The sequence below is a fragment of the Collinsella sp. AM09-41 genome, from assembly GCF_003473245.1.
Lineage (GTDB): Bacteria > Actinomycetota > Coriobacteriia > Coriobacteriales > Coriobacteriaceae > Collinsella.
Map to the genome: position 1 here is coordinate 1 of NZ_QRMJ01000005.1, position 115343 is coordinate 115343.

A 115343-nucleotide genomic window follows, 5' to 3' on the forward strand; every position below is an offset into this window, starting at 1 on the left:
GCCGCACTAATCGCCCGAGCTCTTCCGGAACCGCACCTCGCGGCCCGCGGGACATGCGCTCATGCGCGGTCCGGGCACGAGGATGCCCCCGAGTCACCTCCCCTATGCGCCATGCGGCCCCCAGGGCACGTGAGTAGACACCCGGACACCGTAACGGTGGGCGCCGCCCACCGGTCAGCGGCCAGAGCATGGGGGGCACGCCCGGTCCCGTTCCGAACCCGGAAGCTAAGCCCCATCGCGCCGAGAGTACTGCGGGGTGAGCCCGTGGGAGGCCAGGGCGCCGCTGACCGGTGGACGGCACCGAGCCGTCAACGAAACTGAAGAAGGGGGAGGCCTCGCGGCCTCCCCCTTTTTTGCGTTTGATAGAGAACTGTAATACAAGAACTTGCCTTCGTTTAGCTTGTCTTACTGTTTGGCTGTATTTTGAGTCCTTCTTTTCTATTTGCGCGATAATAACTCCCATTGGCGTAAGGGAGGACTTGATGTTTACCGTTTTTGTCTTGGGCAATATTGCTTCGGGTAAGTCGACTGCCTGCCGCTATTTCGAATCTCGTGGCGCTATGCTTATCGATCTGGATGAGCTTGCAAAATCGCTGTATGTGCCGGGCTCTGATATCGTTAACGCTCTTGCGGATGAATTCGGTTGGGACATTTTGGATGAGATAGGCGGCATTCGCCGCAGCATCCTCGCTTCTCGAGCTTTCGCTTCTCCTGATTCGGTCACACGGCTCAATGGCATCGTGCATCCCGTTCTGATTGAACAGCTTTCGCTTAGGATTCTCGATCCGGTTTGTTGTACGGTTTCATCTCCCCGTTATCCCTTTGCGGTGGTCGAGGTTTCTGCTCCGACTGGTTTTGAGGATGCATTTGGCTTGGCTGATGAAATTCTGGTCATTAGCGCCCCTTTGTCAGTTCGTCGCGAGCGCGCTATTCAACGTGGCATGGAGCCATCCGATTTCGATGCTCGTTCTGCTTGCCAGCCCGAAGAGTCTGCGCTCTGCAATCTCGCTACAACGGTGATTGATAATGCCGCTGGCGATAATTCGCTCTTTGAGCAGCTTGACTCATGGCTTGCATGCCACGGGTTTATAGATACTGCGGACAAGGAGGAGGCCGATGCCTAAGGCACGTTTCTTTACGTGGTATCGCGTGGCGCCACTTGCCGTTGTGTTCGTCTTCGGCCTTATTTCGCTCGTCTACTCGTGTGCTCCTGCCGCTTTCTTTAAGCCACTGTATCCGATTGACTACGAGGCATATGTAAAGCAATCCAGTATTTCGCATAATCTGGATCCGTATCTGGTGTGCGCTGTCATTAAGTCGGAATCGAATTGGGATCCCGAGGCCGAGTCGAATCAGGGTGCTCAGGGATTGATGCAGCTGATGCCCGAGACTGCCCAGGATATGATCGCCAAGGGCCTTGTCGACGGAGAGGTGTATTCGGCCGACAATCTTAACGATCCGGCTACGAATATCGAGTTTGGCTGCGCATACCTCTCGTATCTTCTCACCTATTTCAACGGGTCGACGGATAGTGCCATCGCCGCCTATAACGCCGGTATGGGCAATGTCGACGGATGGGCGCAGCAGAACACGTCACTCCATAATGCGATTACCTTCCCTGAAACTCAGGCTTATCTGATTCGCGTCAATAATGCCTGGGTTCGATATAAGACTCTCTATCCCGATCGGTTCGTATAGGACTAAGCCCACCGCCTGCGTATACTGCAGATGTATGAGTTAGGAGTATCCATGGCGGAATTTGAAGTAGAACGCGTTGGTGGTGAACTTAAGCGCTTTGGCGTTGAGGGCGCTGAGGTGCCGTTTGAAGTCGTTTCCCCCTATGAGCCTGCCGGTTCCCAGCCCAAGGCCATTGAGTCGCTTGTGCAGGGCGTGAGGGACGGAGATCGCTATCAGGTTTTGCTGGGCGTGACTGGTTCGGGCAAGACCTTCACGATGGCAAAGACTATTGAGGCCCTGGGAAAGCCGACGCTGGTCATGGCTCCGAATAAAACGCTTGCCGCTCAGCTTGCGAGCGAGCTCAAAGAGTTCTTTCCCAATAACGCTGTGGTCTACTTCGTCTCGTACTACGACTACTATCAGCCCGAGGCGTATGTGCCGCAAAGTGATACATATATCGAGAAAGACTCATCGATTAACGAAGAGGTCGAGATGCTGCGCCATCAGGCGACCGCATCGCTGCTCTCTCGACGAGATGTGATCGTCGTCGCATCGGTCTCGTGTATCTATGGCATTGGCTCTCCTGAGGACTATGCGGGCCTAGCCCCGAACGTCGACAAGAAGGTGCCGCTCGAGCGCGATGACTTTATCCATGCACTTATCGACATTCAATATGATCGCAATGACTATGACCTGGCACGCGGCACGTTCCGCGTGCGCGGCGATGTTGTCGACGTGTATCCGCCTTATGCCGAGCATCCGTTGCGGTTTGAGTTCTTTGGCGACGAGGTCGAGCTGATTGCCGAGATCGATGAGGTCACCGGTGAGATGCTGCGTGAGTACGAGGCCATCCCCGTATGGCCGGCATCGCACTACGTGACCGAGAAGCCGAAGGTCAAGGCGGCTCTGAAATCGATCGGCGAAGAGTGCGAGAAGCGCGTGGCGGAGCTCAAGGCGACCGACAAGTTGCTCGAGGCGCAGCGTCTGCAGCAGCGCACCGATTATGATCTTGAGATGCTCGAGACGATGGGCTTTTGCAACGGCATCGAGAACTACTCGCGTCATCTGGACGGTCGCAAGCCGGGCGAGCCGCCGTTTACCCTGATCGATTACTTTCCCAAGGATATGCTCTGCATCATCGATGAGAGCCATGTGACAGTGCCGCAGATTCGCGGCATGCACGAAGGTGACCGCTCGCGTAAGGTGACGCTGGTGGAACACGGTTTTCGCCTGCCCTCGGCGCTCGATAACCGCCCGCTTCGTTTCGATGAGTTTGAGGCAAGGATCCCCCAGTTTATCTATGTTTCGGCCACGCCGGGCGACTATGAGCTGCGGGTTAGCCAGAACGACGTTGAGCAGATTATTCGTCCGACCGGTCTGCTCGATCCCAAGATCGACGTTCGTCCGGTCCGAGGCCAGATTGACGATCTTGAGGACGAGATTCGCGAGCGCGTTGCCCGCAAGGAGCGCGTGCTGGTGACCACGTTGACCAAGCGCATGGCCGAGGACCTGACCGACCATCTGCTCGACGCGGGCATTAAGGTCAATTACATGCACTCTGATACGGCGACAATGGACCGTGTCGAGATCTTGCGAACGCTGCGCGAGGGCAAGATCGATGTTCTCGTTGGCATCAACCTGCTTCGCGAGGGCTTGGATCTTCCCGAGGTCTCACTGGTGGCAATTCTCGATGCCGATAAGGAAGGCTTCTTGCGCAACCGCCGTTCGCTGATTCAGACGATTGGCCGTGCGGCCCGTAACGCCGATGGCGAAGTCATCATGTATGCAGACGTTGTGACCGATTCGATGAAAGGGGCCATCGAGGAGACGCAGCGCCGTCGCGAGATTCAGATGGCATATAACGAAGAACATGGCATTGTGCCCAAGACAGTGCGCAAGGCCATCAACGACATCTCAAGTTTTATTGCCGAGGCCGAAAAAACTGTGGGCTCCAAGGGACGCTCGAAGGGCGACTCTCTTGGCCATGGCGCATTCTATACGCCCGATGAGCCGGGCGAGGGCGGTGTGCCGGAAACGGTGGCGCCCGAGCAGACACTTGCGGAACAGTTGGAAGAACTGCCGCATGACGAGCTTGTGCGGATCGTCGAAACCATGGAAGAGGATATGCGTAACGCTTCTGCCGCCATGGACTTTGAGGAGGCGGCGCGCCTGCGCGATGCCGTCGTTCAGATTCGGGCGATGCTCGAGGGTGCGTCTGAGGACGAGACGATCGAGCGCTTACGTTCGCAGGCCCGCAAGGGTTCCACTTTCGCATCGGGCAGAAAACGCCAGGGTGCACGGTTTAAGAAATAGCAAACAGGTCCCGAGTTCCCTGTGGAGCTCGGGGCCTATGTCTTTTGCGCGCTGGAATTCGTGCGTTAGAGGTCTGCGATCAGGGCTTCGGCACAACGAATGCCGTCGGTGGCCGCGCTCATGATGCCGCCGGCATATCCAGCTCCCTCACCGCAAGGGTAGAGACCCGGGGTCGACACGGCATGGCACGTTCGGTCTCGGGTGACAGTGACCGGTGAGCTCGAGCGAGTCTCCACGCCGGTAAGAACGGCATCGGGACGGTCGTAGCCTCGTAGCTTTTTTCCGAGTAGGGGAAGTCCCAGGCGGAGCGACTCGACGATATGTTGCGGTAGGGCTTCGTCAATTGCCGTCCAGGTCACACCGAGCGGATAGGTGGGCTTTACCTTTCCGGGCGCCTTGCTGGCGCGCCCTGCGAGGAAATCTCCGACGAGTTGTGCCGGTGCGTTCCAGTTGGAACCGCCCAGGCGATAGGCGGCCGCCTCGCAGGCACGCTGGAGCTCGATGCCGGCGAGCGGGTCATCGTTGGGAAGGTCCTCAGGCGTGACGTTAACGAGCAGGGCGGCATTTGCGTTGCGTCCGTCGCGGGCATTGAGACTGGCCCCGTTGACGCACAGATGGCACGGTTCTGAAGAGGCGGCAACAACCTGTCCGCCGGGGCACATGCAAAACGAGAACACGCTGCGGCCGTTGGGAAGATGGGCAACAAGTTTGTAGGGGGCCGCCCCGAGCGCTGGATGTCCCGCCGAGGCTCCATATTGGGCTCGGTCGATGTCGCGTTGCGGATGCTCGATGCGAACGCCCATGGCAAAGGTCTTTTGTGCGAGGGCCACGTTGTGGTCCTTAAGGAGCTCAAAAATATCGCGAGCAGAATGCCCGCAGGCGAGGATGAGGTGCTTTGTCTCGATTGGCTCGTAAGCGGCGTCTTGGGACGATTGGACATCAATACCGGTGATGGCGCCAGACGCGTCGATGCGAATGTCGACGAGCTTCGTTCGATAACGGACGACACCTCCGAGCTGCTCGATGCGCTGGGATATAGCGGTGACAACCTTGGGAAGGATGTCGGAGCCAATGTGCGGCTTGGCATCCCACAGAATAACGCGGGGTGCACCCGCCTCGACGAAGGTTTCGAGGATAAGGCGATGGGCGGGATTTTTTGTTCCCGTATTGAGCTTGCCGTCCGAGAAGGTCCCCGCGCCGCCCAGACCAAACTGGATATTGCTCTCGGGGTCGAGGATGCGCTCCTTTAGAAAGAGGTCGATCGCCTGCGAGCGGCGAAATGCCGGGTCGCCGCGCTCGATAAGCAAGGGCTTAAGACCTGCTTCGGCGAGCGTGAGCGCAGCGAAAAGGCCGGCGCATCCGGCGCCGACAACGACAGGGCGTTCTTGAGGTGCGTCGGAGACGGGGGAGGGGAATGAAGGCTCATCGTCTTCTATCGCGCGTACGCGCGAGCGGTCACGCTTGGCAACGCTGTCGACCGCTTCTCGCTCGAGGTGGGGACTAGTCAGCTCAACACGAAAGCTCAGGATAAAATGGACGTCTCGTTTTTTGCGAGCGTCGATTGACTTGCGGTGGAGCTCGATGGACTTGATCTCGGAGTCCTTGCAACGTAGGACGCGCTTGGCGACTCGCTTGCCAACAATGAGGCAGGCATTTTCATCGCCGGCTTCATCGAGTGACGCGTTGACTTGGGTGATTTCGATCATCGAGGTCTCCTTAGAGGCAAGAAAGAGGCCGTCCGGTATCCCAGACGGCCCGAATGCGTTTTTGATTATAGACTGAGCGGCTACAGGCTGCTTGCAGCGCGAATGCCCGAGAGCCAGGCCCACGCAAGGTTAAAGCCTCCGCAATCGGCGTCGATGTCGAGCGCTTCGCCGCAGACGTAAAGCGGGGCATCGACAGCGCTGCGCGCGCGTAGACTGGGTGTTGAGATGCTCTCGACAGATACGCCACCACGCGTGACCTGCGCCGAGCGCTCCTCGGCTGTTCCCTCGACGAGCAACTTAAAGTGCTTGAGGATCGAGACCAGGTGGATGAGACCGTTGGAGCCTGGATGGCACTGCTCGAACGCCGTGCAGACGACGCGGGAGAGTTGCGGGGCGAGCATGCCGTCGAGCCAACGGGGATCGCGGGGCGAAAAGCCGCCGAGCAGCTCAACGCGCCGGTTGAGCATATCGAGCAGCTCGTCTTTGGAGAGGTCGGGGAAAACGTCGAGCAGGATCGTATCGCCGCGCTGGATACGACGGGAGAGGTTGAAGACAGCGACACCCGAGATGCCAAAGGTTCGAAACAGGACTTCACCGTCTTCGTGCCAGAGCTCATTATGATTGCGGGCGAGCGTCAAGCGGGCGCGGACGCGCAGGCCATCCAACGTCTTGAGTGCCGCCCGATCGCCGACGACCGTTGCCGATACGGGGCAGAGGATGGGGCGCAGCGAAGTGAGGGGGAGGCGAAACGTATCAGCGATACCGGTGGGGTTGCCACCCGTGGCGATAATTACGGCATGTGCCTCCAGGGCCTCGTTCTTGCGAGGGACATCGGCGAGCGCTTTCCGAAGCGAGCGGAGCTCCGATTTTCGGTCGTCGTGCTTTTTTGCCTTGAGTGCCCGCGCTGGACGGTCTATTTGGAGTGTCCAGCCTTCGGAAGCTTTGTGCGCCGAGGCAACGTTGGCTCCGCAGATTAAGGTGATACCTAGGCGGTCGCAAACGTTGAGAAGCGCGTCGCGCACCGATTCGGCGCGAAGGGAGCGCGGGTACAGCCGGCCTTCCTCGGAGGTTGTCATGATACCCAGCGAGGAGAAGAAACCCATAAGCTCTTGTTCGGGCTGGGGGCCCATGACGGATTCGACGAATGCGGGGTGGTTATACCGCTGAGGATCAATTGATTCGTTGGAGAGGTTGCAGCGGCCGTTACCGGTCGCAAGGAGCTTGAGGCCGCAGGCGACATCGCGCTCAACGATGCAGACGCTTTTGCCAGCGCGTGCGGCCGTAATGGCGGCGGCGAGGCCTGAAGCCCCGCCGCCGATTACCAAGACGTCATAGAAGGCGCTCGCGTTCACTTAGGCCTCGTCGGTCTCGTGCGGGGTAATAGCCTCGACGGCAGAGACTGCCTTGGGCAACATGCCATCGGGCAGCGCGGTCTCGACCTCGCCCTTATCGCAGGCCTCGGCGAGTACCGGATTAATGGGAAGCTGGCCCAAGATGTCGAGGTTATAGCGCTCTGCGACCTCGGAGAGCTTGCTCTTGCCAAAGACCTCGATTTTCTTGCCGCAGTCGGGGCACTCAATATAGCTCATGTTCTCGACAATGCCCAGAATGGGGACGTTCATCTTCTCGGCCATGTTGACCGCCTTGGCGACGATCATCGAGACCAGATCCTGCGGGCTCGTGACGATGACGATGCCGTCGACCGGCAGCGACTGGAAGACGGTGAGCGCGACGTCGCCTGTTCCCGGAGGCATGTCGACCAGCAGGTAGTCGATGGGGCCCCACGAGGTCTCGCTCCAGAACTGCCTAATGGCGCCTGCGATGACCGGACCGCGCCAAAGGACGGGGTCGGTCTCGTTTTGGAGCAGCAGGTTGGAGCTCATGACCTTGACGCCGTGCTCGGAGATTTCGGGCAGCATAAGGTTGCCAAGGGCATGGACGTGGCGTCCGCTCATACCGAACATCTTGGGGATAGAGGGACCGGTGATGTCGGCATCGAGGACGCCGACCTTGTGGCCGTGACGGGCAAGCTCGGTGGCGATGGCGCCGGTGACAAACGACTTGCCGACACCGCCCTTGCCGGAAAGCACGGCGATGACGCGCTTGACCTCGGACAGCGTGTTCTCCTCAAATTGCGATGGCGACGTTTGTCCGCCGGCGGCCTGTGCGTGTTCGCAACCCATGTATGACTCCTTTGTATATGCTGGGGCCGGGGCCCCGCGATGTGACACGAGCGTCATTGTACCCTCGTTTGCGAGCGGGAGTCATTTGCGATGCATTTGGGCCGAGTGCGCTTGCAATATGATGGGCCCAAGCGAATGGGCGGGCTTACTGAACTTTGCTGGCGAACTCGAGGTACTGCATGCGCTGCAGCTTGTCGATCGTCGAGGCGTATGGGCTGTCTTCCGATTCCAAGTCGTAGCGCAGCCCGTCGGCACCGAGATAGCCGGCGACATTGATGGTGGGCACATCTGACCTTGTCGCAAGCAGGGCCTTTTGGTAATTGGTGAGCGGGGCGCCGATCTTATTAAGGGTAATGGCTGCAATCTCGTTTGCCCCGACGGTGTCGTAGACGTTGAGCTCGGTATTGCCGGCGATCTCATAGTTAGCCCAGACGAGATATGTCGACTGATAGATACGGAAAGCGTGGCTTGCCGTATCTTCCTGAGGGTACAGCTCGTCGTTGAGAGTCGTTGCGGCGCTCGGCTGATGGTCGCCAAAAAAGACAAGAACAACCGGTCTGCCGATATTGCGGAGCTCGTTGATAAAGTACTCGAGGTCCCGGTCGGATGCGTTGATGCAGGTGAGATAGGTGTTGAGCGCGCTGTTGGCGCCCTCGCTGGCTCCCTCGACCCAATAGTTTGTCAGCTCTTCGGCGGGAACGGTGCCATAGTCGTAGCCGCCGTGATTTTGCATCGTGACGTCAAAGATGAACTGCGGCGCTTCGTCGGTTCTAAGCAGGTCGAGTATCTTGTCGTAGGTGGCGTAGTCGCATACGCCGGCATGGTAATAGGGCGCACCTTCGAAATCGCCGATTGAAAGAAAGTCTCCAAAGCCCAGCTGCTGATAGATTTTATCTCGATGGTAGTTGACGGGGTTTTGCGGGTGCATAGCGGTAGCGGTATACCCAAGCTCTTTAAGGTCCTTTGCCAGGTTGTTGACGCCATTCATCTGATACAGTTGATAGGGAATTTTGCCTAATCCGACAAAGGCCGTTGTCGCTCCGGTCAAAAATTCGAATTCGGAGTTCGCCGTTCCGCCACCGGCGACCGAAGCGAGCATGGTGCCGCGAACAAGTGTGTCGGGAAGCGAGTTGTAGAATGCGGGGCCGGTGTACCCGGCCGCCTGGAGCTGCTCAAAGCACGAAAGGTCGCTAAAACTCTCGTTCATGACGGCAACAATCGTCGGCTTGATTTCATTGAACTGGGCAACGGCCGCCGCGCGCTGTTCGCTCGAGCCATATGTGCTGTCGTAGACGGTGGCGAGCTCCTGCTCGATGCTCTGCGCCTCATCGGGCGTATAGTCTTCGGGCTTCTCAATGGGCAACTCGTTGACCATTTCGGTGAACGAAGTGATAAAACCCTGAGACGCATACGTGGTGATGGGCTGCCAACGGTCAAATCCAAAATCCAGCGCCTGCTCCAAGTCGATGTTGGAAAAGCCTGAGAGCCCCACAACGGTCACTAGCAGAAAAGCACAGAGGTTAGCGGCGATAGCGGGGAAGACATGGGTGGGCGTACGGAGCTTTCGCGGTCGGATGAGCGAAAGAAGCCCCAGGGAAATCTCCAGCAGGGCGAGAGAGGTTACGATTCCGGCGGTAAAGGTAAACTCGTATCCCTCGCTCACTTCCATTGCGGTGCCAAGGGCCAAGATATCGCTTGGCAGGATGGCTTCGCCTTTAAACGTTATGACGAAGTGCTCGGCAATGCCAAGGATGCAACAGACGACGGGCACGAGGGCCATGACGCCTCCATGACGCTGCCCCACCAAATAAAGGGAGAGCAGAACCGTCGCGAGCAGCCCGACGGAAAACCCGAATGAGTTGGCGGGAATGCGATAGAACGTTTCGTTGCAGGCAATTTCGAGTGAAACGAACGAGAGCGCTGAAACAGCGGCGATGACAAGGATGTCACGGCAAATACAGGCAACCGTTCCCGTCGCAAGGTCGGTTTGGTCGATAAGTCCCGAAACCAAGGGCTCGACAAGAAGCATGACGGCGGCAGCACCGAGCGCCGAATAAGAAAGGACCCATAGGGAGCTGCCCTCATTTACGAGCAATTGATTCGTAACCCATGCAGCTACCACGCCGAGCGGGATGAGGAGCGTCGCGCACCAAAAGACGCGGGCAATGGGTGGCTTTTCGTTGCGTTTGATTGAAAAATACACGCGCACGACGACGGCGGCCACGATAAGGACGGCGATGAATATGGGCAGATTGGCCATGTCGCTCGAAGTGATTTCAAGGGGGATATCTTCGGTCATGGACGTTCCTCTGGTACAGCAAATTAAGTTCAGCATTAGATTACTGTAACCTTTCCACGGCATTTCGAGAAACAAAGCGCCCGATACGCAAAGCTAAAGGTCTGCGAATCTTGTATCACGAACATCTGTGCGCGTTGAGTGCGCTAAACTCATCGACGGTGTGATTTGAAGTTATAGGAGGCAAGGAGCTTCCATGTCTGATTCCTCTATCGTTATTCGCGGTGCGCGCGAGCACAACTTGCGCGATATCGATGTATCCATTCCACGCGACCAGCTCGTGGTCATTACCGGCCTTTCCGGCTCGGGCAAGAGCTCGCTGGCGTTCGACACGATCTATGCCGAGGGCCAGCGCCGCTACGTCGAGAGCCTGTCGAGCTATGCGCGTCAGTTTTTGGGCCAGATGGACAAACCCGATCTGGACTCGATCGACGGCCTTTCGCCGGCTGTTTCGATCGATCAAAAGACGACATCCAAGAATCCTCGATCGACGGTGGGCACCGTAACCGAGATTTATGACTACCTGCGACTGCTGTTTGCTCGCGTCGGTACGCCGCACTGCCCCGAGTGCGGTCGCATAATCGAGCGCCAGACGACCGACCAGGTTGCCGATAAAGTCCTGGCTGCGGGGGAGGGCCGCCGCGCGTTCGTGCTGGCACCGGTGGTTCGCGGTCGTAAGGGCGAGTATGCCAAGCTGTTCGAGGATCTTCGCGCCGAGGGCTTTAGCCGCGTGCGCGTCGACGGCGAGGTTCGCTCGCTTGATGACCCTATCGATTTGGATAAGAAATTCAAGCACGATATCGAGGTCGTGGTCGACCGTATCGTGATTCGCGAGAACTCCCTGGGCCGTATTGCCGAGTCCGTTGAACAGGCGACTGCGCTGGCGCACGGCAATGTGAACGTATACTTGCTGCCCGACCGCGACGCTCCCGAGGGGACCGAAGGCGAGTTGCTGGAGTATTCGCTGGCGCTGGCGTGCCCGGAGCATGGGCACTCCATCGATGACCTGCAGCCGCGCGATTTCTCGTTCAACGCGCCCTATGGCGCGTGCCCCGAGTGCGATGGCCTGGGCTTTAAGAAGACGGTCGATGCCGAAGCGCTAATCGAAGACCCCTCGAAGTCGATCGCCGACGGGGTCTTTGGCAGCCTGTTTGGCAACTCTAACTACTATCCGCAGATTTTCGCTGCGGTCTGCAAACACTTTAAGGTGAGCGTCGATACGCCGTGGGAGGATCTGCCTCCGCGGGTGCGTCGCGCGTTTTTAGACGGCATGGGCGACCAGAAGATTTCGGTCGACTATCAAAAGCTCGATGGGCGTCGCAGCCAGTGGGACACCAAGTTCTCGGGCGTGCGCAATATCCTGTACGAGCGCTATAACGAGACGACGAATGAGAACACCAGGGCGCGCTTGGAGAAGTACATTCGCGAGGAGCCGTGCTCGAGTTGCCATGGTGCTCGTCTGCGCCCCGAGATGCTCGCCGTTACCGTAGGCGGTAAGTCCATTTACGAGGTCTGCTGCCTGTCGTGCCGCGAGTCGCTCGAGTTTTTTGAGGGCCTGGAGCTTACCGAGCGCCAACAATTTATCGGCGGGCGCATCGTTAAGGAAATCCTGGAGCGCCTGCGCTTTCTGGTCGATGTCGGACTCGACTATCTGACCCTCGACCGTGCCTCGGCGACGCTTTCCGGAGGCGAGGCCCAGCGCATTCGCCTGGCAACGCAGATCGGCGCCGGCCTCATGGGTGTCCTGTACATTTTGGACGAGCCATCGATCGGCCTCCATCAGCGCGATAACGAGCGCCTGATCAAGACGCTTGAGCGCCTGCGCGATATCGGCAATACCGTCATCGTCGTTGAGCATGATGAGGATACGATTCGTGCTGCCGACTATGTGATCGACATGGGCCCTGGCGCGGGCGTGAACGGCGGACACGTGGTCGCCGCGGGAACGCCTGCCGATATCATGGCGTGCCCCGATTCGATGACGGGTGCCTACCTGACTGGCAAGCGAATGATTCGGGTTCCCGATAAGCGCCGCAAGCCCGGTCGCGGCTGCCTTAAGATCACGGGCGCCCGTGCCAACAACCTTAAAAACGTTACCGCCAAGATTGAGTTCGGTACGCTTACGGTCGTTACCGGCGTGTCGGGATCGGGCAAGAGCTCCCTGGTTACCGACACCATCGCGCCTGCTCTTACGAATGCCATTCATCGCTCGACGCGTCCTGTGGGCCCGTACAAAAAGCTCGAGGGTATCGAGTGCATCGATAAGGTGATCGACATTGACCAGTCGCCGATCGGCCGTACACCGCGTTCCAATCCCGCTACGTACATTGGCCTGTGGGATGATCTGCGCGCGCTGTTTGCGAGCACACCGGAGTCGAAGGCACGCGGCTACTCGCCGGGACGTTTCTCCTTTAACGTGAGCGGCGGCCGCTGCGAAGCATGCAAGGGCGACGGACAAATTAAGATCGAGATGCACTTCCTTCCCGATATCTATGTTCCCTGCGAGGTCTGCGGCGGCAAGCGCTATAATCGCGAGACGCTTGAGGTCACCTACCGTGGTAAGACCATCTCTGACGTGCTCGACATGAGCGTCACCGAGGCGCTGGCTTTCTTTGGCAATATTCCTCAAATTAAGCGTAAGCTCCAGACTCTGTACGATGTGGGCCTGGGCTATGTGAGCTTGGGCCAGCCGGCAACGACGCTTTCGGGTGGCGAGGCACAGCGCGTAAAGCTCGCCAAGGAACTTCACCGCCGTCAGACGGGTAAGACGTTCTACATTCTGGATGAGCCGACGACCGGTCTCCATTTTGAGGATGTCCGCCAGTTGCTCGACGTGCTGCAGCGCCTGGTCGATGCGGGCAACACGGTTCTGGTAATCGAGCATAATCTCGATGTCATCAAGGTCGCCGACCGTCTGATCGATATGGGTCCCGAGGGCGGCAATGGCGGCGGAACCGTCGTGGTCTCGGGTACGCCGGAGCAGGTCGCGGCATGTTCGCAGAGCTACACGGGCAAGTTTTTGGCGCCGTTGCTCAGGCGTGACCGGGAGCGTCAGGCTCAACTTGATGCTCAATAAATAGGCGATTCAGTTTATGGGCGCCATCGACTCCTTGTGATTCGATGGCGCTTGCTGTGTCGAAGTGACGTATGCAGCCGAATTGGACATATACTTAATCCTTGCGTCCGAATGCGAGGGAAAGGACATGTCATGGCAAAGGCTGTAAAGACGCCAAAAACCAATGCGATGCGCGAGCTGGAAAGCGCTGGCATTTCCTATGTTCTACATACGTATGAAGACGATGGTGATGAGTCGGCGGGCCTGGGGGTCGCGATTTCGGAGCAGCTTGGCGAGGAGCCCGGTCAAGGATTTAAGACCTTGGTCTGCGTGACGCCGTCCAACGACCATGTCGTGTGCTGCATCCCTGTTGCCGACGAGCTCGATCTAAAGTCCGCCGCGCGTGCTGCGGGGGAGAAGTCCTTGGCCATGATGCATGTGAAGGATTTGCTTGCGGCGACTGGCTACGTTCGCGGCGGCTGCAGTCCGGTCGGTATGAAAAAACGCTACAGGACGCTCATTGATGAGACATGTGTCCTTTGGGATACCATTTTTATTTCGGGAGGCAAGCGTGGTTATCAGCTCGAGCTTGCACCTGATGATTTAATTGCATTTTGCGGGGCGACAGTTGCCGCGATTACGAGAGAGGACTGAGCGATGCTGCAGGAAGAATTGAAGCGCGGAGCTCATTTTGCAGAAGAATCTGCGCCTCAGACACCCTCATCTGAAGCTTCTTCGTCGCGAGATGACACTGACGACATGGGCTCGTCGGACTACTCCACGGTTGGTCGTTCCGCCGGGCTTATGACCATCCTGACCATCGTGTCTCGCGTCACCGGTTTTATCCGCACGTGGGCAATGGCGGCCGCTATCGGCATGTCGCTGCTCTCGTCTTCCTATCAGGTCGCCAACAACCTGCCCAATATGCTCTACGAACTCGTGATGGGCGGCATGCTCGTGACGGCGTTTTTGCCCGTGTACATGGGCGTGAGGCGTGAGCAGGGTCGCGAGGCCTCTAACGAGTACGTGGGCAACCTGCTCGGTATTCTGCTATTGGTGCTGGGTGGCATTTCGTTGCTGGGGACCGTGTTCGCCCCGGGCTTTATCTGGACGCAATCGTTTCTTTCGGGTGACGGCGGCAGCATGGATACCGCTGCGTTCATGTTCCGTTTCTTTGCCATCCAGATTCTGTTTTATGGTTTGGGCTCGGTGTTTTCGGGCGTCCTCAACGCACACCGCGACTACTTCTGGTCGACGTTTGCCCCGGTCCTCAACAATGTGATCGTCATTGCGAGCTTTATGGGCTTTGCGCCCGTGTCCGCACAGTTTGGCGAACGTGCCGGCATCATCTTGATTGCGGCCGGTACGACCCTCGGTGTCTTTGTTCAGATGGCATGTCAGATCCCCGCGCTTGGCAAGCACGGCGTGCATCCCCATATCCATATCGACTTTAAGGACCCCGCACTGCGCCAGACGATTGCGCTCGGTATCCCGACGCTGCTCGCCACGGTGTGCATGTTTGTCTCGACTTCTATCACCAACGCTGCTGCGCTGGTGGTCCAGCCCGAGACCGGTCCTTCCGTCATCGCCTATGCGCGCCTGTGGTACACGCTGCCCTACGCGCTGATTGCCGCCTCGCTTTCGACGGCGCTCTATACCGAGCTCTCTCACGACGCACAGGAGAAGGATTACGACAGCGTCCGCACGGGCATTTCGCGTGGCGTCGCCCAGATGCTGTTCTTCCTGATTCCATTCGCGCTGTACCTGATTGTCTTTGCGCGTCCGCTCAACATGATTTACTGCGCTGGCAAGTTCGATGAGTCCGGTGTGGCGCTGGTGTCGGAGTTCCTTATCTACCTGGCACTTTCCCTGCCGCTCTACGGCGTGGTCGTGCTGATGCAGAAGAGCTTCTCTGCCCTGCTCGACATGAAGCCCTATAGCCGCTATTGTCTGTATTCCGCCATCGGCCAGGCCGGCTCGGTTTTGCTGTTTGGCGTTGTGCTGGGCTTCGGTATGCCGGCAATCGCGCTTTCGTATGTCGTCGACTACGTGATCTTGGTCGGTTGCTCGCTGTGGTGGCTGCGTCGTCGCCTGCGTGGTCTTCAGGTCAAATCTATCCTGCATGGCGGGTTCTTTGGCCTTTTGCTCGGTGGCCTGGGTGCTGCCGCAGGCGCCGGCGTCATGTGGGCGCTTGAGCACTTTGTCGGGGCACTTGGCGGCTCGATTCTGATTACTCTTGGCTACGTTTGCGTTGCGGGTGTCGTCTCGCTTGCTGTTACCTTTGGCCTTGCCGTCGTCCTTAAGATGCCCGAGGTCTCGGCGCTGATTCGTCGCAAGTAGGTGCGCGTGGCCGGTCACGACAACATTCCAACGCTTGCCGAGCAGGTTTCGCGCGTTCCCACGCAGCCCGGCTGCTACCTTTGGAAAGACGCCAAGGGCGATGTCATCTACGTGGGCAAGGCGAAAAACCTGCGCGCCCGTATGCGTCAGTACGTGACGCTGCAGGACGAGCGCCAGAAGATCCCGCTGATGATGCAGCTGGTGGCGAGCTTTGACTATATCGTGGTGGAGACCGAGCACGAGGCGTTGGTGCTCGAGCGCAATTTGATTGGCCAGTACCATCCGTACTTTAACGTCGACCTCAAGGATGACAAGAGCTACCCCTTTATCGCCATTACAAAGGGCGACCTGTATCCCGCTATCAAATACACGCGTGAGCGTCATAAGCCGGGAACGCGCTATTTTGGACCTTATACCGATAGCCGCGCGGCACGTGAGACGATAGATACGCTGCGCAAGGTTATCCCCATCTGCTCCGCATCCTGTGCGGAGTGGCGTCGTTGTCGCCGTATCGTCGAGTCCCACAAGGGCGAGGAAGACATCGTCAATATGATTTGCGCGCAAAACGGGCGCCCCTGCTTTGACTACCATGTCGGGCGCGGCCCAGGTGCGTGTGTCGGCGCGATTTCCCCGGCAGACTATGCCAAGAACGTCAAGCGTGTCGAGCGCTTTTTGTCGGGCCATCGCAAGGATGTCGTCGATGAGCTGACCTCCGAGATGACGGATGCCGCTGAGGCGCTCGACTTTGAGCGCGCGGCACGCGTCAAACGTCGTTTGGAGGTCATCAGGGGTCTGGACGATCGTCAGCAAGTCGTTTTTCCCTCCAGTGTCGATATCGATGTCATCGGTTTCTATCGCGAGGAGACCATCTCCGCCGCTTGCGTCTTCGTCGTTCGCGAGGGCCGAACAGTTCGCACCTGCGAGTTCATTCTCGACAAGGGTCTTGATGTTGACGAGGAAGAGCTCCAGTCGGGCTTTCTTAAGCGCTATTACGACGAGACGGCTGATATTCCAGCTGAGGTCAACCTTTCCGTCGAGCTTGAGGATGCGGAGGCGCTGGGGGAGTGGCTTGCGGGCAAGCGTGAGCGTTCCTGCCATCTCCATAGGCCGCAGCGTGGCGAAAAGCACCGTCTGCTCGATATGGCATCCAAAAATGCGCGCCATGCCCTCATGCGCTACATGATGCGAACGGGGTACGCTGACGACCGCACCAATCAAGCGCTCCTGGAGCTCGAAAGTGCGTTGGCGCTGCCATCGCCGCCGTTGCGTATCGAGTGCTTCGATATCTCGACGCTGCATGGCACCTTTACGGTCGCCTCGATGGTGGTGTTTACCAACGGGCGCGCCGACAAGAGCCAGTATCGTCGTTTTAAAATCCAGACCGAATTGGATGAGGCAAACGACTTCGTGTCGATGTCCGAGGTTTTGGGACGACGCTATGCTCCCGAGCGCATGGCCGACGAGCGCTTTGGCTCGTGCCCCGATCTGCTCGTTGTCGATGGCGGTAAGCCGCAATTGACCGCTGCGATCAAGCAACTTGAGGCTCTTGGGCTCGATATACCAGTTTGTGGCTTGGCGAAGGCCGATGAGGAAGTTTTTGTGCCTTGGGACGAGACCCCCGTCGTGCTGCCGACCGGGTCTGCCTCGCTCTATCTAATTAAACAGGTGCGCGATGAGTCCCACCGATTTGCTATCACGTTCCATCGTGAATTGCGCGACAAGGCCATGACAGTTTCGGTACTCGATGACGTTCCTGGCGTGGGGCCCACCAGAAAACGTGCCCTTATGCGCCATTTTGGCTCGATGAAGCGTTTGCGCGCGGCGAGCGAGCAGGAGATTGCAGAAGTTCGAGGCGTTCCGGCCGATGTCGCCAAAGCGGTCCACGAGGCACTTGTTGCGTGGAATGCCGAGCGCTCCGAGATGGCGGCAAAGCAATCCGAAAACTAAACACGCCTCTAAACAACTGATATACATGATTGCGTGATTTTCAATCATGTATTTCACGGCGATTACCAGCCGATTTCGGGTTTAATTAACGCTAAAACGTTTGACTAGCCATGGTGAACAACCCTGCTATCCTGCGGGTTGACGAAGACTGATATCTCACCTCGTCGATACATACTGTCTGGCGAATCGTTTGTCAATGAATTCGGTGAACGGTAGTAAATACCGTTCAAGCGTATGTATGTATCGGTCGCCGAGCGCGGCACCTCAGTTGGGTTCGTCGGTAGGTAAGGTATATATCGTCCGCAAGTTGCGCGGGGGCGCGTCTAGGTGCTCCCGGGTAAGATTCTCTATTGATAGGAGAAGACATGGCCATCATCAACAAGGGTATGTCCAGGCGTTCGTTCCTCGGCCTCACCGGCAGCGTCGCTGCTGTCGCAGGGCTTGGTCTCACCGGCTGCGGTGGCAGCTCTAGCGACGAGGGTTCCGCTTCCGGTTCCACCGATTCCGCCAACCGTGGCGGCGGCGTGATCACCGCTGGTTCCGCTTACGCTCCGTCCAGCTTCGATCCCGCCAGCACCGGCTCCGCTGTGGGCCTGGGTGCTAACTGGCACGTCGTCGAGGGCCTCTACGGCATCGATTACCACGACTACAGCACCTTCAACGAGCTCGCCACCGACGATCCCAAGTCTGTGGACGACACCACTTTCGAGGTCACCATCCGCAAGGGCGCCAAGTTCTCCGATGGCACCGAGGTCACCGCTGACGATGTCGTTGCCTCCTACACCGCTTGCGCCGCTTCCGCTACCTATGCTCCGTTCTTCCAGCCCTTCGAGTCCATCGAGGCCAAGGACGCCAGCACCGTGACGGTCAAGACCAAGGTCCCCAACTTCTCCCTGCTCAAGGATCGTCTGGCCATCGTCCGCGTTACCCCGGCCACCCAGACCGAGGAGGATCGCGCCAAGCAGCCGATCGGCTCCGGCCCCTGGATGTACGACTCTATCTCCGATACCGAGATCACCCTGGTTCCCAACCCCGAGTACAACGGTGAGTATGCTGCCGAGGATAAGAAGATCCAGTACAGCATCCTGACCGACCCCACCGCTCGCGTTACCGCTCAGCAGGAGGGCTCCACGCTCGTTATGGAGCTCGTTACCGCTGACGCCGTCGACCAGCTCGAGAGCGCCGGCTGCAAGATCGATAACGTTCAGGGTTTCGGCACCCGCTTCATCATGTTCAACGTCGCCAAGGAGCCTTGGAACAACGTCAAGGTTCGTCAGGCTGTCATGTATGCGCTCGACACCGAGAAGATGGTCAGCAACACCTTCGCCGGCCTTGCCACCGCTGCCAGCTGCTACCTGCCCAAGAGCTTCACCAACTATCATGAGGCTTCCACGGTGTACAAGACCGACGCCAAGAAGGCTAAGAAGCTCATCGAGGAGTCTGGCATCACCCCGGGTGCCATCACCCTGCGCACCACCGACAACGAGCAGATTAAGGGCATGGCCGCCCAGGTCAAGAACGACCTCGACGCTCTCGGCTTCGATGTGACCATCCAGACCGATACCTCGCCGGCCACCTACGCTGCCATCGACGGCGGCGAGGCCTACGATATCCTCCTTGCCCCTGGCGATCCTTCCTGCTTCGGCGCCGACCCCGACCTGCTGCTCAACTGGTGGTACGGCGACAACGTCTGGATGCAGACCCGTTGCCCGTGGAAGGAGTCCGCTGAGTGGCAGAAGCTCCACGGTCTCATGGACGAGGCTCTTGCCGCTGAGGGCGACGAGCAGCAGAAGAAGTGGAACGAGTGCTTCGACATCATTGCCGACAACGCCGTTCTGTACCCCGTTGTCCACGTCAAGACCGTCTCCGCTTCCTGGGACGATCCGTCCACTGCGCCCAACGGCGAGGCCCTCGATGGCTTCAAGGGCATCGGCACGACGAGCATGTCCTTCAGGGGCGTTGCGACCGTCAAGGCGTAAGACTCGCTTGAGTCTGTATGCAGGATGTCGGTCGTTGGGACCGTATCCTCATAGTTGAAACAAAGACCCGGGCGACCTCGATGTCGCTCGGGTCTTGTAATGAGTATCCGTACTCATATACCAGTTGGTCCTACCGACAAAAGAAAGGGGAGAGAACGTGAACAACTTGCTACGTTTGATTGGAAGGCGTCTTGTGGCGCTGCCGATCATGGCATTGGGCGTCACCGTCCTGGTGTTCTTCCTTATGTCGTTCTCCAAGACCGACCCCGCCTACACGGCGTTGGGTGACGGTGCCTCGCCCGAGGCGGTTGCCGAGTACCATGAGAAGTATGGTCTGGACGACCCCTGGCCCGTGCGCTACGTGCGCTATATGGGCGATTTGATCCATGGCGACATGGGCACCTATGGTGCTGCTCGCAACTCCGTTGCCAAGCGCATCTCCACGGCCCTGCCCGTCACGATGCAGCTGACCTTCATCGGCCTTGCCATCGGTGCGGTCGTTTCGTTTTTGCTCGGCGTCATCGCGGCACTGTATCGCGACAAATGGCCGGACCAAGTGATCCGCGTCTTTTCCATCGCCGGCTTGGCAACCCCGTCGTTCTGGCTTGCCGTTCTGTTGATCCTGCTGTTCTCTTCCTACCTTAAGGTGCTCCCGGCATCGGGTGCTCTGCCTCACTTCACCACGAATCCGGCTGGTTATCTGGGCCGCATGATTATGCCCGCCATCGCCTTGGCATTTCCGCTGACGGGCCAGATGACTCGTATCGTGCGTACCGCCATGGTCGAGGAGCTCGACAAGGACTATGTCCGTATGGCTCGCGGTGCCGGCGTTCCCGAGAAGGTCGTCGTCGGTATCAACGTTCTTCGCAATGCGCTGATCACCCCGGTCACCACCCTCGGTCTTAAGATCGGTTACCTCATGGGCGGCGCCGTCGTCATCGAGGTTATCTTCAACCTCCCCGGCATGGGCACCGCGATTCTGCAGGGCGTTCAGGGCAACGAGGCGAACCTGGTTCAGGGCGTCGTTATCGTCGTTGCTCTTGCCTTCATCATCATCAACATCGTGGTTGACATGCTCTACCTGCTCATCAACCCGCGCATCAGGACGGTGTAGATTATGGTAAAGATTCGAGAGAAGCAAACCGAGCAGCTCGAGAAGGCTGCCTCCAAGGGGCTCAAGCTCGGTGGCTGGAAGAAGATGACGCTGTCTTCTAAGATTGCCGCCGTCGTGTTGGTGCTGGTCGCCCTGACTGCGATTCTGGCGCCCCTTCTTGCCCCCTATAGCCCGGTCGAGATTTTTACGGCTCGCCAGGCTCCCGGCAACGGATTTATCTTCGGTACCGACGATAAGGGTCGCGACATTCTGTCGCGCATGCTCTACGGTGGTCGTTACTCGCTGATTATCGGCTTTGGCGCCACTGCCATGGCTCTGGTCTGCGGCTCGGTCGTGGGCGCCCTTGCGGCGGTTTCGCGCAAGGCCGTTTCCGAGACGATCATGCGTATCCTGGACATCATCATGTCCATCCCGGGCATCGCCCTCGCGGCCGTCTTCGTCTCCATCCTGGGCAACTCCGTGCCGTCGATCATCTTCGCCATCGGCTTTATGTACACTCCGCAGATTGCCCGTATCGTGCGCGCCAACATCGTGTCCGAGTACGGCGAGGACTATGTCCGCGCGGTCATCGTTTCCGGCGCCAAGGCTCCGTGGATTTTGATCAAGCATGTTCTGCGTAACTGCATCGCCCCGATCATGGTCTTCACCGTTACCCTGGTCGCCGACGCCATCATCTTCGAGGCCTCGCTGACCTTCATCGGCGCTGGTATCCAGGAGCCCACCGCTACCTGGGGCAACATCCTCGCCGACGCCCGCGGCGGCGTGCTCGCCGGCCGTTGGTGGCAGGCGCTGTTCCCGGGCCTGGCCATCATGATCACCTGCCTGGCACTCAACATCCTCTCCGAGGGCATTACCGACGCCATGGCCGCTGCTCCCTCCGCCGCCCTGGATCCGACCGATTCCTCCAAGCGTCGCGAGGCCGACCTGCTGGTCTCTGACCCCGTTCGCGCCTACAAGGAGCAGGCCCAGTCCCTCTCCGCTCGCCTTGGCGCCCTGCGCGATGTCGAGCTCAAGCGTGACGATCGCCATGTGCCCGACGAGTCTGTCGAACCGATCCTTTCGGTCCGCGATTTCTGCATCCAGTTTGAGCATCACGGCGATATCAACGTCGTCGACCATGTCAACTTTGACGTCCGTCCTGGTCAGACCATGGGCCTGGTGGGCGAGTCCGGTTGCGGTAAGTCCATCACCACGCTGGCCATCATGGGCCTGACCGACGATGACGAGCACCTTTCCGGCGAGGTCCTCTGGGAGGGCCGCGACCTGCTCAAGATGAGCAAGAAGGAGTGGTTCGGCCTGCGCGGTACCGATATCGCTATGGTCTATCAGGACGCCCTGTCCTCGCTCAACCCCTCCATGCTCATCTCTGCCCAGATGAAGCAGCTCACCAAGCGCGGCGGCACCCGCAGCGCCGAGGAACTCCTGGAGCTCGTGGGCCTCGACCCCAAGCGTACGCTCGAGAGCTACCCGCATGAGCTTTCCGGTGGCCAGCGTCAGCGTGTCCTGATCGCTATGGCCCTTACCCGCGACCCCAAGCTGGTCATCTGCGACGAGCCCACGACCGCTCTGGACGTTACCGTCCAGAAGCAGGTCATCAAGCTGCTCAACGACCTTCAGGCCAAGCTCGGCTTTGCCATGATCTTCGTCTCGCATGACCTAGCGCTGGTCGCCGAGGTCGCCCATAACATCACGGTGATGTACGCCGGTCAGGTTATCGAGCAGGCGCCCACCAAGGAGCTGCTCACCAACCCGATCCACGAGTACACCCGCGGTCTTCTGGGTTCCGTTCTGTCCATCGAGAGCGGTTCGGGCCGCCTGCACCAGGTGCCCGGCGCCGTTCCGAGCCCGCGCGATTTCCCCAAGGGCGATCGCTTCGCGCCCCGCTCGAGCCATCCGCGTATTGGCCTGGACACCCGTCCGGTCTTCAAGCGCGTGCCCGGCACCGAGCACTTCTATTCCGAGCTCCCCGACGAGGTGCTCAAGGCAAATGGTTTGACCCCTCACGCGGAGGTGATGTAGATGAGCGAGACCGCAGTCAACGGCGTCGAGCCGATCATCTTCCTTGATGACGTCCACGTCACCTTTAGGACCCGTACCGGCTCGATTCTGCACCCTAACCTGGTTCACGCCGTCCAGGGTGTAACGATTAGGCTCATGCCCGGTCAGACGATCGGCATCGTCGGCGAGTCCGGTTGCGGTAAGTCCACCACCGCCAACGTCATGTGCGGCCTGCAGGCCCCCACGAGCGGCAAGGTCTACTTTAAGGGCAAGGACGTTACCAAACGTACCGCCGAGGACCGTCGCCACATGGGTCGCGTCATCTCGGTCGTGTTCCAGAACCCGGCCACGGCACTCAACCCCCGTATGGTCGTTCGCGAGCAACTGCTCGACCCCATGCGCGTCCACAACCTGGGTACCGAGGCCGAGCAGGAGAAGCGCGTCAAGGAGCTCTTGGAGCTCACCGGTCTGCCCAGCTCCGCCGCCGAGGTTCTTCCCGGCCAGCTTTCGGGCGGCCAGCGCCAGCGCGTCGCAATTGCCCGTGCCCTGTCGCTGAACCCCGATGCCATCATCGCCGACGAGCCCACCTCGGCTCTGGACGTTTCGGTTCGCGCGCAAATTCTGAACCTGCTGACCGACCTTAAGAAGGAGCTCGGCCTGGCCATGGTGTTCATCAGCCATGACATCCAGACGGTCCGCTATATCTCTGACGACATCATCGTTATGAATGGCGGCAAGATCGTCGAGCAGGGCGAGGCCAAGCAGGTCTTCCAGCACCCTCAGGACCCCTACACCAAGATGCTGCTCGGTGCTGCGCCGTCGCTGCTGCATCCCAAGCTCGGCGAGTAGCCTCGCTTTCCCTCCCGTGCGCCCGGTTCCCTTGCCGGGCGCACCTCCGTTGCGATTTCGAAAGGTTGGGTTCACGAGCCATGCCAAGTGCTCAGGAGCTACAACAGCAATTTGGTGGGTATCGGGGCGCCATGCCCCGTCCATCAGATTTCGATCTCTTTTGGAAGGACCGCATGGCCGAGGCCGACGCCGTCGGACTTGACTATGCGATCGAGACGGCATCGGTCACCGATGCCGTGACCTGCCAGCTTTTCGACCTCTGGTATACCGGCATGTGTGGCGCTCGCCTGCATGCCAAGTACCTTAAACCCGTCTCGGACGAGCCCGTGCCATTGGTACTTCAGTTCCATGGGTATCCGGGTGCAAGCCGCAGCTGGTTTGAGCAGGCGTCGTTTGCGGGCATGGGCATGGCACTCATCGCCCTCGACTGCCCCGGCCAAGGAGGTCCCTCCGAGGACATTGGTGGATTTGAGGGCACAACGGTCGCGGGCCATATCGTCGCCGGTATCGACGGCGATCCGGCCAACCTCTACTATGTCCGCTTGCACCAAGATATTCGCATCCTGTGCCGCATCGTTCGCGAGCTCGAGGGCATCGATCTTGCCCGTGTGTTTGTGAACGGCGCGTCGCAGGGCGGCGGTTTGGGCATTGCGACCTGTGCACTTAACAGCGAGCTTATCAATCGCGCCGCCATCCTCTATCCCTTCCTGTCGGATTTCCGCCTGGTCTGGGATTTGGATGCCGACGACATTGCCTACGAGGGCCTGCGCTATTGGTCTCGCTGGTTTGACGAGGACTCGACTCGTATCGACGAAGCCTATGCCAAGCTGGCGTACTTCGATTCCAAGAACTTTGCCCCTATGGTCAAATGCCCCGTGCTGTTTGGCACCGGCACAGCCGATACCGTCTGTCCGCCAGCGACGCAGTTTGCGGTCTATAACAACCTGACCTGTGAAAAGCGTCATGAGTTCTTTGAAGGCTTTGGCCACGAGGAGATTCAGGATTTTGACGATCTGATCATTCCGTTTTTCTGCAAGGGAGGGGAGGCTCATGTCTAAGTGCGAGAGCAATGTCGGCGAGCTGATTGTCTCCGACCTTGTGGGGATTCCCGGAACGGTCTCGTCAAGGCTCGCTGATTTCCGGGATTGGCGCGGTGATGCTTCTGCGGATGTTTCCGAATTAGAGATAGCCGCTTCGGACCTTGAGGTTTGCGGGCCGAGTATTACGGCGATCGATTTCGCCAATCCGTATGCCCGCTACTCCGAGGTTTCCTTTGAGCTTAGTGGCGATGTGGTCCACGCGCGTTTGATCGAGCCTGTCGGTCGTGCCCGAGTATCTGAGCGCGTGCCGCTGTGCCTGATGTTCCACGACATCGATCGGCCTGTGCGCGGCTGGCATCACATGACGAGATTTGCCGCCATGGGGTATGCCGTCCTTGCGCTGGATGACGATGTTGCTGGTGCGGACGACCTGCAGTGGGGGATTGCTTCGCCCGCTTTTGTCGAGCGCGTCCGTTGGGGTTGCGCGCTGGCGAAGGTGGCGCGCAATCTTGATGGCATGGATCCCGACCGCATCTTTGCATGGGGCGAGGGCCTTGGGGGCGGAGTCGCGCTGGCGGTTTCTGCTCTGGACGAGCGGGGCCTCGCCTGCACGGCGGTTGCCAATCCGCTTCCTGGCGGCCTCGAGACGCTGTCGTCTCGGGTGCGCGGATCGGTGCTCATGGGCACATCGCTTATGGATACCGTGAGCGATCCCAAGGATCAGTTTGCCGTATTCAACGGTCTTGAGTGTGACCGGAGGCATATTATCTATGCAAAATACGCTCACGAGCGCATCAATGCGTTCGAAAACGAAGTTGTCGACTTTTTTAACCAAACGTTCTACTCGTGTTCTTTGGCCTAGACGGCCTGGACACTGCCAACAAGAGTGGGTGGCATAGGGCCGCCCGCCAGACAGCTAAGGAGATTCTTGTGGCAACTCAGAAATTCACCGGCGTTATCCCTCCCGTCGTTGTTCCCGATACCGAAGATCACCAGCTCGACGTTGCCTCCTTTGAGCGCAGCATCAACCGCATGATCGATGCCGGCGTCGATGGCCTGTTCTTCTTGGGATCCTCGGGCGAGGTCGTCTTCTCCACCGACGAGCGCCGTCGCCAGATTATCGCCGAGGCCGTTCGTATCGTCGACCACCGCGTTCCCGTTCTGGTCGGCATCATCGACACCGAGACCGAGCGCATGATCGAGCACGGTAAGGTCGCTCAGGAGCTGGGCGCCGATGCCCTCGTCGCCACCTGCCCGTTCTATGCCCTGCAGGGCATGACCGAGGTCGAGGAGCACTTCCGCATCCTGCATGAGGAGCTCGACCTGCCCATCTTCGCTTACGACATCCCCGTGTGCGTCCACACCAAGCTCCCCTGGAAGCTCCTTGCCAAGCTCGGTGCCGAGGGCGTTCTGGCCGGCGTCAAGGATTCCTCGGGTGATGACATCTCGTTCCGCTACCTCGTTCAGGAGAACGAGAAGAACGGCCATCCGATGAGCATCCTCACCGGTCACGAGGTTGTTGTCGACGGCGCCTACCTCGGTGGCGCCGACGGTTCCGTCCCGGGTCTCGCCAACGTTGAGCCCGAGGGCTACGTGCGTCAGTGGAAGGCCGCTCAGGCCGGCGACTGGGCTACCGTCAAGGCCGAGCAGGATCGCCTCAACGAGATCTCCCACATCTGGGATGTCACCTCGGGCGTTCAGGGCTATGCCGGCGGCGTTGGTGCCTTCAAGACCGCTATGAATCTCATGGGCATCTTCGACAGCCCGACCATGCCGCGCCCGGTGAAGGCCATGACCGGCGAGAACGTCGAGGCGATTAAGAAGGTCCTCCAGGACAACGGTCTCCTGTAAAGCTTCCCCAGGCACCCGATCTTGGGGCTCAAGTGGTCGGGCGTGACCCATTAGGTCAACGCCCGGCCACTTTCACCCCAACCTCGGGCACCTGGGAAACCTTTACCAAGTTGCGGCGATAATATCGCCTTCATTTCCTGTAGTTGTTTTTATCTCCTAAGGAGAGCGACATGGAGAACAAGTACGTTTGCTCCGTCGATATCGGCGGCACCAAGATTGCGACTGCCATTATGGAGTATCCGGCTGACGGCAGCGTGCCCCATCCCGTATTTGAGGCCGAGGTTCCTACCGAGGCCCAGGAGGGCGGCGAGGCTGTCTTCCAGCGTATCGAGGCGTCCATCAAGGCCGCTCTTGAGGCGAATCCCGATGTCGAGGTCCTTGGCGTCGGTATCGGTGCCGCTGGCGTCGTCGATCCCAAGACGGGCGCCATCGCGTATGCCAATGAGATCATGCCCGGCTGGTCCGGCGTTCAGTTGGGGCCGCGTCTGCGCGAGGACCTTGGTCTTCCCGTTGCCGTTGTAGGCGACGTGCAGGCTCATGCTCTGGGCGAGGCCCACTGGGGTGTCGGCAAGGGCAAGTTCTCCGTCTTGTGTCTTGGCATCGGTACGGGTATCGGCGGCGCATATGTCGAGAACGGCCGCGTGATGCAGGGCTTCCATGGTGCTGCTGGCCATATGGGCCACATCGAGTGCTCGGCTGCCGCGGGCATTCCCTGCGCCTGCGGGCGTTCTGGTCATCTTGAGTCGGTAGCCTCGGGCACCTCGATTGGCCGTATGTACGACGAGCGCTTCGGTCGAGTTGACCCCAGCCGTCCTTCGGTCGGTCGCGACGTGAACGACCTGTGCCGTGCTGGCGACGCAAAGGCGACCGAGGTCATCCATGACGCCGGCTTTGCGCTGGGCGCCAGCTTGGGCTCGCTTGCCAACATCTTGGATCCCGAGGTCATCGTGCTTTCGGGAGGTGTGATTCACCAGGGTCCCGATTGGCGCTCGCAGACGTGGAAGGACTCGGTGCACGAGGGCTATGCCAGCCAGGCGCTCGACCCGCTTCAGGACACGCCGATCCTCATCGGGTCTCTGGAGGGTGACGCGCCGCTCATCGGTGCCGCTGAGCATCTTCTTGCGTCGTTGAAGTAAACATAACTACCAAGTGCGCCTTCTGAGGTGCCGCAGATTGACGTGAAAGAGGAGCGAAGCGTACTTCGGTACGCGAGCGACGGTTTGAACGTCAAGGTGCGGTGTCTCAGAAGGCTATTTTGAGAAAGGTTGAGTCGAACATGACCGTTGATCCTTTGATTCAATCCCTGAAGGGCAAGCTCGTCGTGAGCGTTCAGGCCTATATGGGCGAGCCGCTTCGTACGCCCGAAACCATGGCTCAGATGTCTCGCGCCTGCGAGCTTGGCGGCGCCGCCGCTATTCGCTGCCAGGGTCTTGCCGACATCGCCGCCATTAAGGGCCGCTGCGAGGTTCCCGTCATCGGCTTGTGGAAGGATGGACACGAGGGCGTCTACATCACGCCGACGCTGCGTCATGCTCGCGCCTGCGTTGCCGCCGGTGCCGACATCGTGGCAATTGACGCCACTGATCGCCCGCGTCCCGATGGCAAGACCGTCGAGGACACCTTCCGTCCGCTGCACGAGGAGGGCGTGCTCCTGATGGCCGACTGTGCCACCATCGAGGATATTCGTCGTGCTGTCGACATGGGCTTCGACCTGGTGTCCACCACGCTTTCCCATGGTGTTGCCGCTATCGATTGCACCATGGCCGACGGTCCCGATCTGCCGCTCCTGCGCCAGGCGACCGAGGAGTTTCCCGGCCTTCCCATCATCTGCGAGGGCCGCGTGCACACGCCCGAGGAGGCCCGCGCCGCAATTGATGCGGGCGCCTGGGCAGTTGTCGTGGGCACTGCCATCACGCACCCCACGAGTATTACGAGTTGGTTCAAAGCCGCGCTTGAGGCGTAAGACGGACCTTGTATCCGCTCAGGGCGGTATACTCATTAAAGGCAATTGACCGCGCGGGATCCGGGTTGCTGGGTCCCGCGCTTGTTTTTAGGAGGCAGCACATGCAAAAGGGAGATGCCATGGATGCGGCGGAGCGCTCGGAGCGTATCCCCGATATCGTCATCATCACCGGAATGTCCGGATCGGGCCGAACGCAGGCCATGCATGTGTTCGAGGACATGGGCTATTTTTGTATCGATAACCTGCCCCCGCGTCTGATTGCCCAGCTTGCTGAGCTCGTTGGCATCAATACGGGTGTGGGTAGGCACCTTGCCGTCACCTGCGACCTGCGCAGCCAGGGCTTGTTCGATGAGCTGCTCGATGCCGTTGCCGCACTCGAGGAGCGCGAGATGAGCTGCGACATCGTTTTTCTTGAGGCCTCTGACGAGGTACTGATCCGTCGTTATAGCGAAAATCGCCGCCGTCATCCCATTGCCAAGCCGGGGGAGACTACGGCCGATGCGATTCAGCGCGAGCGCCTTCAGCTGCAGGGCGTGCGCGATCGAGCCGATATGATTATCGACACGAGCCGTCTGCGCACCTCTGCGCTGCGCAACAAATTGCGCATGGCGTTCTCCGAGCTGTCCGACCAGCAGCTCATGGACGTTCACGTGTTCTCGTTTGGCTTTAAGCACGGTATGCCCGTCGAGGCGGACATTATGATCGACGTTCGCTTTCTGCCCAATCCGTTCTACGATCCCGAGATGCGCACCATGACCGGTCTCGATAAGAAAGTCTCCGACTTTGTTCTGGACCATCCCAAGACCCAGGAGTTCTGGAAGGTCTGGACGCAGCTGCTCGATACGGTCATGCCCGGCTATATCGCGGAGGGCAAGCCGCAGCTTTCTATTGCCATCGGTTGCACGGGCGGTCAACACCGCAGCGTTGCCATCGCCGAGGCCACGGCACGTTATTTGGAAGGTGCCCAGTATCACGTGAGCATTTCCCATCGCGACTTGTCACGCGCCAACACGAAAGCATAGGCCTGCATGTCGTTTACCGCCGAGGTGCGTGACGAGCTCGCGCGCTGCGAACCCGAATGTGAATACTGCGATTTGTCGACGCTTGCCGCCCTGACGCGTGTGAGCGGTACACTTTCGCTGGCCGGCTCCGGGCGGTATCGTTTGACGGTCGCGACCGAGACGGGCGCCGTCGCGCGCACGATGATCACGCTGACGCATCGCATCCTTAAGCTCAAAACGGAATTCACCGTTCGTAAATCGGTCTTGCATAAGGTCCGTAACTATCTCATTACCCTGCCCGATCAACCCGACCTGGACAAGGCTCTGGTGCTGCTGGGCATTCTCGACCGCAGGGGAGGGCTCGTCGCCGGTGTTCCCCGGCACATCGTTGCCCGCCCCTGCTGCAGGCTTGCCTACATCCGCGGCGCGCTCATCGCCGGCGGTTTCGTGGCCGATCCCCGCGGCGACTTTCATTTGGAGATCGCGGTGCAGGGCGAGCAATATGCCAAGGGGCTCTGCGATCTGCTGGAGCAGATTGGGGTCCATGCGCGCGTCAACGCGCGGCGCGGGTCCTATGCCGTGTACATTAAGAGCGCCGAGGAGATCGAGCAGCTCCTAAAGCTGGTCGGAGCCAAGCGCAGCGTTGCCGAGATCGAGGAAGCGCGCGCGGTCAAATTGGTTAAGAACGACGTAAACCGTCGCGTGAATGCCGAGCTGGCCAATCAGACCAGAAGCGCGGGTGCCGCCCAGCATCAGCTTGCGCTGATCGATGAGCTCGAACTGCGGGGTTTGCGCGACACGCTTCCGGACGCCTTGGCGGTCTTTTGCGACCTGCGCGAGCGCTATCCCGATCTGTCACTGCGCGATTTGGGGGAGATGGCTGACCCTCCCTTGTCGAAGTCGGCCCTCTACCATCGAGTTTTGAGACTTGAAAAGCTCATTGAAGCAAACAGGTAGTTTAAAGTATCGACTTATATACGGATTTAGCTGCTATTTTATTCTTTAAAACGTTTTAACGTAAATTTGATTTTCAATTTCGAGCATTCTCGTGAAATTCAAGTCAAAAAAAAGGTATATTAGGCGAGTGGTTAGTTTGTGGGCCTCAACGGCGGGCGCTGTAGCTTGCGGGGGCCTTACGAAAGGAGACACAATGGCAGTAAAGGTTGCTATTAACGGCTTCGGTCGCATCGGTCGTCTGGCTTTCCGTCAGATGTTCGGTCATGAGGGCTCCGAGATCGTCGCTATCAACGACCTCACCTCTCCCGATATGCTCGCTTACCTGCTGAAGTACGACTCCACGCAGGGCAACTACGCTCGCGATCACGAGGTCGTTGCTGGCGAGGATTCCATCACCGTTGACGGCAAGGAGATCAAGATCTACAAGGAGGCCGACGCCAACAACCTGCCTTGGGGCGACCTCGACGTCGACGTCGTTCTCGAGTGCACCGGCTTCTACACCAGCAAGGCTAAGGCTCAGGCCCACATCAACGCTGGCGCCAAGAAGGTCGTCATCTCCGCTCCGGCCGGCAGCGATCTGCCCACCATCGTGTACAACGTCAACCACGAGACGCTGACCGCTGAGGACAACATCATCTCCGCTGCTTCCTGCACCACCAACTGCCTCGCCCCGATGGCCAAGGGTCTGAACGACTTCGCTCCCATCGTGTCCGGCATCATGACCACCATTCACGCCTGGACCGGCGACCAGATGCCGCTCGACGGCCCGCAGCGCAAGGGCAACAAGCGTCGTAGCCGCGCCTGCGCCGTCAACATCGTCCCCAACACCACCGGTGCTGCCAAGGCTATCGGCCTGGTTCTCCCCGAGCTCAACGGCAAGCTCATCGGTGCCGCCCAGCGCGTCCCGACGCCGACCGGCTCCATCACCAACCTCTACGCCGTCGTTGACAAGAAGGTCACCGTCGACGAGGTCAACGCCGCTATGAAGGCCTACGCTGCCACCATCTCCGAGACCTTCGGTTACAACGAGGACGACATCGTCTCCACCGACATCATCGGCGAGACCCATGGCTCCATCTTCGACGCCACTCAGACCATGTGCTCTGACCTCGGCAACGGCCAGACCCTCGTTCAGGTCACCTCTTGGTACGACAACGAGAACTCTTACACCTCTCAGATGGTCCGCACCATCAAGTACTTCGAGAAGTTCGTTGCTTAATTTAGCTTTTAGCGAATAGCTCGTTGAGCGTCTAAAGAAGGGCGCGGCCTTATAGGGCTTACACCCTAGGGTCGCGCCCTTTTTATAGGAAATCGTCTGCCGTAATGGGAGGCAGACACGTACGAAAGGTAGAAGCAAACATGGCCTTTACCAAGAAGACCGTCCGCGACATCGATGTCGACGGCAAGCGCGTTCTCGTCCGCGTTGACTTCAACGTGCCTATCAAGGATGGCGTCGTTGGCGACACCACCCGTATCAAGGCTGCCCTGCCCACCATCAACTATCTCGTTGAGCACAACGCTCGCGTCATCCTCATGAGCCACCTCGGCCGTCCCGATGGCACCGGCTTCCAGCCCGAGCTGTCCCTCGAGCCCGTCGCCAAGAAGCTCGCAGAGCTCTCTGGTCTCGACGTTGCCTTTGTCGCCGACACCTACGGCGAGAAGGCTGCCGAGGCTGTCGCTGCCGTCGAGCCGGGCAAGGTCCTCGTTCTCGAGAACGTCCGCTTCGATAAGCGTGAGAAGAAGAACGATCCCGAGATCGCCAAGAAGCTCGCTTCCTATGGTGACGTCTTCGTTCTCGATGCGTTCGGCACCGCTCACCGCGCCCAGGGTTCCGTTGTGGGCCCCGCCGCTTACCTGCCTGCCGTCGCCGGTTTCCTGCTCGAGAAGGAGGTCGACACGCTGACCGGCATCTTCGCCGAGCCCGAGCGCCCCTTCGTCGCTATCGTCGGCGGTTCCAAGGTTTCCTCCAAGATCGGCGTTCTCGATCACCTCATCGACTCCGCTGACACCCTGATCATCGGTGGCGGTATGGCCTACACCTTCTTCCTGGCTCAGGGCATGTCCGTCGGTCAGTCCCTCAAGGAAGAGGACTGGGTCGAGCGCGCTGGCGAGATGCTTAAGAAGGCCGAGGAGAAGGGCGTCAAGATCCTGCTCCCCATCGACAACCGCGTTGCCGATCACTTTGGCGAGGACGCTGTCCCCGAGGTTGTCGCTTCCGACGCTATCCCCGACGATCGTGAGGGCATGGACATCGGCCCCAAGACCGAGGAGCTCTACGCCGAGGCTGTCAAGGGCGCTAAGACCGTGTTCTGGAATGGCCCCATGGGCGTCTTCGAGTTCGATAACTTCGCTCATGGCACCCAGGCTATCGCCGAGGCTGTCGCCGAGGCCGACTGCACCTCGATCATCGGCGGCGGCGATTCTGTCGCAGCTGTCAACAAGTTCAACCTGGCCGACAAGATGAGCTGGATCTCCACCGGTGGTGGCGCTTCCATGGAGCTCGTCGAGGGTAAGGCCCTGCCCGGAGTGGAGGCGCTTCTCGATGCCTAATCGCACCCTTCTTATCGCTGGTAACTGGAAGATGAACAACGACGTCGCCGAGGCTGCCAAGCTCGCCGACGAGCTGGCTCAGGCTCTGCCCGAGGTTCCGGCTGGCGTCGAGGTGCTCGTCTGCCCCCCGACCATTGACATCACCACGGTTCATGACCGCATTCAGGCTGCCCCCATCGCCCTCGGTGCACAGAACGTGTACTGGGAGGCCAAGGGTGCCTTCACCGGTGAGTCCTCTTGCGACATGCTCAAGTCCGCTGGCTGCACCTACTGCATCATCGGTCACTCCGAGCGTCGCGACTACTTCCACGAGACCGACGAGGACCAGAATAAGAAGGCCAAGGCCCTCGTTGCCGCCGGTCTTGTCCCCGTCTTCTGCTGCGGCGAGTCCCTCGAGGTCCGCGAGGCCGGTACCTATGTCGAGCACGTCGTGAACCAGGTCAAGGCTGGTCTCGAGGGTCTCGAGATCACCTGCCCCAAGCAGGTCGTCGTCGCCTACGAGCCCATCTGGGCTATCGGCACCGGCAAGACCGCTACCGCCGAGGATGCTCAGGAGGTCTGCGGCGCTATCCGTGAGACCCTCAAGGAGATGTTCGGCGAGGAGCTCGCAAACGGCATCCGCGTTCTCTATGGTGGCTCTGCCAAGCCCGGCAACATCGCCGAGCTCGTCGCCAAGCCCGACGTTGACGGCGCACTCGTGGGCGGCGCTTCGCTCAAGGCTGCCGACTTCGCCTCTATGGTCGTTAAGGCAGGCGAGTAGGACATATGGCACAGCGTCATCTTCCTGCACTCCTGATCATCATGGACGGGTGTGGTTTGGCTCCGGCCGATGGCGAGAACGCCGTCGCCGCTGCCAAGACGCCCTTCCTTGATAGCCTGTACGAGAAGTATCCCCACACCACACTCGGCGCTTCGGGCGAGGACGTGGGCCTTCCCGACGGTCAGATGGGAAACTCCGAGGTAGGCCACCTCAACATCGGTGCCGGCCGCATCGTGTTCCAGGAGCTTTCGCGCATCAATAACGCTATCAAGGACGGCTCCATCGCCAAGAACGAGGTCTTCGTTAAGGCTATGGACGATGTCAAGGCCGAAGGCAAGACCCTGCACCTCATGGGCCTTATGAGCCCCGGCGGCGTTCATTCTCACATGAACCATGTCGAGGCCCTGGTCAAGATGGCTGCCCAGCATGGCGTCAAGACCGTTCGCGTCCACGCCTTCATGGATGGCCGCGACGTTGACCCGCAGTCCGGTGCTGGCTACATGAGCGAGTTCTGCGCCTTCCTGGCTAAGATCTCCGAGGAGACCGGTTGCGACGCTCGCGTTGCCACCGTTTCGGGCCGTTATTGGGCCATGGACCGCGATAACCGTTGGGAGCGCATCCAGCGTGCCTACGATGTCATGGTCAACGCGTCCGATGCCGATACCGACCCCGTGGCCGGTATCAAGGCCTACTACGAGAAGGATCCGCGCGGCGATGAGTTCGTCGAGCCCTTCGCTGCCCACAACGAGGGCATCCACGAGGGCGACGCGGCCATCTTCTTCAACTTCCGTCCCGACCGCGCTCGTCAGATGACCCGCGTGTTCACGGACAAGGAGTTCGACGGCTTCGAGCGCGAGCAGATCAAGCTTTCGCACTTTGTGACGATGACCGAGTACGATCCGACGTTTGACGTCGAGGTCGCCTTCCCCAAGACGTTCCCCGAGAACGTCCTGGCCGACGTTATCGCCGCCAATGGCCTGAAGCAGCTGCACACCGCCGAGACCGAGAAGTACGCCCACGTGACGTTCTTCCTCAACGGCGGCATCGAGGAGCCCAAGGAGGGCGAGGAGCGCGTGCTCGTCGCTTCTCCCAAGGTCGCTACCTACGATCTGCAGCCCGAGATGAGCGCTCCCGAGGTTACCGAGAAGCTCGTCGCCGCAATCAACGAGGATCGCGCTGATTTCTACATCGTGAACTTCGCGAACTGCGACATGGTTGGTCACACCGGTGTCTTCGACGCCGCCGTTAAGGCCGTCGAGGCTGTTGACGATGCTTTGTCCAAGGTTGTCCCGGCGATTCTCGCCAAGGGTGGCTTTGCGCTGATTACCGCCGACCATGGCAACGCCGATCACATGTTTGACGTTGCTTCCGACGGTTCCAAGCATCCGTTTACGGCTCACACCACCAACCGCGTGCCGTTCATCATCGTTGATGATAAGGCCAAGCTCACCGGTATCGAGGACGGCCGTCTTTCGGATATCGCTCCGACCATGCTCACCATGGCTGGTATTGAGCCTTCCGCCGAGATGACGGGTCGCGTGCTCGCCACCGAGGCCTAATAGAAAACAAATACCGTTTTCTAGTAAGGGGGTTGTCCACAACCGGACGACCCCCTTTTTTGGTATTTCTGCCATTTCTACCCCGTCCCTAAATGGCAGGTGGGGGAGTGTTGAAGGTTGTGGTACAGTACTGGAGTTTGAGTTGTTCTATTAAGGAGCTTATCTATGGGTCCGTTCCAGATTCTTCTGTTTGTCGTTTGGGCTGTTTCTGCCGTGGCGCTGACGATTCTCGTTCTGATGCATTCCGGTAAGGGCACCGGCGTTTCGGATATGATCGCTAGCTCGCTGTATAACTCCAGCTCTGCCACGGGCGTCATGGAGCAGAACCTCGATCGCCTGACGGTAATTATGGCCGTCGTTTTTGCCGTGTGTGTCGTTCTGTGCATGTTCTTCTTCCCGCAGGGTATCGTCGGCTACTAAGCATCGGCGTATATACGTTTGTAAAGGGTCCCGCATGTGCGGGGCCCTTTTTGTTTACAGACTTGTAACAGAGTCAAAATATCCCCACATACTTCGCCCAACTAAAGAAATTCTCGACCGTTAACCGGAATTAGCCCCAAATCGTGCATAAAATGCGCTACTGTATTGCAAAACGTTGGTCTGTTGTGCATAACCAGCCATAGCAGCGGGCGGCGTTTTGATGGTTCGGATCGGATTGTCTCGACATATGTCCGACTGAACATTTCTTTGTCCTATCTCATAAGGAGGATGGCATGGCTGATTCTATGTTCCACCAGCCCGTTATGGGTCGTCGCGCCTTTGTCGGCGGTACCCTTGCTGCGAGCTCCATGGCTTTTCTTGCCGCATGCGGCAAGAAGGGCGGCGACGCTTCCGGTTCTGAGTCCGGTTCGACGCTGAACTTCTACATCAACAACCCGGTCTGCATCGACCCCTACAACGTCCAGGAGGATCAGGGCACTCAGGTCGAGTACCAGCTGTTCGATGCTCTGACCTCTTACGACGCCGAGAAGGGCAAGATCGTCCCGCTGGCTTGCGAGTCCTTCGAGGCCAACGACGACGCCACCGAGTTCACCTTCAAGATCAAGAAGGCCAAGTTCCACAACGGTGACGACGTTACCTCCAAGTCCTTCAAGCTCGCTTGGGAGCGTCTGGTCAACACCAAGTCGGCCATCGCTACCGAGTACGGTCCTTCCGAGGTCTCCTATCACCTTTCCATGGTCGAGGGCTATGACGATCTGCTTGCCGGTAACGCTACCGAGCTCAGCGGTGTTACTTGCCCCGACGATGAGACCCTCGTCGTTAAGCTGTCTTCCGCTTACGCCGACTTCCCCTTCGTCGCCTCTCACCCGGCTCTGTCCCCGGTTCCCGAGTGCGCCGAGTCCGATGTTAAGAGCTTCTACCTTGCCCCGATCGGTAACGGCCCGTTCATGATGGACGGCAAGTGGGAGGATGGTCAGGAGATCAACCTCAAGAAGTTCGACGATTACTATGGCGACAAGGCCAAGATCGATGGCATCCACTTCCAGGTCATCAAGGACGTGGAGACCGCCTACAAGGAGTTCCAGGCCGGTAACCTCGATATCTGCGACGTTCCCGTTGCTCAGATCGACGCCGCCAAGAAGGATCGCGGCGTGTCCAAGGACGGCTACACCATGGGCGACGGCGAGCGCATGCTGCTCGGCGCCGAGCCTTCCACCTACTACCTGACCTGCAACACCACGGCCGAGCCGTTCAACAACGCCGACCTGCGCAGGGGTATCTCCCTGGCCATTAACCGTGAGGCCATCTGCAAGACCATCTTCAAGGGTACCCGTACCCCCGCCGACGGCATTGTTCCTCCGGGCATCGATGGTTACAAGGAGGGCGCATGGGAGTTCTGCGCCTACGACGTCGACAAGGCTAACGAGTACCTCGACAAGGTTGCTCCTGCCGGTGCCAACGGCGACCGTGGCATTAGCGTGACCCTTTCCTACAACCAGGACGGTGGCCACAAGGAGATCATGGAGTCCATCATCGGCGACCTCGCCAAGGTCGGCGTTACCGCCGTCTCCGATACCCCTGAGTGGTCTGCGCTGCTCGAGCAGTACCAGAACTTCAACTATCAGTTCGGTCGTCTGGGCTGGATTGCCGACTACCCGATCATGGACAACTTCCTGTATCCGCTGTTCCACTCCGACTCCCTCGGTGGCGACAACCGCTCTGGTTACAACAACCCCGAGTTCGACGCCAAGGTCGACGAGGCCCGTACCACGGTTGACGACGAAGAGCGCGTCGCTAAGATGCAGGAGGCCGACGCAATGGTCGCTGCCGACTGCCCGGTCATCCCGGTGATGTTCTACACGCACACCATCGCTGGCTCCGATCGCATCAAGCACCTCTATGTCGATCCGCAGAAGCACGCCGAGCTGGGTACCGCCGAGCTCGCCTAAGAGTTTGCAGCTTCCGTGAGGGTCAAGTATTTACGTAGACCTCATGGGAAACATACAGTTCTCCCTAACCTGGGGTAAACTGGCTGATGGTAATTTTGGGATGCCGGTCTGGCGATCGGCATCCCATTTAGGTTAATCCCTAGATAGGGGAGTGGTATGGGTAAGTACATCGTTAAACGTGTGCTTCAGTTCATCCCGGTGTTTTTGGGCGTTACGCTGATTCTGTTCGCCCTCCAGAATATCGTGCCGGGAGATCCGATCAAGCTGATCGGTGGAGACAAGGCTCTGTCCCCCGAGGTAGAGCTTCAGCTTCGCGTACGCTATCACCTGGTCCAGACGGACGAGGACGGCAACGCGATCCTTGACGAGAACGGCGATCCCGTTCAGACGTCGCTTGTAGACCGTTATCTGTATTACATGAACGGTCTGCTTCATGGCGATCTGGGTAATTCGTACCAGCGCAAGCTGCCGGTTACGGAAATCTTTGCCCAAAAGTATCCGTATACGGTCAAACTTGCCGCGTGCGCCATCGTGCTCGAGGCAATCATGGGTATCGGTGCGGGTATCATTTCGGCGGTAAAGCGTTATTCCTTCTGGGATATTTTGGTTACGCTCACCACGTCGATCCTCGTTGCTGTCCCGGCCTTCTGGCTTGGTATGTTGCTGCAGCTGTTCTTTGGCGTCATCCTCAAGGATGCCACCGGCGGCGCATTCTCCATGCCGATTTCGGGTGCCGGCGGTTCCAGCTCTCAGTATCAGGATTGGATGCACTATGTGCTTCCGACCATTACGCTGGCATCGGTTTCGACCGCTTATGCTGCCCGCATTATGCGTTCGCAGCTGCTTGACGTCATGAACCAGGATTACATCCGTACGGCAAAGGCCAAGGGTCTCTCCAGTCGCGCGATCATCATCAAGCATGCGCTTAAGAATGCACTCATCCCCGTCGTTACCTATATCGGTGTCGACTTTGGCGGCATGCTTTCGGGTGCCATCCTGACCGAGACGGTCTTTAACTGGCCCGGTATCGGCTATGAGGTCTATCGCGCTATTAGCATGCGTGACTGGCCCATCGTTATGGGCGGCGTTACGCTCATCGTTGTCGTCGTCATGGTGATCAACCTGCTCGTCGACATTAGCTATGCATTCCTCGACCCGCGTATCCGCCTTGGCGGTCCGTCGGATAAGGCCTAAGGGAGGTACGTCTCATGCAGGAAACTGATTCTCAGTCTCAGGAGCAAGCTACCGCCACCAAGGCCGCATCTGCTCCCGCCAAGTCCCGCACGCTGTGGGGCGACGCTTTTAAGCGTCTTCGTAAGAACAAGCTCGCCGTTATCGGTGTCTGCTGGATTATCATCGTCGTTTTGGTTGCCCTGACCGCCGATCTGTGGGCTAAGCCCTGGCTCGGTTCGCCGACGGCTTCCGACTCGACCACCATGGCCGAGACGTCGCTGCTGGCTCCGTGTGCCGAGCACCCGTTTGGCACCGACGCCCTTGGCCGCGACATTCTCGTCCGCGTTATCTACGGTGCACGCGTTTCGCTGTCCGTCGGCATTATGGCCACCGCCATCTCCACGGTGATCGGTTTGGTCATGGGTGCTCTGGCCGGTTTCTACGGCGGAATCTGGGATACGATCATCATGCGCTGCGCGGACATCTTCCTAGCGTTCCCGTACGTGCTGTTCGTCGTCGCCATGATCGCCGTTATCGGCCGTGGTCTTCAGAACGTCTTTATCGCCATCGGTGTTCTCGGCTGGCCTTCGATTGCGCGCGTCTTCCGATCTGCAATCCTGACGGTCAAGGAAAACGACTATGTTGACGCTGCGCGCGCGATGGGTGCATCCGATGCTCGTATCGTCGTGCGTCACATCTTCCCGAACTCCGTCGCGTCCATCGTGGTCTACGCGACTATGAACATTGGTGGCGCCATTCTGACCGAGTCCGCTCTGTCCTTCCTCGGCATGGGCGTTATTCCGCCTACGCCTTCGTGGGGCTCCATGATTCAGGACGGTCAGCAGTATCTACTGACCGCTCCCTGGATGATGATCATGCCCGGTCTGGCAATTCTCTCGACGGTGCTCGCCTTCACCCTGCTTGGTGACGGTCTGCGCGACGCCCTCGACGTCAAGATGAAGGACGCATAAGGATGAAGAAGAACAAGAACTATGTGGACCTGAAGGACCAGCCGGTTCCCGAGGGCCAGCATCTGCTCGAGGTCGATGACCTTAAGATGTATTTCCATACCGAGGACGGTGTCGTTCGCGCTGTCGACGGTGTGTCCTACACGCTCGATCGCGGCGAGACCCTGGGTGTCGTCGGTGAGTCCGGCTCCGGTAAGTCCGTGACCGCCATGACCATCATGGGCCTCATCTCGATGCCTCCGGGAAAGATTGAGGGCGGCGACGTTCGCTATCGCGGTCGTTCTATCCTCGAGATGACCGAGGAAGAGATGCAGCACATCCGCGGTAACGACATCGCGATGATCTTCCAGGATCCTATGACCTCCTTGAACCCGGTCTATAAGATCGGCAAGCAGGTGGGTGAGGGCCTTCGTCTGCACCGTGGTTACTCCAAGCAGGAGGCGCTCAAGCGCGCCACCGAGCTTTTGGACCTCGTTGGCATTCCCGAGCCCGAGAAGCGCGTCAATGAGTATCCGCACCAGTTCTCGGGCGGTATGCGTCAGCGTGTCATGATTGCTATGGCCCTTGCCTGCGATCCCGATATTCTGATTGCCGACGAGCCCACGACTGCCCTGGACGTTACCATTCAGGCTCAGATTATTGAGCTTATGCAGGAAATGCAGGAGAAGAACGGCAACGCCATCATCATGATTACCCATGACCTGGGCGTCGTCGCCGATATGGCCGATAAGATCATGGTTATGTACGCCGGCCGTCCTGTCGAGTTCGGTACTGCTGAGGAAATCTTCTACGAGAGCCGCCACCCCTACACCTGGGGCCTTATCCGCTCCATCCCGGAACAGGCCATCGATGAGAAGAAGCCTCTTACGCCGATTCACGGCAACCCGCCTTCGCTCATGAACTTGCCTGAGGGCTGCGTTTTCTCTCCTCGTTGCCCCTATGCGACGGACAAGTGCCGCAAGCAGCGCCCCGAGCGCGTTGTCACCGAGTCTGGTCATTACTCTGCGTGCCACTACTCCGGTGACCCCGAGTTCCTCAAGAACGCTCCTGAGACGTCCCGTACGCGCAAGGATTCCAAGAAGGGAGGCGAGGCGTAATGGCAGATACCAACGAGCGTACTCCGCTGCTGAAGGTCGAGCACCTCTCTAAGGAGTTTCCCGCTGAGTCCGGCATGTTCGCCAAGCGCTTCTCTAAGCGTGTCGTCTCTGCTGTGAATGACATTTCGTTCGAGATTTATCCGGGCGAGACCTTTGGCCTGGTCGGCGAGTCTGGTTGCGGTAAGTCCACCACGGGCCGCACCATCATGCGCCTGACCAAGCCGACGGCCGGCAAAGTGTTCTTCCAGGGCAAAGATGTTGCCGAGATGAGCAAGCATGAGATTAAGGACATGCGTCGCGAGATGCAGTTCATCTTCCAGGACCCCTATGCTTCGCTCAATCCTCGTATGACCATTGGCGAGATCGTCTCCGAGCCCATGACCATTCATGGCGTGGGTACCAAGGAGGAGCGCATTGAGCGCGTCCGCGAGCTGCTGGACGTCGTCGGCCTGAACCCCGAGCACATCAACCGCTATCCGCACGAGTTCTCGGGCGGTCAGCGTCAGCGTGTCGGCATCGCCCGCGCGTTCGCTCTGAAGCCCAAGCTGATCATCTGCGACGAGCCCGTTTCCGCTCTGGATGTTTCCATTCAGGCCCAGGTTCTGAACCTGCTCAAGGAACTGCAGGACAAGTTCGGTACGGCGTATCTGTTTATTGCCCACGACCTTTCCGTCGTGCAGCACATCTCCGATCGCGTTGCCGTTATGTACCTGGGCAAGATGGTCGAGGTTTCGGACTGGAAAACGCTCTATAGCGAGCCTCACCATCCGTACACGCAGTCGCTGCTGTCTGCCGTGCCGGTTCCCGATCCTGATATCCAGAAGACACGCAAGCGCATCATCCTCGCTGGCGATCCGCCGTCGCCGCTGGATCCGCCGACCGGTTGCCGTTTCCACACGCGCTGCCCGATCGCGCAGGGCATCTGCTCCGAGAAGCTTCCTGAGTTTAAGGAAGTTGCCCCGGGCCACTGCTGCGCCTGCCACTTCGCCGAGCCGTTCCCGATCAAGGAATCGCACATCGACCTGTAGTCGGTTGTTCTCGTCCGGGCCCGCTCTGGAGTTGCCTTTCAGAACGTCCTCGACCATGGAAGCCCCCTTATCCTGCTCCTTCGGAGCTGCGGATAAGGGGGCTTCCTGGTCTGAATGTTCTGAAAGGCAACTCCAGAGCGGGCCCTACGTTAACGCGGCAGAGGGGAGTGCGATTCCTTGATCGCTCACTTAATCTAATAGGAAATTGAGCGAGGCCGGAGCTTTAGCTCCGGCCTCCCCATATAAGGGCTCGGCAAAGCCGAGCCACCAAATTTGCATCAGCCCCCAGAACATGTTTGAGAACTGTGCATGAAGCATGTGCCCCTAGGGCAGGAATGAGGTTGCTTTCCAACGCATTCCGCAGGGGGCGGCATTATTTTGTAGCACGAAGCGCGGATCAAAATAATGCCGCATGCCCGAGGACGCGTTGGAAAGCAACCTCATTCCTGCCCGAACAGGTCAGTCTACCTGCGCATTTACAAATTCGTAAACTTTTTTGAAAAAAGTGCTTGCACAGTTCTCGAATCATAGGTTATTATTTTCCTCGTTGAACGCGCGGGTCCAACAAAACGAACTGCGAATCAACAACATAGCATGTCGGAGTGGCGGAATTGGCAGACGCGCTAGCTTGAGGTGCTAGTGACCGCTTTTTGGTCATGCGGGTTCAAGTCCCGCCTCCGACACCATCGCATTTGAGAAGCCTCTTCGGAGGCTTTTTTGTTACCGATAGACGGTGAGGTCCACGATGGAAACGCTTGAGCGCAACGAGTGGGCAGACGTTGCCCAACTGGTCGAGATCACGAGCGATGCTGTCATCATTTGTGAGCTCGACGGAACCATTCTGCATGTGAATAATCGCTTACTTGGTTTGATGTGCGAGGAACGCGCCGACGTCATCGGTGGAGATGTTAAAGACGTCCTGTATTCGTCCGCTTTTGAACGTGCGACGGAACATCGTCTACCATTTGAAACTGATGGCTCCGAGAACGAACTGATGCTCAAGCTGAGCGACGGATCCTTTATTCCCGTCTTGGTTCGCGCAGGTTCCGTTACGCCTCCGCGTATCTTTGGACGCCGCGCGCCGCGCGTCCTGGTGGCGCTTCACAGCATCGAAGAGCAGTATTCCCACGATCGTCAGCTCAAACGTGCACTATCGGAGCTTAGGGTGGCGAATAAACGCCTTTCGGGTACCCTTTCGGTCATTATGAGTACCGTGGGCTCCGATGAGCTCCCCAGCTTGCTCGATACCGTTTTGAATCAGCTCGTCGGAACGCTCGATGCCTCTGGAGCTGCGATTTATTTTTCTGAGAGCGGCGGTTTTAAACTTCGCGGTGTTTCCAAGGAGCTGCATGACAGCTACCTGCCCGAGTTTTTGCCGTATGGCGCTGGCATTCCGACGTATGTTCTTCGCGAGTCGCGTGCCTGTCGTCTGTCGATCCAGCAGGACCTTGAGGGCGACCGGGTTGCTTCGGGTATGTTCATGGATTTGGACAATCGTTCCAAGCACTTGCTGCGCATGCAGGATATGCCTCCGTATCGCAGCGAGATCTGTCTTCCCGTGTTTTACGGCACGCAGGTGCTCGGTATGTTGGAGGTCGGTTGGAAACGTCCACAGGCGCCACTTGCCTATGACCTTAACGTGCTCGAGGTCATCTGCGATTACCTGTCTATTCAGATGGTCGGCATGGCGTCGAGCTTACGTTCGCGCCGCACGGCAGAACTTGGTCGTTCGCTCAACGTGCTGCGCGATGAGCTTTTTACCTATCTTGATGATCCCGTCGTCGCTTCGCGCGCGGTATCGTCGGAAATTTGCGCTGTGCTCAACTGTCATTTTTGCCCCGTGGAGTATGATGCGGGTCTCGAAACCTATGTCATCGATTTTGAGGGCGGCAGTCGCGTAGCGTTGCCGGGCGATCCGGAGTCGCTCTTCTTTTCTGTCACGACGCCGGCAGCGCGCCTGGGATCAGCTTCCGATGGGTTCGAGACGTCGGTGCTGGGCGGGACGAGCGCTGACGATCTCAAGCACGTGCGCCTAACGCGCGTGGATGAATCCACGCCTATGGGTGCATGGCTGAGAGCACACGGCCTGCCGTGTCAGGGACTGTACGTCGACTCCGGTATCGAGGCGGGGCGCTATCGCTCGGAGACGGATGACAAGCGAAACAACGATGCGATCGTTCACGCTGATGTCGCCAAGGGACCGACGACGCGTTTTTTGCTGCTCCGCGATGGCAGCCAGGAGCCAATCGACGACCTTGAGTACGACTACATGGTGCATTTGGCCCACGATTTTGAGCTGATCTATGAGGGTGAGTCTCAAAAGCGCGAGGAGCGTCATATCGCTCAGACGCTTCAGATCGGCATGAGAAATTCGCTTGGTGACGTTCCGGGAATCGCCGCCGATTCGGTGTACCTATCGGCAACGAATTCGGCGCTGGTCGGCGGTGACTTCTATACGCTTGTTCGTCTTCCCGACGATTGCGCCGTTATGATTTTGGGAGATGTGTCCGGCAAGGGAATCGAGGCGGCGTCGATGTCGGCGCTCGTCAAGACGGCGCTGACGGCCTATGCCTGGGAGGGTGCGGGGCCTGCTCGCATGGCTCGCTCGCTCAATAGTATGATCATGGGCTTTTCGAGGGTCGAGACGTTTGTGACGGCGTTTATCGCCAAGATCGATCTTAAAGCGGGCCGAGCTACCTATTGCTCTGCGGGACATCCTCCCACTATGGTCATTCGGCCGTCGTCGACGCCGCTTGGTGGCGGCGAGACCTGCGGGGGAGAAGTGGAGCTCCTTGGGTGTCAATCGGGCGTGATCGGTGCCTTTGAGAGCATGGTGTACGAGACGGGCGTCTTTACGTTCGCTCCTGGTGACATGCTCTTTATGTATACCGACGGAACGATCGAAGCGCGCGATCGCTCTGGTGCTTTCTTTGGCGAGCAACGCCTTCGCGATCTTTTGCTCTCTGTTTCGGGTGAGGGCGTATCGGGAATCTGCGGTAAGGTCTTGAGCGAGCTTGACCGCTTTACCGAGTCGGCGCTGGACGATGATATCGCGTTGGTGTCCCTTGAGTTTTTACGGGGCCGATCGTAGGCTGCGACGCTTGAGGGGCGAAACCTACGCGGTTGTAGATATGTGTGCATCGAGCGAGCTCTTTTGGGGAACCATGGTCGTATGAATGAGTGGAATGACATAGCGGTTTTGACGCCACCGGGTGATGTCGACATCGCCTCGGTGCCCGCGCTGCGCCGACGGTTGGATAATTTGATCGACCGGGGCGTGCGCCGCGTTGTCATCAATTGCCAGGCCGTGGGCTTTATCGACTCGACGGGTTTGGCGTTTTTGCTTACACGCGCCAGAGAGCTCATGAGGCGAGAGGGCCTGCTTTCGCTCGTTAACGCCTCCGATGAGGTCATTCGCTTTTTGGAGATTGCCCGACTTGTCGACATCCTCCATGTTGCGGGCTTCGCTCGGGAGTCGATTCCTGCCATTCCGGTGGGGGAATTGCCTCGCTGGAGCAAGAGTGTCGAGGTGCGCCAGGGTATCGAGAACCTTCCATACTATCGTCATCGTATTGCCGAGCTACTCGAATCGCTTCCCCTGAGGCGTGATGAGCGCTATGACGTCGCATTGGCATCGGGCGAGGCGCTGGGCAACGCGTATGACCATGCGGGTGGTATCGGATGCATCCTGACGGTTCAGGCCTATGGCGATCGTGTCGTGATTGAGGTTGTCGACCGTGGGGCGGGCTATTCGATCGACGGGTCGAGTGAACCGGTTACGACTGAGGAGCGCGGGCGTGGAATCAAGCTCATGCGCATGTTGGTCGACAACGTGGAGGTTGCCCGTCGTACTGATGGTGCCGGTACGCGCGTTCGGATGGTAAAGCTGTTTAGCGGAACATTGGAATCGTGCGCCTAGTAAATCGTTTTGGCATGTATATCTGCCAAGAGCATGTGGCGAACAACTTTTTTGAAAAAAGTACTTGCGTCTTTTGGGCAACTCGCGTAAATTAATAACCCGCAAGCGGACATGGCTCAGTTGGTAGAGCACAACCTTGCCAAGGTTGGGGTCGCGGGTTCGAGCCCCGTTGTCCGCTCCATTGCATTTCCGGACCGTCTCAAGCGGTCCTTTTTCGGCGAAGTGGCCAAGTGGTAAGGCAGAGGCCTGCAAAGCCTTTACCCCCGGTTCGAATCCGGGCTTCGCCTCCAGGCAACATCCGGGCGCTCCGGCGCCCGTTTTGTTTTACATATGCGGACATGGCTCAGTTGGTAGAGCACAACCTTGCCAAGGTTGGGGTCGCGGGTTCGAGCCCCGTTGTCCGCTCCAACTATCTTACGCGGTTCTAACGAACCGCGTTTTTTGTTGACGCTGCGCGGGCCCCGGGCACCCCATCTTGCCCCTCAATCGTCGGTCGCGTACATAAAGTACGCTTCCCTCCTCTTTCGCGGCAACCTGGGGCACCCGGAGCCCGCTCGCTCATATGACCCAATCCACTGTCAAGGGCCACAATGGCCCCGCCGACCGCTTGCAATCGGTCGGCGGGGCCTGCCGTTAAACCCGTCCCGGTCCGCCCCCGGCATGTCATCGACGCCTTCGGCTCAGCCTCATATCCGCGGATACCGCTCCGGCGGCCCGCAATCCTCTCCTTCGGCGGGGTTCCCCTAGTCTGTCTTCGCGCATGCGGCGGCCGCCGCGCGCACAGCGAGAACGGGGGTGTCCCCGAAGGCTGCCCGGCTCGCCGGGACGGGGGCTTATGTCTATTCCGCGCCCTCCCGGCACATCGTGCCGAGGGCCCACAGCCACCTCACGAGCTCGGCCGCGGTGGCCGCGTTCGCCTTCGCCTGCGGCATCCCGCGGGCGATCATCTCCTCGCGGCGGCGCAGGAGCCTCTCGGACCCCTTCCTCCCGTGCATCCTTATCTCGAGGGGCACGCCGGAGCCCTTGGGCATCAGCTTCGGCTGGTGGCCGGCCTGGGCATAGCACCAGGACCCCTCGACAGCCAGCTTCCTGACGAGCGCGTTGCCGGCCCCGCTGATTCCGCCGAGGCGCACGGAGTCCGCGCTCGACCTCTGCTTCGGGCGAGGCCGAAGTAGGACGTCACCTGCCTGCCGGAGCGGAACCTCGAGAAGTCGCCGACCTCGGACGCGAAGGCGGCGGCGAGCGCGAACCCGCACCCCTTGATCGACTGGAGCGCCTCGACCTCGGCCGAGAGGGGGCCCGCCGCGACGGCGGCCCTGTATTCGGCGAGGAGGGCCGCCCTCGTCTCGTCGGCCGCCTCGACCTCGTTCCTCAGCGCCGCAAGCGCCCGGATGCCTCCGTCGTCGGCGGGGTGTATGCCGTCGAGCCACCTGAGGAAGCCGTACGTCCAGTACTTCCGGGGGTTGCCGGCCGGCGTCGTGCCGCCGTAGACATAGCCGCGGCGGGCTAGGAACGCCAGGAGCCGCTGCTTCGCCGCCGCGAGCCTCGCGGTCGCGGCGTCGTGGGCGGCGGCGAGGTCCCTGAGCCCCTCGATCTCGGGGGACGGCACCCATACCGGGGTGACGTCGTGCGACAGTATCGCCTTGGCCATCCTGGCCGCGTCGTTGCGGTCGTTCTTGGACGAGAGGTCGGCAGCCGACCTCGGGACCTTGGAGACGGCCGCGACGACGCAGTCGACGCCGAGCCCGGAGAGCTCCCTTTGCGGGGCGAAGCCGAGGTAGCCGCTCTCGTAGGCGGCGAGCGACGGGCCGGGGAAGCCCGACATCCACTCCGCGATCTCGCCCCAGGGGTTGCCGCGGAACCTCCTCGTCACGGCCTCGCCCGTCTCCGCGTCGAGCGCGCAGACGGTGGTGGACCTGAGGTGTACGTCCATTCCGAAGGCGGTAGAATATCTAGGCACGGGAGCCTCCCAACCTCGTTGCGGCGCGGCTGCGCCTCTGGCACTTCAACAACATTGTCGCAGCCCCGACCCGCGGTCACGAGCGGGGGCTCCTGTCGTTTCCGTGCCCCTGGATTGGGTCATAGTGTCTGTCGTGGCCGGGGGAGTAAGTCTTCCGTTCTTTTCACTAATCGATCGATTCGTCCCAGGAGGCTCGAGCCCGAGAGGGGGCGAGCGTTTGGGGCGTGGCTGCGGCGTTGATTGCCGTGAATGTCAGCTTTGGGCGTATCATCGTGGGCATCTCACAAAACCTCGTTGCAAGGGAGACACACCCCATGGCTACAGAAAAGTCCTCCTCGCGCTCATGGATGTCCGATGCCGCGATCTATCAGATTTACCCGCGCTCGTTTAAGGACTCGACTGGTTCGGGTTTGGGCGATATCGCGGGCATTACCCAGCAGATGGACTATCTTGAGCGGCTGGGTATCGAGGCCATCTGGCTGAGCCCGTTTTACCCATCGCCTCTTGTCGATGGCGGCTATGACGTGGCGGACTACTGCGATGTCGACCAACGTCTCGGCTCGCTTGACGACTTCGATGACATGATCGCCGCGGCTCACGCGCGCGGCATCAAGGTCATCGTCGACATCGTGCCCAACCATTCGTCCAACCAGCACCCCTGGTTCAAAGCCGCTCTTGCCGCCGGCCCCGGATCGCCCGAGCGCGCCCGCTATATCTTCCGTGATGGTCGCGGCGAGCATGGCGAGCTGCCTCCCACCAATTGGAATGCCAACTTTGGCGGCCCCGCCTGGACGCGTGTTGCGGACGGTCAGTGGTATCTGCACATGTTTACGCCCGAGCAGCCGGACTTTGACTGGTCATGCCCCGAGGTTCGCGCGTTCTTTTGCGACGTCCTGGCGTTTTGGAGCGATCGAGGCGTCGATGGCTTTCGCATTGATGTGGCGCACGGTCTCGCCAAGGATCTCGACCGCGATGATCTCGACCAGTGGCATCTCGCCGAGGGCGATGACATGGTTGACGACGGCACCCATCCGCTGTGGGATCGCAACGAGGTTCACGAGATCTATCGCGAGTGGCGCCGCGTGTTCGACCGCTATAATCCGCCGCGCAGCGCTGTTGCCGAGGCGTGGGTGCTGCCCGAGCGCCAGTATCTCTACGCGCGCCCCAGCGAGCTTGGCCAGACATTTAACTTTGAGTTCGCCAAGGCCACTTGGACCTATGATGACATGCACGCTGCAATCGAGGAGGGCTTGAAGGCAGCCATCGAATCCGATTCCGCCTCGACCTGGGTACTTTCCAACCACGACGTGCCTCGTGTGGCGACGCGCTTCGCCCTGCCGCAGATCAAGGCGACGCGCTACCACCAGATTGCGCTCGACTGGCTCTTACGCGACGGGTCGTCTTATGACGAGGACCGTGAACTCGGCGAGCGCCGCGCGCGGGCGGCCCTTTTGCTTGAGCTGGCGCTTCCGGGCTCGGCATACGTGTATCAGGGTGAGGAGCTCGGCCTTTTTGAGGTGGCTGACATCCCGTGGGCTGCACTCGAAGATCCCACTGCGACCAATACGCACGGATCGAAGCGCGAGAAGGGGCGCGACGGCTGTCGTGTGCCCCTGCCGTGGGTGGCGACGGACGATCCCGCGCAGGGCGGATCGTTTGGATTTTCGCCGATGGACGCCGATGCGGCGCCCCATCTGCCGCAGCCTGCATGGTTTTCCGATTACGCTGCCGATAGGGAAGAGGCGGACCCGACATCGATGCTTGCGCTCTATCGTGACGCCCTCTGGCTGCGGCGCAAGCTGCGCGGGTGCGCTAACGATCTTGCGTGGCTCGATCTTGACGGGCGCACCGGCCTTGCGGATGGTGCCGAGGGCGCTGAGGGCGGCGTCATCGCCTATCGCCGCGACAACGGCTGGGCGTGTGTGACGAACTTCGGTGCAGCACCCGTGGAGCTGCCGGCGGGCAAGGTCCTGCTCACCTCATCACCGCTTGCAGACGGCAGACTTGCGCAGGACAGCTCTGCCTGGATCATGCTCGCTGAGTTGTAGGGGGCCTCTTGCGGCGAGTTTGCGTTTGCTCGCGCTTTCCGTGGTGGCTGATGTCTTCGCGAGGTTCGAGAGGGCGTCGCAAAACTTTTCAAAAAAAAGTTCTTGCATAGGATGCGGGTATCACGTAAGATTAATCCTCGTAAGCGGACATGGCTCAGTTGGTAGAGCACAACCTTGCCAAGGTTGGGGTCGCGGGTTCGAGCCCCGTTGTCCGCTCCATTTGGGCGTTTAGCTCAGGGGGAGAGCGCTTCCCTGACACGGAAGAGGTCAGAAGTTCAAATCTTCTAACGCCCACCAAATGTTCGCAGCCCAGAGGCTTAGCCTCTGGGCTGTTTTGTTTTGCTCGCCAAATGGGTCGCCAAATACGTCACCAAATTTCGAGTTTTTTGATCTTCTGGGATGCTTCTCAGTAGTCATCCGAGAAAACTCTCATCTTCTCTGTTTGCATACACATATCTTTCAAGGATTCGTGCCGCGGTTACATGGGGCTCGGCAAGGCACGACCGCAACATGTTGGTCAAGCATAATCTTTTGGATTCTTTTGGCGTGAGCGGCTTGGTTTTGGTAGGATTTGTCAGCGGCTTGACTAAGGGGGTTTTATAACTGCCATGCAGGTAGCCGTGTTGGTAACGTTTTACCGACTTGCCAAGAACCCCTCATAATTAATGCGTCTGCAAAATGACCAATTGCTTTGACCTGCTGAAACACTATATGTTGTGTTTGAACTAAAAAAAGAATACAGGATATAGATGCCTCTTTGTCGTATGATAGATGGCGGACAGAGAACGAGGACCTTATTTGCCCCATTTGGATAGATCTTTGAGCCGCTTGATCGGCCGCGAGGATTGTCCGCATGAGGACCTATGGTTTATCGAGAACACAGATTGCGCGACGGCGCCGCAAGACAGGGGCAAGCCCTGCCGGGCATCGTTTGGCTCTGAAGCGCAATGAGACTACGACGCGAAAGAGGCAAGAGGATGAAGATCATCAAGCGCAGCGGCACCGAGGTTGTCTTTGACATCGATAAGATCGTCAATGCGATTCGCGCCGCAAACTTGGAGGTCGAGGAGAGCTCTCGTCTAACCGACCGCCAGGTGGTTTATGCGGCGCAAAACGTCGCCGAGGCATGCGAGAACGCGGGCCACACCGTTTCGGTCGAGGAGATCCAGGATTTGGTCGAGGACGAGATCATGCGTCTCGACTGCTACGAGGTCGCCCGCCACTACATCATCTATCGCTATGTTCAGAGCCTGAAGCGCCAGAAGAACACGACCGATGACAAGATCCTGTCGTTGATCGAGTGCAATAACGAAGAGGTCAAGCAGGAGAACTCTAACAAGAACCCGACCGTCAACTCCGTTCAGCGCGACTACATGGCCGGCGAGATTTCCAAGGACCTGACTCAGCGCGTGCTGCTGCCCCAGGAGATCGTGGATGCCCACAACGAGGGCCTGATCCACTTCCACGATTCCGACTACTTTGCCCAGCACATGCATAACTGCGACCTGGTGAACCTGGAGGATATGCTCCAGAACGGCACCGTTATCTCGGGCACGCTGATCGAGAAGCCGCATAGCTTCTCGACTGCCTGCAACATCGCGACGCAGATTATCGCCCAGGTTGCTTCTTCCCAGTACGGCGGCCAGTCTATTTCGCTGACCCATCTCGCCCCCTTTGTTGAGGTGAGCCGTCAAAAGATTCGCGGCGAGGTTGCCCGCGAGCTCGAGGAGCTCGGTGTTTCGGCATCTGCCGAAAAGGTCCGTGAGGTCGTTGAGGACCGTCTGCGTGACGAGATCCGTCGCGGCGTCCAGACGATTCAGTATCAGGTCGTGACCCTTATGACCACCAATGGCCAGGCGCCGTTCGTGACGGTCTTTATGTATCTCAATGAGGCCCGTACGCCCCAGGAGAAGCACGACCTTGCCATGATCGTGGAGGAGACGCTTCGTCAACGCTATGAGGGCGTTAAGAACGAAGCCGGTGTGTGGATTACCCCGGCATTCCCCAAGCTTATCTATGTACTCGAGGACGATAACGTTCACGAGAATTCCCCGTACTTCTACCTGACCCAGCTGGCTGCCAAGTGTACCGCCAAGCGCATGGTGCCCGATTACATCTCCGAGAAGAAGATGCGCGAGCTCAAGCTGTCGAAGGGCGAGACCGCCGGCAACGGCGATTGCTACACCTGCATGGGTTGTCGCAGTTTCCTGACGCCCGACCGCTCGGGCAACGGCTTTAACAATGTCGCCAACGCGCTGAACTATGACCCGACCAAACCCAAGTACTATGGCCGCTTTAACCAGGGTGTTGTGACCATCAACCTGCCCGATGTCGCGCTGAGCTCGCATCAGGACATGGACAAGTTCTGGAAGATCTTCGACGAGCGCCTTGAGCTGTGCCACCGTGCTCTGCTGTGCCGTCATGAGCGCCTGATGGGCACGCTTTCGGATGCCGCGCCGATTCTTTGGCAGTACGGTGCCCTAGCGCGTCTGAAGAAGGGCGAGACGATCGATAAGTTGCTCGTGGGCGGATACTCTACCATCAGCCTTGGCTATGCCGGCCTGTATGAGTGCGTCAAGTACATGACGGGCCACAGCCACACCGAGAAGGAAGGCACGCCGTTTGCCATGGCCGTCATGCAGCGCATGAACGACAAGTGCGCGGAGTGGAAGGCCGAAAGCGATATCGATTTCTCGCTGTACGGTACGCCGTTGGAGTCGACGACCTACAAGTTCGCCAAGTGCCTGCAGCGCCGTTTTGGTATTATCCCGGGCGTGACGGACAAGGGCTACATTACCAACAGCTATCACGTCCACGTGTCCGAGGAGATCGATGCCTTCGATAAGCTTAAGTTTGAGGGCATGTTCCAGCAGCTTTCGCCGGGCGGTGCTATCTCTTACGTTGAGGTTCCCAACATGCAGGACAACCTCAAGGCTGTCATTCGCGTGATGCAGTACATCTACGACAACATCATGTACGCCGAGCTCAACACCAAGAGCGACTACTGCCAGGTGTGCGGCTACGATGGCGAGATCAAGATTGTTGAGGACGATGGCAAGCTGGTGTGGGAGTGCCCCAACTGCGGCAACCGCGACCAGGAGAAAATGAACGTCGCTCGTCGTACGTGCGGCTACATCGGTACCCAGTTCTGGAACCAGGGCCGAACCGAGGAGATCCGCGACCGCGTGCTGCATCTCTAATAACCATCCCAGGCTGCCCTGTAGCGAGGCCCCGGACCTTTACTCGCTATTTCGGACAGTCCTGGCTCACGACGGAGGCGCCACTGGCGCCTCCTGTTCGTGCGGAACTCATATCGAGCAAAGGTCCGGGGCCTCGCTACAGGGCAGCCAAGTTGATGTAGCTGAGATGCAGCGCGCAGTCTGCTCACTCCTCGAAGTTCTTAGCGGAAATAAGTCGAGTTGCAGCTGCGATTTACTTGCGATGGTGGTTGAGCCGCAACCCAGTTTTTATTGGACCTCGAACCCTATGCTCGATGTTCGCTTCGTTCATTGAGTTACCCTTTGCATGAGGCCGGGACATATCGTCCCGCCCGCAGTTTCGCAGGCCGCAGGCCGAGAATGTTTGAGGACGGGATGATATGTCCCGGCCTCCCGGGAGAGTTACCTATGAACTACGCGAACATTAAGTATTTCGACATTGCTGATGGAGAAGGCGTTCGTACTTCTCTGTTTGTAAGCGGGTGCCGTCGTGGGTGCAAGAATTGCTTTAACTCTGTTGCGTGGGACTTTGCTGCGGGTGAGCCGTTCGATCGTGCCGTCGAGGACAAGATTATCGAGAGTCTCGATCATCCCTTTATCGACGGTCTGACGATTCTGGGCGGCGAGCCCATGGAGCCCGAGAATCAGGCGGGGCTCGTTGAGTTTGTCGAGCGTGTTCGCGCGGCCTATCCAGTGGGGTCGGGAAAGACCATTTGGTGCTTTACTGGCGACGTACTCGAGGAGCTTATGCCGGGCGGTCGTCATCATACCGAGGTGACGGACCGCATCCTTGCCTGCCTTGACATGCTGGTGGACGGCCCGTTTGTTCAGGACCTGTACGATATCTCGCTGCGCTTTAGGGGTTCGAGCAACCAGCGCGTGATCGATATGAACGCTACGCGCGCCCGTGCTGAGCGCGAGGGCGTTGCGCTTTGTGATGCGGTTGAACTTTGGCGTGATGATCCGGTCTATTCGACCCATACTATGTAGCTTGTGGTCGATGCCGGAGGGCGTGGTACCATAGCGCGAACGTGAAATCGGAAAAGTGAGGCCCAGATGGTCGATCAGGAAAAAGTCGAGGCCGCCATTAAGCTGTTGCTTGAGGGCATAGGCGAGGACCCAACTCGTGAGGGCCTGCTGGAGACCCCGGCGCGCGTTGCCCGTATGTATGGTGAGATCGCCGGCGGTATGGACCAGAGTGCCGAGGAACACCTGTCCAAAACCTTTGCCGTCGCTTCGAACGATTTGGTTATCGAGCGCGACATCACGTTCTACTCGCTGTGCGAACATCATCTGCTGCCGTTTTATGGCAAGGCCGCCATTGGTTATATCCCTAACGGTCGGGTGGCTGGGCTTTCCAAGCTCGCCCGCACGGTTGAGGTTTATGCCCGCCGTCTTCAGCTGCAGGAGCAACTGTGCGCACAGGTTGCCGATGCCCTCATGGATTATCTCGCTCCCCAGGGAGCGATTGTGTTGATGGAGGCCGAGCATATGTGCATGACGATGCGTGGCGTGCAAAAGCCCGGCACCAAGACCGTGACGCTTGCTCGCCGCGGCGTCTTTGAGACCGATCCCGCGCTCGAGGAGCGTTTCTTTAGGATGCTGGGCCGCTAACCATGAGAGTCGTCAACGACTTTACATCGAAGACCGATGAGGGGACGTCGCGTCGCGGCTTTATGGCTTCGGGCCTGGCCCCCTTTGGTGCCATGCCTCGCATTGATTACATTTGTGCCAACGGGCTGTTCCGGCGGCACCTGGGCAACATCGTACAGTTGGAATCGGGGCGCATCTTCTGCCGCCACGGTATTGACCATCTGCTCGATGTCGCGCGCATTATGTGGATCAAGAATCTCGAGGAGCAGCTCGAATTTGACCGCGAGGTCATCTACGCCACAGCACTTCTTCACGATATCGGCAAAGATGAACAGTATGAATCGGGTATATCCCATGATGTTGCAAGCGAACGCGTCGCTGATGCGATTCTCGGCGGCATGCCCGATGACGTGGCGTTTGAGCCGGCCGATGCCGCAGCCATTAAGACGGCCATTCTGGGCCATCGAAAGCTGCGCGTGAACAGCCAACCGCTTGAGCGTCTGCTCTATGCAGCCGACAAAGCGTCGCGTGCCTGCTTTGCATGCCCCGCGCGCAACGCTTGCAACTGGAGCGATGATAAAAAGAACCTGTCGATTCGCGTGTAGTTAGTTTGCGCGGTCGGGGTTCTAAACGAAGGAGACGATCGCGTTGAGTAACAAGAAACTGCCCGAGAATGCAACCAAGACCGAAGGCGCCGAGCTCGCCCGCCGTGGAAGGGGCGAAATATCCACCGCAACGGCGGTGCCTCACGTGAGCTATGACGATTTGCGCCATGCCGATCGTATTGTCATTGACGGCCTGGAGGTTTTTGCCAACCATGGCGTGTATCCCGAGGAGAACGCGCTGGGTCAGAAGTTCATCGTTTCTCTGGTGCTCTATGCCGACCTGCGCGCGGCGGGGGAGCACGATAACCTGGACGCCTCGATTGACTACGGCTCGGTGTGCCACGATGTCGATGGCTATCTGCGCGAGCATACGTTTAAGCTCATCGAGGCGGCAGCCGAGGGGACAGCCCAGATGCTGCTGCGCCGTTATCCCTCGCTGCTTGGTGTGCGCATAAAGCTCGATAAGCCGTGGGCTCCTGTTGGCCTGCCCCTGGCAAGCTGCGGCGTCGAGATCGAGCGCGTGCGCTAGTCGACGCTAGAGCTTGTTGAGGGGTGGCTGCTTGAGCCGCTGAGACAGTGCTCTATTGTTGGGACAGTACGTGTCGAGCAGGGCGTGAAAGCGCTGATTGTGGCTCGGCTCGAGCAGATGGACGAGCTCGTGGGCGACAACCATGTCGAGGCATTCGACAGGGTAGGCGGCGAGCTCGCGCGCGATGCGAATGGCGCCGGTTTTGGGTGTGCAGGAGCCCCAACGCGTTTTCATGCTGCGCACGGAGACGCGGGCCACGGTGACGCCCATTGCGATTTCGTACGCGTGCACGATGTCGCGTAGCGCTGCGGTGACCTCGGACGCGTAGAGCTGGTCGATGTGGGCTTGGAGCTCGTCGGACGTTAGGCCGTCGAGGATTGCGCGCCGCTTGGCCTGTGGGCTTTCGTCCGATTCGTCGGTACCCATAAAACTTGCGAAGGTGGCCTGCTTGGGTCGCGGTGCGGGCGATGCAAAGTTGTGATCGAGTGCGTCCTGTACCGTGATGGGCTTGCCCCAAAGTGCAATGATGGACGAGGGGCTGAGCGGCTCTCGCGCTGTCGCCTGACGTTGCTCACGTTGGGCAAGTCGGCTGATAATCCAGGCGCTGTTGCGCTTCACAAACGCTTCGATGCGCTCGTGGCTGGCGCCGAGCGGTGCGCTGGCGTGGACCTCGCCGCTCGATGTGACGCGTAGGTTAAAGTTCTTGACGCGCTTTTTGGTAACGACGACGGGGATGAGCGTTCCATCCGGTCGGGGTACGGAAATCGTAAATTGCTGCGTCAAATGTGATCCTTCAGATTGGGGACGGGCCGGCATGTCGACCGCTCGGCATGCCGGGCCGCTCAAGGGATGCGAAATTAATTGCGCTCTTAATAGCGCTCGAAGAAGGCGAGCGCGTTGTCGCTGCAGAGCTTCTGCATCACGGTCTTGCCAAAGTGCTTGGAGAGCATGTTCTGGAATTCGGGCATCTTGCTGGCATCAGAGAGGAAGTCGGGTACCTTGGCGCCGTCCCAGTCGCCGCCGAGTGCGATGACATCTTCGCCGCCCAGGTCGAGCCAGTGCTCGATATGTGCCGCCAGCTGGTCGAAGGTGACGTCTGCGGCGGTTTCGTCGGTTGCGTCGTTGGAAAGGAACTCGCTGCAGTAGTTGAGGCCGACGATGCCACCCATGTCGCGAATGGTGCGGAACTGGTCGTCGGTAAGGTTGCGTTTGACGCCGCAAACCGCACGGGAGTTGGAGTGGCTGGCGACGAAGGGACGCGTGGCGTGGGCGACAACCTCGTCAAAGCACTCATCGTTGAGGTGGGAGACATCAAGTACCATGCCGGCGTGCTCCATCTGCGTAAGTGCCTCGATGCCGGCGGCGGTGAGACCGGCGTGGGTGTCGTGGCCGCTCGCGAGCGGTCCCTGCGCGTTCCAGCTGAGTGATGACATGAGTACGCCCAGGCTCTTGAGCACCTCGATCAGCGCGGGGTCCTCGGCAAAGAACGTGGCGTTTTCGATGGTGTGGATGCAGGCGACCTTGCCGTCTTTGAGCGCGGGGCGAATGTCTGCGGCGTTGCGTACGTTGACCATGCGGTCGTGGTTGAGCATTGCTTGGCCGCTCATGTGTGCCATGATCTGCGCCTGGAAGCGCGCGGCGTGGGCGGTGGGAATCTCGTCGGGGACAAATGTGGCGAAGCACTGTGCCCACGGCGTGTTGCCGATCTTTGCGAGCGAGATGGCGCAGGCGTTGCCCTCGATGAGGTCGAAATCTTGCGGATGCGTTTCGTCGCCGGGGAAATAACCGTCGGTGCCGGCGGTAAAGCGCAGGTCGAGATCGAGCGTGGCCCAGCCGATGCGGTCGGCGGTGTCGCAGTGTAGGTCAAATACGGGATATGCCATGGTTCCTCCGGTTGCAGCGTTTCTTTGCAAACTGTCTTTGAATTGTATGACTAGGGTATAGTTAGCGCCATATGTTCACGGCGGCCCGCGTTGTGCGCCGCCCTTATCACGGAGGTTACCATGTCCAACCAGGGCAAGAAGGTCAAGACTCATTATCGCGGCACGCTCGATGACGGCACGCAGTTCGATAGCTCCTACGATCGCGGCGAGCCGCTGGAGTTCACCTGCGGCGCCGGCCAGATGATCAAGGGCTTCGACGCCGCTGTTGTCGACATGCAGGTGGGCGAGAAGAAGACCGTGCACATTCCTGCTGCCGATGCCTACGGCGAGCACAACCCCGAGATGGTTATTACCTTCCCGGCCGAACAGGTTCCCAATATCGAGCAGATCGAGAAGGGCATGAAGCTCTTCCTGTCCACGCCGAGCGGTATGCCCGTTCCCGCCGTGGTCATCGACGTGACGCCCGAGGCCGTGACGCTCGACGCCAACCACGAGTTGGCCGGCAAGGACCTCAACTTTGATATCGAGCTCGTCGAGGTCGAGGGCTAGAGTATGCCTGAACGCTTGGTTTCGACGACATGCTTGGGAAATCTCAACGATCCGTCCTATGAACTCCTGCTTCGCCGGGAGCTGGGCGGTGTCTTTGAGGTTGACGAGCTGCTGCTCGATTGGGACCAGGCTGATGTATGCGCGTTTGTGGGTGTGACGGAGCTGGGGCGCACAGTCGATGTTCGGCTGGATGCTGCCGACGACGGTCGTCTTGCCGATGGTGACGTGCTCGCCATCGACCGTTCGGGCATGGCGCCCGTGGCGGTTGTCGTGCGCCTGCGCAGTGCCGAGGTTTATTTGGTCGAAGTTGACCGCATGGACCCGATTGCGCTCGCGCATGCGTGCTGGGAGATCGGCAACATGCATGCGCCGATTTTCCGAGGCGACTCGGACGAGCATACCGTGCGCATGTATACGCCGGTGCAGCCTGTTTTGGGCCGCATGCTCCGGGGTGTCGAGGGTGTTCGGCTCTCGGTGGTTACCCGTGAACTCGATGCGGCCCGGCGCTTTGAGTCGAGTGCGGCGGAGGTCGTCGTGAGCATGGCTCCCGACTTTACCATCGTAAAAAAGACGCGCGGCTAAGCGCGCGTATGTGTAAGACGGGCTTTGAGGGGCGACCAATCAAGGTCCGTCTTGCTGTTGATAGGAGGCTTTGGGGAAAGCATATGGGTCTTGAGGGAATCAAGCTGATTGCATGCGATTTGGATGGCACGCTGTTGCATCCGGGGGAGCGCGAGCCGCGTTCCGAGGCCTTTGAGCTTATCGATGAGCTGCATCGTCGCGGTATCGTGTTTATGCCGGCGAGTGGCCGTCAATATGCGAGCTTGCGCTACCTGTTTGCCCCGGTGGCCGATGAGCTCGCCTATGTATGCGAAAACGGAGCCCTGGTGATGAGCGAGGGGCGTGCCGTTGTCAAGCGTTCCATGGAACGTAGCCTTGCTATGGATATCGCGAACGCCGTGGTTGCGTATCCCCATGCCGACGTGACCCTTTCGTGTGAGGGGCGCCTCTACACCATGAGCGGCAATGACGCGTTTGTTGACCACCTGCGCTATGAGGTCCACTGCGACGCGGCGGTGGTCGACCGTCCCGAGGACATCGACGAGGACGTCATTAAGATTGCCTTCCAGACGCCCGAGGCGGAGCAGCCGGCGGCCTTGGAGTATTTCGAGCGCCTCTTTAGCGACCGAGTCGATGTCATGACATCGGGAACCGAATGGACGGACTTTATCGGTTTCGGTTCGGGCAAGGGCTCCGCGCTTGCCGATTACGGTCGTGCCCTGGGGATTTCGCCCGATGAGATGATGGCGTTTGGCGACAATGAGAACGATCGCGACATGCTCAACGTCGTGGGCCATCCCTATCTGATGGAGAGCTGCAACCCCACCATGCGCGGCATCAACGACCGCGTCCGCTACGCGCGCACGGTCGAAGAGGAACTGCATCGCCTGCTTGCCGAGTAGATATTTGGGACATGCCTAGAAATCTACTTTTTGCTACAGAGTGCGGAAAGGTGGATTTTAAGGCATGTCCCAAACATTTATCGGCAGTCGGGGCAGAGACCCTCGAAGATGGTGTAGTGCGACGTGACGTGCCAGCCGATTTGCTCGGACGCCTTGGCGTCGAGCTGGGCATCGAAGGGGAGCGGTACATCGATGACGCGGCTGCACGAGGTGCAGATGATATGCGCATGTGGCTCGATCGTGCGATCGAAGCGGCTGCCGCCCGGCGTCTTGATGGAGAGGATCTCGCCAGCGTCGGCCAAGAGATTGAGATTGCGGTAGACCGTACCACGGCTGATTTTGTCATCCTGCGCGCGCACGACGTTGTAGATTTCGTCGGCGGTGGGATGGTTATAGCTTTGGCGCACGGCGTCGAGAACCAGCTTTCGCTGCCTGGTATTCCTTCTTTGCACCGCCATGCGCCTCGCCTCTTTTCTATCAACGGTCGTAGGTAAATGATACCGTATTTAGCACACAATACTAATAACGAGGAATGAAACCGTCTTCATTGGCAAGTGGGGCTCGGGTCTGGGCGTCTACGAGGCGAAAACGCGTTCCCATGCGCTCGTAGGAGGCATGAAGCGCCTCGAGATGAGATAGGATGTTTGCCGGAGCCCCCTGTATCTCCATCTCGACTGAGCCGTCTTCCATGTTACGCACCCAGCCGGTGGGTGCGCGTGCCTGCGCGAGGTTGGTGTTGGTAAAGCGAAAACCGACGCCCTGGACTTGCCCTTCCCAGCGCAGGAAATAGCGCAGGGGAGCGTCTTGAGTGGCCTCGTCGCTTGCGAGCACAGTAAGCCTGCGGCGCAGCTCGAGCTCGACGTTTGATGGTTTTTGAGGCTCTCGACTGCCGCCGGTGACGCTGGAGAAGAACGTATCGAAGAGGCCCATCGCTATGCCTGCTTGCCTGCGTCGGCCGGGAAGGTTATGCCGGCCTGCTGGCGCACGGCATCCATGATACGCAGCGAGACGAGCGTGACATCGCGGTAGTGGCCAAGCTCGTGGCGTCCCGCCGGGGTCTCCCAAATCTCTTCCTTAACGTTATCGATGCCGTCGATGGCGGTGATAAAGTCCGCGAGCTCGTATTCCATGGTGTTGCTTGACTTGGGAAGGTCGAGCGCGCGTCCGTTGCCGCCTTGCTCGCGCGGCGCCTCGGTCGCCGATCCGCGTACGACATCGCCGCGATAGTCGATACGGACGTTGCGGGGCGTGGACAGATGGTCAATCTGGATAGTGCCACGCTCGCCTTCGATCTGCGAGGGCAGCAGGTCATTCGTAATTTTGGAGTGCGCGAGCTCGACGGAGATACGGCCACCGCCGTAGCTGGCAAGGATGGAACCGCAGCCATCGATGGGGCCGTGCGTGAGCTGTCGCGTGGTGGGGTCGAGCAGAGTAGTCATGCTCGTAAGGCCGGAGGGCATGCCGAAAATCTCGACCATGGGCTCGACGGTGTAGACGCCAATGTCCATGAGGGAACCCGATGCCATATTGCAGTCGAAGATATTGGTGGCGCGTCCCGCGAGAATCTCGTTGTAGCGCGAGGAATATTTGCCAAAGCGCAATGAGGCGCGGCGGATGGGGGCGATCTCGCCCAGGGCGTCCTCGATGGCGTGGAAGGCGGGATCGTGGAGGGGACGCATGGCCTCGAGGGCCACGACACCTGCTGCCTCGGCAGCGCGGAAGACTTCCAGCGCCTGCGCTTCGGTGGCGCAGAAGGGCTTCTCGACGATGACGTGCTTGCCACCGGCGATGCAGGCAAGGGCCTGCTCGTAGTGAAGTGCGTTGGGGCTGCCGATATAGACGGCGTCGACGTCGGCGGCTGCCGCAAGCTCATCGAGTGAGATAAAGTTTCGCTCGCCATCGCGCTCGGCGGTAAAGGCAGCACCGCGATTGGCATCGCGTGAAAGCGTGCCCACAAACGCGGCTTGGTCGTTGGCGTTGACGACTTGGATAAAGTCGTCGGTGATCATGGATGTGCCGATGGTCGCGATGCGCAGCATACGTCCCCCTTGCGTTGTTTGGTCTACAGGATGAGTGTAGCGCGTGGGGATATAAAGCTGTGCGAAAACGCTATTACAGGTCGCTCTCGTTAAAGCCGGTGTCGATATCGAGGTTGCTGCCGTCGGCCGCCGTGGTGGCGAGCTCATCGCAGCGCTCATTGAGCTCGTGGCCGGCGTGACCCTTAACCCAGATGAACTCAACCTTGTGCTTGCTTTTGGCGGTGAGTAGGCGCTCCCACAGGTCGCGGTTCTTGACGGGCTGCTTGTTGGCGGTTTTCCACCCGCGCTTTTTCCAGCCGTCGATCCAGTGCTTGTTAAAGGCGTTGACGACGTACTGCGAATCGGAATGGACTTCGACCTCGCAGGGGCGGTTGAGTGCCTCGAGCGCCACGATAACGGCCATGAGCTCCATGCGGTTGTTGGTGGTCTTGGCGTAGCCGCGCGAAAGCTCGGAGGTAAAGGTCTTGCCGGCGGGGTTGGTGTATTTGAGCACGGCGCCGTAGCCGCCGCGTCCCGGATTTGATCGGGCCGAGCCGTCGGTATAGATGATGACCTTCACGGGCTTCCTTTCTTTGAGTGCATTTCATGTGAGTGACCATTGTAGCGCCATGCCCGCCGGGGGCCAGCAATCTACGATTTCTACCCCGTCTTCCGACTGTTAGCTGGCATGGATGATGCGGTTGAGCTCGTCGAGGTATTGCTGCAAGAGGAGAGAGGGCTTGCGCTCGTCGTGCATGATGTAGCCAACGTGCATCGTTGGGGCGTCTGCTAACGGGATCGATGCCATACCCCATTGCATTTCATTGGAGAGGACTCCGGTCGACAGGGTGTAACCGTTCGACGTGATAAGTAAGTTGGTAAGTGTTCCGCGGTCCGAGATTCGTATGTTGCGGTCGCAAGGGATATAGCTAAAAGGTTCCTCGGCGTAATAGAAGGAGTTTGAGGTTCCCTGCTCAAAGCTGTAGCGCGTATAGGGCGCGAGGTCGGCAAGGGACAGCTGAGGGCGGCGTGCGAGCGGGTGGCGTTCGCTGACGAATACGTGGACCGTCGCGTCGAATAGGGGATGGAAGCTTGCGCGGGCATCGGCGAAGGCCTTCTGCAGAACGCGGGCGTTAAAGTCATCCAGATACAGAATGCCGATATCGCTGCGAAACGCACGGACGTCATCGATGATCTGCGATGTGGTGGTCTCGCGCATGATGAACTCGAACTTGCTGTCGCGGCAGCGCTCGACCACGTTGACAAAGGCCTCGACCGAAAAGGCGTAGTGCTGGGCGGAAATGGCGAGGCGGGCTTGCGGGGTGCCGCCGTCCTCGTAGCGTGCCTCGAGCATGTCGGCCTGCTCTACGACCTGGCGCGCATAGCCCAAAAGCTCGGTGCCGTCGTTGGTGAGCGTGACGCCGCGGCTGGAGCGCGTAAAGATCTCCAGATGGAGTTCCTGTTCCAGGCTTTTGACGGCGTTTGAGATGTTGGACTGAGCGGTATAGAGGCGCTGAGCTGCGGCGTTGATTGAGCCGGACTCTGCCACGGCGATCAGAAAACGAAGCTGCTGAAGGGTCATCGACGCCATCCTTTCGATAGTTATCTATAAAACAGATAACAAGTTAGCGCTTTTTAGTGATTGACCGAGGAAGACAATGCCCGTACTATTCAAAACACACAAAGGCGGTAGGTTATTAAGCCGACTACGGAATCGGGACGCGAAAGGAGGCCCGCATATGAATTGCTTACCAAGACGAATGCCGGGCTCCTGTTTGCGCCCGTCGGCGTGATCAGGAGACAGCGACTTACTTCTCTCTTTTTACTTACTTTCGTTCGATCAAGGAGATCATCATGAGCCAGTTCATCAACAACCCCGAGCACACCTTTGGTTTCGATACCCTGCAGCTGCACGTTGGCCAGGAGAGTGCCGATCCCGCATCCGACTCCCGTGCCGTGCCTATCTACCAGACCACGAGCTATGTGTTCCGCAACTCCCAGCACGCCGCCGACCGCTTTGGTCTTGCCGACGCCGGTAACATCTACGGCCGTCTGACCAACTCCACCCAGGGCGTCTTCGAGGACCGTATCGCCGCGCTCGAGGGCGGCGTGGCAGGTCTTGCCGTCGCCTCCGGCGCTGCTGCCATCACCTATACCCTGCAGGCTCTTGCCCAGGCTGGTGACCACGTGGTGGCTCAGAAGACCATCTACGGTGGCTCCTACAACCTGCTGGAGCATACGCTCTCCCAGTTTGGCGTCGAGACCACGTTTGTCGATGCCCATAACCTGGAAGAGGTTGAGGGTGCCATCAAGGACAGCACCACGGTCATCTATCTCGAGACGCTCGGCAACCCCAACTCCGACATCCCCAACATCGACGCCATCTCCGAGATTGCCAAGAAGCACGGTCTGCCGGTTGTCGTCGACAACACCTTCGGCACCCCGTATCTGTTCCGTCCGCTGGAGCACGGCGCCAACATCGTCGTCCACTCCGCAACCAAGTTCATCGGCGGCCACGGTACCTCGCTGGGCGGTGTGATCGTCGACGGCGGTAACTTCGATTGGAAGGCGAGTGGCAAGTACGCCCAGATCGCTGAGCCCAACCCCTCCTACCACGGCGTTTCGTTTGCCGAGGCTGCCGGTCCCGCCGCCTTCGCAACCTATGTCCGCGCCATCCTGCTGCGTGACGAGGGTGCCTGCATCAGCCCGTTCAACGCCTGGGTCCTGCTCCAGGGCACCGAGACTCTGTCGCTGCGCGTTGACCGTCATGTCGAGAATACCAAGAAGGTCGTTGAGTTCCTGACCGGTGACAGCCATGTTGCCAAGGTGAACCACCCGAGCCTGCCTGAGCACCCCGACCATGAGCTCTACAAGCAATATTTCCCCAACGGCGGTGCCTCGATCTTTACCTTTGAGATTAAGGGTGGCCAGGAGGCCGCCTGGAAGTTCATCGATCGTCTGCAGGTGTTTTCGCTGCTCGCCAACGTGGCCGACGTCAAGTCGCTCGTCGTGCACCCGGCTACCACCACGCACTCCCAGCTCTCTGCCGAGGAGCTCGCCGAGCAGAACATCACGCCCTCCACGATCCGTCTTTCCATTGGTACCGAGAACGCCGAGGATATCATTTGGGATCTGAAGCAGGCCTTCGCCGCGCTGGACGAGTAAGGCGACTTGTGCAAGGACCCCTTGCGACTCGATAGGTATAACTGCATAAAATGCCTGCTCAAGGCGCCTGCGCAAGCAATGGTTGCGCAGGCGTCTTTTTTGCATAGGAAGGGCGCTATTACAGGGTTTTTGGCATGCTTTATGCATTTGAGTTGTGGAAAACTCCTGTTGAGAGGATGTGAGTTTTACGCAATTGACGTGCACCTTTTGAGAAAAACCGCAGGTCGCGATTTGCTCGGGGTACTATGCAGCGCGATCGAATCACACGCAGCTTAAACGCAGCAAAAACGTACTACGGAGGTTTCCAGCTACATGAGGATCGATTCACGAAAACCGAAAGCCGCCGCCCTTTCCGCCGCTCTGACCGTGGCACTTTTGGCGGGCGCCGGCGCAACTGATGCCCACGCGACGACACTATCCGATACGGTCGGATCTACGTCGTCCGAGGCGACGCTGGTGCAGCCCGTCGACTACCGCGGCGACGGTTATGGCTCTATGCAGGAGTGGAACGCCTCGATGGGGGCAAAGCGCGATTCCCTGGAGATGCGCGCTCAGATCATTATGAATATGTATGGCGACTATGCTACCGATGACGAGCGCGCTGTGTTGCAGGGTTGCATCGACGGTGCGGGTAGCCTGTTGACGATGGGGGAGGTCGATGCCAAGTCGACCGAGCTCGACGAGCTGCGCACTGCGCTTGAGGATGCCAAGCGCGAAGCGCTCGAGGCTGCCGCGGCCGAAGCCGAGGCTGCTGAGGCCGCCCAGGCTTCGTACTACAACGCCGGTTACGCTCCGTCCTACGCGTCTGCCGCGTCCTACGCGAACGGATCGGGCCTGACGCGCTCTGCGGGTGTAAATAACTACAACGGGCGTCGTGAGACCTATTACAGCAGCAACGTGCTTTATCACTATCGCACGGGCGAATGGACTCAGGATTCTGAGGGCTTCTGGCGCGATTCCGACGGCTATTACGTTGTTGCTGCGGGCGATATGGCCCAGGGCTCGACCTTTACGGGCTCCAAGGGTGATTGCAAGGTCTATGACTCCGGCTGCGCTGCCGGAACCACCGACTACTACACCGGTTGGTAATGCAAAATAGGCACATGATGGGCGGGTGTCTTTACTGAGCTTTTGGGCAACGTAAAGCCGCCCGTTCTTTATGTGCGTTTGAGTTAACAGAGCCCTTACCGTGGCGGTACGCTGGGCGTATGGATGCGGGGCACACTAGTTCTTGAGAAATAAGGTCTTTCTCGTGGAGGAAGTGGTCTCATGAACGCTCGAGATATCGCTATCGCCGCCGTCGCATTGGTACTTGGCTGTCTTGGCCCTACAGCTGCGTTTGTCGCAGGCATGCAGGGCTCGTGCGGGGCTGCTCCTATTGTGGTCGGCGCGCTCATCGCAGCAGCGCTGCTGGGAAGTGCGGGCGTGACCCTTTGCCGCGATGACGAGGACGAGACGCCGCAGGTGCGGCGCTAGCCGTTGTGAAGCTGGTTTTGCCCATAGATGAAGAAGGAAGCCGCCGCAAGGGGAGTGCCCTTTGCGGCGGTTTTTGCTATTGAGACTGTTGGATGCGGTGCGGCGGCGTTACCAGCTGGCCTCGATTTCGCGGATGCGCGAATAGAGCCATTCGTTTTGCGGCACCTGGATACCGTGCTTGGCCGCGAGGCGGCAGATGGTACCCGCAAATTCCTCGACCTCGGTTCTGCGTTGAGCGATGCGGTCTTGCGCCATCGAGGGCATGCCGGCGGGATCGAGCCCTTTTATGAGACGCACCATCTGCGTTAGGTCTGCCTCGGTGAGCTCGATGCCCTCGGCATTGGCGACTGCAAGCGTCTCGCGCATGGCGGAGACAAAACTGCGGAGCTGCTCGGAGCCCTGCTCCGTAGCGCTTCCGTAGGTGCCGCCGTAGGCCATACAGGTCTGGTTGATGCCGTCGTTGAGCATGAGTTTGGCCCACATGCGATGTGCGATGTCGTGCTCGACGGTATGGGCGATGCCGCAACGCGTGTAGAGCTCGTCGATGGCGATAACGGTTGCGGGGTCGGTGCCCGCTGCCGCACCAAAGCGGATCTCGCCGGCATTGGTATAGGTGAGCTCCCCGTTGAGGAATACGGCGTCCATGCCCTGGCAGATACCAAGGACGGTGTGCTCCCAGCCAAAGCGCTCGGCAATCTTCTGCTCGCTCGTGATGCCGTTGCACAGCGACGCGATCAGCGTGTCGGGTCCCACGACGCTTTCCAGGGTTTTGAGCGCCACATCGAGCCCGGTTGTCTTGACCGTGAGGATGACCAGGTCGACGGGCGTCGCCTCGCTCGCGCGGACGGACTTGAGCGCGCAGGGCTTGCCGTTGACGGTGAGCGCATCGTTTGCGTGACGCTCAAAACGGGCGTCATCCATAACGTATTCGACGGCGTCATTGCCGAGGGCCTTGGCAATCATGCTGCCGTAGAGCAGGCCGACGCCGCCCTTGCCGATAAAGGCGATCTTGTTGATCTGCATGCGAATCATCTCCCCATATAAAAGGCGCCCGCGTAAGGGGCGCCTGATGGATTGTATGCCGCCGGACCATGCTGCGTGCACCGGATGGCCGTATTTGTTTGTTGCTCCTTTCATCGGGCTTTTTGCTGATGTTAAAGCGGTGTCATGACGGCTCGATTTCTGCTGCGTTACGATACGTTCTCGATTGCGATTCCACGATGTTTCGGTCGCGTGACCATTGTGTTTCGTCTTGCCGGGGCGCTGATGGCGAAAGGAGGGGCCGTGCAATACCGCGTTGACCCCAAAAGTGGTAACCGAATATCTGCTCTGGGTCTGGGCTGCATGAGATTTCCCGGTGCGCCGGGACACCCCGATGCGAAGACGGCCGATGCCATCATTTCCCGTGCGGTGGAACAGGGGATTAATTATCTGGATACTGCGTATCTTTATCCCGGTAACGAGGTGTGCGTGGGCGCCTCACTTGAGCGCTTGGGGCTGCGTGACCGGGTGTTGCTGGCGACTAAGTTGCCGCACGCTTCGTGCAAATGTGCGGAGGATTTCGACCGCTTTTTTGACGAGCAACTGCACCGTTTGCGGACCGACCATATCGACTACTACCTTATGCACAACATTACCTCGCCCGCCCAGTGGGAGCGCGTGGTGGCGTTGGGCATCGAGGGCTGGATTGCGCACCAAAAGGCTGCGGGGCGTATTCGCCAGATAGGTTTTTCGTACCACGGCAGTGCGGCGGACTTCCTCACGATGCTTGACGCGTATGACTGGGATTTTTGCCAGATCCAGTACAACTACGCTGGAGAGCGCTACCAAGCGGGAACGGCGGGACTCATGGCGGCTGCGGAGCGCGGGCTCGCGGTGTTTGTGATGGAGCCGCTGCTGGGCGGGCGTTTAGCGGGCAAGCTGCCGCCGCGGGCCCGCGCTGTGCTCGATGGCGCCCCTGACCCGCATTTGCGCACTCCTGCCGCCTGGGGCCTTTCGTGGGTGTGGAACCATCCTCAAGTCACGATGCTGCTTTCGGGCATGACCGATACCGCGCAGGTGGACGAGAACGCGGCATTGGCGGATCGCGCACTGCCGAATTCGATGACGACAGAGCAGCTCGATACCATCGCGCGTGTGCTGGGAGAGTTTGAGAAATCGAATCGCGTGCCCTGTACGGGCTGCGGCTACTGCATGCCGTGTCCCAAAGGCATCAATATCCCTGGGTGTTTCGCCGCCTACAACGCAAGCTATGCGCACGGCTGGTTTACGGGCCTGTCGCAGTATTTTACGGCGAGCGCGGTGCGGACGAGTGAGCCCAAGTTGGTGAGCAATTGCGTCAAATGCGGCAAATGCGCACGTCACTGCCCGCAGCACATCGATATTCCTGAGCGTCTCGACGATGTGCGCCGACGTTTCCAGCCTGGCCCCGTAACGGCCGCGCTTAAAGCCTTTTGCAAAACGCGTTCCTGATGCCCCTTTTATAAGTTGCGGTGGAATAGTTCCTGTTTGCGGCAGAATAGGGCATCGACAGGAACTATTTCACCGCAACTGATGAGGGGGAGCTGGAGATGCTGACGATTGGGTGTCATCTTTCGACGACGAAGGGCTATCGGGCGATGGGGGAGACGGCGCTATCCATTGGCGCCAACACCTTTGCATTCTTCACGCGCAACCCGCGCGGCGGCAAGGCGAAAGATCTTGACATGGATGACGTGGCGGCCCTGCGCGAGCTTATGGAGAAAAACGACTTTGGCCCGCTTGTGGCTCATGCCCCCTATACCTACAACCCCTGTTCTGCCAAAGAGCGGGCACGCGAGTTTGCCTTGGAGGCAATGGCCGAGGACTTGCAGCGTCTGGAAGCGCTGCCCGGCAACTACTACAACTTCCACCCCGGCGCGCATGTGGGGCAGGGGACTGATGCCGGCATTCAGATGATCGTCGACACCTTGTGTCAGGTGATGTTTGAGGGGCAGCAGACGACGGTGCTGCTCGAGACCATGGCGGGAAAGGGTACCGAGGTGGGCCGTAGCTTTGAAGAGCTGGCGCGCATTATCGAGGGTGCTGCCGCCAGGCGTCCAGAGCTATCGGACAAGCTGGGCGTGTGTCTGGACACCTGCCATGTGAGCGATGCCGGCTACGACATCATCCATGATCTGGACGGCGTACTCGACGAGTTCGACCGCGTGGTGGGTATCGACCGCTTGCGTGCCGTACACATCAACGATTCGAAGAACCCCAGTGGTGCCCATAAAGATCGTCACGAGTGCATCGGCAAGGGCTACCTTGGCAGCGAGGAGTTTGGCGGCGGCATGCAGGTTATGCAGAATATTGTATCGAATGGCCGCTTGCGCGCATTGCCATTCATTTTGGAGACACCGAACGAACTTGCAGGTTATGCGGCTGAAATCAAACTGTTAAGGTCATTGCAGCAGTAATGACTGTCATAAAGTGGAGTGTTCCATTCACGTTATGGGTTTGTTTCAATCAGTTTTCTAATTGCGGATTCTTCCAAACGGGCGCATAATATCCAACAGTTTTTGCAGACCTCTGAATCAAACGGGGTCACCGGAAGGAGACTGATTATGAAGCTGAAGAAGCTTGGCGCATTTGCCGCCACGGGCGCCATGGCACTCGCCCTCGCACTGACGGGCTGCGGCTCGTCCAACGCCACCTCTGGTTCTGATGCCGGTTCCAGCAGCTCTGACGACGCTAAGGTCGAGAAGGTCGACGGCTCCAAGGAGTACGCGCTCGTCAAGGACGGTACGCTGACCGTCGGCACCTCTGCCGAGTACGCTCCGTTTGAGTACAAGGATGACAACGGCGATTATCAGGGCTTTGACCTTGAGCTTATCAAGGCTATCGGCGACAAGCTGGGCCTGGATGTCGAGTACGTCAACAATGACTTTGACACGCTGGTTCCGGGTGTCGCTTCGGGCGCCAAGTATGACGTTTCCATCGCGGCTATCACCGACACGCCCGAGCGTGAGAAGGAAGTCACTTTCTCCGATTCCTACTACATGGACGATCAGGCTATCGTGACCAAGGTCGATAACACCGACATCACGGCCGACAACTACAGCGAGAAGCTCAACAACGCCGACGCTACCATCATCGTCCAGTCTGGATCGACCGCCGAGGCCTTTGCTCAGGAAAACTTCCCCAAGGCTAAGATCGTTCCCTACAAGGACGCCACCGAGTGCTTCAGCGCCCTGCAGTCCGATAAGGGCGATGCCGTAGTCACCAACCGCTCCGTTGCCAGCCAGCTGACCGCCGAGCAGTTCAACACCTGCCAGACCATCAAGCAGGTCAGCACCGGCGAGGAGTACGCCATCGCCATCAACCAGGGCAACACCAAGCTCAAGGACGACATCAACCAGGCCATCAAGGACCTGACCGACGACGGTACCGTTGACGCCCTCATGGCTAAGTACAACATCAAGTAAATTAATGCTTGATTGCGCGCGGGCCCTTTCCGTTTTGCGGAGAGGGCCTTTGCGCCTCTCTTGACGGAGAGCGTTTCCGTCTCGTTTTGTCGGCAACTTCTACGATAGGAGCCACCTTGTCTCGACTGAACAAAGGGGCCGCGGAGCAGCGTTTTTCACTGCCCGCCTTGCTCCAAAAGCTATCCTGCGTCATGGCCGTGGCGCTCGCGCTGGTGTGCGCGGGGGCATATGCGCCCACGACCGCCCAGGCGCTTGAGACCGCAAAGATTACTGCCCGACCCAACACCGGTTCGGGCAGCGCTGTGGTCGGCGGCACCGAGACGCGCATTACCTGGGAAGTTCAGGCCGATGCCGACGAGGAGCTGAGCGGTCTTTCGCTGACGTTTGTCGACGGCACGACGTTTGGTACCGATGACACGCGATTGACGATGCTCTCGGGCGAGGACCTCATGGATCGTACGCCCATGAAGCCCACGTGCAAGGCTGACGGCCAGACGCTCAAGATCGACTTTGGCGAGACGGCGCCTGCCGGAGGCTTTTTCCGTGTCGAGGTTTACGGCGTGACGTTTCCCGTCGAGGGCGGCGATGAGGCCTTCAGCGGCACCTATACGCTCGCCGACGGTTCGACCAAGAAGATTTCTAAGATTCCTTCCGTCGAGATTAAGGGCGTGACGGCATTCGATAACTTCCTGGCCGACCTTAAGGAGCAGCCGTGGGTCGAGGCATGGAATTCCAGCATGTTTCTTCGCCTGTTCCTGAACCCGGTCATTTTGGTCCAGAGCCTGCCGATCGTCTTCAAAGGCTTCCTCATGTCGCTCTCGATCGTGCTCGTGGCGTTTCCGCTGGCAATTCCCTTTGGCTTTGCCTTGTCGCTCATGCGCATCTCCAAGTCGCGCATCCTGCGTTGCCTTGCCGGCATCTATGTGAATATCATCCGCGGTACGCCGGCGTTCCTGCAGATCTACATCGCGTTCTTCGGTCTGCCGCTGGCCGGCGTCAAGGTTGACGACTATGTGCTGGGCGTCATCGTCATGGCCATGAACTCGTCCGCCTACCTGTGCGAGATCTTCCGCGCCGGTATTCAGTCGATCCCCAAGGGCCAGAACGAGGCCGCGCGCTCGCTGGGCATGAACGCCTTCCAGACGCTGCTCTACGTTATGATTCCGCAGACGTTCCGCAATGTCCTGCCTACGCTGACCAGTGAGTTCATCCTGCTTTACAAGGATACGTCGCTGCTCGCGGCCGTGGGCGTGGTCGAGATCGTCATGAACGCCCGTACCATCGTGGCCACGACGGGTTCCATTACGCCGTATGTGGTTGCCGCGCTGTTCTACCTGGTCATCACCCTGCCGCTTGCTCGCTTGGTGAGCGGTCTTGAGGCGAGGCTTCTGGGGACGGCCGAAACCAAGAAGAAGCGTCCCGCCAAGAGCGCTGGACAGGTCGTCGCGACGCCCGCCGACCACATCGCCGGTCTGTAAGGAGGTCCTATCATGAGCGAAACCAATAACTCGAACGAGGTCGTCGTCAGCATCAAGAACCTCCAGAAGGCCTTCGGCGATAACGTGGTCCTGCGCGATATCGATCTGGATGTGCACAAGGGCGAGGTCGTCGTAGTTCTGGGTCCCTCGGGCTCGGGTAAGTCGACGATGCTTCGCTGCATCAACCGTCTTGAGCATCCCACGAGTGGCTCGATTGTCGTTGAGGGTGTGGACGTGTGCGCCAAGGGCGTCGACCTTAACAAGGTGCGCACGCATCTGGGTATGGTGTTCCAGCAGTTCAATTTGTTCCCGCACCTGTCAGTCAAAAAGAACGTCATGCTTGCGCAGCAGAAGGTGCTCAAGCGCAGCAAGGAAGAGGCCGAGAAGATTGCCGTCGAGGAGCTGACCAAGGTCGGTCTTGCCGAGCGTATCGACTTTATGCCGAGCCAGCTCTCGGGCGGCCAGCAGCAGCGCGTTGCCATCGCCCGCGCCCTGTCGATGAATCCGCATGTGATGCTCTTTGATGAGGCCACGTCGGCGCTTGACCCCGAGCTTGTCCGCGACGTCCTTGGCGTCATGCGCGATCTCGCGCACGACGGCATGACCATGATCGTGGTGACGCACGAGATGGGCTTTGCCCGCGATGTCGCCGACCGCGTCGTCTTTATGGACGGTGGCGTTATCGTGGAAGAGGGTACGCCGAGCGAGGTCTTCGACCACCCCAAGAGCGAGCGCACCAAGGCGTTCTTGGGCAATATCTCGTAGCGGCGCGTCGAAATTGTCGATATAACAAACGGGGATCGGATAGTATCCGGCCCCCGTTTTTGTTTGGGCATGAGCGACTGTTGTTGTGCGGTGCTCGGCTGTTAGTTGCCTTGCGACTTTCTGGCGGCTTCGTTAGGCCAGCTCCGCTCCCAGGGCCTTGCAGGCCGCTTCGCCCTCATCGTCGGGGGCGTCGTAGCAAATGACGGAATCGACGACGTTGACACCTGCCTCGTCGGCGTCGGCCTTCCAGTTGTCCATCCACTCGCCCTCGGCCCACGAATAGGAGCCAAAGAGGACGACCTTCTTGTCACCGAGGGTTTCCTTGACTTCGTCCCACATCGGCTGGAACTCATCGTACTCGAGCTCCTCGGAGCCCATGGCGGGGCAGCCGAAGGCGAAGGCATCATATTCGGCGGCCTTGTCGGCAGAGAAGTCGGCGCAGGGAATGACCTCTGCCTCGGCGCCGGCACCGGTTGCGCCCTCGGCAACGAAGTTTGCCATGGCCTCGGTGTTGCCTGTACCGCTCCAGTAGACGACTGCGATCTTGTTCATATGTTTTCCTTTCGGTTGTGCGGCGTGCGGCCGCGTTTTGGATGCTCTATCGGGTTGCCTGGACAAGTTGTCCCAGAGTGCAGCCCTGTTGATAGATGTAGGTAAGGTATTGCGTGCATGCGCGATAGGAATCGAAGGTCGTGAGCGCCTGCTCAACGTTTGTGTATACCTTCCATGCGCCAAAGATCTTATAGTTTTCGCCGTGCTGGACGATAAACTGATGGACATCTTCGTAGGGATAGCCCAAAAAATAGCCGATTTCGTGGGGGAACTCGCACATGCACCCCGTATCGCAGTGCCTATTTCGCGCGAGTGCGCAGACGCTGCCGTCATAGGCACTTTCTGCGGCATTGCTGCTTGCCAGCGTGATACGCGCAGCGAGATGCACCAGGGATGCGGGCAGGTTGTGGACATCGTAACCTTCGGCGGCAAGCGCCGTCGTGGCGCGGGGGTCGGAGAGGTATCTCATGAGGTCCGCAGGGCGGTACACATAGATGAGCGCTCCGCAGGGGCGCCAGACCAAAACACTCAGGTGGATGCCGAGCGGGTCAAGCTCGCGATTGCACTGGGCGATAACGTTGAGCAGGCGCGCGCGGCGTTCTGCGATGGTTTCGGTTGTGGTCGAGCCGTCCCCGTGGGCGTAGGTGCCTGGATAGGTAAAGAGCGATGCCGGCTTGATGCCCGCGAGCGTGGGAGAGCAGTTGCGCACGACAGCCGTTTGGTATGTTGGGATGTCAATGGTTCGAGTCACGATGCTCCTTTCGGGTCCTCAGTTGTTAGCCTAGGAAAACTTATACACGAAAGTAAGCCATGGTCAACAAAAAAGTTTGAAGAGGGAAACTAATTGACCGAACAGACATGATTTTGGGTTAAGATGGGGACACCCCATGGGGGTATCTAGATAGTGCTACTTGAAAGGGGAGCGCATGAGTGACTTGCTCAACCCTGCGAATCTCATCGTGCTGGCCGTCATTGCCGTCGGCATGTTTTTTGGACTGCGTCGCATTGCCGCTTCGACACACGGGAAGAGTTGTTGCAGCGATGGTGCGAGCGGCAAGAAGGCCAAAAAGGTTGTTGTGGTGGATACCGATGCGTCACACTATCCCTATAGCGATGAGCTGCTCATCGGCGGCATGAGCTGTGAAGGCTGCGCTCAGAATGTAGCCAATGCCCTCAATGCGCTGGATGGTGTGTGGGCTACGGTAACGTACGCGGACCACACAGCGCGTGTGCGCTCCAAGCGGCCGATCAATCGCGGTGTCCTTGAGACTGCCGTGAGAGATGCGGGTTACTACGTCATGACGCTGTAAGCGTCGCTCTGGGTGCGCTTCCTTGGCTAGGCCCGTCCGCGCAGCTCGATGTCTTGGATGTCGTCGAAGTCGATGGCGATGTCTCGGAGCTTGAGGAGCTTGAAGGCGGGGAGCGCCTCGTCGAGGATGCCGGTGCGGCTGCGATAGCCGTATGTATCGTAATAGGTGACACGAACCAAGTCGCCACGTTTGAGACCCTCGAGTTTTTTAGAGAGCACGAGGGCTTTTTCTTCCGTGAGCTCACGTTTTGGCTCGACGGTGATTTCCTGCTTGCGCACGAGTTCGTAGTATCCCGTGAGGGCGGCAAAGGGCATAAACTGCGCGGCACGGCCGGCACGGACGGCGCCGTTGGCGGTGAGCTTGGGGTCGGCGGATCGACGTCTTCCCTCGGGGTCCGCTAGACGTTCAAAAGGCGTCGGTGGCCGCATCGGCTGTTGTTGGGACTTAGGCACGATGTCCTCCTACCTGATCGTTGCGTTCGCGCGCGGTGGCGCCGGCGGTAAAGCTTAATCCCTTGACGAGCGCGTTCTTGCCGTACTTGCCTTTCACGGCCAGGACGGCGCGCGCCAGGTCGCGCTCGCGCTCATCGGCCTCGATATCGCTGAACAGATCGATGGTGGCAAATTCCTCGGGCACAAGATTGCCAAATCCCAGGTTGATGCGCTTGACCGGTCGTTTGGGATCGACCGTTTGTGCCCAAAGGTCATCGAAATACCCCATGATTTTCTTAAACGAATTAGTGCGCTCGGGCAGCTTTCGCGAGGCGTTGGAGTGCGCAAAGAGTGCGGCATAGCCACCACGCGGTTTGCCGCCATGCTCTCCCACAAAGATGCCATCGATTGCCTGCGCTTCGCGCACCAGGCGACGCCTTTCGTCATCGCGCTGGACGGGCTTGGGAGCACGGGGCGCGAGCTCGGGGCCGTCGGTCGCTGCGGGCACGATGCCCGAGGTGCTCGAGCGCAAGTGTCCGCAGCCGTCTATATACTGCGCCGTGCCGCTGGCGTTGAGCCGGCGTATGTCGGCGCGCTCGCTCGCGTAGCCCACAAAGAGCGAGATGCTGTCGCAGACCACGTGCTTATCGACTAGATCCAACACGGCGTTGTCGACCATTTCGCGCAAGACGGTGTAGGCCTGCTCGTAGGCATAGCCCTTCGAGAGCACCTGTCCTGTGGTGGTCGAGGTCGCTTGCGGGCGATAGGCTTGGATATCGGCGATGGTTGTCGGCTCGCGCCCGAAGGCGTGGTCGATGAGATATTCGGCGTTGACGCCGAGTTCGTCGTAGAGCAGGTTCTCGTCGAGTGCGGCGACGCCCATCAGGTCGTAGACGCCGTATTTCTCGAGACGGGCCGCCACGCCGGGGCCGATGCCCCAGATGTCGGTGATGGGGCGATGGGGCCAGATCTCCTTGCGAAAGATCTCGTCGTCGAGTACGCCAATGCGGCTGGCTACGTGCTTGGCGGTGATGTCGAGCGCCACCTTGGCCTGGAATAGGTTGGGGCCGATACCGACCGTCGCCGTGATGCCGGTGCGCCCCAAGACCTCGTCGCGCAACATGCAGGCGAACCCTTCGGCATCGGTGTGATAAAGGTCCAGATAGGGCGTCACGTCGATAAAGCACTCATCGATGGAGTAGACGTGCACGTCCTGGGGGCTGACGTATTCCAGATAGACGCCGTAGATTTGCGCCGACACCTCCATGTAGTGTTGCATGCGCGGCACTGCTTTGATGTAGTCGATGCCGTCGGGAATCTCGAATAGACGGCAGCGGTTGTGTATCCCGAGGTCCTTCATGGTCTGCGTGATAGCGAGACAGATGGTCGTGCGTCCGCGCGATTCGTCGGCAACGACCAGGTTGGTGGTGAGCGGATCGAGCCCACGATCGACGCACTCGACGCTGGCATAAAACGTCTTGAGGTCGATGCAGATGTAGGTGTGCTGCTCGTGCTCCATCCGAGCCTCCCATCAAACACATGTTCTTATCGAATACCTGTTCGATAATACCTGCTCGACCGGACACCGTCAAAACCTGCCCCTTTTTGGCAGGTATGGTCGTGCGGCTGCATCGGGTTTTTAACGCAGCCCTAAAGAGTGCGTAACAGCTCGGAAAAGCTCGCTTCGTAGCATGAGGCTAACGATTGATACCACCATAAAGCACGGAAGGGTTGTGGGGATAATGGTCAACTATGGGTTTGGTATGCCGACGCGCTTGGTTGCGGATGGGGATGTGGCTCGCTGGTGCGGGCGATTGGTTGCCCACTATGGCGGCACCAAGGCACTGGTCGTGCTGGGAGGCGACAAGCGCACGCGTGATGAGCTCGTTTCGGCGGCGCTGGGCTCGGTTGATCGCGCCCTGCTCGAGCGCGTGCTTTTCCGCTGCGGCTCGGTTGAAGGCGACGGAGGAGACGAGCTGATCGACGAAGCCGTGGCCCTGGCGACCGACGAAGGCGTGGACTTTGTCTTGGCGATTGGCGATGCCGATACTGCCGGCTTTGCGCGCGAGCTCGCCCGTCGCATGGCGGCGCTCGATGTCGGCGAAGACGGTTTTGTCCCTTATGGATGTATCGTCTCGGAGGGCAAGGTGCCTGCCGTCGTGGGGGCCGGCGAGGTTCCCGTTTTTGCCATCATCGCGCCCGAACTGCTGGAGGGCATCGGGTCTCCTCTGCGTGAGTTGCTCGGTAGCGTCTGCGCTGCGGCCTAATATTTGGCATAAAGGGATAGGTTATTTTTGATTGGTAAAGCGTTTGACCTGCCAAATTAAACCTGTCCCTTTTTGGTCGGTTGCCGTTTGGGGGCCGATAGGCAACGCTCGCTGATTATAGTCTTGACCTGCGCTAGAATAGTGTCATCTGAATGTCCGGGCGCATGGAGGCGTGCGCCCGTATGCTGAGGAGGACTCTATGGCAACTGTTGCCGCACCTATCGATGCTACGTCGACTGCCGCTTGGAAGGCGCTCGAGGCCCATCAGGAGAAGCTCGAGGCCGAGGGTATCGACCTCAAGGCCTGGTTCGCCGCCGATGCCGAGCGCGTGAACAAGCTGAGCTTTGACGCCGGTGACCTGCACTTCGACCTGTCCAAGAACCTGGTGACTGATGAGACCGTCAAGCTGCTGTGCGATCTTGCCCGCGAGGTGAAGCTCGAGGAGCGCCGCGACGCCATGTTCTCCGGCGAGCACATCAACACCACCGAGGACCGCGCCGTCCTGCACACCGCGCTGCGCCGCCCGGCAAGCGAGAAGGGCCAGCTCATCGTCGACGGCCAGGACGTCGTCGCCGACGTGCACGAGGTTCTCGACCGCATGTATGCCTTCGCCGAGCGCGTGCGCTCCGGTGAGTGGAAGGGTGTTACCGGCAAAAAGATCGAGCACCTGGTGTCCATCGGCATCGGCGGCTCCGATCTGGGCCCGGTCATGGCCTACGAGGCCCTGCGTCCCTACGCCGACGCCGGTATTGACTGCCGCTACATCTCCAACATCGACCCCAACGATCAGGCAGAGAAGCTCAAGGGCCTCGATCCCGAGACCACGCTCGTGATTATCGTCTCCAAGACTTTCACCACGCTCGAGACCCTCACCAACGCTCGTGAGGTCAAGACCTGGATGCTCGAGCAGCTCAAGGCTCAGGGTGCCATCGACGGCTCCGATGAGCAGAACGCCGAGGCCGTGGCCAAGCACTTTGTCGCCGTTTCCACCGCGCTCGAAAAGGTCGAGGCCTTCGGTATCGACCCCGCCAACGCCTTCGGTTTTTGGAACTGGGTCGGCGGCCGCTATTCCGTCGACTCCGCCGTGGGTCTGTCGCTGATCGTCGTGCTCGGCCCCGAGCGCTTCCAGCAGTTCCTTGAGGGCTTCCACGCCATCGACGAGTACTTCTGCAACACCCCGCTCGAGAACAACGCCGTCGCGCTGATGGGCCTGCTCAACGTCTGGTACGTCAACTTCTTCGGTTCCAAGAGCCACGCCGTGCTGCCGTACTGCCAGTATCTGCACCGCTTCCCGGCCTACCTGCAACAGCTCACCATGGAGTCCAACGGCAAGCACGTCCGCTGGGACGGCAGCGCTGTGACCTCCGATACCGGTGAGATCTTCTGGGGCGAGCCCGGTACCAACGGTCAGCACGCCTTCTACCAGCTGCTGCACCAGGGCACCGTGGTGGTCCCGGCCGACTTTATCGCTTTCGCCAACACTGCCAACCCCGCAACCGACAGCGGCCAGGACGTCCACGAGCTGTTCCTGGGCAACTTCCTGGCCCAGACCAAGGCGCTCGCCTTTGGTAAGACGGCCGACGAGGTTCGTGCCGAGGGCACGCCCGAGCAGATCGTCCCGGCCCGCTGCTTTGAGGGCAACCGTCCGACGACCTCGATCTTCGGCGACACGCTGACCCCGTTCGCACTCGGCGAGCTCATCGCCCTGTACGAGCACATCACGTTTGTCGAGGGCACGGTCTGGGGCATCGACTCCTACGACCAGTGGGGCGTCGAGCTGGGCAAGCAGCTTGCCAAGCAGATCACCCCGGCCTTCCACGACGACGCTGCCAAGGCCGAGCAGGACGCTTCGACCCAGGCGCTCATCGAGTTCTACCGCGCTCACCGCAAGTAGTTTTTACGGCCGAGTTGGCTTATGGCTGAAAGGGGCCCGTATCCGTTGGGATACGGGCCCTTGCTATTTGGATAGGATGGAATGTATCGGGAGGCGCCTCGACGGGCATCGCAATCGTCGAAGGCGCGCCGTTCATGTTCGGGACAATATGACTTTTTACCCGTTGCAGACAGAGCCGCCGTGGGTGTTCTGTATGATGGCTCAGACAAGGTTGTTCAATGATAGGGAGGCATATATGGCAATCAAAGCCATCGCAATGGATATCGACGGTACACTCACCAACGACCAAAAGGTCATCAGCCCGCGTACGTGCGAGAAGCTGCTCGCTGCGCAGGAGTCGGGCATTAAGCTCATCTTGGCTTCGGGTCGTCCTGCATGGGGGCTGCACGCCTTGGCGCAGGAGCTCGACCTTCAAAACCATGATGGTCTGCTAGTTGCCTTTAATGGCGCGCACGTGGTCGACGCTCAGACCGATGAGGTCCTATTTGATCAGGCCATGCCGGCTGACGAACTGCACCGTCTGATTGATCATCTGCGCAATTTCGACGTGATTCCTATGATTTCGCTCGGTCGCGATTTGCACGTCGAGGACTCGTACCATTGCATGATCACGCTGCCTGACGGCTTGCGGAAGAATATCGTCAAGTATGAGCGCGATGCGTGCGATCTTAAGATTCGCGAGGTCGAGAGCCTGCATGAGGTCGTGGACACTTATCCCGTGGACAAGCTGCTGACGGCGGGTGATCCGACCTACCTGCAGGCGCATTACGAGGAGATGTATGCGCCCTTTACCCAGACGCTTTCGGGCATGTTTACGGCCGACTGGTACTTTGAGTACACGGCGCCCGGTATCGACAAAGCCCGTGCGCTCGAGGGTGCCCTGCCCAAGCTCGGTATCGATGCCAGCGAGGTCGTCTCGTTTGGCGACGGCCAGAACGACAAGTCCATGATTGAGTGGGCCGGCACCGGTGTTGCCATGGGCAACGCCGTCGATGAGGTTAAGGCAGTTGCCCAGATGGTAACCGCCAATAACAACGAAGACGGTATTGCAGTGGCGCTGGATAAGCTGCTGGGCTAGAATCGCCGATAATGTATGGTTCGGGCGCCTGCTTACAGGCGCCCTTTTGTTAGGGAGGGTGCCGTGTCCGCATTTCCGTTCGATGCCGTTATCTTTGACATGGACGGCGTCATTGTCGATACCGAGTATTACTACCTGGGCGAGACTGCCGCGTTTGCCAAGGAGCTTGGGTTGAATCTGACCCAAGAGGAGTTGAACGGGCAGGTTGGTACCTCACATCAGTTCTTCCTGCATATGCTGGTCGATTGGTTTGAGCGCGCCGGTAAAGGGCACTTCACTGGCGAGGAAGCATTGGCCCGTTGGGACGAGTGGGCGCATAAGCGTCCGCGTGACTACCAGGCTTTGATTAACCCGGGCGCTGTGGATACGATTCGCGAGCTGCCGCGCCGCGGCGTTCGCGTGGCGCTTGCCAGCTCGTCTCCCATGGATAGCATCGAGGAAGTACTCAATGCATGCGGGCTGTCGGATGCCTTTGAGTATGTGGTGAGCGGAGAGCAGTTTAAGGAGAGCAAGCCCGAGCCCGACATCTACCTGCATGCGCTGGACCTGTTGGGGCTGCCTGCGGTCCGTTGCTGCTGCGTTGAGGATTCGGTGCCTGGCATCACTGCCGGTAAGCGTGCCGGCCTGACGGTCATTGCCAAGCGCGAGGAGCGCTTTGGCTTTAGCCAGGATGCCGCGGACAAGATCATCGACCAGCTGCCGGAGCTGCTCACGCTTTCTTAGGAGCGCGGTAGTTGCGCGTTTTTCGGGTCTGATGAGTAAATAGCCGACATTTTGGTGCGACACCTAGCATACTTTAAGCTAATGCGGGCTTAAGGACTTGTTGAATGCCCCTAAGTCCGTTTTAGGCTTAATTGTGCTTGGAGAGGGTATATGCCACCGACTGAAGGGCTAACTGACGGTAAAGCAGCGATACCGCTGTACCAACAGGTTATCGATATCATCAAAAACGAAATCAACTCCGGTGCCTACAAGGCAGGTGCGCGGATACCCAACGAATTCGAATTGGCTGAGAGCTATAAAGTTGGCCGCGTTACCGTGCGACGCGCTATTGAGGAGCTCGTCCAACAGGGCTATCTAACGAAGCGACAGGGGAAAGGCACGTTTGTCAATGCCCCCAAGCTCAAGCGCAAGATTCGCCAGAAGGATGACGTCCAGAGTTTTTCGGACGCATGCCGCGTTAACGGAATGGAACCGGGGGCGCGTGTCATTTCGAGAAAGATGCTGCCGGCGGATTCCACCGAAGCACAGTTCTTTGGTGTTCCCGTTGGAACTGACTTGATCTGCGTTGAGCGCGTGCGTACTGCCGATGGCGTCCCTGTCATGCTCGAGAACAACATATATGTTTACGAGGACAACGCCTATCTATCAACGGCACCTCTATCTAACCAATCCATTTTTGAGTTCGTGCGCAACCTGACGGGCCGCACGCCCGCGTTTACCGACCCATGCACGCTTGAGATCGCGTGTGCGTCGCCCGAGGTCGCTCGGTTGTTGGCAGTTCCCGTTGGCGAACCCTTGTTTTATATGGAAGCCTTCTTTTTCGATGAGCAGCGGCGGCCGTTTATCATCGGTCGTCAGCGGATCGTTGGGTCTCGCTACGTTTTTGACATCTAGGACATTGCGTATGAAAGCGCCCGGTGGATCATCTCACCGGGCGTTTCCATACCGTTCACGGCGCAAACGCAACCGTTCAACCGCGTTGCGGCAATCAGTTTGAAATTATCTTGATGGCGAGAAAAGCTGCTGGTAACCTATAGAACGTCATAGAACGTTTGCCTTGTGCAAACGTTGAAGCGAGATGCGATGCAGTCTCGAGTTCTTTGGAGGTATCTATGTCAGATACGAAGGCGAAGAAGACAAACAGACGTTTTAAGTTCAAATTACCGCATGTCTATACGATCATGTTCTTGCTGATCGTTGTCTTTGCGGTCTTGACTTGGATCGTTCCCTCTGGTCAGTATCAGCGCAAGACGATTTCGACAGCGGCGGGCGAGCGTGAAGTCGCCGTTGCTGGAACCTATGAACAGGTCGATAAGAACTACACCGATTCCGAGACCGGCGAGACCATCAATTTGGGGCAGGATATCTTCGCGGTCCTGCAAGCGCCCACTAAGGGCATCCAGGAGGCTGCCGACGTCGTTGCGTTCGTCTTATTGATTGGCGGGTCGTTCGCAATCATCACCAAGACCAACGCTTTGAATGCCGGCATGAGCCGTGTGATTAAAAAGCTCAAGAACAAGGACATCCTCATCATTCCCATCACGATGACGTTGCTGTCCATTTGCGGCACCACGTTTGGTATGTCTGAGGAAGCCCTGCCGTTCTATGCCATCTTCATTCCCATCATGATGGGTATCGGTTATGACTCGATGACGGCATTCATCATCTGCTTCCTTGGTCCTAACCTGGGATATTGCGCTTCGACCATCGATCCGTTTAATGTTTTGATCGCCCAGGGCATCATTGGCATCGAGGGCAATCCGCAACTGTGGCTGCGCGCCGTTTCTTGGGTCATCTTCACTGCCGTCGGTATCGCATGGGCCATGCGCTACGCCATGCGCGTCAAGAAAAACCCCGAGTCGTCCATTACGTACGAGGACGATAAGCTCAAGCGTATCGAGTTTTCCGTGACCGATGCCTCCATCGAGGAAGAGTTCACTACCCGTCAGAAGCTCGTGCTTATCGATTTTGCTTGCGGTATGGGCATTATCGTCTGGGGTCTTGTTACCCAGGGTTGGTACATGAATGAGATTTCCGCCGTGTTCCTTGGCATGGGCTTGCTTGCCGGTATCCTGGGCGGTCTTGACCAGCAGACGATTGCTGAGGAGTTCGTTAAAGGTCTCGCCGACTTTGCGTACGCCGCCATCGTTATCGGTATCGCTCGCGGTATTCTGGTCATCGCCGAGGGCGGCATGATCATCGACACCATCCTCCAGGCGCTCGCTACTGCGCTCGCCGGTGCACCCGCCGCCGTCTACACCACGTTTATGCATGTCGTCCTTGGCCTGCTCTCTTTGCTGGTTCCCTCGAGTTCTGGCCTGGCGGCACTCACCATGCCCGTTATGGGCCCCCTGACCGAGCTCATGGGCCTCAATCCCGAGGCGGCCGTTACCGCGCTCCAGTTTGCCAACCAGACCATCAACACCATCAGTCCCGTGGCGGGCATGACGGTTGCCGGCCTTGGCGTGGCTAAGATTTCGTTTGGCCAATGGTGGAAGACCATTTGGAAGTTCTTCATTTTCATGGTCGTCTTTGGCCTGATCGTAACGGCAATTTCTGGCATGCTTCCGGCGTAGGTGGTTGTGATGTCTGATCGTTTGACGGTCCTGACGTCTAAGAGCGTCTTTACCGGTACGGGGGACCTGCCGTTTGAAGGTTTCGTAGCGGTCCGTGACAATCGAATTGAGGCGGTTGGCACCAACTGTGAGCTAGCTTCGTATTTGACCCAGGCGGACGAGGTAGTTGACCTGGGCGACCGCACCGTCATGCCTGGCCTGATCGATGTGCATACCTTCTATACAGGCTGGGCGCTGCGGACGTTGGGGCCTGATCTGTCCGGCATCGCTGATGCCAAAGAGGCCGTGTCGCTCTTGCGTGCATGGAAAGAAGATCATCCGGATTGCGCGGCGGTTTTTGGCCACAACCTACCCGAAACGTTGGCATCGGATGCCGAGAACGCAAATACGGCGGCTGTGTTTGACGATTGTTTTGGCGATATCCCTGTCGTCTGCTTTACACCGGGTGCGGAGACCTGCGTTCTCAGTGCTGCCGCCAGTGCGCGATACGGCTTCACACCCCAGGCGTGCTATGCCGAGAAGATCTGGCGCATGATGAGCGATTTCCTCGCGCTGCCCGAGGTACGTGCGGGGTATTCGGACTACATGAGCATGCTTAACGAGCGCGGCGTTACCGCCATCAAGGAGATGGCGTTTGATGACTACTACGGTTTTGCCGACGAAATGGCTCGCCGTGAGGAATCTGGTGAGCTGACGGTTCGCGTCTCTATGATGTCGCAGCCGGTGGGTGCCGGTGCAAATCTGTCGTATGCTCGCGAGGCACGAGAGCGCTTTCGGGGACCGTTCGTTCGTTTTTCTGGCTTCAACCGTATGACCGATCGCGGCGTATGGGCGGGGCTTGCCGAGATGATTGACCCCTATGAGGACACGGCCGATGCGGGAGCTGCCGGCAAGACGGTTGTCGAGGAGCCCGAGTGGGATCTGATTGAGAACGAGCTGCGCGCAATTGATGCTGACGGCTTCCGATATTCCTTGCATTGCCAGGGCGATGGCGCCGTTCGTCGCACCGTGGCGCTCTATGCCTCGCTGCCTCGAGACGAGCATGGACGGTTGCTTCGCCGCCATGCGATTACCGATCTCGAGAACTCTGATCCGACCGATCTTGTCGAGTTTGGCAAGTTAGGTGGAATTTGCGAGGTCTATCCGCAGATTTTGACGCTGGACCGGCGCGAGGATTGCCTGTCGATGATGCGTCGACAAATTGGCGAGACGCGACTTTTGCACAGCTGGAATCGCCGCGGCATGGAAGATTCCGGATGCACGGTGTGCTGTGGTACGGATTTGCCACTGCTGATTCCGAGCCTGGGCGAGTCAATCTACAGCGCGTGCGGTGGATACTTCGACGATGGGCTGCCCGTGAATGAGGCCAACGCGCTGACGCTTGTCGAGCTCTTGCGTGCTTGGACTGCCGGGGGCGCGTACGATCTGATGCGCGAAGACGAACTGGGTACGCTTGAGGTCGGCAAGCTTGCCGATATCTGCGTGCTCGATCGGGATGTGTTCGACCTCGATTATCGCGACGCACGCGATCTTTCGGTTGATATGACGATGTCGGACGGACAAATCGTGTTCGATCGAAATAAGGAGGCATAAGATGTCTGAATCCAAACCGACGCTGCGCCGCGAACAGATTGCGGGCATGAATATCCACTACATCATGTGGTCGCTCGATTATTTCCTTGATGTGCAGCAGCGTTTGGGCTTTGAGTCCATTGAACTGTGGTGTGCGGAGCCGCATGTGACGCTCGACCACACGGGCTACTTTGAGGCTGAGGTCCTGGCGAAAAAGGCTGCAGGCCGTGGGCTTAGGTATCGTACTCTGTGCCCCGAGAATGTTGTCTATCCTTGGCAGTACTGCGCACGCAAACCGCTGCATGAACAGCGCAGCCTGGCGTACTTTAAGCACGGCATTGAGCTTGCCGAGGTACTTGGGTGCGACCGTATGTCCGTCAACTCGGGCTGGGGCGACTGGGACGAGGACCGCGAGGAAGCCTGGAAGCGCAGCCGCGAGCACTTGTCCATTCTGGCGGAGTATGCCGGCGAGCACGGTCTGGTGCTTACGATGGAAAGCCTGCGTCCCGAGGAGAGCAACCTTGTAACGACGGTTTCCGATGCGAAGCGCATGATTGACGAGGTCGCGAGCCCGTACTTACAGCCCATGGTTGATACAACCGCGATGGGCGTTGCGGGCGAGACGCTCGAGGACTGGTTTGCCGCCTTTGGTGATGGGGCAATTCACGAGATGCACTTTATCGACGGTGACCCGTATGGCCATCTGGTGTGGGGCGATGGCAAGCACGATATGGACGCCTTCGTCGCCACGCTTAATGCCCATGGTTTCGATGGCATGCTGGGCCAGGAAATCACGGACGGGCGTTACTACGATGACCCGGCGGCGGCAGATGCCAAGAACATGGCCGCATTCGAGAAATATCTGATTGACTAAACCAACTATCGGCCACGCAGCCAACGTCATTGATTGCGGACCAAACAAGAAAGGAACTGGATATGAACGCACACGATCTGATCAAAGAGGCAATTGCCGAGAAGGGCAAGTTCGACAGCGTCTACTGGATTGCTTGCGGTGGCTCCATGATCGATTTGATCCCGGCTCATGAGCTTCTGCAGCGCGAGGCAACCACCTTCACTTCGTATATCTATACGGCTCGCGAGTTTGATATCATGCGCCCGCGCCGCTTGGGTGAGAAATCCCTGGTCATTGCTTGCAGCCACAGTGGCAACACCCCCGAGGTCGTCGAGGGCTGTGAGATTGCCCTTGCTGCCGGCGCTACGGTGATCGCCCAGACCGACAACGCTGGATCTAAGATCGACTCCGGCAAGTGGACCACGTGGGTCTACCCGTGGGGCGAGGGTGTGCCGCAGGCCGAGGTCCCCGCTGGTATTTCGCTGTCGCTTGCGGCAGAGCTGCTCGATCAGCAGGAGGGCTACGCCGATCTTGCCGATATGTATGCCGGTATCGCCGAGATGGATAAGATTCTTCCCCCGGCACGCGAGAAGGTAAATGCCGAGCTGGGCGATCGCTTTGCCAAGCTTTGCCAGGAGCACGAGTTCTTCTATATTCTGGGCAGCGGTCCCAACTTTAGCCAGACCTACGGTTTCGCTATCTGCTCTCTTATGGAGATGCAGTGGCAGCACTGCAGCTACATCCACTCTGCCGAGTACTTCCATGGCCCCTTCGAGGCTACTCAGGATGGCGTTTTTTACTTCCTACAGATGGGCTCCAGCGAGTGCCGTGCTATGGACGAGCGCGCCCTGGCGTTCCTTAAGACGCATACCGATACGCTGATGGTGCTCGATGCCAAGGAGTACGGTATGGAAGCCGTGCCGGCGAGCGTCCGTGCCTATCTGGACCCGGTGCTGTTCTATGCCATGAACTGCGAGCTGCGTGCTGCACGCGGCAAGGTGTTTGATCACGATCCCGATTTCCGTCGCTATATGGGTGTTGTCGAGTACTAGAAGGGACAAAGGCCATGGCATTTAACGTTAACGCGCTCGGATTTGGCGACAACGTCGTCGATCGCTACGAGCATATCCATACCATGTATCCTGGCGGCAATGCGGTGAACTTCGCCGTTTATGCCAAGAAATGCGGTGCCGCACGCTCCGCATACATGGGCATTTTTGGCAATGACGCCGCTGCCGAGCATGTCATTGCAAGCCTCGAGGATGAGGGTATCGAGCTTGACAAGTGCGAGCAGATGATTGGCGAGAACGGAGCGGCTCGCGTCACCGTCGTTGACGGTGACCGTGTCTTCCTTGGCTCCAACGAGGGCGGTATCCGTGGCGATGCGCGCTATGTCCTCGATCGCTTTGACCTTTCGTACATGAAGCAGTTCGATGTGGTTCATTCGGGCAACTATTGCTTTACCGAGCGCGAGCTGCCCAAGCTGAAGGCTGCGGGCGTCACGGTCTCTTTTGACTTTTCGGACGACTCCACCGACGAGTACTACGAGCAGATTGCGCCCTACGTCGATTTCGCTTTCTTTAGTGCGGCGGATGCCGCGAGTGAGGACGAGATTCGCGAGCGTCTGGCATGGGTGAAGGGCTTGGGTCCGCGTTTTGTGTCGGCTACGGCGGGCGCCGAGGGCTGCATTGCTTACGACGGCGAGCGTTATTACCGCCAGCTGGCTAAACCGGTAACGGACATGAAGGACACCATGGGGGCGGGCGACTCGTTCCTCACCTCGTTTTTGATGTGCTATCTCGATTCCGCCAAGCGTGGTGAAGATGGCGCCGAGGCCATCGAGCGTGCGCTCGACTTTGCTGCCGGGTTTGCCTCGACCGTGTGCGGCATGGAAGGTTCTTGGGGCCACGGAGCACCAATCGTCGAATAGCTTAAGAAAGCGTACGGCGGTCTGGCTATGAGGCTTTGGACGGCCGATGCAAAACAATAAGCGAAACGCGAAAAGGGGGCTCGCCATGTGGTGGGTCCCCTTTTGAACATTGGAGAAGACCATGAGTATTAAAGCGTGCGCGGCTGGTTTTTGCTGTGCGGACGTCTATCAAAACATCGGCGTGTTCTATCCGACTGGTAATGGCATTGACTGGGGTATCCATCTTGCACGAATGGGAGTTTCGGTATCCGCCGTGTCGGTTGTCGGCAAGGACGAGTACGGAGACAAGATGAGAGAGGCGCTGGCCGCTGAGGGGTTCGATATCTCACATCTGCGGGTGGAGGATGGCGACACCTCGGTGATGCTCATGGCATTGAAAGACGGCGTCGATCGCGTGCATCTCGAGGCAATCGATGGCGTAATAGAGACATATCGACCGAATGAAGATGACCGGGCGTTTATCCTAGAGCATGACATCATTCATACCGACCTGTTTGGCAATTGTTTGGACCTCCTGCCCGAATGGCATGATGCGGGCAAGACGGTGGTTATGGACTTCTCGGTGTTCAGCCAGGATCCCGAATATGCCTGCGAGGCTCATTTTCCTTACGTAGACTATGCGTTTATGTCGTTTGAAGAGGACACTCCGGAGCTGCGTGATTGGGTACGTCACGTACAGAAGTTGGGGCCGCGGGTGGCAGTTGCCACGCTTGGCGAGAAGGGAAGCATTGCCTTTGACGGCGAACGCTTCTATGAGTGCGGGATCGTACCGGCGGAGAAGGTCGTTAACACCGTGGGCGCCGGTGACTCGTATATCGCCGGGTTTACCAAGGGCGTGATTGATGGCCTTGATATTCCGGCGTGTATGAAGGCGGGCGCCGAGCTTTCGTCCCGCGTCATCGGCTCTTTTGAGCCGTACTAGGGTCAAATGCTTGGAAAGGAGTGCGAAATGGTTATCGACATGTTGGTCCAGCCCATGCTCTACGGCGAGATCTATACGCCGGGTGATGAGCCTGATGGATTCGGTTTTTGGTCACGAGAATTTGGTATGGGGCATATGGGCCCCATGGATTGGGATGAGCTTCAAGTCGAGATGGACGTCTGCGATGTGCAGAAGAGCGTGCTCATGCCGCTCGATGTAACCACGGCATGCGGAGGGCATTTTGGCACCAATGACCAGATTGCCATGCTGGTTGCCGCGCATCCCGATCGTCTGTGGGGATTTGCGAGCGTAGATCCGCAGGTGAGCGGTGCCGCAGACGAATTGGGGCGCGCCTTTACCGAGTTGGGGGCAAAGGGGCTTTGCCTGCATCCGGCAAAGCAGGGTTTTGCTCCCGATGATGCCGTGGCCGAGCCGCTTTACGAGCTGTGCGAGCGCTATAACAAGCCGGTAGTTTTCCATGCCGGTATGTCTTGGGAGCCGGGCGCAGAGCTCTCGCGCAGTAATCCGCTTGTATTTGAGCACACAATCGCAACGCATCCAAATGTGCGTTTTAGTTTGACCCACTTTGGCTGGCCCTGGGTGCGCGAGACCGTGGCGATGCTGCTCAAGTATCCCAACTGCTACACGGACACCTCTATCACTTACATCGATTCGCCCGAGGAGATGATGCAGCGTCTTTTCACGGTCGATATGGGGCCGCTGTGGTATGAGCGCGCGCTATCGCATCAAGTGATGTTCGCCAGCAATACGCCGCGCTTCCGTGCGTTCAAACTCAAACGGGCGCTCGATACCGTGTCCATGCGCGATGATGCGCGAGAAAGGCTCTACTGGGGTAATGCCCTGCGTTTTCTTGAAGGGGATGAGTGAACATGGTGACGCTCGAGACATTGAGCTATCTATCGACTGCTCCGGACCAGTTCATCGATATTACCGAAGACGTGCACGCTGCCATTGAACGCAGCTCGGTGACGAATGGCTTGGCAGCGATTATTTTGTCGCATACGACCTGTGGAATCGTGGTAAACGAGGGGCTGCCCTGCGTGGAGACGGATCTTATGGAGACGCTTGATCGCATCGCCCCGCTAGATGCCCCCTATGCGCATGCACACTTCCTGCCGAGCTATGGAGCCACCGGCAACAACTCCTGTGGGCATATCAAGAGCATGATTTGTGGAAACAGCTGCTTCTTTCCCGTCCAAGATGGCCACATCGTGTGTGGAGGTGCGCAGAACATCTATCTTGCGGAGTTTGACGGTCCGCAGAAGCGAAAAGTGTACGTCGAGGTGCTGGGGGAGTAACGTCCCTGCAATAACCCTATGAAGGAGCACGCTATGTCGTTTCTAACCTCGATGTTCAAGACCGAAAAGCCGGTTATCGGAATGCTGCACCTGCGTCCTCTGCCGGGCGATCCACTGTATTACCCGGGCGGAAGCGTGTCGCAGGTCGTGGAAGCCGCCAAGCGCGATCTCGAAGCGTTGCAACGGGGCGGTGTCGATGGCATTTTGATTACCAATGAGCTCTCGATGCCCTATGAGCAGCACGTTTCTCCCTCAACCCTTGCATCGATGGGCTATGTAATCGGGGTTCTGTCCCATGATTTGTCGACCCCTTGGGGAGCTGAAGCTATTTACGATGGTGATGCCACAATCGAGCTGTGCGCTGCCGTCGATGCGCAGTTCACGCGCTGCAATTTTTGCGGTGCCTGGGCCGGTGATCTCGGGCTGATTAACCGAGATTTCGCTCACACCATGCGTCGCAAGACGGCGCTGCGCCTGGACGACCTCAAGCTTTTTCACTTCATCACGAGCGAGGGGGAGGTTTATCTCAACGACCGCACGACTGCGGACATTGCCGATTCACTTCTCTTTAATTGCCTACCGGATGCGATGGTCATCGGCGGTTCGGCTGCCGGTCGTGGTGCTTCGGGCGAGCTTGCCGATGAGGTCCGCGAGCGTGTTGGCGAAGTGCCTGTGGTATGTGGCACCGGTTGTCGCGAAAATACCGTGGCTGACGTATTTGCTCACTACGATGGCGCGTTTGTCGGCACCTGCTTAAAGCGCGACGGAAAGCTGGATGCCCCGGTTGATGTTGAGCGGGTAGTTCGTTTTATGGCTGCCGCTCGTACGGCGCGAGGGGAGTAGGCACCTATGGCGTTCTATCTGGGTATTGATATTGGGACAAGCGCCTCTAAAGGCGTTTTAATCGATGATCGATGCAATATCGTTTGCCAGGCCTCTTGTGGACACGAGACGGACAACCCGCGTGATGGATGGTACCAGCATGATGCGGAGGCAGTTTGGTGGGGAGATTTTTGCCGCTTGTCGCGCGAGCTGGTGGTGCGATCGGGGGTTAATGCGGCGCAGATTGGATGCGTGGGCCTTTCCGCATTGGGTTGCGACTGCGTACCGGTCGATACCGAGTGCAACGCGCTGGCACCCGCGATTTTATATGGAGTCGATGCACGTTCGAAGCCGCAGATTGACGAGCTTCTTTCCGAATATGGGCCAGATCGCGCACGCGAGCTTTTCGGGCACGATCCCTGTTCGTCAGATATTGCTCCAAAGATCTTGTGGTTTAAGGAGAATATGCCCGAGGTGCACGAACGTGCCGCGAAGTTCCTGACGGCGTCATCGTTTCTGTGCGCGAAGTTGACGGGGCGTTTTACGGTGGACCGTTATTTGGCGGAGGATTTTCTTCCCCTATACGATCGCTACACTTGGAAGGTTGATGCTCGGGAATGTGCTCGTTTCTGCCGGCCTGACCAGATGGCGGAGGTAATGTCGGCTACCGATATTGCCGGGGTGATTACGCAGCGTGCGGCTGAGGCGACGGGGCTCGTGGCAGGGACACCTGTCTTGGTGGGAACGGGCGACTCTGGTGCCGAGGCCATTTCGACGGGTGTATTCCGTCCCGGCGATATGATGGTTCAGTTGGGGAGCACGGCGTATTTCATCTACTTAGCTGATCATATGGTCGATGATGCTCGCCTGTGGCCAGGGACGTTTATCATTCCCGGAACTTACGGGATCTGCGCGGGGACCAATACAGCGGGTGCACTCACATCGTGGCTGCGCCAAGAGCTGTATCGCGACGCGGTAGAGGCCGAGGGCCACGGTGGCCCCGATGCATATTCGGTTATGGCGCATGATGCCGCCGATGTGGCGCCGGGTGCCGATGGGCTCCTGTGTCTGCCGTACTTTGCGGGGGAGCGTACTCCGCTCAACGATCCCGAGGCGCGTGGCGTCTTCTTTGGCCTGACCGGAAGGCATACGCGAGCCCATATGGTTCGCGCCGCCTTGGAAGGCGTCGCGTATACCGTTGCATCCCATGTCGACATTATCGAGCGAGAGCATGGACTGCCAATTGGGCGCATTATGCTTGTCGGAGGTGGAACCAAGAATCCAATTTGGATGCAAGCTATCGCCGACGTATGCGGGCGCGAGGTCTCGGTTGCCAAGGTTACGGTGGGCGCATGCTTCGGTGATGCTATTATGGCAGCTCTCGCAGGTGGCGCCTATACATCATGGGATGAACTCGCCCGAGTCCTTGGCGTTGCGCAAACAATCGTGCCCGATATGACTGCCCACGAGCTATATGCGTCGCGTCGTCATATCTTTGACGAATTGTATACACGCAACCGTGATCTCATGCACGAATTGGTGTAATGCCGCCGAACTGTACCGCCTTCCAATAAGGACTGCGTTGTGCGATTCGCATGTCCCTTGGCATTTTTGCCCACAGGGGTTAGCGAAGGTCAAAAACAGAGCGCGCATTTGCTAAAACTGCCGATTCGATGTGCTTTATGTCACATTTTTTGAGCGAGGCGATGCGTTCTGAGGTCCTTGTGAGCGATCTGATGAGCGATTGCGCGCTTGTTTCTGTGTTTGGCTCGGCCGGCGCATCGGTCTCGAGCAGTAGACGGTCGAGTGGAATCTGTCGTGTGTATTCGCGTCCTCGTTTAGATGCGAGCATGCGTTCGTTGACGGAAAAATAGCAGCCCGCATTACGCGCGCGGACGAGTTCGTCCGAAGTGCCGCTAAACCAGTGGAAGATGATAACGGGGGAGTCGGAGTTTGGGATGAGTAGTCCATGCGATTCGAGGACGTCCAGTACGGTTCCCGCCGAACGAACGGCGTGAATTGATATTACGCGCCCGGTAAGAGGATGCTGCACGAGCGCATCGCAGAGCCGGTCAAATGTCTGTATTTGTAGCGGTTCGCTTCCGGCAAAGCGCGCGGAAAAGTCGAGTCCTACCTCGCCGATATAGCGCTCTTGGTCAGCGACTTCGCAAAGCAGATTGACTTCGGCAGGACCACATCGTCCGTCGGCGAGCCACCAGGGATGGAGGCCGATGCCGGCAAAAATATTTGAACGGCTGCAGGCGCGCTTCTTGGCGCGTGCAAAGTCGTGCGGATCGACGCCGCAGTCAAATAGAACCAGGCCCAGCGCCGTTGCCTCATCGGCAACGGCGTCCGGGTGAGCCATTAAATCGAGATGACAGTGCACATCAAACAGCTGCAGCTTCATCGTGGCGCACCCTGCTAGTCCAAGCGCTGGCCATCGGCGCGCACGCGCTCGCACCCGCGCCCGCTAATCTGGCGGATAACCTCGCCGGCAATCATCTGACCCATGATGGGCGGCATAAAGCTGGCGGTTCCCAGCTCGGTGCGCTCGTGGATGTTGGAAGGATCGCGGGGCTGTGTCTTAACCGATTCCTCGCAGCTAAACAGTACGTGTAGGCTCTTGATTCCGCGCTTCTTACATTCTTTGCGCATAATGCGGCTCATGGGGTCACGTACCGTATCGAAGATGTCGGCAAAGCGGAGGCACTCGGGATGGAGCTTGTTGGCCCCGCCCATGGAACTAACCAAACGAATGCCGTGGTCCTGAGCATATTTGGCAATGGTGAGCTTGGCCGAGATGGTGTCGATGGCGTCGACGACGTAGTCGAGCTTGCCGCCCGTCTGCTCCAAAACGCTCGCGAAGAAATCATCGATGTTGTCGCTCAGCAGGTATTCGGTACGCTTGATGACGGTGGCGGCAGGATTGATATCGTGGATCATGGCTTCCATCACGTCAACCTTGCGCTTGCCGACGGTGCTATGAAAGGCGATGGCCTGGCGATTGATATTGCTGGGCGCGATGATGTCCTTGTCCAGAATGACGAAATGACCAATGCCGCCACGGGCAAGTGCCTCGCAGCAGTTAGAGCCCACACCTCCGCAGCCGAGTACCAGCACCGTGGCATCGGCGAGCTTGTCGAGTGCCTCGCGGCCCATGATGATTTCGAGCTTGGTGTCGCGTGTCTCGACGAGTGCAGCAGTTTCGGTCATAGACATCCTCCGATGGGGAAGCGAATCGTGTTTTAGCTATCGCCATTATAGGTATTATCGCGATTCCATTTGAGCCCTAGGGGCTTGTTGAAATGAGGCAGTGATTCGCATAAGATGAAGCAGATGGCACCCGTTGCAGCGGGTTGGCCAACTCCCAAACACGTTTGTAGCGTGAGAAGTGGCCGTCTTCGCATTACGCGGGGGCGGCTATTTCATTCGACCTCCAATGTGGATGCCGAGCTCCACAGCCGCGATTACAAGCAACAACAACGTCAGGACATCGTTAATACTCATAGTCCATCTCCTTCTTGGGAAGAGGGAGCTGGCCCATCTGCTTCTGGACCCATTGTATCTAAAAACGAACGAATGTTCTATACATAACATTGCTATTAGATAATTAGACAAACATCTAAATATCGAGTATAGTGTGCACGTCGCGAGAGATAGCGAGAGGAGGTTCTATGCCGGGAGAAGGTTTTAAGGCGCTGGCGGATCCAACGCGGCGGCGCATTTTAGAACTGCTGCGCGAGGGCAATTGCACGGCGGGGGAGCTCGCCGAGCATTTCGACATAAGCAAACCGTCGCTCAGCCATCATCTGGCAACGCTTAAAAACGCCGGGCTGGTGACCGATGAGCGCCATGGCCAAAACATCGTTTACAGCTTAAATACCACCGTCATGCAGGACTTGATTGGCTGGTTTATGGGCTTTACAAACACTGAAGGTGATAAGGATGAATAACGAAAACAAGGGCATTCACGTCACGGGGGTATCGTCGCGCGTGTGGATTGCACTGGTCGCTCTGTGCGTTGCCAATGTCGCAGCGCATCTGATAGTGATGCCGAGCCTGCCGGCGCAGATTCCCACGCACTGGGGCGCGAATGGCGCCGTCGACGGTTGGGGCCCTAGCTGGATGGCCTCCGCGCTCGGCGTGTTGCCTCTGGCACTTCTCGCGATGTTCTACGTCGTGCCACGCATTGACCCCAAGGGCGAGGCGTATCGGACCTCGGGTAAGTTCTATCAGGGCTTCGTAATCGCCTTCACGCTGCTCATGTGTGCCATAAGCTGGCTGGGGGAGCTAACGGTGTGGGGCATCGTGCCGGTGGTAGGAACGGTCAATTTGCTGGTATCAGGCGCTATCGGCTTGCTCTTTATTGGTATGGGCAACTACTTACCGCGCGTAAAGCAGAACTACACGCTCGGTATCAAGACGCCCTGGGCGCTTGCCGATCCCGAGAACTGGCGCCGTACGCAGCGTTTTGGCGGTGCCTGCTTTATGGTGCTGGGCGTTGGCCTGATTGTGATGGGCGTGGCGGGTAGCGTGCTTTCGAGTGAAGTCGTCGCCGCGGTGATTGCGGTTCTGGCGTTTGGTTCAGCTGGAGCTGCCTACGTCTATTCGTATCTGCTGTGGCGCAAATCGCAGCGAGCCGCTCGTTAAGGTTGCGGAAAACTAGCGTACGCAGTTCATAGTATGTTCCGAGGGACTTTTCCCAGGTAGTATTAGGGGGTGTGGGCAACCATGCCCCTTTTTCGTTTAGTTTCAGAGCTGGTTTCCTCATTTCGTTTCCACTAAAGCGAATCAAGAATAGGGAAACAGAAGGTAGAAAGGATAAAATAGGCAAATGGCGGAGTTTATCTACCAGATGTATCAGGCTCGTAAGGCCCATGGCGACAAGGTGATTCTTGACGACGTGACCCTGAGCTTCTATCCCGGTGCCAAGATCGGCGTCGTGGGCCCCAACGGCATGGGCAAGTCGACCCTGCTCAAGATCATGGCCGGTATCGAGGAGGTCTCCAACGGCGATGCAAGGCTAACCCCCGGCTACACCGTGGGCATCCTGCAGCAGGAGCCGCCGCTCGATGACGACAAGACCGTCATCGAGAACGTGCGCATGGCGTTTGGCGATATGATCGCCAAGGTCGATCGCTTCAACAAGATCGGCGAGGAGATGTGCGACCCGGACTGCGACATGGACGCCCTCATGGCCGAGATGGGCAAGCTTCAGGACGAGATCGATGCCGCCGATGGCTGGGATATCGATTCCAAGCTCGGCCAGGCCATGGACGCCCTGCAGCTGCCCGATTCCGACATGCCGGTTAACGTGCTCTCTGGCGGCGAGCGCCGCCGCGTGGCCCTGTGCAAGCTGCTGCTCGAGGCTCCCGACCTGCTGCTGCTCGACGAGCCCACGAACCATCTGGACGCCGAGTCGATCCTGTGGCTCGAGCACTTCCTGCACAACTACCAGGGTGCAGTGCTGGCCGTCACACACGATCGCTACTTCCTGGATAACGTTGCCGAGTGGATCTGCGAGGTCGACCGCGGTCACCTCTATCCCTACAAGGGCAACTACTCCACGTATCTGGAGACCAAGGCCGCGCGTATCGAGGCTCAGGGCAACCGCGATGCCAAGCTCGCCAAGCGCATGGAGGCCGAGCTCGAGTGGGTGCGCAGCTCGCCCAAGGCTCGTCAGGCCAAGAACAAGGCCCGTCTGGCTCGCTACGAGGAGATGGAGGCCGAGGCCCGCGCAAGCCAGAAGCTCGACTGGACCGATATCCGCATTCCCGTTGGACCGCGTTTGGGTAACAAGGTGCTCGAGGCCCATCACCTGCACAAGGAATTCGACGGTCGCGTGCTCATCGACGACCTTTCTTTCACCCTGCCGCGTAACGGCATCGTGGGCGTCATCGGCCCCAACGGTGTGGGCAAGACTACGCTCTTCAAGACCATCGTGGGCCTGGAGCCGCTGACTTCGGGCGAGCTCGAGGTGGGCGAGACCGTCAAGATCTCCTATGTCGATCAGAACCGTTCTGGCATCGACCCCGACAAGAACCTGTGGGAGGTCGTCTCGGATGGTCTGGACCACATGATGGTCGGCGAGACCGAGGTCCCCAGCCGCGCGTACGTGGCGAGCTTTGGCTTTAAGGGCCAGGACCAGCAGAAGCGCGCTGGCGTACTCTCCGGTGGCGAGCGCAACCGTCTGAACCTGGCGCTCACGCTCAAGCAGGGCGGCAACCTGCTGCTCCTCGACGAGCCCACGAACGACCTCGACGTCGAGACGCTGTCCTCGCTCGAGGCGGCGCTGCTCGAGTTCCCGGGCTGCTCGGTGGTCATTAGCCACGATCGTATGTTCCTGGACCGCGTCGCCACGCACATTCTGGCGTGGGAGGGCACCGACGAGAATCCGGGCAACTGGTATTGGTTCGAGGGCAACTTTGAGGCCTATCAGGCCAACCGTATCGAGCGCCTGGGTGAGGACGCAGCCCAGCCGCATCGTATTCACCGTAAGCTGACGCGCGACTAGATCGTTACGCGGTTTTCCAAACCGCGTAACTGCTCGACGCTGCGCGGGTCGCAAGCACCCCATCTTGCCGTTCAAGCCGTCGCTCGCGTACCGAAGTACGCGTCGCTCCTCTTTCACGGCAACCTGGGGCACTTGCGGCCCGCTCGCTGTTGGTTACGCAACATCAACAAATAAAAACGGCTCAAATCCTGATTTGGATTTGAGCCGTTTGTCGTTACTGCTCGGGTTCTTCGACTTTATCGATGGTCCAGGTGGCTCCGAGACCGACGGTGGTGTTGCGGCGGATGCGCACGGCAACCTCGTGGCGCTCGCCGGCCTGCGTGTAGCGCAGGGGGAAGCTTGCGCGGTTTCGCGCGGCCTCGATGGTACCGCGCTCGCGGGCGATCCAGTAGTACTCGCCGACGATGCCGAGGGTATCGGCGCCGTAGGGGAGATAGGTCGACAGCTGGTGTAGCAATGGACCGGGGCAGAAGACCTCGGTTGCGAAATCGATGGGGAAGTCCTCGGGGATGGCGGGCGCTACGGGTGCGGGGGCCGGTACCATCGTCGGTGCGAAGGCCTGCTCATTGACGGGCGTCACCTCGATGACGGGCGCGGGTTCGGCGCCGAGTACTGATTCGGTGTCCGCTTTCGGCATCGCCGCGGAATCTGCGGGTTCGACGATGGCAGGTGCGTCTGCGGTCGCGGTGTCGAACTCGACTTGCGGAGCGCTCTGATTCTCGACGCTCGACTTTGTCTCGACCGGCGTGGACGCCATGGTGGTGATGCCGGCGTTGGCGTTTTCAGGGTCATAGACGACCGTAAGCGAGATGGCAGGCCGCGGCGTCTCGGGCTCCGGCGTCGACTCAGTAGCGTCTTGATCGTCGGGCTCGTCGGGCTGATCGTCCTCGGCCTCGTCGCCAAAGACATCGCTGTTTTGGAGCGCAGGCGCCTCAGGTTGGCTAGCGGCTTCTTCTGTTGTCGACTTGGGAGCCTCGTTGAGCTCCGCAGTGGCTTCCTGCTCGGATATGACTTCGGGATCGGTCGTGGCGGCGATTTCGGTTTCGGCTTCTGCCGTTACCTCAATAGCGACTTCGATCTCTGTCTCGGGCTCGGGCTCCGGCACAACCTCGGTCTCGGTTTCGGGCTCAGGACGCTTAACGTGCTTGGGGCGCACGGCCTTGAGGTCCTTCTCACCGCGCTTTTTCTTTTTGTAGGACTGCTTGGCGCCCTTGGCGGTCTTGGGCTTGTCCTCGCCCTTGGCAAGTGCGGCATCCCAGGCCTCGTTGGCGATGACGGTGGCATACAGGCGACCGCCCTTAAAGACGGTCAGCTTAATGCAGTCGTCAAGCTCTTCGAGCAGCTCGCGCGTGGATTCGAAGCCCAGGTCATAAGCGGTCATGTCGCCAGCGGTGAGCGCCTCCTCGACCTGTGTCATAAACGTTTGCTTGCCACACCCAATCGCATCGCGCAGCAGGCGATACAGATAGATGTGGTTGCCCAGCGATAGCGTGGGCCTAACTATTGTCTTGCTCATGGCAAATCTCCTCTTTACACATGTAAAGCATCTTACCATCGCATGGCACTCGCCATGGCGGCGCCCAAGGCAAACGGGCGCGAACCGCTGTCGGTTCGCGCCCGTTGTACAGGTTGCCTATCTGGGGATGCAGTGCCTAGTTGCCCGATGTCGTGCCTTGGCTTGAACTGTCAGATGCCGTGCCGGACGCGGTTCCGCTCGAGCTGTTGGTGTTGCTGTTGTCGGTGGATCCCGTACTCGGTGTATTGCCATTCGCCTGGTCGCCCGTGCTCGGTTGAGAGCCGTCAGTCGTTTGGCTTGAGTCAGTCGTGCCGGATTGCGTGCCGCTGTTGTTCGCAGAGGAATCGACGCCCTGCGATTGGTTTTGGGTGTTCGAGGACGAATTGGCAGAGGTAGAACTGTCTTGCGTATCGTCCGTCTGTGCCTGCTGATCCTGCGACTGGGTGTTGCCATTTGCATCGCTCTCGGTCGTGCGCGACGACAGGATTGGCTCGGGATGCTCGCCCAGACCCTCACCGGCAGTGGTGATAAGGATGGCGCCGGCGCAGGCGATGACCGCGACGATGGCGATAGCGATCGAGAAGACGATGACCTTCTTTTGCGTCTGGCTGCGCTCAGCCGCCGCCTTGGCGCGCAGGCTGTTGGGAGCGACGCGCGCCGTGGTCGCGCGTCCCGCAACCTGGCGCATCTCCTGCGTGGTTGCGGCGCCACCTAGGTGCTCCTCGACATTGGGCTCAACGGGCTCGTAGGCGCCGGTAGGGTAGTCGACAGCGGCATGCGTGCCCTTGATTGCTTCGGCGCTGGCGGTGATAAAGTGGCGATAGACCTGCGAAGACACAACAGTGATGACTGAGCTCACAGCGGCACCAATCACCGAGCCGGCAATGCCGATCTTTGAAGCAAGCGCCACGCTCGTGGCGGCAGCTGCGGCGCCGGCGATGATCTGGGGAATGGAAATGTCGTCGAACAGGCCTTTTTTGGGCGCGATGGCCATGGTCTGGCCGATGGAATGGTTTTCGTGAACGCCGTTGTTCAGTGCGGCGGGAGTCATGACGCGTGTACGCGGCGCGTCGGTGTACTTGGTTGTCATACGGGGTCCTCCCGGTGTAAATCTGCTTCGTTTCGTGTAGCCATCAGGGTACCCACCAGATGTGAATCGTGCGTGACATTTAACAGATACCATCAACTCATCAAGGGGGCTTGCTGTCTTTGGTGCAATAGCTTGATGCTAAACTGGATTTATATTTGCGAGGTGGTTTACGTGATGTACCCGTATATGACATTCGAAGATGGAACCGAGGTCATTCATTCTGACCTGATTACAGATGGCGATATCGAAAAGGTTATCGTGCATTTTGAACGACCGACGGCAGAGGGTTTCGACTCCGCTCGTTGTGAGTTGCCTTCCTGTTCGTGGACTGACTGGGAAGGGCATTTTACTCAGAGTGAAAAAGGAGCTTTCGAAGAGTGTCTGAGCAAATAATTTAGATTAGTTCGAGTTTAGTTCGAATAAAGAAGCTGAATGCGATGACCTAAAGCGTATGCATTTTTAGTATTAGATGCGTATGAAATGGAGGATGTGAATGGATGAGCTAATAGACTTTAAAAAACGATTTCTCAAGAATGGCGAGCTGGTTTCAATTCCAAAAAAGGAAAGCTATAAAAGAATCATGCTGCTATGGGCCGTCTCTTTCTTTGAATTAAATACAAGTTATACGGAGCTTCAGGTTAATCGTGTGCTGTCACAGCTCTATCCTGATTATGCCGTGTTGAGGCGGTACTTGGTTGATTATGGATTCCTATTAAGGGATGAACGAGGCCTGAAATACGAGGTTAATCGTGATGTTCACGGTATTGAGAGCTAGCCGTCCGGTTCGGGTCCTATATATTGCTAGAGGGATAAGCGAAATAGGCAATTGGTGTGCGAATATTGCTTTGCCAATGCTGATTTACGAGGTAACTCACGATGTTTCTGCAACTGCTTTGATGGTCTGCTGCAGATTTGCCCCCTCTCTGTTTTCAGTTGCGCTCGCGCAGCTGCCTCAGAAGATGGGTATCGGGACACTGCAGGCCATGAGATTGGCAGACTTAATTCGCGTGGGATTATTCGTTTGCTATATTTTTGTTGATAGTAAATGGAGTATGTTTGCTATTACGTGCGCGGTATCGCTTTGCCGAACGGTAGAAATGCCCTGCTTTTACTCGTTGTTAAGAGCCAATACGAATAGTATCAATCGCGACGTAATTAATAATTCGTTTGGGTTCCTGCAGAATTTGATGATGGTTCTGGGGCCAGTTGCCGGCGGTTTTGTTGTCGCTCAATTTGGGGCGGAGGCTGTTCTTGCATTAGACGCGCTTTCTTTTGCCGCGTCGTTCTGGTTGCTGCGAGATGTTCCGTCGGTTATCGAGGTTAATGATAAAGAGGGAATAAGCAAAAATGAAAAAAACAGGACTGCATTTAGTGATCTTAGCGCGAAGCACTTGGCAATTGGTTTCCTATTAATCGATATTTCTAGTGGCGTGGCATTCGGCTCTCTGAATTCTCTTTTGCCAGCTATAGCGCAATTGCAATTTGACTCGTCATCGATACAATACGGATTCCTTCAGAGTAGTCTTACAATCGGACTGTTGTTCGGAAATACAATATATGGTCGTTTAATCAGTGGTTCCGATTGCGTTAAATCATATTGTTTTGTGACGTATCTTGCGCTCGGTGCGTATCTGGCGTTTGGCTATCGCTATGCGTCTGGGATATCGTTTATTTTCCTTTTTATCGTCGGTGCCGGAAACGCCATTCAAGATGTGCTTCTCATAACATCGCTGCAGGATTTGGCGAGAGACGGATCTGAATCGATAAGCCTGTTTTCAATTAGGGAGTCTTTGCAATCGGTTGCTGTTGTTATTTCAACACTTCTTGTTTCGCTGTTCACGAGCATCGCGATGTTCTCAATTCTCGTTACAGGACTTGGCGTATTTTCAATTATGATGGTAGTTGTGTTTCAATTGAATTATTTGCGAAAGATGTGACGTTGATATGCCTAAAACACTTTTAGTATTTCCCCCAGGATGGAGTCCAGTGGGGCCGTATCTTGCCTTGCCTGTTTTGAAGTCATATCTTCAAGAGGTTGAACAATACAAAGTTGACATTGTTGACTTAAACGTGGAATTTTACGATGACCTCCTATCTTTTAGACATGTCGAAGAGTGCTGTAAAAGGTATCGGGAATCAAAGGATTCGTTTAGTTCGAATGTTCAATTAACAATCGAGTTGATACAAAAGTCGGCACTTAATGTTGACGAGGCAAAAGATATTTTCAGATCGAAGAGATACTTTAATCTAAAAGAAAGACAATATGCTGAAAACATTTTTAGAAATGCACTCTATATCATAAATCACGTCTCATATGGAGTTAAATACACGTTCAACTCCATAGATCTGCCCTATGATTATTATTCGACACCAGAAATAATGAAATCGCTTGCGGATACCTTGCATAATCCGTTTATTTCCTTCTATGAAACTGCCTTTCTTAAGCGAATTCAGAGGGAAAAAATCGAGTTTATTGGGATTTCGGTGAGCGGCTGTTTCCAATTGATTTCTGCAGTTACGTTAGCGAAACTGATTAAAGAAGAATGTCCATCTGTTAAACACGTCTCATTGGGCGGCAATTACATTACTCGTTTAGCAGATGACTGCATGAAAGAATGGCATCCCTTTTTTGAATACATTGATTCGATAATGATGTATGACGGCGAAGAGCCGCTTGCACGTCTTCTTGAGGCTCTTGACTCTGGTGATGACAACCTCGACTGTGTTCCAAACCTTTGCCATGCTAAAGGTGGAAAGATATATAAAAACCATCGGATTGAGTAAACATTTATCAACGATACAGTTCCCGATTTCGATGGCTTCGCCCTTTCTAAATACTTCATGCCTGAGCTAATATTGCCGGTTTATTCCTCTAGGCAGTGTTTTAATCATTGCGCCTTCTGCACCATTCCCGGTGCTACCGGTGGTTGTTACCGAAAGATGCCTATATCGAGAGTATTTGAAATAATGTGTCGGTTAAATGAAAAATACGGCACGAGAGTTTTCTCTTTTGTGGATGAAACATTCGAAGGCAAAAGAATGGAGCAACTCGCGGATGAAATAAACGCATCGGGAAAAACGTTTTTCTGGCATGGAGAAACGAGGTTCTCTCCAACCCTAAGTACAGACGTTTTTAATAAGATATACCAAAGTGGATGTAGGCAGATTCAGTTTGGCCTCGAGTCATACAACCAAAGAGTTCTTGATCTAATGAAGAAGAACACGAGAGTTGATTGGATTGATCGCAATATCCATGATTGTCTCAATGCGGGTATTCCTGTTCATCTATTTTTTTTGATTGGCTTTCCGACCGAAACTAAAGAAGAGGCTCTGAACACCTTAGCTTATACAGAGAATGTTTTGAATTATTCAAAACAGGTATGTGGTGTTCCATATTCCACGAGAGGATTTACGAATTTTGGTCTCGTTATGGGGTCGGATGTTTGGAATCATCCCGATAAGTATGGTGTCTCTGTAATGCCGAAGTCCCAATATGAGGATTTGCGCCTCGAAGTGGATTATGTTTCAGGCACTGGTTTAACTTTAAATGAAGCAAAATCCTTATCTGATGAGCATCATATTGATTTTTATATGCAAGAGGTCATAAACGGTAGCGACACAATTGACTTGCCCCAGCGGCTTCATATTTCAGAGGTGACCTGGATCCTAGATTCTATTCACGCTGTCAGGTATAAGGGACATTTGACCAAAGTAAAGCGACGGCTAACTAGTCTAAATCCAGCTGATCGAATCTGGCTGGATTCCAAGACCTCTGTCGTGCTCGTTGAGCCATTTGCCTACTTCTATAATTCTGAATACCATCATGTCTATGCTGTTTCCCAGTTGGTATACCTTAAGTTGGCCCGTTTATTGGAGGCCGATTGTAGCATTTCTCTTATTCTTGATCAGGGCGACCTCGAGCTGACAAGGGCGATAGAAGAACTGTTGCATTATGGATTGCTGAATACAAATATCGATGCCGATTATGTAATGCACGATAATGGTTTTCAATTGGTTAAAAGTTCGTTTGTTAAAGAAGTCGGACGCTCAAAAGAGGGGTTAAGAGTACTGCTGAGTTGTGCCACCCATAGAATGTGTGCGGTTAATGATTATTCGTTCGCTTTGCTTTCGTTGTTTGAAAAGCCGATTACTAAGAACGAGCTGCGCGACATTTTGAAAAAAGAGGGACTATCGGCAAACGAGGAGCAATTAAACAAGTTGGTTGATAATTGCATGAAAGCAGATATACTACAATTGATTAGATAGAGGAGGTTTCTGCATGGACGTTATTAACAAAGATCTCTTGGAGCAACTGAAAGAGTCTCAGGAAGAGGGCGTCGTGGTAGAAGTGTTCGACTTTGAGGACTACATGGATAAATTCTGCCATTAGTTTCGGAATTTACTTGCCTCGCTTAAAGGAGAAGTCGATTATCGATTTCTCCTTTTTTAATTAAAGATATTTTTGGAATACATGCTCTTAGCACAGGTTGGCGTCTCAGTAAACTGGGAGGTTGCTTTGGCTAGTTAGAGATATGTGAACGTCCGTTAGACTGAATCTCAGGGTAGAAGGGGCCTCCAGTGTCCAGATCAACAAGGCAATGCTGCGTTTCGGCTAATAAGAACGACGGCTTTTTGCGTGTGGCGGCGGCGTCGCCGCGGATTCGCGTGGCCGATGTCGAGGGCAATGCCGAGGTGGCGTTGGCTGCCGTGCGTGAGGCTGCCGAGCGTGGCGTTCGCGCGCTGGTGCTGCCCGAGCTTAACCTGACCGGCTATACCGCGGCCGATCTGTTCCATAACCGCACACTGCTGCATGCCTGCGAGGCTGCTCTGGTGCATATCCTCGACGAGACTCGTGAGCTGCCGATTGTCTTTACCATTGGTCTTCCCGTTGCGGTTGCCGAGAATATCTACAACTGCGTCGCTGTGTGCTGCGCGGGCGAGCTTTTGGGCCTCACGGCCAAGAAGTATTTGCCCAACTATGGCGAGTTCTATGAGCGCCGTTGGTTTGCTCCGGCACCTACCGATCCCGTTTGGCTTGAATTTGCCGGTCAGGGTCCGGTCCCGTTGGGCTCGGGGCTTGTCTACCGTTGCTGTGATGAGGGCGCCGAGGACCTGGTGCTGGGCGTTGAGGTCTGCGAGGACCTGTGGGTGCCGGCGCCTCCTTCGACCGAGATGGCGCTTGCCGGTGCGACGGTGATTCTCAACCCGTCGGCCTCGGACGAGATCATCGGCAAAGCGGATTACCGCCGCAGCCTTATCTCTAACCAAAGTGCACGCCTGTACTGCGCCTATGCCTACGCGGACGCGAGCGAGGGTGAGTCCACGACCGATATGGTCTTTGCGGGCGAGAACCTCGTCTACGAAAACGGCTCCAAGCTCGCCGCGACCAAACTGCTTACCTGCGATATGGCCATCGCCGATGTCGATCTTGACCGCCTGGTTGCCGAGCGCCGTCGCTCGACGACGTGGGCGCGCGCGGACGATGCGCCGGAGGCCACGACCGTTGAGTTTTCTTTTGAGGGCGTGCTGGCCAAAGAGCCTGTCCTGCGCGATGCCTGCGATATCGACCGCGTTTTCCCTCGCGCGCCTTTTGTGCCGGCCGACCACGGTGATCTGGCCGAGCGTTGCGAGACTATTCTCAATCTGCAGACTGCGGGCCTCAAGACCCGCCTTGCCCATACGGGTACCAAGGCTGCCGTCATCGGCCTTTCCGGCGGCCTCGATTCCACACTGGCGCTACTCGTGACCGTGCGTGCCTTCGATGCGCTGGGGCTGCCGCGCACGGGCATCACTGCCGTGTCCATGCCCGGCTTTGGCACGACGCATCGCACTAAGTCCAACGCCGAGTCGCTCGCGCGCGACCTGGGCGTGAGCTTCCGCGAGGTTTCGATCCACGCGGCTGTGGAGCAGCACTTCAAGGACATTGAGCACGATCCGACCGTGCAGGACGTGACCTACGAGAACAGCCAGGCCCGCGAGCGTACGCAGATTCTGATGGATCTGGCCAACCAGGCTGGCGGTTTTGTCATCGGCACGGGTGACCTGTCGGAGTTGGCACTCGGCTGGGCTACCTATAACGGCGACCACATGAGCATGTACGCCGTCAACGCGAGCGTGCCCAAGACACTCGTGCGTCACTTGGTGCGTTATGCGGCTGATGTCTTTGGCGGGCGTATTGCCGAGGTTTTGCTCGATATCCTCGACACGCCGGTGTCCCCCGAGCTTCTGCCGCCCACGGGCGACGGCGAGATTGCGCAGAAGACTGAGGATTTGGTGGGCCCGTACGAGTTGCACGACTACTTCCTCTACTACTTGCTGCGTTTTGGCTTTGAGCCGGGCAAGATCTACCGCATGGCGCTCAAGAGTTTCGAGGGTGTCTACGACGCCAAGACCGTCCACGCGTGGCTGCGTACGTTCTATCGTCGCTTCTTTGCCCAGCAGTTTAAGCGCAGCTGCCTGCCCGATGGCCCCAAGGTTGGTTCGGTGACGCTCAGCCCGCGCGGCGATTGGCGTATGCCGAGTGACGCCAGCTCGCGTCTGTGGCTTGCGCAGATCGACGCGCTCAATCCAGTTGACTAAGGTTGGCTAAATTGAACCAATACGGGGGTTGCAAGCGTTACACTTTTGCAATCTGATGGCCCGTATCGCGCGGCGCTCTTGTCGGAGCGCCGCTTTTTTATATCGGAAGGTGGCACCATGCAGGCATCGCAGCGTCTCGACCGCTTTGGCGCGGAGGTCTTCGCCTCGCTCAACAACAAACTGCTTGCGCTGAAGGCTCAGGGCAAGACCATTTACAACATGAGCGTGGGCACGCCCGACTTTAAGCCGTACGACCACGTGGTCGAGGCGCTCACGCAAGCGGCCCAGGACCCCGAGATGTGGAAGTATGCCCTGCGCGACCTGCCCGAACTCAAGCAAGCCGTGTGCGATTACTATGAGCGCCGCTTTGGCGTTTCGGGCATTACGCCGTCTATGGTGCAGTCGTGCAACGGCACGCAGGAGGGCGTGGGCCATTTGGGCCTGGCCCTGCTCGATCCGGGTGACACCATTTTGGTTCCCGATCCGTGCTACCCGGTCTTTGAGGCGGGCGCCAAGATTGCCGATGCCAAGCTCGAGTACTATCCGTTGGTCGCCGAGCATAATTACCTGCCCTATGTGGCGGGCATCGATCCCGAGGTGGCCGATCGTGCCAAGTATATGATCGTGTCGTTGCCCGCGAACCCGGTTGGCTCGGTGGGCACGCCCGAGGTCTACGAGGAGATCATCGCTTTCGCCCGCGAGCACGACCTGCTCATCGTCCATGACAACGCGTACTCCGACATCGTGTTCGACGGCGAGCCGGGCGGAAGCTTCTTGCAGTATCCTGGTACGCTTGAGGTGGGCGTGGAGTTCTTCTCGCTTTCCAAGTCGTTTAACGTTACCGGTGCGCGTATCGGCTTTTTGGTCGGCCGCGAGGACGTGGTCTCTGCCTTTGCCAAGCTGCGCGGCCAGATCGACTTTGGTATGTTCTTCCCGATCCAGAAGGCTGCTATCGCCTGCTTGAGCGGTCCGCGCGATGAGGTCGAGGCGCAGCGTCTGAAGTACCAGGAGCGCCGTGATGCCCTGTGCGACGGTCTTGAGAACTTGGGCTGGGAGCGTCCCAACGCGCATGGCTCTATGTTTGTGTGGGCCAAGCTTCCCGGTGGTCGCACCGATTCCATGGCGTTTTGCGAGGAGCTTATGGAGAAGGCCGGCGTTGTGGTGACGCCGGGCGCGAGCTTTGGTCCTTCGGGCGAGGGACACGTGCGCATGGCGCTGGTCCTGCCGCCCGATCAGATTGCTTTGGCTGTCGAGGCCATTCGCGAGGCGGGCCTGTATTAGAAAGCTATTTCGCCTCGTCAATAGCTCGAAACCGATTTCGTGCAGTTATTTTACGAATCCTGCAAACAATTTCGGTAAACGGTCGATTTTTGGCTGCGAATAGGAGCATAATCAAAGTCCCGATTGGATGTATTGGGATTACGGCAAGCCGCTCGGGTCGTTCCCGGGCGGCTTGCTTGTGGAGAGAGATGGGAGTTTCTAATGGTTAACGAGAAGAAGGTCGCTATTGTCGGCTGCGGTTTCGTCGGTTCGTCTTCGGCGTTCGCGCTGATGCAGAGCGGTCTGTTCTCCGAGATGGTCCTCATCGACGTGGACAAGAACCGCGCCGAGGGTGAGGCTCTGGATATCGCGCACGGCATGACGTTTGCCGAGCCGATGAAGATCTACGCCGGCGATTATTCCGATGTCGCCGACGCCGCCATGATCGTCGTCACCGCTGGCGCTGCCCAGAAGCCCGGTGAGACCCGCTTGGACCTGGTCAACAAGAACGTCAACATCTTTAAGTCCATTATCCCCGAGATTAAGAAGTCCGGCTTCGACGGCATTCTGCTCATCGTCTCCAACCCGGTCGATGTTCTGACCTATGCCGCCATCAAGATGTCCGGCCTGCCCGAGGGCCATGTCATCGGCTCCGGTACCGTGCTCGACACCGGTCGTCTGCAGCAGATGCTTGGTGCCCACGTTGAGGTCGACCCGCGCGATGTCCAGGCCTATGTCATGGGTGAGCACGGCGACTCCGAGTTCGTTGCTTGGTCCAGCGCCCAGGTTGCCGGCGTTCCGCTGAACACCTTCTGCGAGCTTCACGGTCATCTGGAGCATGAGGCTGCCGAGAAGCGCATCGCCGAGGACGTCAAGAACTCCGCCTACACCATCATCGAGAAGAAGCACGCCACCTACTATGGCGTCGCCATGGCCGTCAAGCGCATCTGCACCGCCGTCATGCGTGACGAGCAGACCGTTCTGCCCGTCTCCTCGCTCATGGTGGGCGAGTATGGCCTGTCCGATCTTGCCATCTCCATGCCGACCGTCGTTGGCCGCGACGGCGTTGTCTGCCGCGTCCCCGTGCCGCTGAACGATGACGAGCAGCATGAGCTCACCGCCTCTGCAAAGGCCCTCAAGGACATCATCGACAGCGTCGACTTCTCCTGCTAAATCGACTTCTCCTGCTAAATCAAGCTCGCTAGAGCGAAAAGCTACAATGAAGGCGTCCGGGTCCACGCGGCCCGGGCGCCTTTTTGATGCAAAGTAACCTGACCCCAATGCACCATAGTTGATGGGAGGGCCATGTCGGATTCCTCTAATTTTTTGACCTATGCCCAGACGACGTTTGATTCGTTTGAGGAGCAGCCGTTCTGTGCGGTGGATAGCCTGGTCTTTGCGTGGCTGTCCTATTTGCGTTTGCCGGGTGATATGGCGGAGCTGACGAACTGGCAGGGCCTAGACGTACGCGAGCTGCTGCGTGCCGAGTGCTACCGGGACATGATTGGCGACCTGTGGGATCCGGAGGGGAGCAGGGCCTTGTTGGAGGCCGTGGCAGCAAGCCCTCGCTACCGTGGCGTGCACGTTTGCGGTTATCGTGCCGTGAGCGATGTGGTAGCGACAGAGCAGTTTGCAGCCATGGCGTTCCGGTTTCCGGCGGGGTTTAGCTATCTTTCCTTCCGGGGGACCGACAGTACGATTGTGGGCTGGAAAGAGGACTTTAACATGGCGTTCCGGTGTCCTGTGCCGGCCCAGGAATCCGCGGCGCGTTATGTAGACGAGGCGGCGGACGCGATTGACGGGCCGCTTTTGTGCGGAGGTCATTCCAAGGGTGGAAACCTTGCGGTGTACGGTGCGGCGATGTGCTCCGATGTCGCCCGTGAGCGAATCGAACGGGTGTATTCCCATGATGGTCCTGGCTTCGTCGAGGAGTTCCTGAACGGCAACGCCTTTGCCGATCTTTCCGGCCGCATCGATAAGACGCTACCTCGGTCGTCGATCTTTGGCATGATGTTCGAGACACAGGAGGACTATGCCATCGTTGAGAGCACCGAGTTCAGCCTGCTGCAGCACAATCCCTTTAGCTGGGTGGTTGATGGTCGCGACTTCGTGTACTGTGAGCGCCTGTCCGCCGGTGCTCGATACGTTGATGGCTCCATTCGCGAGATGCTGCTTGCAGTGGGGCCTGCCGAGCGCGAGCGTTTTGTAGATGCATTGTTCTCCGTGTTTGAGGCTACGGGTGCTGAGCGGTTTGCGGATATCGCTGGGAATCTGCGCGAGAGCCTGCCCGTGATGCTCCAGGCTGCGCAAGGTTTCGACAAGGATACGCGACGCTTTGTCTCGCAGACCATCGTGGCAATCCTTAAATGCGCGCTGCTGCCCAAACGACCCCAGATCGACATGTCCACTGCCGGTAAGAGTCTGGCAGAACAGCTCGAGGCTTGGCAGTCCGAGCTTCTGCGCTAGCCATTGGTGCAAAGCAACCTGTCCCCGATGCACCAATCTTCGATGCGCTCGGGAGGGCTCGACCGCTATACTGGTTCGTGCCGAAATCGATCTAGAACGGAATGCCGTATATGAAAATCAATCACGCGATTCTGCATATCCTGGACTTTGACTCTGCCGTCAACGTTATGAGCCAGCGCGAGCTCGATATCGAGAGTCGTACCGTGCGCAACTTCGTGACCACGCATCTGCGCCGCGCACGTACCTCGGCCGACAATAAACGCGCCACGTTTGCCGAGAACTCTGCGTTTGGCGGCGAGCTCAAGGGCTATTTCTTTGGCGAGCGCGAGTTCGTGGACCTGTCGCAGCAGATTGCGGAGTTTATCTCCTCCGAGCTCACCAAAGCCGAGAAAGCCGAGTCCACCGACGTGCTCGTGGCCGATTTTGACGACGATGAGGATGCCCGCTGGTTTGCCGTGATGCTGCTGGGCTCCAAGCAGGCTTTTATGCACGAAGTGGGCCGCGAGGAGGGAGAGGTGCGCAACGACATCGCGCGCCACTACGCCATTCTGCCGAACCCCTCGCAAAAGGTGCCGAGCTATGCCATCGTGCGTGCGAGCACCATGGAGATCGGTTACGTGGACAAGAAGCGCAAGATTGCCGGTGAGGACCGTATGCTTATCCCCGATGGCCTGCTGCAGTGCGACACGGGCGTATCAGGCAAGGAGGTCATCGACACCGTGACGCGTGTGGTCGAGGAAGTCGCCGAGGAGCACGGTGCCAATACGGCCGTGGCGCTCGCCAAGGTTAAGGCTGCCGTCGCCGAGAAAGTCGAGGATGACGAGGAGCTGCCGCCCTGGGATATCGTCGATGAGGTCTTTGAGGACGAACCGGTTATCAAGGAGAGCGTGCGCGCGGCACTGACTGAGGAGAAGGTGCCTGAGCGTGTGCCCGTGGAGCGCAAGCAGGTCGAACGCGCGGCCGTGCGCAACCACAAGATTCGTACCGATACGGGCATCGAGATCAGCTTTCCGGCCGAGATGGGCTCGAACTCCGAGTACATCGAGTTCGTCAACGAACCCAACGGCCTCATCTCCATCGAGCTCAAGAATATCGGCAGCATCGAGAATCGATAGCGGCTCGAGTAGATTGACCGTAACGAAAAGGCCAAAGCCCTTTGGGGCTTCGGCCTTCTTGGTAAAACCGCGTAACTATTAAAGCTGACGTAGTCCCTCTTCGAGGCCGGTCTTGCTGTCGGTTTTCTCATCGCGCATCTTGATGACGCGGGCGGGGACACCGGCCACGACGGCGCCGGCGGGGACGTCCTCGACGCATACGGCGCCGGCGGCAACGACAGCACCCTTGCCCACGCGCACGCCCTCCAGGACCACGGCGTTGGCGCCAATCATGACATCATCTTCGATGATGACGGGCGTGGCGCTCGCAGGCTCAACGACGCCTGCCAGTACGGTGCCGGCGCCGATATGGCAGTTCTTGCCCACGGTTGCGCGGCCGCCCAGGACGGCGCCCATATCAATCATAGAGCCCTCGCCGATAACGGAGCCGATGTTGATGATGGTGCCCATCATGATGACGGCGCGGTCGCCGATCTCGACGCGGTCGCGGATGATTGCGCCCGGCTCGATGCGGGCATTGATGCCCTTAAGGTCGAGCATGGGGACGGCGGAGTTGCGGCAGTCATTCTCGACGTCGTAGTAGTCGATGGAGTCGGCATTGGCATCGAGGATGACCTTGAGCTCATCCCAGTCACCAAAGACGGTCTTGCCACGACGACCGCCGTAGACGTGCGCATTGCCCCACTGGACCTTCATGCCCGGCTTTTCGCGCACGTACAGTTTGACGGGCGTTTTCTTGGGCGCGGTGGCGATGTAGTCGATAATCTCCTGTGCATCCATCTCGGCTGCGTTGCTCATTTGCTATCTCTCCTTTGGGCGGATTCGGTTGATACCTGGTTAGGCAAACATGACCTGGTCGAACGTATAGAAGCCGGGTTCACGGGCGACGAGCTTCTGCGCGGCTGCCAGGGCGCCGTTGACAAAGATCTGACGGCTCGTGGCGCGGTGGGTGAGCGTGACTTCCTCGTCCTGGCCAAAGAAACCCACCTCGTGCACACCGGCTACGGTGCCGCCGCGCAGCGAGTGCATGCCGATTTCCTTGGGGTCGCGCGCTCCGCACATGCCCTCGCGGCCATAGACGGGGTGGTAGCCTGCCTCGGGCTCGGCTTCGACGACGGCGTCGAGCAGCAGCTTTGCGGTGCCGCTGGGGGCATCGACTTTTTGGTTATGGTGCGTCTCGACGATTTCGCAGTCAAAGCCGGGCAGCTCGCGCGTGGCCTGTGCTACCAGATGACGCAGGGCTGCGATGCCGATGGAGTAATTGCCCGAGTGCATAACGCGGGCGTTCTGGCCCAGCTCACGCAGGCGGTCCATCTGCTCGGGGGTGTAGCCTGTGGTGCCCGAGACTAACGCCGCGCCCGTGCGCTCGACATAGGCGACGACGGCATCGAAGGTCACGACGTTCGAGAAGTCGATGATGACGTCGGCTGCCGGGGTGCTCTCGAGCTCGGACAGGTCAAAACCGATCTGGGCCACGATATCAAAAACGGGCTCTCCAGCGGCGTTGACAATGCCCTCGGCGGTAGTGTGGATGAGCGAGCCCATGCGGCCCGTTCCCATAATGACGGTCTTAATCAAGCAGACCAGCTCCCTTCAGAGCATCGGTAAGTGCGGCGCGCGTGTTATCGGCCATGGGGCACAGCGGCATGCGGTAGTTGGCTTCGATCATGCCCATCTGGGCGAGTGCCTCCTTGACGGGGATGGGGTTGACCTCGCTAAAGAGGGCATTGATGAGCGGCTGGCCGGCAATTTGGATATCGCGGGCGCGCTCCACGTCGCCGTCCAGATAGGCGCGGCACATGTCGTGCACGAGCTGCGGCTGAACATCGGCCCACACGCTGATGGTGCCCGAGGCGCCCAGGCTCATGAGCGGCACGGTGAGCGTGTCTTCGCCCGAGTACATACGGAAGTCGTCGGACAGCAGGTGGGCGATCTTGGCCGCGTAGGCGACGTTGCCCGAGGCTTCCTTAATACCCATGATGTTGGGGTGCGCGGCCAAGCGCTCTACGTTGCGCTCGCTGATGCCGCAGCCGCAGCGGCCGGGGATGTTGTACAGGATGCAGGGGATATCTACGGCATCGGCAACGGTCTTAAAGTGCTGGTAGATGCCCTCTTCATTAGACTTGTTGTAGTAGGGGGTAATGAGCAGCAGGCCGTCGGCGCCCAGGCCCTGATAGGTGAGCGACTTGGTGAGCATGGTTTGCGTGGAGTTGGAGCCCGAGCCGGCGATGACGGGGACGCGGCCTGCAACCTGCTTGACCACGGCGGCGACGACGGAGTTGTCCTCGTCATCGGTCATCGTGGCGCTCTCGCCGGTGGTGCCCAGGGTGAGGATGGCGTCGGTGCCATTTTGCAGGTGGAAATCGATAAGGCGCTCGAGTGCGTCAAAGTCGACGCTGCCGTCCTTTTTAAACGGCGTAACAAGGGCGACGATCGAGCCCTCGAGGTTGCGGATATCCATGTTCTTCTCCTTCGCTTCCGCGATCTGGATGCGTTTGTTCCATTGGACGGCGACGGCCAGGCGCTCGTCCTGAGCGCGACGACGAGCGCTTTCGGCGCGCGACTTGGCCAGCAGCTCTCGGCCGCTCGGCAACACGTCGAGCGTGGCAAAATAATCGCCCGGGCGCTCGGCGCGGCGGATAAGGTCGGCCGAGCCGTCGGGGCGCAGCAGCACCTCGGCGGAGCGCAGACGGCCGTTGTAGTTGTAGCCCATGGAGTAACCATGCGCGCCGGTATCGTGGATCACGAGCACATCACCCATGTCGACCCGCGGTAGCTCGCGGTCGATGGCGAACTTGTCGTTGTTCTCGCACAGATTGCCCGTAATGTCGTACGTGTTTGTGACAGGCGCCGCGGTCTTGTCGGAGCCACCCGGCTGGCCCATCACCGTAATGTGGTGGTAGGCGCCATACATGGCAGGGCGGATCAGATCGACGGCGCTTGCGTCGACACCGATATAGTCCTTGTAGATTTGCTTCTCGTGGATGGCCTTGGTGACCAGGCAGCCGTAGGGGCCCATCATAAAGCGGCCCATCTCGGTGCAGATTGCCACATCGCCCATGCCGGCGGGAACCAGAATCTCGTCGTAGGCCGCATGCACTCCTTCGCCGATGGCATGGATATCGTTGGCCTGCTGCTCGGGCAGGTAGGGGATGCCGACGCCGCCGGACAGATTGATAAAGGCGACGTGTGCGCCGGTCTCGCGCTCCAGGCGCACGGCAAGCTCAAAGAGGATGCGCGCGAGCTTGGGGTAGTAGTCGTTGGTGACGGTGTTGCTGGCAAGGAATGCGTGGATGCCAAAGTTTTCGGCGCCCTTGGCCTTGAGCGTGCGAAAGGCCTCGAAGAGCTGCTCGGTGGTCATGCCGTATTTGGAGTCGCCGGGGTTGTCCATGATGCCGTTGGAGAGCTGGAACAGACCGCCCGGATTAAAGCGGCAGCTGACCGTCTTGGGGATGGGGCCTGCGACGCGCTCAAAGAACTCGATGTGGCTGATGTCGTCAAAGTTGACGATGGCGCCCAGCTTGTCGGCGAGCTCAAAGTCCGCTGCCGGCGTGTCGTTGGATGAGAACATGATGTCGTGTCCCGTGATACCCAGCGAGCGGGCGATCATGAGCTCGGTATAGCTCGAGCAATCGCAGCCGCAGCC

At 58.4% G+C, this 115343-nt stretch carries 100 protein-coding genes, 6 tRNA genes and 1 rRNA gene (1 of these 107 running past the window's edge); 83 read left to right on the forward strand and 24 right to left on the reverse strand.

The window, feature by feature from the left end; genetic code table 11:
• Window positions 1-173: 173 nt before the first annotated feature.
• The 4 genes from rrf (at window position 174) to uvrB (ending at window position 3990) form a co-directional block, all read left to right on the forward strand.
• Window positions 174-289: ribosomal RNA gene (gene rrf, locus DW112_RS06800) — 5S ribosomal RNA — on the forward strand.
• Between the two features lie 193 nt (window positions 290-482).
• The gene (gene coaE / locus DW112_RS06805) at window positions 483-1124 is read left to right on the forward strand and encodes a dephospho-CoA kinase (protein ID WP_118328619.1); all 642 of its coding nucleotides are present in this window, start codon (window positions 483-485) and stop codon (window positions 1122-1124) included.
• Window positions 1117-1698 (forward strand): lytic transglycosylase domain-containing protein, encoded by a 582-nt coding sequence (locus DW112_RS06810; RefSeq protein ID WP_118328620.1) that lies wholly within the window; start codon window positions 1117-1119, stop codon window positions 1696-1698. The genes coaE and DW112_RS06810 overlap by 8 nt, the downstream gene beginning before the upstream one ends.
• Before the next feature lie 51 nt (window positions 1699-1749).
• Window positions 1750-3990 carry an excinuclease ABC subunit UvrB gene (gene uvrB, locus DW112_RS06815; protein WP_118328621.1) on the forward strand — a complete coding sequence of 747 codons (2241 nt, stop codon included), beginning with the start codon at window positions 1750-1752 and terminating at the stop codon, window positions 3988-3990.
• 65 nt (window positions 3991-4055) lie between these two features.
• On the opposite strand, the gene DW112_RS06820 is transcribed toward uvrB, so the two are convergent.
• The 4 genes from DW112_RS06820 to DW112_RS06835 all read right to left on the reverse strand — a co-directional run bounded on the left by DW112_RS06820 (window position 4056) and on the right by DW112_RS06835 (window position 10178).
• Window positions 4056-5696, reverse strand: a complete 1641-nt coding sequence (locus DW112_RS06820; RefSeq protein ID WP_118328622.1) for an NAD(P)/FAD-dependent oxidoreductase — start codon at window positions 5694-5696, stop codon at window positions 4056-4058.
• A gap of 80 nt (window positions 5697-5776) precedes the next feature.
• Window positions 5777-7048, reverse strand: a complete 1272-nt coding sequence (locus DW112_RS06825) for an NAD(P)/FAD-dependent oxidoreductase (RefSeq protein WP_118328623.1) — start codon at window positions 7046-7048, stop codon at window positions 5777-5779.
• The gene (locus DW112_RS06830) at window positions 7049-7879 is read right to left on the reverse strand and encodes an Mrp/NBP35 family ATP-binding protein (RefSeq protein ID WP_118328624.1); all 831 of its coding nucleotides are present in this window, start codon (window positions 7877-7879) and stop codon (window positions 7049-7051) included.
• A gap of 145 nt (window positions 7880-8024) precedes the next feature.
• Window positions 8025-10178, reverse strand: a complete 2154-nt coding sequence (locus DW112_RS06835; RefSeq protein WP_158571735.1) for an LTA synthase family protein — start codon at window positions 10176-10178, stop codon at window positions 8025-8027.
• 193 nt (window positions 10179-10371) lie between these two features.
• Between DW112_RS06835 and uvrA the strand changes: the two genes are divergently transcribed.
• From uvrA to DW112_RS06990, 31 genes are all read left to right on the forward strand, one after another.
• Complete coding sequence (uvrA, locus tag DW112_RS06840; protein ID WP_118328626.1) at window positions 10372-13251, forward strand: excinuclease ABC subunit UvrA; 2880 nt, start codon at window positions 10372-10374, stop codon at window positions 13249-13251.
• Between the two features lie 132 nt (window positions 13252-13383).
• On the forward strand, window positions 13384-13884 hold the full coding sequence (ybaK, locus tag DW112_RS06845) for a Cys-tRNA(Pro) deacylase (RefSeq protein WP_117746693.1): 501 nt from the start codon (window positions 13384-13386) through the stop codon (window positions 13882-13884).
• Between the two features lie 105 nt (window positions 13885-13989).
• A complete protein-coding gene (gene murJ, locus DW112_RS06850) occupies window positions 13990-15570 on the forward strand; it encodes a murein biosynthesis integral membrane protein MurJ (RefSeq protein ID WP_117564878.1) in 1581 nt (526 codons plus the stop codon).
• Window positions 15571-15576: 6 nt separating this feature from the next.
• Entirely contained in the window at window positions 15577-17517 is a 1941-nt protein-coding gene (gene uvrC / locus DW112_RS06855; protein ID WP_233545881.1) for an excinuclease ABC subunit UvrC, read from the forward strand.
• 365 nt (window positions 17518-17882) lie between these two features.
• Window positions 17883-19496, forward strand: a complete 1614-nt coding sequence (locus tag DW112_RS06860) for an ABC transporter substrate-binding protein (protein ID WP_035138897.1) — start codon at window positions 17883-17885, stop codon at window positions 19494-19496.
• Window positions 19497-19653: 157 nt separating this feature from the next.
• Entirely contained in the window at window positions 19654-20610 is a 957-nt protein-coding gene (locus DW112_RS06865; RefSeq protein ID WP_055251823.1) for an ABC transporter permease, read from the forward strand.
• Window positions 20611-20613: 3 nt separating this feature from the next.
• Window positions 20614-22629 carry a dipeptide/oligopeptide/nickel ABC transporter permease/ATP-binding protein gene (locus tag DW112_RS06870; protein WP_035138893.1) on the forward strand — a complete coding sequence of 672 codons (2016 nt, stop codon included), beginning with the start codon at window positions 20614-20616 and terminating at the stop codon, window positions 22627-22629.
• A complete protein-coding gene (locus tag DW112_RS06875) occupies window positions 22630-23457 on the forward strand; it encodes an ABC transporter ATP-binding protein (protein ID WP_089573612.1) in 828 nt (275 codons plus the stop codon). It abuts the gene before it with no gap.
• Between the two features lie 80 nt (window positions 23458-23537).
• Window positions 23538-24515, forward strand: a complete 978-nt coding sequence (locus DW112_RS06880; RefSeq protein WP_117647499.1) for an acetylxylan esterase — start codon at window positions 23538-23540, stop codon at window positions 24513-24515.
• Window positions 24508-25359 (forward strand): acetylxylan esterase, encoded by an 852-nt coding sequence (locus tag DW112_RS06885; protein WP_118328628.1) that lies wholly within the window; start codon window positions 24508-24510, stop codon window positions 25357-25359. Before DW112_RS06880 ends, DW112_RS06885 begins: the two co-directional genes overlap by 8 nt.
• 68 nt (window positions 25360-25427) lie before the next feature.
• Complete coding sequence (locus tag DW112_RS06890) at window positions 25428-26348, forward strand: dihydrodipicolinate synthase family protein (RefSeq protein WP_035138887.1); 921 nt, start codon at window positions 25428-25430, stop codon at window positions 26346-26348.
• 170 nt (window positions 26349-26518) lie between these two features.
• Entirely contained in the window at window positions 26519-27484 is a 966-nt protein-coding gene (locus DW112_RS06895; protein WP_022094876.1) for an ROK family protein, read from the forward strand.
• 140 nt (window positions 27485-27624) lie between these two features.
• The gene (locus tag DW112_RS06900) at window positions 27625-28311 is read left to right on the forward strand and encodes an N-acetylmannosamine-6-phosphate 2-epimerase (protein ID WP_022094877.1); all 687 of its coding nucleotides are present in this window, start codon (window positions 27625-27627) and stop codon (window positions 28309-28311) included.
• Window positions 28312-28412: 101 nt separating this feature from the next.
• Window positions 28413-29333 carry an RNase adapter RapZ gene (gene rapZ, locus DW112_RS06905; RefSeq protein WP_118081946.1) on the forward strand — a complete coding sequence of 307 codons (921 nt, stop codon included), beginning with the start codon at window positions 28413-28415 and terminating at the stop codon, window positions 29331-29333.
• Between the two features lie 6 nt (window positions 29334-29339).
• A complete protein-coding gene (whiA, locus tag DW112_RS06910) occupies window positions 29340-30269 on the forward strand; it encodes a DNA-binding protein WhiA (RefSeq protein ID WP_118081948.1) in 930 nt (309 codons plus the stop codon).
• A 193-nt stretch (window positions 30270-30462) separates the two neighbouring features.
• On the forward strand, window positions 30463-31488 hold the full coding sequence (gene gap, locus DW112_RS06915) for a type I glyceraldehyde-3-phosphate dehydrogenase (RefSeq protein WP_022094880.1): 1026 nt from the start codon (window positions 30463-30465) through the stop codon (window positions 31486-31488).
• A gap of 140 nt (window positions 31489-31628) precedes the next feature.
• The gene (pgk, locus tag DW112_RS06920; protein WP_118328629.1) at window positions 31629-32819 is read left to right on the forward strand and encodes a phosphoglycerate kinase; all 1191 of its coding nucleotides are present in this window, start codon (window positions 31629-31631) and stop codon (window positions 32817-32819) included.
• A complete protein-coding gene (gene tpiA / locus DW112_RS06925; RefSeq protein ID WP_006236147.1) occupies window positions 32812-33579 on the forward strand; it encodes a triose-phosphate isomerase in 768 nt (255 codons plus the stop codon). Before pgk ends, tpiA begins: the two co-directional genes overlap by 8 nt.
• A gap of 5 nt (window positions 33580-33584) precedes the next feature.
• Entirely contained in the window at window positions 33585-35138 is a 1554-nt protein-coding gene (gene gpmI / locus DW112_RS06930) for a 2,3-bisphosphoglycerate-independent phosphoglycerate mutase (protein ID WP_117862281.1), read from the forward strand.
• A 165-nt stretch (window positions 35139-35303) separates the two neighbouring features.
• Entirely contained in the window at window positions 35304-35558 is a 255-nt protein-coding gene (gene secG, locus DW112_RS06935; protein WP_006236144.1) for a preprotein translocase subunit SecG, read from the forward strand.
• A gap of 293 nt (window positions 35559-35851) precedes the next feature.
• Window positions 35852-37528 carry an ABC transporter substrate-binding protein gene (locus DW112_RS06940; protein WP_233545882.1) on the forward strand — a complete coding sequence of 559 codons (1677 nt, stop codon included), beginning with the start codon at window positions 35852-35854 and terminating at the stop codon, window positions 37526-37528.
• 156 nt (window positions 37529-37684) lie between these two features.
• Window positions 37685-38722 (forward strand): ABC transporter permease, encoded by a 1038-nt coding sequence (locus tag DW112_RS06945; RefSeq protein WP_118328631.1) that lies wholly within the window; start codon window positions 37685-37687, stop codon window positions 38720-38722.
• A gap of 14 nt (window positions 38723-38736) precedes the next feature.
• On the forward strand, window positions 38737-39672 hold the full coding sequence (locus DW112_RS06950) for an ABC transporter permease (protein ID WP_118256772.1): 936 nt from the start codon (window positions 38737-38739) through the stop codon (window positions 39670-39672).
• A 2-nt stretch (window positions 39673-39674) separates the two neighbouring features.
• Complete coding sequence (locus DW112_RS06955) at window positions 39675-40766, forward strand: ABC transporter ATP-binding protein (RefSeq protein ID WP_117564867.1); 1092 nt, start codon at window positions 39675-39677, stop codon at window positions 40764-40766.
• The gene (locus tag DW112_RS06960; protein ID WP_022094888.1) at window positions 40766-41794 is read left to right on the forward strand and encodes an ABC transporter ATP-binding protein; all 1029 of its coding nucleotides are present in this window, start codon (window positions 40766-40768) and stop codon (window positions 41792-41794) included. The genes DW112_RS06955 and DW112_RS06960 overlap by 1 nt, the downstream gene beginning before the upstream one ends.
• A 596-nt stretch (window positions 41795-42390) precedes the next feature.
• Window positions 42391-42480 (forward strand) — tRNA-Leu (locus DW112_RS06965).
• Between the two features lie 59 nt (window positions 42481-42539).
• The gene (locus DW112_RS06970; protein WP_118328632.1) at window positions 42540-44885 is read left to right on the forward strand and encodes a GAF domain-containing SpoIIE family protein phosphatase; all 2346 of its coding nucleotides are present in this window, start codon (window positions 42540-42542) and stop codon (window positions 44883-44885) included.
• 81 nt (window positions 44886-44966) lie between these two features.
• A complete protein-coding gene (locus DW112_RS06975) occupies window positions 44967-45713 on the forward strand; it encodes an anti-sigma factor antagonist (protein ID WP_117635453.1) in 747 nt (248 codons plus the stop codon).
• 105 nt (window positions 45714-45818) lie between these two features.
• Window positions 45819-45894, forward strand: a tRNA-Gly gene (locus DW112_RS06980).
• A gap of 35 nt (window positions 45895-45929) precedes the next feature.
• Window positions 45930-46003 (forward strand) — tRNA-Cys (locus DW112_RS06985).
• A gap of 42 nt (window positions 46004-46045) precedes the next feature.
• Window positions 46046-46121, forward strand: a tRNA-Gly gene (locus tag DW112_RS06990).
• A 622-nt stretch (window positions 46122-46743) separates the two neighbouring features.
• Here the strand turns inward: DW112_RS06990 and DW112_RS06995 are convergent.
• Window positions 46744-47673, reverse strand: coding sequence for a transposase (locus DW112_RS06995; RefSeq protein ID WP_147351838.1), 930 nt, complete (start codon window positions 47671-47673; stop codon window positions 46744-46746).
• Window positions 47674-47987: 314 nt separating this feature from the next.
• Between DW112_RS06995 and DW112_RS07000 the strand changes: the two genes are divergently transcribed.
• The 8 genes from DW112_RS07000 (at window position 47988) to folB (ending at window position 55666) form a co-directional block, all read left to right on the forward strand.
• A complete protein-coding gene (locus DW112_RS07000) occupies window positions 47988-49721 on the forward strand; it encodes a glycoside hydrolase family 13 protein (RefSeq protein WP_233503017.1) in 1734 nt (577 codons plus the stop codon).
• Window positions 49722-49864: 143 nt separating this feature from the next.
• Window positions 49865-49940: transfer RNA gene (locus DW112_RS07005), tRNA-Gly, on the forward strand.
• 3 nt (window positions 49941-49943) lie between these two features.
• A tRNA-Val gene (locus DW112_RS07010) sits at window positions 49944-50018 on the forward strand.
• Window positions 50019-50698: 680 nt separating this feature from the next.
• A complete protein-coding gene (nrdD, locus tag DW112_RS07015) occupies window positions 50699-52921 on the forward strand; it encodes an anaerobic ribonucleoside-triphosphate reductase (RefSeq protein WP_117583876.1) in 2223 nt (740 codons plus the stop codon).
• Window positions 52922-53347: 426 nt separating this feature from the next.
• Window positions 53348-53929: an anaerobic ribonucleoside-triphosphate reductase activating protein gene (gene nrdG, locus DW112_RS07020; protein WP_117635452.1), complete on the forward strand. Its 582-nt coding sequence runs from the start codon at window positions 53348-53350 to the stop codon at window positions 53927-53929.
• A gap of 66 nt (window positions 53930-53995) precedes the next feature.
• The gene (gene folE / locus DW112_RS07025) at window positions 53996-54553 is read left to right on the forward strand and encodes a GTP cyclohydrolase I FolE (RefSeq protein ID WP_022094399.1); all 558 of its coding nucleotides are present in this window, start codon (window positions 53996-53998) and stop codon (window positions 54551-54553) included.
• 2 nt (window positions 54554-54555) lie between these two features.
• Window positions 54556-55137: an HD domain-containing protein gene (locus tag DW112_RS07030; RefSeq protein WP_172622418.1), complete on the forward strand. Its 582-nt coding sequence runs from the start codon at window positions 54556-54558 to the stop codon at window positions 55135-55137.
• A 43-nt stretch (window positions 55138-55180) separates the two neighbouring features.
• A complete protein-coding gene (gene folB / locus DW112_RS07035) occupies window positions 55181-55666 on the forward strand; it encodes a dihydroneopterin aldolase (RefSeq protein WP_055251396.1) in 486 nt (161 codons plus the stop codon).
• Between the two features lie 6 nt (window positions 55667-55672).
• Here folB and DW112_RS07040 read toward each other — a convergent pair whose 3' ends face one another.
• Complete coding sequence (locus tag DW112_RS07040) at window positions 55673-56449, reverse strand: M48 family metallopeptidase (protein WP_158551976.1); 777 nt, start codon at window positions 56447-56449, stop codon at window positions 55673-55675.
• A gap of 86 nt (window positions 56450-56535) precedes the next feature.
• The gene (locus DW112_RS07045) at window positions 56536-57549 is read right to left on the reverse strand and encodes a dipeptidase (protein ID WP_117716537.1); all 1014 of its coding nucleotides are present in this window, start codon (window positions 57547-57549) and stop codon (window positions 56536-56538) included.
• A 120-nt stretch (window positions 57550-57669) separates the two neighbouring features.
• Between DW112_RS07045 and DW112_RS07050 the strand changes: the two genes are divergently transcribed.
• From DW112_RS07050 to DW112_RS07060, 3 genes are all read left to right on the forward strand, one after another.
• A complete protein-coding gene (locus DW112_RS07050) occupies window positions 57670-58098 on the forward strand; it encodes a peptidylprolyl isomerase (protein WP_055286916.1) in 429 nt (142 codons plus the stop codon).
• A gap of 3 nt (window positions 58099-58101) precedes the next feature.
• Window positions 58102-58680, forward strand: coding sequence for an urease accessory protein UreE (locus DW112_RS07055; protein ID WP_118328634.1), 579 nt, complete (start codon window positions 58102-58104; stop codon window positions 58678-58680).
• 83 nt (window positions 58681-58763) lie between these two features.
• On the forward strand, window positions 58764-59561 hold the full coding sequence (locus DW112_RS07060) for an HAD-IIB family hydrolase (RefSeq protein ID WP_158571736.1): 798 nt from the start codon (window positions 58764-58766) through the stop codon (window positions 59559-59561).
• 77 nt (window positions 59562-59638) lie between these two features.
• Here the strand turns inward: DW112_RS07060 and DW112_RS07065 are convergent, their stop codons facing one another.
• The 5 genes from DW112_RS07065 to DW112_RS07085 form a co-directional block, all read right to left on the reverse strand.
• A complete protein-coding gene (locus DW112_RS07065; protein ID WP_172677978.1) occupies window positions 59639-60019 on the reverse strand; it encodes a Fur family transcriptional regulator in 381 nt (126 codons plus the stop codon).
• 61 nt (window positions 60020-60080) lie between these two features.
• Window positions 60081-60491, reverse strand: coding sequence for an acylphosphatase (locus DW112_RS07070; protein ID WP_118328636.1), 411 nt, complete (start codon window positions 60489-60491; stop codon window positions 60081-60083).
• 2 nt (window positions 60492-60493) lie between these two features.
• Window positions 60494-61600, reverse strand: coding sequence for a Gfo/Idh/MocA family protein (locus tag DW112_RS07075; protein WP_117564441.1), 1107 nt, complete (start codon window positions 61598-61600; stop codon window positions 60494-60496).
• A 73-nt stretch (window positions 61601-61673) separates the two neighbouring features.
• Window positions 61674-62159 carry a ribonuclease HI gene (gene rnhA / locus DW112_RS07080; RefSeq protein WP_117564440.1) on the reverse strand — a complete coding sequence of 162 codons (486 nt, stop codon included), beginning with the start codon at window positions 62157-62159 and terminating at the stop codon, window positions 61674-61676.
• A 99-nt stretch (window positions 62160-62258) separates the two neighbouring features.
• Window positions 62259-63161 carry a LysR family transcriptional regulator gene (locus DW112_RS07085; protein ID WP_117735794.1) on the reverse strand — a complete coding sequence of 301 codons (903 nt, stop codon included), beginning with the start codon at window positions 63159-63161 and terminating at the stop codon, window positions 62259-62261.
• A 272-nt stretch (window positions 63162-63433) separates the two neighbouring features.
• Here DW112_RS07085 and DW112_RS07090 point away from each other — a divergent pair, with 272 nt between their 5' ends.
• The 3 genes from DW112_RS07090 (at window position 63434) to DW112_RS07100 (ending at window position 66220) form a co-directional block, all read left to right on the forward strand.
• Window positions 63434-64744, forward strand: coding sequence for an O-acetylhomoserine aminocarboxypropyltransferase/cysteine synthase family protein (locus tag DW112_RS07090; protein WP_118328637.1), 1311 nt, complete (start codon window positions 63434-63436; stop codon window positions 64742-64744).
• A gap of 312 nt (window positions 64745-65056) precedes the next feature.
• On the forward strand, window positions 65057-65833 hold the full coding sequence (locus tag DW112_RS07095; protein ID WP_118328638.1) for a hypothetical protein: 777 nt from the start codon (window positions 65057-65059) through the stop codon (window positions 65831-65833).
• 180 nt (window positions 65834-66013) lie between these two features.
• Complete coding sequence (locus tag DW112_RS07100) at window positions 66014-66220, forward strand: hypothetical protein (RefSeq protein ID WP_117564436.1); 207 nt, start codon at window positions 66014-66016, stop codon at window positions 66218-66220.
• Window positions 66221-66328: 108 nt separating this feature from the next.
• On the opposite strand, the gene DW112_RS07105 is transcribed toward DW112_RS07100, so the two are convergent.
• Entirely contained in the window at window positions 66329-67243 is a 915-nt protein-coding gene (locus DW112_RS07105; protein WP_233545883.1) for a ketopantoate reductase family protein, read from the reverse strand.
• 261 nt (window positions 67244-67504) lie between these two features.
• On the opposite strand from DW112_RS07105, the gene DW112_RS07110 reads away from it, so the two are divergent.
• From DW112_RS07110 to DW112_RS07130, 5 genes are all read left to right on the forward strand, one after another.
• The gene (locus tag DW112_RS07110) at window positions 67505-68692 is read left to right on the forward strand and encodes an aldo/keto reductase (RefSeq protein ID WP_118270146.1); all 1188 of its coding nucleotides are present in this window, start codon (window positions 67505-67507) and stop codon (window positions 68690-68692) included.
• 98 nt (window positions 68693-68790) lie between these two features.
• Window positions 68791-69657, forward strand: a complete 867-nt coding sequence (locus DW112_RS07115) for a deoxyribonuclease IV (protein WP_117716548.1) — start codon at window positions 68791-68793, stop codon at window positions 69655-69657.
• Between the two features lie 147 nt (window positions 69658-69804).
• Entirely contained in the window at window positions 69805-70665 is an 861-nt protein-coding gene (locus tag DW112_RS07120) for an ABC transporter substrate-binding protein (protein ID WP_117629739.1), read from the forward strand.
• A gap of 116 nt (window positions 70666-70781) precedes the next feature.
• Entirely contained in the window at window positions 70782-72143 is a 1362-nt protein-coding gene (locus DW112_RS07125; RefSeq protein ID WP_233545884.1) for an ABC transporter permease subunit, read from the forward strand.
• A gap of 12 nt (window positions 72144-72155) precedes the next feature.
• A complete protein-coding gene (locus DW112_RS07130) occupies window positions 72156-72908 on the forward strand; it encodes an amino acid ABC transporter ATP-binding protein (protein WP_006234381.1) in 753 nt (250 codons plus the stop codon).
• A gap of 132 nt (window positions 72909-73040) precedes the next feature.
• On the opposite strand, the gene DW112_RS07135 is transcribed toward DW112_RS07130, so the two are convergent.
• Both DW112_RS07135 and DW112_RS07140 read right to left on the reverse strand, forming a co-directional pair.
• Window positions 73041-73460: a flavodoxin gene (locus tag DW112_RS07135; RefSeq protein ID WP_118328640.1), complete on the reverse strand. Its 420-nt coding sequence runs from the start codon at window positions 73458-73460 to the stop codon at window positions 73041-73043.
• Window positions 73461-73506: 46 nt separating this feature from the next.
• Window positions 73507-74211: a DUF3793 family protein gene (locus DW112_RS07140; protein WP_158571737.1), complete on the reverse strand. Its 705-nt coding sequence runs from the start codon at window positions 74209-74211 to the stop codon at window positions 73507-73509.
• Between the two features lie 175 nt (window positions 74212-74386).
• On the opposite strand from DW112_RS07140, the gene DW112_RS07145 reads away from it, so the two are divergent.
• Window positions 74387-74770, forward strand: coding sequence for a heavy-metal-associated domain-containing protein (locus tag DW112_RS07145; protein ID WP_089573009.1), 384 nt, complete (start codon window positions 74387-74389; stop codon window positions 74768-74770).
• Window positions 74771-74796: 26 nt separating this feature from the next.
• On the opposite strand, the gene DW112_RS07150 is transcribed toward DW112_RS07145, so the two are convergent.
• Entirely contained in the window at window positions 74797-75222 is a 426-nt protein-coding gene (locus DW112_RS07150) for a hypothetical protein (RefSeq protein ID WP_233502866.1), read from the reverse strand.
• On the reverse strand, window positions 75215-76720 hold the full coding sequence (locus DW112_RS07155) for a DNA repair protein (protein WP_118328642.1): 1506 nt from the start codon (window positions 76718-76720) through the stop codon (window positions 75215-75217). Before DW112_RS07155 ends, DW112_RS07150 begins: the two co-directional genes overlap by 8 nt.
• Window positions 76721-76943: 223 nt before the next feature.
• Here DW112_RS07155 and DW112_RS07160 point away from each other — a divergent pair, with 223 nt between their 5' ends.
• The 15 genes from DW112_RS07160 (at window position 76944) to DW112_RS07230 (ending at window position 92702) form a co-directional block, all read left to right on the forward strand.
• A complete protein-coding gene (locus DW112_RS07160; RefSeq protein ID WP_158571738.1) occupies window positions 76944-77468 on the forward strand; it encodes an iron-containing alcohol dehydrogenase in 525 nt (174 codons plus the stop codon).
• Window positions 77469-77667: 199 nt separating this feature from the next.
• Window positions 77668-79362: a glucose-6-phosphate isomerase gene (pgi, locus tag DW112_RS07165; protein ID WP_117564424.1), complete on the forward strand. Its 1695-nt coding sequence runs from the start codon at window positions 77668-77670 to the stop codon at window positions 79360-79362.
• 235 nt (window positions 79363-79597) lie between these two features.
• Complete coding sequence (locus tag DW112_RS07170) at window positions 79598-80440, forward strand: Cof-type HAD-IIB family hydrolase (protein ID WP_199411569.1); 843 nt, start codon at window positions 79598-79600, stop codon at window positions 80438-80440.
• A gap of 63 nt (window positions 80441-80503) precedes the next feature.
• On the forward strand, window positions 80504-81163 hold the full coding sequence (locus tag DW112_RS07175; protein WP_369833170.1) for an HAD family hydrolase: 660 nt from the start codon (window positions 80504-80506) through the stop codon (window positions 81161-81163).
• Window positions 81164-81313: 150 nt separating this feature from the next.
• The gene (locus tag DW112_RS07180; protein ID WP_117716558.1) at window positions 81314-82057 is read left to right on the forward strand and encodes a GntR family transcriptional regulator; all 744 of its coding nucleotides are present in this window, start codon (window positions 81314-81316) and stop codon (window positions 82055-82057) included.
• 218 nt (window positions 82058-82275) lie between these two features.
• A complete protein-coding gene (locus DW112_RS07185) occupies window positions 82276-83739 on the forward strand; it encodes a YfcC family protein (RefSeq protein WP_118328645.1) in 1464 nt (487 codons plus the stop codon).
• Between the two features lie 9 nt (window positions 83740-83748).
• Window positions 83749-85332: an amidohydrolase gene (locus DW112_RS07190; RefSeq protein WP_118328646.1), complete on the forward strand. Its 1584-nt coding sequence runs from the start codon at window positions 83749-83751 to the stop codon at window positions 85330-85332.
• 1 nt (window position 85333) lies between these two features.
• Window positions 85334-86185 (forward strand): sugar phosphate isomerase/epimerase, encoded by an 852-nt coding sequence (locus DW112_RS07195; RefSeq protein WP_118328647.1) that lies wholly within the window; start codon window positions 85334-85336, stop codon window positions 86183-86185.
• Window positions 86186-86247: 62 nt separating this feature from the next.
• Entirely contained in the window at window positions 86248-87216 is a 969-nt protein-coding gene (locus tag DW112_RS07200; RefSeq protein WP_022094440.1) for an SIS domain-containing protein, read from the forward strand.
• 14 nt (window positions 87217-87230) lie between these two features.
• Window positions 87231-88094, forward strand: coding sequence for a PfkB family carbohydrate kinase (locus tag DW112_RS07205; protein ID WP_035138847.1), 864 nt, complete (start codon window positions 87231-87233; stop codon window positions 88092-88094).
• Window positions 88095-88215: 121 nt separating this feature from the next.
• Window positions 88216-89016: a fructoselysine 6-kinase gene (frlD, locus tag DW112_RS07210; RefSeq protein ID WP_118270194.1), complete on the forward strand. Its 801-nt coding sequence runs from the start codon at window positions 88216-88218 to the stop codon at window positions 89014-89016.
• Between the two features lie 27 nt (window positions 89017-89043).
• Window positions 89044-89904, forward strand: a complete 861-nt coding sequence (locus tag DW112_RS07215; RefSeq protein WP_233539055.1) for an amidohydrolase family protein — start codon at window positions 89044-89046, stop codon at window positions 89902-89904.
• 2 nt (window positions 89905-89906) lie between these two features.
• The gene (locus DW112_RS07220) at window positions 89907-90335 is read left to right on the forward strand and encodes a secondary thiamine-phosphate synthase enzyme YjbQ (RefSeq protein WP_117735290.1); all 429 of its coding nucleotides are present in this window, start codon (window positions 89907-89909) and stop codon (window positions 90333-90335) included.
• Window positions 90336-90368: 33 nt separating this feature from the next.
• Complete coding sequence (locus DW112_RS07225; RefSeq protein WP_233539054.1) at window positions 90369-91178, forward strand: BtpA/SgcQ family protein; 810 nt, start codon at window positions 90369-90371, stop codon at window positions 91176-91178.
• A gap of 6 nt (window positions 91179-91184) precedes the next feature.
• On the forward strand, window positions 91185-92702 hold the full coding sequence (locus tag DW112_RS07230) for an FGGY-family carbohydrate kinase (protein ID WP_118256440.1): 1518 nt from the start codon (window positions 91185-91187) through the stop codon (window positions 92700-92702).
• 79 nt (window positions 92703-92781) lie between these two features.
• Here the strand turns inward: DW112_RS07230 and DW112_RS07235 are convergent, their stop codons facing one another.
• Complete coding sequence (locus tag DW112_RS07235; RefSeq protein ID WP_118256441.1) at window positions 92782-93564, reverse strand: TatD family hydrolase; 783 nt, start codon at window positions 93562-93564, stop codon at window positions 92782-92784.
• 14 nt (window positions 93565-93578) lie between these two features.
• A complete protein-coding gene (locus tag DW112_RS07240; RefSeq protein ID WP_369832451.1) occupies window positions 93579-94370 on the reverse strand; it encodes a ThiF family adenylyltransferase in 792 nt (263 codons plus the stop codon).
• A 461-nt stretch (window positions 94371-94831) separates the two neighbouring features.
• Here DW112_RS07240 and DW112_RS07245 point away from each other — a divergent pair, with 461 nt between their 5' ends.
• The 3 genes from DW112_RS07245 to ettA all read left to right on the forward strand — a co-directional run bounded on the left by DW112_RS07245 (window position 94832) and on the right by ettA (window position 97671).
• Entirely contained in the window at window positions 94832-95110 is a 279-nt protein-coding gene (locus DW112_RS07245) for an autorepressor SdpR family transcription factor (RefSeq protein WP_022094448.1), read from the forward strand.
• The gene (locus tag DW112_RS07250; RefSeq protein ID WP_118270138.1) at window positions 95103-95807 is read left to right on the forward strand and encodes an SdpI family protein; all 705 of its coding nucleotides are present in this window, start codon (window positions 95103-95105) and stop codon (window positions 95805-95807) included. Before DW112_RS07245 ends, DW112_RS07250 begins: the two co-directional genes overlap by 8 nt.
• A 184-nt stretch (window positions 95808-95991) precedes the next feature.
• On the forward strand, window positions 95992-97671 hold the full coding sequence (ettA, locus tag DW112_RS07255) for an energy-dependent translational throttle protein EttA (protein ID WP_055251458.1): 1680 nt from the start codon (window positions 95992-95994) through the stop codon (window positions 97669-97671).
• 214 nt (window positions 97672-97885) lie between these two features.
• Here the strand turns inward: ettA and DW112_RS07260 are convergent, their stop codons facing one another.
• Together DW112_RS07260 and DW112_RS07265 are read right to left on the reverse strand one after the other, a co-directional pair.
• Complete coding sequence (locus tag DW112_RS07260; protein WP_118270137.1) at window positions 97886-99187, reverse strand: hypothetical protein; 1302 nt, start codon at window positions 99185-99187, stop codon at window positions 97886-97888.
• 136 nt (window positions 99188-99323) lie between these two features.
• Window positions 99324-100277: a hypothetical protein gene (locus DW112_RS07265; RefSeq protein ID WP_118270136.1), complete on the reverse strand. Its 954-nt coding sequence runs from the start codon at window positions 100275-100277 to the stop codon at window positions 99324-99326.
• Window positions 100278-100448: 171 nt separating this feature from the next.
• Between DW112_RS07265 and DW112_RS07270 the strand changes: the two genes are divergently transcribed.
• The 10 genes from DW112_RS07270 (at window position 100449) to DW112_RS07315 (ending at window position 111697) form a co-directional block, all read left to right on the forward strand.
• Window positions 100449-100670, forward strand: coding sequence for a hypothetical protein (locus DW112_RS07270; RefSeq protein WP_233545885.1), 222 nt, complete (start codon window positions 100449-100451; stop codon window positions 100668-100670).
• Between the two features lie 100 nt (window positions 100671-100770).
• Window positions 100771-101052, forward strand: a complete 282-nt coding sequence (locus tag DW112_RS07275; RefSeq protein ID WP_055251466.1) for a DUF2087 domain-containing protein — start codon at window positions 100771-100773, stop codon at window positions 101050-101052.
• Entirely contained in the window at window positions 101030-102214 is a 1185-nt protein-coding gene (locus tag DW112_RS07280) for an MFS transporter (protein ID WP_118270135.1), read from the forward strand. Before DW112_RS07275 ends, DW112_RS07280 begins: the two co-directional genes overlap by 23 nt.
• Before the next feature lie 7 nt (window positions 102215-102221).
• Complete coding sequence (locus DW112_RS07285) at window positions 102222-103061, forward strand: hypothetical protein (RefSeq protein WP_147345491.1); 840 nt, start codon at window positions 102222-102224, stop codon at window positions 103059-103061.
• 57 nt (window positions 103062-103118) lie between these two features.
• Complete coding sequence (locus tag DW112_RS07290) at window positions 103119-104543, forward strand: radical SAM protein (RefSeq protein WP_118328648.1); 1425 nt, start codon at window positions 103119-103121, stop codon at window positions 104541-104543.
• A 312-nt stretch (window positions 104544-104855) separates the two neighbouring features.
• Window positions 104856-106856, forward strand: coding sequence for an NAD(+) synthase (locus DW112_RS07295; RefSeq protein WP_117800373.1), 2001 nt, complete (start codon window positions 104856-104858; stop codon window positions 106854-106856).
• A 117-nt stretch (window positions 106857-106973) separates the two neighbouring features.
• Window positions 106974-108137 carry a pyridoxal phosphate-dependent aminotransferase gene (locus tag DW112_RS07300; RefSeq protein WP_118328649.1) on the forward strand — a complete coding sequence of 388 codons (1164 nt, stop codon included), beginning with the start codon at window positions 106974-106976 and terminating at the stop codon, window positions 108135-108137.
• Window positions 108138-108338: 201 nt separating this feature from the next.
• On the forward strand, window positions 108339-109289 hold the full coding sequence (locus DW112_RS07305) for an L-lactate dehydrogenase (protein ID WP_006234343.1): 951 nt from the start codon (window positions 108339-108341) through the stop codon (window positions 109287-109289).
• Window positions 109290-109421: 132 nt separating this feature from the next.
• Complete coding sequence (locus tag DW112_RS07310; RefSeq protein WP_117633805.1) at window positions 109422-110582, forward strand: Mbeg1-like protein; 1161 nt, start codon at window positions 109422-109424, stop codon at window positions 110580-110582.
• A gap of 110 nt (window positions 110583-110692) precedes the next feature.
• Window positions 110693-111697, forward strand: a complete 1005-nt coding sequence (locus DW112_RS07315; RefSeq protein ID WP_022094136.1) for a nucleoid-associated protein — start codon at window positions 110693-110695, stop codon at window positions 111695-111697.
• Between the two features lie 78 nt (window positions 111698-111775).
• Here DW112_RS07315 and dapD read toward each other — a convergent pair whose 3' ends face one another.
• The 3 genes in view from dapD to dapA are tightly spaced (at most 39 nt apart) and all read right to left on the reverse strand, a layout consistent with a single transcriptional unit that may run on beyond the window.
• The gene (gene dapD / locus DW112_RS07320; protein WP_118066067.1) at window positions 111776-112495 is read right to left on the reverse strand and encodes a 2,3,4,5-tetrahydropyridine-2,6-dicarboxylate N-acetyltransferase; all 720 of its coding nucleotides are present in this window, start codon (window positions 112493-112495) and stop codon (window positions 111776-111778) included.
• Window positions 112496-112534: 39 nt separating this feature from the next.
• Window positions 112535-113275 carry a 4-hydroxy-tetrahydrodipicolinate reductase gene (gene dapB / locus DW112_RS07325; RefSeq protein ID WP_233545886.1) on the reverse strand — a complete coding sequence of 247 codons (741 nt, stop codon included), beginning with the start codon at window positions 113273-113275 and terminating at the stop codon, window positions 112535-112537.
• Window positions 113268-115343, reverse strand: the 3' portion of a protein-coding gene (gene dapA / locus DW112_RS10090; protein WP_118328650.1) for a 4-hydroxy-tetrahydrodipicolinate synthase. Its footprint extends 234 nt past the window's final position; 2076 of the gene's 2310 nt are visible here — the last part of the coding sequence; the start codon falls outside the window, past its right edge; its stop codon occupies window positions 113268-113270. Before dapA ends, dapB begins: the two co-directional genes overlap by 8 nt.

Bases quoted from the DNA above. Each gene is read 5' to 3' on its own strand.
- coaE (WP_118328619.1), top strand. From the start codon at position 483: ATGTTTACCGTTTTTGTCTTGGGCAATATTGCTTCGGGTAAGTCGACT.
- DW112_RS06810 (WP_118328620.1), top strand. From the start codon at position 1,117: ATGCCTAAGGCACGTTTCTTTACGTGGTATCGCGTGGCGCCACTTGCC.
- uvrB (WP_118328621.1), top strand. From the start codon at position 1,750: ATGGCGGAATTTGAAGTAGAACGCGTTGGTGGTGAACTTAAGCGCTTT.
- DW112_RS06820 (WP_118328622.1), bottom strand. From the start codon at position 5,696: ATGATCGAAATCACCCAAGTCAACGCGTCACTCGATGAAGCCGGCGAT.
- DW112_RS06830 (WP_118328624.1), bottom strand. From the start codon at position 7,879: ATGGGTTGCGAACACGCACAGGCCGCCGGCGGACAAACGTCGCCATCG.
- DW112_RS06835 (WP_158571735.1), bottom strand. From the start codon at position 10,178: ATGACCGAAGATATCCCCCTTGAAATCACTTCGAGCGACATGGCCAAT.
- uvrA (WP_118328626.1), top strand. From the start codon at position 10,372: ATGTCTGATTCCTCTATCGTTATTCGCGGTGCGCGCGAGCACAACTTG.
- ybaK (WP_117746693.1), top strand. From the start codon at position 13,384: ATGGCAAAGGCTGTAAAGACGCCAAAAACCAATGCGATGCGCGAGCTG.
- murJ (WP_117564878.1), top strand. From the start codon at position 13,990: ATGGGCTCGTCGGACTACTCCACGGTTGGTCGTTCCGCCGGGCTTATG.
- DW112_RS06860 (WP_035138897.1), top strand. From the start codon at position 17,883: ATGGCCATCATCAACAAGGGTATGTCCAGGCGTTCGTTCCTCGGCCTC.
- DW112_RS06870 (WP_035138893.1), top strand. From the start codon at position 20,614: ATGGTAAAGATTCGAGAGAAGCAAACCGAGCAGCTCGAGAAGGCTGCC.
- DW112_RS06875 (WP_089573612.1), top strand. From the start codon at position 22,630: ATGAGCGAGACCGCAGTCAACGGCGTCGAGCCGATCATCTTCCTTGAT.
- DW112_RS06880 (WP_117647499.1), top strand. From the start codon at position 23,538: ATGCCAAGTGCTCAGGAGCTACAACAGCAATTTGGTGGGTATCGGGGC.
- DW112_RS06885 (WP_118328628.1), top strand. From the start codon at position 24,508: ATGTCTAAGTGCGAGAGCAATGTCGGCGAGCTGATTGTCTCCGACCTT.
- DW112_RS06895 (WP_022094876.1), top strand. From the start codon at position 26,519: ATGGAGAACAAGTACGTTTGCTCCGTCGATATCGGCGGCACCAAGATT.
- DW112_RS06900 (WP_022094877.1), top strand. From the start codon at position 27,625: ATGACCGTTGATCCTTTGATTCAATCCCTGAAGGGCAAGCTCGTCGTG.
- rapZ (WP_118081946.1), top strand. From the start codon at position 28,413: ATGCAAAAGGGAGATGCCATGGATGCGGCGGAGCGCTCGGAGCGTATC.
- whiA (WP_118081948.1), top strand. From the start codon at position 29,340: ATGTCGTTTACCGCCGAGGTGCGTGACGAGCTCGCGCGCTGCGAACCC.
- gap (WP_022094880.1), top strand. From the start codon at position 30,463: ATGGCAGTAAAGGTTGCTATTAACGGCTTCGGTCGCATCGGTCGTCTG.
- pgk (WP_118328629.1), top strand. From the start codon at position 31,629: ATGGCCTTTACCAAGAAGACCGTCCGCGACATCGATGTCGACGGCAAG.
- tpiA (WP_006236147.1), top strand. From the start codon at position 32,812: ATGCCTAATCGCACCCTTCTTATCGCTGGTAACTGGAAGATGAACAAC.
- gpmI (WP_117862281.1), top strand. From the start codon at position 33,585: ATGGCACAGCGTCATCTTCCTGCACTCCTGATCATCATGGACGGGTGT.
- secG (WP_006236144.1), top strand. From the start codon at position 35,304: ATGGGTCCGTTCCAGATTCTTCTGTTTGTCGTTTGGGCTGTTTCTGCC.
- DW112_RS06940 (WP_233545882.1), top strand. From the start codon at position 35,852: ATGGCTGATTCTATGTTCCACCAGCCCGTTATGGGTCGTCGCGCCTTT.
- DW112_RS06945 (WP_118328631.1), top strand. From the start codon at position 37,685: ATGGGTAAGTACATCGTTAAACGTGTGCTTCAGTTCATCCCGGTGTTT.
- DW112_RS06950 (WP_118256772.1), top strand. From the start codon at position 38,737: ATGCAGGAAACTGATTCTCAGTCTCAGGAGCAAGCTACCGCCACCAAG.
- DW112_RS06955 (WP_117564867.1), top strand. From the start codon at position 39,675: ATGAAGAAGAACAAGAACTATGTGGACCTGAAGGACCAGCCGGTTCCC.
- DW112_RS06960 (WP_022094888.1), top strand. From the start codon at position 40,766: ATGGCAGATACCAACGAGCGTACTCCGCTGCTGAAGGTCGAGCACCTC.
- DW112_RS06970 (WP_118328632.1), top strand. From the start codon at position 42,540: ATGGAAACGCTTGAGCGCAACGAGTGGGCAGACGTTGCCCAACTGGTC.
- DW112_RS06975 (WP_117635453.1), top strand. From the start codon at position 44,967: ATGAATGAGTGGAATGACATAGCGGTTTTGACGCCACCGGGTGATGTC.
- DW112_RS07000 (WP_233503017.1), top strand. From the start codon at position 47,988: ATGGCTACAGAAAAGTCCTCCTCGCGCTCATGGATGTCCGATGCCGCG.
- nrdD (WP_117583876.1), top strand. From the start codon at position 50,699: ATGAAGATCATCAAGCGCAGCGGCACCGAGGTTGTCTTTGACATCGAT.
- nrdG (WP_117635452.1), top strand. From the start codon at position 53,348: ATGAACTACGCGAACATTAAGTATTTCGACATTGCTGATGGAGAAGGC.
- folE (WP_022094399.1), top strand. From the start codon at position 53,996: ATGGTCGATCAGGAAAAAGTCGAGGCCGCCATTAAGCTGTTGCTTGAG.
- DW112_RS07030 (WP_172622418.1), top strand. From the start codon at position 54,556: ATGAGAGTCGTCAACGACTTTACATCGAAGACCGATGAGGGGACGTCG.
- DW112_RS07045 (WP_117716537.1), bottom strand. From the start codon at position 57,549: ATGGCATATCCCGTATTTGACCTACACTGCGACACCGCCGACCGCATC.
- DW112_RS07050 (WP_055286916.1), top strand. From the start codon at position 57,670: ATGTCCAACCAGGGCAAGAAGGTCAAGACTCATTATCGCGGCACGCTC.
- DW112_RS07055 (WP_118328634.1), top strand. From the start codon at position 58,102: ATGCCTGAACGCTTGGTTTCGACGACATGCTTGGGAAATCTCAACGAT.
- DW112_RS07060 (WP_158571736.1), top strand. From the start codon at position 58,764: ATGGGTCTTGAGGGAATCAAGCTGATTGCATGCGATTTGGATGGCACG.
- DW112_RS07065 (WP_172677978.1), bottom strand. From the start codon at position 60,019: ATGGCGGTGCAAAGAAGGAATACCAGGCAGCGAAAGCTGGTTCTCGAC.
- DW112_RS07070 (WP_118328636.1), bottom strand. From the start codon at position 60,491: ATGGGCCTCTTCGATACGTTCTTCTCCAGCGTCACCGGCGGCAGTCGA.
- DW112_RS07075 (WP_117564441.1), bottom strand. From the start codon at position 61,600: ATGCTGCGCATCGCGACCATCGGCACATCCATGATCACCGACGACTTT.
- DW112_RS07085 (WP_117735794.1), bottom strand. From the start codon at position 63,161: ATGACCCTTCAGCAGCTTCGTTTTCTGATCGCCGTGGCAGAGTCCGGC.
- DW112_RS07090 (WP_118328637.1), top strand. From the start codon at position 63,434: ATGAGCCAGTTCATCAACAACCCCGAGCACACCTTTGGTTTCGATACC.
- DW112_RS07095 (WP_118328638.1), top strand. From the start codon at position 65,057: ATGAGGATCGATTCACGAAAACCGAAAGCCGCCGCCCTTTCCGCCGCT.
- DW112_RS07100 (WP_117564436.1), top strand. From the start codon at position 66,014: ATGAACGCTCGAGATATCGCTATCGCCGCCGTCGCATTGGTACTTGGC.
- DW112_RS07105 (WP_233545883.1), bottom strand. From the start codon at position 67,243: ATGCAGATCAACAAGATCGCCTTTATCGGCAAGGGCGGCGTCGGCCTG.
- DW112_RS07115 (WP_117716548.1), top strand. From the start codon at position 68,791: ATGCTGACGATTGGGTGTCATCTTTCGACGACGAAGGGCTATCGGGCG.
- DW112_RS07120 (WP_117629739.1), top strand. From the start codon at position 69,805: ATGAAGCTGAAGAAGCTTGGCGCATTTGCCGCCACGGGCGCCATGGCA.
- DW112_RS07130 (WP_006234381.1), top strand. From the start codon at position 72,156: ATGAGCGAAACCAATAACTCGAACGAGGTCGTCGTCAGCATCAAGAAC.
- DW112_RS07135 (WP_118328640.1), bottom strand. From the start codon at position 73,460: ATGAACAAGATCGCAGTCGTCTACTGGAGCGGTACAGGCAACACCGAG.
- DW112_RS07145 (WP_089573009.1), top strand. From the start codon at position 74,387: ATGAGTGACTTGCTCAACCCTGCGAATCTCATCGTGCTGGCCGTCATT.
- DW112_RS07155 (WP_118328642.1), bottom strand. From the start codon at position 76,720: ATGGAGCACGAGCAGCACACCTACATCTGCATCGACCTCAAGACGTTT.
- DW112_RS07160 (WP_158571738.1), top strand. From the start codon at position 76,944: ATGGTCAACTATGGGTTTGGTATGCCGACGCGCTTGGTTGCGGATGGG.
- pgi (WP_117564424.1), top strand. From the start codon at position 77,668: ATGGCAACTGTTGCCGCACCTATCGATGCTACGTCGACTGCCGCTTGG.
- DW112_RS07170 (WP_199411569.1), top strand. From the start codon at position 79,598: ATGGCAATCAAAGCCATCGCAATGGATATCGACGGTACACTCACCAAC.
- DW112_RS07180 (WP_117716558.1), top strand. From the start codon at position 81,314: ATGCCACCGACTGAAGGGCTAACTGACGGTAAAGCAGCGATACCGCTG.
- DW112_RS07185 (WP_118328645.1), top strand. From the start codon at position 82,276: ATGTCAGATACGAAGGCGAAGAAGACAAACAGACGTTTTAAGTTCAAA.
- DW112_RS07190 (WP_118328646.1), top strand. From the start codon at position 83,749: ATGTCTGATCGTTTGACGGTCCTGACGTCTAAGAGCGTCTTTACCGGT.
- DW112_RS07195 (WP_118328647.1), top strand. From the start codon at position 85,334: ATGTCTGAATCCAAACCGACGCTGCGCCGCGAACAGATTGCGGGCATG.
- DW112_RS07200 (WP_022094440.1), top strand. From the start codon at position 86,248: ATGAACGCACACGATCTGATCAAAGAGGCAATTGCCGAGAAGGGCAAG.
- DW112_RS07205 (WP_035138847.1), top strand. From the start codon at position 87,231: ATGGCATTTAACGTTAACGCGCTCGGATTTGGCGACAACGTCGTCGAT.
- frlD (WP_118270194.1), top strand. From the start codon at position 88,216: ATGAGTATTAAAGCGTGCGCGGCTGGTTTTTGCTGTGCGGACGTCTAT.
- DW112_RS07215 (WP_233539055.1), top strand. From the start codon at position 89,044: ATGGTTATCGACATGTTGGTCCAGCCCATGCTCTACGGCGAGATCTAT.
- DW112_RS07220 (WP_117735290.1), top strand. From the start codon at position 89,907: ATGGTGACGCTCGAGACATTGAGCTATCTATCGACTGCTCCGGACCAG.
- DW112_RS07225 (WP_233539054.1), top strand. From the start codon at position 90,369: ATGTCGTTTCTAACCTCGATGTTCAAGACCGAAAAGCCGGTTATCGGA.
- DW112_RS07230 (WP_118256440.1), top strand. From the start codon at position 91,185: ATGGCGTTCTATCTGGGTATTGATATTGGGACAAGCGCCTCTAAAGGC.
- DW112_RS07235 (WP_118256441.1), bottom strand. From the start codon at position 93,564: ATGAAGCTGCAGCTGTTTGATGTGCACTGTCATCTCGATTTAATGGCT.
- DW112_RS07240 (WP_369832451.1), bottom strand. From the start codon at position 94,370: ATGACCGAAACTGCTGCACTCGTCGAGACACGCGACACCAAGCTCGAA.
- DW112_RS07245 (WP_022094448.1), top strand. From the start codon at position 94,832: ATGCCGGGAGAAGGTTTTAAGGCGCTGGCGGATCCAACGCGGCGGCGC.
- DW112_RS07250 (WP_118270138.1), top strand. From the start codon at position 95,103: ATGAATAACGAAAACAAGGGCATTCACGTCACGGGGGTATCGTCGCGC.
- ettA (WP_055251458.1), top strand. From the start codon at position 95,992: ATGGCGGAGTTTATCTACCAGATGTATCAGGCTCGTAAGGCCCATGGC.
- DW112_RS07260 (WP_118270137.1), bottom strand. From the start codon at position 99,187: ATGAGCAAGACAATAGTTAGGCCCACGCTATCGCTGGGCAACCACATC.
- DW112_RS07265 (WP_118270136.1), bottom strand. From the start codon at position 100,277: ATGACAACCAAGTACACCGACGCGCCGCGTACACGCGTCATGACTCCC.
- DW112_RS07275 (WP_055251466.1), top strand. From the start codon at position 100,771: ATGGATGAGCTAATAGACTTTAAAAAACGATTTCTCAAGAATGGCGAG.
- DW112_RS07280 (WP_118270135.1), top strand. From the start codon at position 101,030: ATGTTCACGGTATTGAGAGCTAGCCGTCCGGTTCGGGTCCTATATATT.
- DW112_RS07285 (WP_147345491.1), top strand. From the start codon at position 102,222: ATGCCTAAAACACTTTTAGTATTTCCCCCAGGATGGAGTCCAGTGGGG.
- DW112_RS07290 (WP_118328648.1), top strand. From the start codon at position 103,119: ATGCCTGAGCTAATATTGCCGGTTTATTCCTCTAGGCAGTGTTTTAAT.
- DW112_RS07300 (WP_118328649.1), top strand. From the start codon at position 106,974: ATGCAGGCATCGCAGCGTCTCGACCGCTTTGGCGCGGAGGTCTTCGCC.
- DW112_RS07305 (WP_006234343.1), top strand. From the start codon at position 108,339: ATGGTTAACGAGAAGAAGGTCGCTATTGTCGGCTGCGGTTTCGTCGGT.
- DW112_RS07310 (WP_117633805.1), top strand. From the start codon at position 109,422: ATGTCGGATTCCTCTAATTTTTTGACCTATGCCCAGACGACGTTTGAT.
- DW112_RS07315 (WP_022094136.1), top strand. From the start codon at position 110,693: ATGAAAATCAATCACGCGATTCTGCATATCCTGGACTTTGACTCTGCC.
- dapD (WP_118066067.1), bottom strand. From the start codon at position 112,495: ATGAGCAACGCAGCCGAGATGGATGCACAGGAGATTATCGACTACATC.